Source organism: Streptomyces fructofermentans (genome assembly GCF_014651055.1).
Taxonomy (GTDB): Bacteria; Actinomycetota; Actinomycetes; order Streptomycetales; family Streptomycetaceae; genus Streptomyces; species Streptomyces fructofermentans.
The window spans coordinates 325,544-420,812 of the sequence record NZ_BMWD01000003.1 but is presented as its reverse complement, the minus strand read 5'-3'; the positions used below and the strand labels follow the sequence as shown (position 1 = coordinate 420,812).

General features: G+C 72.5%; 97 protein-coding genes and 1 pseudogene. 54 read left to right on the top strand and 44 right to left on the bottom strand.

From position 1 onward, the window contains the following. The first annotated feature begins 158 nt into the window (after nt 1-158). Entirely contained in the window at nt 159-749 is a 591-nt protein-coding gene (locus IE265_RS06845; RefSeq protein ID WP_190034443.1) for a GNAT family N-acetyltransferase, read from the top strand. Nucleotides 750-754: 5 nt separating this feature from the next. Here the strand turns inward: IE265_RS06845 and IE265_RS06840 are convergent, their stop codons facing one another. The 8 genes from IE265_RS06840 to IE265_RS06805 form a co-directional block, all read right to left on the bottom strand. Continuing rightward, nucleotides 755-2,293, bottom strand: a complete 1,539-nt coding sequence (locus tag IE265_RS06840) for a type VI secretion protein (RefSeq protein ID WP_190034442.1) — start codon at nt 2,291-2,293, stop codon at nt 755-757. 13 nt (nt 2,294-2,306) lie between these two features. Continuing rightward, complete coding sequence (locus IE265_RS06835) at nt 2,307-3,731, bottom strand: ATP-binding protein (protein ID WP_190034441.1); 1,425 nt, start codon at nt 3,729-3,731, stop codon at nt 2,307-2,309. A 6-nt stretch (nt 3,732-3,737) separates the two neighbouring features. Further along, the gene (locus IE265_RS06830; protein WP_190034440.1) at nt 3,738-5,297 is read right to left on the bottom strand and encodes an SCO6880 family protein; all 1,560 of its coding nucleotides are present in this window, start codon (nt 5,295-5,297) and stop codon (nt 3,738-3,740) included. Then, entirely contained in the window at nt 5,294-6,607 is a 1,314-nt protein-coding gene (locus tag IE265_RS06825) for a hypothetical protein (protein ID WP_190034439.1), read from the bottom strand. The genes IE265_RS06830 and IE265_RS06825 overlap by 4 nt, the downstream gene beginning before the upstream one ends. Next, nucleotides 6,597-7,436, bottom strand: coding sequence for a DUF8175 domain-containg protein (locus tag IE265_RS06820; RefSeq protein ID WP_190034438.1), 840 nt, complete (start codon nt 7,434-7,436; stop codon nt 6,597-6,599). Before IE265_RS06820 ends, IE265_RS06825 begins: the two co-directional genes overlap by 11 nt. A 187-nt stretch (nt 7,437-7,623) precedes the next feature. Further along, on the bottom strand, nt 7,624-7,932 hold the full coding sequence (locus IE265_RS06815) for a DUF8827 family protein (protein ID WP_151483054.1): 309 nt from the start codon (nt 7,930-7,932) through the stop codon (nt 7,624-7,626). Nucleotides 7,933-8,469: 537 nt separating this feature from the next. After that, entirely contained in the window at nt 8,470-8,853 is a 384-nt protein-coding gene (locus IE265_RS06810) for a DUF397 domain-containing protein (RefSeq protein WP_190034437.1), read from the bottom strand. Between the two features lie 9 nt (nt 8,854-8,862). After that, complete coding sequence (locus IE265_RS06805) at nt 8,863-9,708, bottom strand: helix-turn-helix domain-containing protein (protein WP_190034436.1); 846 nt, start codon at nt 9,706-9,708, stop codon at nt 8,863-8,865. A gap of 199 nt (nt 9,709-9,907) precedes the next feature. On the opposite strand from IE265_RS06805, the gene IE265_RS06800 reads away from it, so the two are divergent. The 3 genes from IE265_RS06800 (at nt 9,908) to IE265_RS06790 (ending at nt 12,303) form a co-directional block, all read left to right on the top strand. Next, the gene (locus tag IE265_RS06800) at nt 9,908-10,345 is read left to right on the top strand and encodes an ATP-binding protein (protein WP_190034435.1); all 438 of its coding nucleotides are present in this window, start codon (nt 9,908-9,910) and stop codon (nt 10,343-10,345) included. Nucleotides 10,346-10,411: 66 nt separating this feature from the next. Then, on the top strand, nt 10,412-11,419 hold the full coding sequence (locus IE265_RS06795; RefSeq protein ID WP_190034434.1) for a C40 family peptidase: 1,008 nt from the start codon (nt 10,412-10,414) through the stop codon (nt 11,417-11,419). A gap of 182 nt (nt 11,420-11,601) precedes the next feature. After that, on the top strand, nt 11,602-12,303 hold the full coding sequence (locus tag IE265_RS06790; RefSeq protein ID WP_190034433.1) for a phosphatase PAP2 family protein: 702 nt from the start codon (nt 11,602-11,604) through the stop codon (nt 12,301-12,303). Nucleotides 12,304-12,434: 131 nt separating this feature from the next. Here the strand turns inward: IE265_RS06790 and IE265_RS06785 are convergent, their stop codons facing one another. Further along, on the bottom strand, nt 12,435-14,027 hold the full coding sequence (locus tag IE265_RS06785; protein ID WP_190034432.1) for an FAD-binding oxidoreductase: 1,593 nt from the start codon (nt 14,025-14,027) through the stop codon (nt 12,435-12,437). 577 nt (nt 14,028-14,604) lie between these two features. On the opposite strand from IE265_RS06785, the gene pstS reads away from it, so the two are divergent. The 4 genes from pstS (at nt 14,605) to pstB (ending at nt 18,722) form a co-directional block, all read left to right on the top strand. Beyond that, a complete protein-coding gene (gene pstS, locus IE265_RS06780; protein WP_190034431.1) occupies nt 14,605-15,732 on the top strand; it encodes a phosphate ABC transporter substrate-binding protein PstS in 1,128 nt (375 codons plus the stop codon). A 103-nt stretch (nt 15,733-15,835) separates the two neighbouring features. Further along, complete coding sequence (pstC, locus tag IE265_RS06775; protein WP_190034430.1) at nt 15,836-16,840, top strand: phosphate ABC transporter permease subunit PstC; 1,005 nt, start codon at nt 15,836-15,838, stop codon at nt 16,838-16,840. Beyond that, nucleotides 16,837-17,895 carry a phosphate ABC transporter permease PstA gene (gene pstA / locus IE265_RS06770; RefSeq protein ID WP_190034429.1) on the top strand — a complete coding sequence of 353 codons (1,059 nt, stop codon included), beginning with the start codon at nt 16,837-16,839 and terminating at the stop codon, nt 17,893-17,895. The genes pstC and pstA overlap by 4 nt, the downstream gene beginning before the upstream one ends. A 50-nt stretch (nt 17,896-17,945) precedes the next feature. Next, complete coding sequence (gene pstB, locus IE265_RS06765; RefSeq protein ID WP_190034428.1) at nt 17,946-18,722, top strand: phosphate ABC transporter ATP-binding protein PstB; 777 nt, start codon at nt 17,946-17,948, stop codon at nt 18,720-18,722. A gap of 598 nt (nt 18,723-19,320) precedes the next feature. Here the strand turns inward: pstB and IE265_RS06760 are convergent. Together IE265_RS06760 and IE265_RS06755 are read right to left on the bottom strand one after the other, a co-directional pair. Further along, nucleotides 19,321-20,319: an inorganic phosphate transporter gene (locus tag IE265_RS06760; protein ID WP_190034427.1), complete on the bottom strand. Its 999-nt coding sequence runs from the start codon at nt 20,317-20,319 to the stop codon at nt 19,321-19,323. A gap of 7 nt (nt 20,320-20,326) precedes the next feature. Then, nucleotides 20,327-20,947: a DUF47 domain-containing protein gene (locus IE265_RS06755; RefSeq protein ID WP_190034426.1), complete on the bottom strand. Its 621-nt coding sequence runs from the start codon at nt 20,945-20,947 to the stop codon at nt 20,327-20,329. 203 nt (nt 20,948-21,150) lie between these two features. Here IE265_RS06755 and IE265_RS06750 point away from each other — a divergent pair, with 203 nt between their 5' ends. Next, on the top strand, nt 21,151-21,522 hold the full coding sequence (locus IE265_RS06750; RefSeq protein WP_190034425.1) for a metal-sensitive transcriptional regulator: 372 nt from the start codon (nt 21,151-21,153) through the stop codon (nt 21,520-21,522). Nucleotides 21,523-21,724: 202 nt separating this feature from the next. Here the strand turns inward: IE265_RS06750 and IE265_RS06745 are convergent, their stop codons facing one another. Then, nucleotides 21,725-21,925, bottom strand: a complete 201-nt coding sequence (locus IE265_RS06745) for a hypothetical protein (RefSeq protein WP_190034424.1) — start codon at nt 21,923-21,925, stop codon at nt 21,725-21,727. A gap of 117 nt (nt 21,926-22,042) precedes the next feature. Then, nucleotides 22,043-22,876 carry an SCO4651 family lipoprotein gene (locus IE265_RS06740; RefSeq protein ID WP_190034423.1) on the bottom strand — a complete coding sequence of 278 codons (834 nt, stop codon included), beginning with the start codon at nt 22,874-22,876 and terminating at the stop codon, nt 22,043-22,045. Between the two features lie 131 nt (nt 22,877-23,007). On the opposite strand from IE265_RS06740, the gene IE265_RS06735 reads away from it, so the two are divergent. Further along, a complete protein-coding gene (locus IE265_RS06735) occupies nt 23,008-23,175 on the top strand; it encodes a hypothetical protein (protein ID WP_190034422.1) in 168 nt (55 codons plus the stop codon). A gap of 138 nt (nt 23,176-23,313) precedes the next feature. Here IE265_RS06735 and IE265_RS06730 read toward each other — a convergent pair whose 3' ends face one another. From IE265_RS06730 to IE265_RS06700, 7 genes are all read right to left on the bottom strand, one after another. Next, nucleotides 23,314-23,736 (bottom strand): NUDIX hydrolase, encoded by a 423-nt coding sequence (locus tag IE265_RS06730; protein ID WP_190034421.1) that lies wholly within the window; start codon nt 23,734-23,736, stop codon nt 23,314-23,316. Nucleotides 23,737-23,771: 35 nt separating this feature from the next. Then, a complete protein-coding gene (locus tag IE265_RS06725) occupies nt 23,772-24,791 on the bottom strand; it encodes a CHAD domain-containing protein (protein ID WP_190034420.1) in 1,020 nt (339 codons plus the stop codon). Then, nucleotides 24,772-27,003 (bottom strand): RNA degradosome polyphosphate kinase, encoded by a 2,232-nt coding sequence (locus tag IE265_RS06720; protein ID WP_190034419.1) that lies wholly within the window; start codon nt 27,001-27,003, stop codon nt 24,772-24,774. The genes IE265_RS06725 and IE265_RS06720 overlap by 20 nt, the downstream gene beginning before the upstream one ends. A 591-nt stretch (nt 27,004-27,594) precedes the next feature. Beyond that, nucleotides 27,595-28,698 carry an ABC-2 membrane transporter-related protein gene (locus tag IE265_RS06715; RefSeq protein WP_190034418.1) on the bottom strand — a complete coding sequence of 368 codons (1,104 nt, stop codon included), beginning with the start codon at nt 28,696-28,698 and terminating at the stop codon, nt 27,595-27,597. Further along, nucleotides 28,695-29,744: an ABC-2 membrane transporter-related protein gene (locus IE265_RS06710; RefSeq protein ID WP_190034417.1), complete on the bottom strand. Its 1,050-nt coding sequence runs from the start codon at nt 29,742-29,744 to the stop codon at nt 28,695-28,697. Before IE265_RS06710 ends, IE265_RS06715 begins: the two co-directional genes overlap by 4 nt. Beyond that, the gene (locus tag IE265_RS06705; protein ID WP_190034416.1) at nt 29,741-30,652 is read right to left on the bottom strand and encodes an ABC transporter ATP-binding protein; all 912 of its coding nucleotides are present in this window, start codon (nt 30,650-30,652) and stop codon (nt 29,741-29,743) included. Before IE265_RS06705 ends, IE265_RS06710 begins: the two co-directional genes overlap by 4 nt. Before the next feature lie 110 nt (nt 30,653-30,762). Beyond that, the gene (locus tag IE265_RS06700) at nt 30,763-31,152 is read right to left on the bottom strand and encodes a GntR family transcriptional regulator (protein WP_190034415.1); all 390 of its coding nucleotides are present in this window, start codon (nt 31,150-31,152) and stop codon (nt 30,763-30,765) included. 132 nt (nt 31,153-31,284) lie between these two features. On the opposite strand from IE265_RS06700, the gene IE265_RS06695 reads away from it, so the two are divergent. The 4 genes from IE265_RS06695 to IE265_RS06680 all read left to right on the top strand — a co-directional run bounded on the left by IE265_RS06695 (nt 31,285) and on the right by IE265_RS06680 (nt 35,315). After that, the gene (locus IE265_RS06695) at nt 31,285-31,827 is read left to right on the top strand and encodes an RNA polymerase sigma factor (RefSeq protein ID WP_190034414.1); all 543 of its coding nucleotides are present in this window, start codon (nt 31,285-31,287) and stop codon (nt 31,825-31,827) included. Between the two features lie 5 nt (nt 31,828-31,832). Further along, nucleotides 31,833-32,726 carry a zf-HC2 domain-containing protein gene (locus tag IE265_RS38225; protein WP_229916074.1) on the top strand — a complete coding sequence of 298 codons (894 nt, stop codon included), beginning with the start codon at nt 31,833-31,835 and terminating at the stop codon, nt 32,724-32,726. A gap of 190 nt (nt 32,727-32,916) precedes the next feature. Beyond that, nucleotides 32,917-33,780: an ABC transporter ATP-binding protein gene (locus IE265_RS06685; RefSeq protein WP_190034413.1), complete on the top strand. Its 864-nt coding sequence runs from the start codon at nt 32,917-32,919 to the stop codon at nt 33,778-33,780. Continuing rightward, nucleotides 33,777-35,315 carry an ABC transporter permease gene (locus tag IE265_RS06680; protein WP_190034412.1) on the top strand — a complete coding sequence of 513 codons (1,539 nt, stop codon included), beginning with the start codon at nt 33,777-33,779 and terminating at the stop codon, nt 35,313-35,315. Before IE265_RS06685 ends, IE265_RS06680 begins: the two co-directional genes overlap by 4 nt. 124 nt (nt 35,316-35,439) lie before the next feature. Here IE265_RS06680 and mshD read toward each other — a convergent pair whose 3' ends face one another. Beyond that, nucleotides 35,440-36,405, bottom strand: a complete 966-nt coding sequence (gene mshD, locus IE265_RS06675; protein WP_190034411.1) for a mycothiol synthase — start codon at nt 36,403-36,405, stop codon at nt 35,440-35,442. Nucleotides 36,406-36,599: 194 nt separating this feature from the next. Here mshD and IE265_RS06670 point away from each other — a divergent pair, with 194 nt between their 5' ends. Both IE265_RS06670 and IE265_RS06665 read left to right on the top strand, forming a co-directional pair. Next, nucleotides 36,600-38,408 (top strand): bifunctional metallophosphatase/5'-nucleotidase, encoded by a 1,809-nt coding sequence (locus tag IE265_RS06670; RefSeq protein WP_190034410.1) that lies wholly within the window; start codon nt 36,600-36,602, stop codon nt 38,406-38,408. Between the two features lie 126 nt (nt 38,409-38,534). After that, nucleotides 38,535-39,842 (top strand): LmeA family phospholipid-binding protein, encoded by a 1,308-nt coding sequence (locus IE265_RS06665; RefSeq protein WP_190034409.1) that lies wholly within the window; start codon nt 38,535-38,537, stop codon nt 39,840-39,842. Nucleotides 39,843-39,875: 33 nt separating this feature from the next. Here the strand turns inward: IE265_RS06665 and IE265_RS06660 are convergent, their stop codons facing one another. Further along, nucleotides 39,876-40,712: a dioxygenase family protein gene (locus tag IE265_RS06660; protein WP_190034408.1), complete on the bottom strand. Its 837-nt coding sequence runs from the start codon at nt 40,710-40,712 to the stop codon at nt 39,876-39,878. Nucleotides 40,713-40,901: 189 nt separating this feature from the next. Here IE265_RS06660 and IE265_RS06655 point away from each other — a divergent pair, with 189 nt between their 5' ends. Both IE265_RS06655 and IE265_RS06650 read left to right on the top strand, forming a co-directional pair. Next, nucleotides 40,902-41,585 (top strand): RNA polymerase sigma factor, encoded by a 684-nt coding sequence (locus IE265_RS06655; protein ID WP_190034407.1) that lies wholly within the window; start codon nt 40,902-40,904, stop codon nt 41,583-41,585. Then, the gene (locus tag IE265_RS06650; protein ID WP_190034406.1) at nt 41,582-42,697 is read left to right on the top strand and encodes a CU044_5270 family protein; all 1,116 of its coding nucleotides are present in this window, start codon (nt 41,582-41,584) and stop codon (nt 42,695-42,697) included. Before IE265_RS06655 ends, IE265_RS06650 begins: the two co-directional genes overlap by 4 nt. 10 nt (nt 42,698-42,707) lie before the next feature. Here the strand turns inward: IE265_RS06650 and IE265_RS06645 are convergent, their stop codons facing one another. The 6 genes from IE265_RS06645 to IE265_RS06620 all read right to left on the bottom strand — a co-directional run bounded on the left by IE265_RS06645 (nt 42,708) and on the right by IE265_RS06620 (nt 48,444). Further along, nucleotides 42,708-44,168: a HAMP domain-containing sensor histidine kinase gene (locus IE265_RS06645; RefSeq protein WP_190034405.1), complete on the bottom strand. Its 1,461-nt coding sequence runs from the start codon at nt 44,166-44,168 to the stop codon at nt 42,708-42,710. Further along, on the bottom strand, nt 44,165-44,896 hold the full coding sequence (locus IE265_RS06640) for a response regulator transcription factor (RefSeq protein ID WP_190034404.1): 732 nt from the start codon (nt 44,894-44,896) through the stop codon (nt 44,165-44,167). Before IE265_RS06640 ends, IE265_RS06645 begins: the two co-directional genes overlap by 4 nt. A gap of 81 nt (nt 44,897-44,977) precedes the next feature. Next, the gene (locus tag IE265_RS06635; RefSeq protein WP_190034403.1) at nt 44,978-45,157 is read right to left on the bottom strand and encodes a hypothetical protein; all 180 of its coding nucleotides are present in this window, start codon (nt 45,155-45,157) and stop codon (nt 44,978-44,980) included. A 14-nt stretch (nt 45,158-45,171) separates the two neighbouring features. Next, on the bottom strand, nt 45,172-46,287 hold the full coding sequence (locus tag IE265_RS06630; protein ID WP_190034402.1) for a S1C family serine protease: 1,116 nt from the start codon (nt 46,285-46,287) through the stop codon (nt 45,172-45,174). Nucleotides 46,288-46,579: 292 nt separating this feature from the next. Next, a complete protein-coding gene (locus IE265_RS06625; RefSeq protein WP_190034401.1) occupies nt 46,580-47,602 on the bottom strand; it encodes a LacI family DNA-binding transcriptional regulator in 1,023 nt (340 codons plus the stop codon). Between the two features lie 23 nt (nt 47,603-47,625). Then, entirely contained in the window at nt 47,626-48,444 is an 819-nt protein-coding gene (locus IE265_RS06620) for a winged helix-turn-helix transcriptional regulator (protein ID WP_190034400.1), read from the bottom strand. Nucleotides 48,445-48,757: 313 nt separating this feature from the next. On the opposite strand from IE265_RS06620, the gene IE265_RS06615 reads away from it, so the two are divergent. From IE265_RS06615 to IE265_RS06580, 9 genes are all read left to right on the top strand, one after another. Beyond that, on the top strand, nt 48,758-49,684 hold the full coding sequence (locus IE265_RS06615; protein ID WP_190034399.1) for an alpha/beta hydrolase: 927 nt from the start codon (nt 48,758-48,760) through the stop codon (nt 49,682-49,684). 49 nt (nt 49,685-49,733) lie between these two features. Further along, on the top strand, nt 49,734-49,988 hold the full coding sequence (locus tag IE265_RS06610; protein WP_190034398.1) for a MoaD/ThiS family protein: 255 nt from the start codon (nt 49,734-49,736) through the stop codon (nt 49,986-49,988). Between the two features lie 7 nt (nt 49,989-49,995). Continuing rightward, nucleotides 49,996-51,264 (top strand): hypothetical protein, encoded by a 1,269-nt coding sequence (locus tag IE265_RS06605; RefSeq protein WP_190034397.1) that lies wholly within the window; start codon nt 49,996-49,998, stop codon nt 51,262-51,264. Between the two features lie 239 nt (nt 51,265-51,503). Further along, nucleotides 51,504-52,262: an LmeA family phospholipid-binding protein gene (locus tag IE265_RS06600; RefSeq protein ID WP_190034396.1), complete on the top strand. Its 759-nt coding sequence runs from the start codon at nt 51,504-51,506 to the stop codon at nt 52,260-52,262. A 244-nt stretch (nt 52,263-52,506) separates the two neighbouring features. Then, nucleotides 52,507-52,587: a putative leader peptide gene (locus IE265_RS39235; RefSeq protein WP_350310325.1), complete on the top strand. Its 81-nt coding sequence runs from the start codon at nt 52,507-52,509 to the stop codon at nt 52,585-52,587. A 156-nt stretch (nt 52,588-52,743) separates the two neighbouring features. Further along, nucleotides 52,744-53,589, top strand: a complete 846-nt coding sequence (locus tag IE265_RS06595; RefSeq protein WP_190034395.1) for a sulfurtransferase — start codon at nt 52,744-52,746, stop codon at nt 53,587-53,589. A 30-nt stretch (nt 53,590-53,619) separates the two neighbouring features. After that, complete coding sequence (locus tag IE265_RS06590; RefSeq protein WP_055513194.1) at nt 53,620-53,907, top strand: DUF1416 domain-containing protein; 288 nt, start codon at nt 53,620-53,622, stop codon at nt 53,905-53,907. A gap of 118 nt (nt 53,908-54,025) precedes the next feature. Then, nucleotides 54,026-54,286, top strand: a complete 261-nt coding sequence (locus tag IE265_RS06585; RefSeq protein ID WP_190034394.1) for a DUF3099 domain-containing protein — start codon at nt 54,026-54,028, stop codon at nt 54,284-54,286. Nucleotides 54,287-54,296: 10 nt separating this feature from the next. Further along, the gene (locus tag IE265_RS06580; RefSeq protein ID WP_190034393.1) at nt 54,297-54,698 is read left to right on the top strand and encodes a VOC family protein; all 402 of its coding nucleotides are present in this window, start codon (nt 54,297-54,299) and stop codon (nt 54,696-54,698) included. Here the strand turns inward: IE265_RS06580 and IE265_RS06575 are convergent. Next, complete coding sequence (locus tag IE265_RS06575) at nt 54,692-55,054, bottom strand: DsrE family protein (RefSeq protein ID WP_190034392.1); 363 nt, start codon at nt 55,052-55,054, stop codon at nt 54,692-54,694. The genes IE265_RS06580 and IE265_RS06575 overlap by 7 nt on opposite strands. A 300-nt stretch (nt 55,055-55,354) precedes the next feature. Here IE265_RS06575 and IE265_RS06570 point away from each other — a divergent pair, with 300 nt between their 5' ends. From IE265_RS06570 to ygfZ, 6 genes are all read left to right on the top strand, one after another. Then, nucleotides 55,355-56,137: a hypothetical protein gene (locus tag IE265_RS06570; RefSeq protein WP_308434776.1), complete on the top strand. Its 783-nt coding sequence runs from the start codon at nt 55,355-55,357 to the stop codon at nt 56,135-56,137. Then, the gene (locus IE265_RS06565) at nt 56,134-57,108 is read left to right on the top strand and encodes a hypothetical protein (protein ID WP_229916063.1); all 975 of its coding nucleotides are present in this window, start codon (nt 56,134-56,136) and stop codon (nt 57,106-57,108) included. Before IE265_RS06570 ends, IE265_RS06565 begins: the two co-directional genes overlap by 4 nt. A gap of 302 nt (nt 57,109-57,410) precedes the next feature. Then, nucleotides 57,411-58,214: a hypothetical protein gene (locus IE265_RS06560; protein ID WP_229916073.1), complete on the top strand. Its 804-nt coding sequence runs from the start codon at nt 57,411-57,413 to the stop codon at nt 58,212-58,214. Nucleotides 58,215-58,436: 222 nt separating this feature from the next. Continuing rightward, nucleotides 58,437-59,012: a heme-binding beta-barrel domain-containing protein gene (locus tag IE265_RS06555; protein WP_190034391.1), complete on the top strand. Its 576-nt coding sequence runs from the start codon at nt 58,437-58,439 to the stop codon at nt 59,010-59,012. A 16-nt stretch (nt 59,013-59,028) separates the two neighbouring features. Continuing rightward, on the top strand, nt 59,029-59,523 hold the full coding sequence (locus IE265_RS06550) for a Fur family transcriptional regulator (RefSeq protein WP_190034390.1): 495 nt from the start codon (nt 59,029-59,031) through the stop codon (nt 59,521-59,523). Nucleotides 59,524-59,557: 34 nt separating this feature from the next. Continuing rightward, the gene (ygfZ, locus tag IE265_RS06545) at nt 59,558-60,532 is read left to right on the top strand and encodes a CAF17-like 4Fe-4S cluster assembly/insertion protein YgfZ (RefSeq protein WP_190034389.1); all 975 of its coding nucleotides are present in this window, start codon (nt 59,558-59,560) and stop codon (nt 60,530-60,532) included. Between the two features lie 57 nt (nt 60,533-60,589). On the opposite strand, the gene dtd is transcribed toward ygfZ, so the two are convergent. Continuing rightward, nucleotides 60,590-61,015, bottom strand: a complete 426-nt coding sequence (dtd, locus tag IE265_RS06540) for a D-aminoacyl-tRNA deacylase (RefSeq protein ID WP_190034388.1) — start codon at nt 61,013-61,015, stop codon at nt 60,590-60,592. A gap of 159 nt (nt 61,016-61,174) precedes the next feature. On the opposite strand from dtd, the gene IE265_RS06535 reads away from it, so the two are divergent. The 3 genes from IE265_RS06535 to IE265_RS06525 all read left to right on the top strand — a co-directional run bounded on the left by IE265_RS06535 (nt 61,175) and on the right by IE265_RS06525 (nt 64,482). Further along, nucleotides 61,175-61,912: an RsiG family protein gene (locus tag IE265_RS06535; protein WP_190034387.1), complete on the top strand. Its 738-nt coding sequence runs from the start codon at nt 61,175-61,177 to the stop codon at nt 61,910-61,912. Nucleotides 61,913-62,017: 105 nt separating this feature from the next. Then, on the top strand, nt 62,018-63,106 hold the full coding sequence (locus tag IE265_RS06530) for an asparaginase (protein ID WP_190034386.1): 1,089 nt from the start codon (nt 62,018-62,020) through the stop codon (nt 63,104-63,106). A gap of 119 nt (nt 63,107-63,225) precedes the next feature. Next, nucleotides 63,226-64,482 carry a GNAT family N-acetyltransferase gene (locus tag IE265_RS06525; RefSeq protein WP_190034385.1) on the top strand — a complete coding sequence of 419 codons (1,257 nt, stop codon included), beginning with the start codon at nt 63,226-63,228 and terminating at the stop codon, nt 64,480-64,482. A 298-nt stretch (nt 64,483-64,780) separates the two neighbouring features. Here IE265_RS06525 and IE265_RS06520 read toward each other — a convergent pair whose 3' ends face one another. After that, entirely contained in the window at nt 64,781-64,966 is a 186-nt protein-coding gene (locus tag IE265_RS06520; RefSeq protein ID WP_190034384.1) for a hypothetical protein, read from the bottom strand. A gap of 204 nt (nt 64,967-65,170) precedes the next feature. On the opposite strand from IE265_RS06520, the gene IE265_RS06515 reads away from it, so the two are divergent. Beyond that, on the top strand, nt 65,171-66,082 hold the full coding sequence (locus tag IE265_RS06515; protein WP_190034383.1) for a winged helix-turn-helix domain-containing protein: 912 nt from the start codon (nt 65,171-65,173) through the stop codon (nt 66,080-66,082). A gap of 154 nt (nt 66,083-66,236) precedes the next feature. On the opposite strand, the gene IE265_RS06510 is transcribed toward IE265_RS06515, so the two are convergent. Then, a complete protein-coding gene (locus IE265_RS06510) occupies nt 66,237-66,425 on the bottom strand; it encodes a hypothetical protein (protein ID WP_190034382.1) in 189 nt (62 codons plus the stop codon). 233 nt (nt 66,426-66,658) lie between these two features. On the opposite strand from IE265_RS06510, the gene IE265_RS06505 reads away from it, so the two are divergent. The 4 genes and pseudogenes from IE265_RS06505 to IE265_RS39230 form a co-directional block, all read left to right on the top strand. Continuing rightward, on the top strand, nt 66,659-67,540 hold the full coding sequence (locus tag IE265_RS06505) for a winged helix-turn-helix domain-containing protein (protein ID WP_190034381.1): 882 nt from the start codon (nt 66,659-66,661) through the stop codon (nt 67,538-67,540). Continuing rightward, a complete protein-coding gene (locus IE265_RS06500; RefSeq protein ID WP_190034380.1) occupies nt 67,540-68,274 on the top strand; it encodes an HAD family hydrolase in 735 nt (244 codons plus the stop codon). Before IE265_RS06505 ends, IE265_RS06500 begins: the two co-directional genes overlap by 1 nt. A 387-nt stretch (nt 68,275-68,661) precedes the next feature. After that, nucleotides 68,662-69,666 carry a phosphotransferase gene (locus IE265_RS06495; protein ID WP_308434775.1) on the top strand — a complete coding sequence of 335 codons (1,005 nt, stop codon included), beginning with the start codon at nt 68,662-68,664 and terminating at the stop codon, nt 69,664-69,666. Continuing rightward, a pseudogene (locus tag IE265_RS39230) lies at nt 69,647-70,489 on the top strand (aminoglycoside phosphotransferase family protein); the annotation flags it as partial. The gene IE265_RS06495 and the pseudogene IE265_RS39230, both read left to right, overlap by 20 nt. Nucleotides 70,490-70,730: 241 nt before the next feature. Here IE265_RS39230 and IE265_RS06490 read toward each other — a convergent pair. Then, complete coding sequence (locus IE265_RS06490) at nt 70,731-71,702, bottom strand: zinc-binding dehydrogenase (protein WP_190034378.1); 972 nt, start codon at nt 71,700-71,702, stop codon at nt 70,731-70,733. A 194-nt stretch (nt 71,703-71,896) separates the two neighbouring features. On the opposite strand from IE265_RS06490, the gene IE265_RS06485 reads away from it, so the two are divergent. Together IE265_RS06485 and IE265_RS06480 are read left to right on the top strand one after the other, a co-directional pair. After that, nucleotides 71,897-72,502, top strand: a complete 606-nt coding sequence (locus tag IE265_RS06485; RefSeq protein WP_229916072.1) for a TetR/AcrR family transcriptional regulator — start codon at nt 71,897-71,899, stop codon at nt 72,500-72,502. Nucleotides 72,503-72,587: 85 nt separating this feature from the next. After that, entirely contained in the window at nt 72,588-72,755 is a 168-nt protein-coding gene (locus tag IE265_RS06480) for a hypothetical protein (RefSeq protein WP_190034476.1), read from the top strand. 151 nt (nt 72,756-72,906) lie between these two features. On the opposite strand, the gene IE265_RS06475 is transcribed toward IE265_RS06480, so the two are convergent. Continuing rightward, on the bottom strand, nt 72,907-73,755 hold the full coding sequence (locus IE265_RS06475) for a nitroreductase/quinone reductase family protein (protein ID WP_190034376.1): 849 nt from the start codon (nt 73,753-73,755) through the stop codon (nt 72,907-72,909). Nucleotides 73,756-74,449: 694 nt separating this feature from the next. Between IE265_RS06475 and IE265_RS06470 the strand changes: the two genes are divergently transcribed. Then, the gene (locus IE265_RS06470) at nt 74,450-74,845 is read left to right on the top strand and encodes a hypothetical protein (protein WP_190034375.1); all 396 of its coding nucleotides are present in this window, start codon (nt 74,450-74,452) and stop codon (nt 74,843-74,845) included. A 34-nt stretch (nt 74,846-74,879) separates the two neighbouring features. Here IE265_RS06470 and IE265_RS06465 read toward each other — a convergent pair whose 3' ends face one another. Then, nucleotides 74,880-75,797: a LysR family transcriptional regulator gene (locus tag IE265_RS06465; RefSeq protein ID WP_190034374.1), complete on the bottom strand. Its 918-nt coding sequence runs from the start codon at nt 75,795-75,797 to the stop codon at nt 74,880-74,882. A gap of 395 nt (nt 75,798-76,192) precedes the next feature. Here IE265_RS06465 and IE265_RS06460 point away from each other — a divergent pair, with 395 nt between their 5' ends. The 4 genes from IE265_RS06460 to IE265_RS06445 all read left to right on the top strand — a co-directional run bounded on the left by IE265_RS06460 (nt 76,193) and on the right by IE265_RS06445 (nt 78,931). Next, nucleotides 76,193-76,945, top strand: a complete 753-nt coding sequence (locus IE265_RS06460; protein WP_190034373.1) for a sulfite exporter TauE/SafE family protein — start codon at nt 76,193-76,195, stop codon at nt 76,943-76,945. Nucleotides 76,946-77,235: 290 nt separating this feature from the next. Next, a complete protein-coding gene (locus tag IE265_RS38215) occupies nt 77,236-77,769 on the top strand; it encodes a helix-turn-helix domain-containing protein (RefSeq protein WP_229916062.1) in 534 nt (177 codons plus the stop codon). Nucleotides 77,770-77,871: 102 nt separating this feature from the next. Beyond that, a complete protein-coding gene (locus IE265_RS06450; RefSeq protein ID WP_190034372.1) occupies nt 77,872-78,474 on the top strand; it encodes a hypothetical protein in 603 nt (200 codons plus the stop codon). A gap of 118 nt (nt 78,475-78,592) precedes the next feature. Next, the gene (locus IE265_RS06445) at nt 78,593-78,931 is read left to right on the top strand and encodes a DUF2516 family protein (protein WP_190034471.1); all 339 of its coding nucleotides are present in this window, start codon (nt 78,593-78,595) and stop codon (nt 78,929-78,931) included. A 499-nt stretch (nt 78,932-79,430) separates the two neighbouring features. On the opposite strand, the gene IE265_RS06440 is transcribed toward IE265_RS06445, so the two are convergent. The 3 genes from IE265_RS06440 to IE265_RS06430 all read right to left on the bottom strand — a co-directional run bounded on the left by IE265_RS06440 (nt 79,431) and on the right by IE265_RS06430 (nt 83,529). Next, entirely contained in the window at nt 79,431-80,858 is a 1,428-nt protein-coding gene (locus IE265_RS06440) for a PP2C family protein-serine/threonine phosphatase (RefSeq protein ID WP_190034371.1), read from the bottom strand. Between the two features lie 380 nt (nt 80,859-81,238). Further along, nucleotides 81,239-82,336 carry a C40 family peptidase gene (locus IE265_RS06435; protein ID WP_190034370.1) on the bottom strand — a complete coding sequence of 366 codons (1,098 nt, stop codon included), beginning with the start codon at nt 82,334-82,336 and terminating at the stop codon, nt 81,239-81,241. A gap of 374 nt (nt 82,337-82,710) precedes the next feature. Further along, nucleotides 82,711-83,529: a class I SAM-dependent methyltransferase gene (locus IE265_RS06430; protein WP_190034369.1), complete on the bottom strand. Its 819-nt coding sequence runs from the start codon at nt 83,527-83,529 to the stop codon at nt 82,711-82,713. Between the two features lie 385 nt (nt 83,530-83,914). On the opposite strand from IE265_RS06430, the gene mshA reads away from it, so the two are divergent. From mshA to IE265_RS06415, 3 genes are all read left to right on the top strand, one after another. Beyond that, nucleotides 83,915-85,252, top strand: coding sequence for a D-inositol-3-phosphate glycosyltransferase (gene mshA, locus IE265_RS06425; RefSeq protein ID WP_190034368.1), 1,338 nt, complete (start codon nt 83,915-83,917; stop codon nt 85,250-85,252). Next, nucleotides 85,245-85,745, top strand: coding sequence for a type III secretion system chaperone family protein (locus IE265_RS06420; protein WP_190034367.1), 501 nt, complete (start codon nt 85,245-85,247; stop codon nt 85,743-85,745). Before mshA ends, IE265_RS06420 begins: the two co-directional genes overlap by 8 nt. 132 nt (nt 85,746-85,877) lie before the next feature. Next, the gene (locus tag IE265_RS06415; protein WP_229916061.1) at nt 85,878-87,572 is read left to right on the top strand and encodes a glycosyl hydrolase family 28-related protein; all 1,695 of its coding nucleotides are present in this window, start codon (nt 85,878-85,880) and stop codon (nt 87,570-87,572) included. Here IE265_RS06415 and IE265_RS06410 read toward each other — a convergent pair. Further along, complete coding sequence (locus IE265_RS06410; protein ID WP_229916060.1) at nt 87,551-88,408, bottom strand: helix-turn-helix transcriptional regulator; 858 nt, start codon at nt 88,406-88,408, stop codon at nt 87,551-87,553. The genes IE265_RS06415 and IE265_RS06410 overlap by 22 nt on opposite strands. On the opposite strand from IE265_RS06410, the gene IE265_RS06405 reads away from it, so the two are divergent. After that, nucleotides 88,407-88,883 carry a DUF2000 family protein gene (locus IE265_RS06405; protein ID WP_190034364.1) on the top strand — a complete coding sequence of 159 codons (477 nt, stop codon included), beginning with the start codon at nt 88,407-88,409 and terminating at the stop codon, nt 88,881-88,883. The genes IE265_RS06410 and IE265_RS06405 overlap by 2 nt on opposite strands. A gap of 19 nt (nt 88,884-88,902) precedes the next feature. Here the strand turns inward: IE265_RS06405 and IE265_RS06400 are convergent, their stop codons facing one another. After that, nucleotides 88,903-90,417 (bottom strand): MDR family MFS transporter, encoded by a 1,515-nt coding sequence (locus tag IE265_RS06400; RefSeq protein WP_190034363.1) that lies wholly within the window; start codon nt 90,415-90,417, stop codon nt 88,903-88,905. 228 nt (nt 90,418-90,645) lie between these two features. Here IE265_RS06400 and IE265_RS06395 point away from each other — a divergent pair, with 228 nt between their 5' ends. Continuing rightward, the gene (locus IE265_RS06395; RefSeq protein ID WP_190034362.1) at nt 90,646-91,407 is read left to right on the top strand and encodes a phosphoglyceromutase; all 762 of its coding nucleotides are present in this window, start codon (nt 90,646-90,648) and stop codon (nt 91,405-91,407) included. A 342-nt stretch (nt 91,408-91,749) separates the two neighbouring features. Here IE265_RS06395 and IE265_RS06390 read toward each other — a convergent pair whose 3' ends face one another. Beyond that, nucleotides 91,750-91,986, bottom strand: a complete 237-nt coding sequence (locus IE265_RS06390) for a hypothetical protein (RefSeq protein ID WP_190034361.1) — start codon at nt 91,984-91,986, stop codon at nt 91,750-91,752. Between the two features lie 205 nt (nt 91,987-92,191). Then, nucleotides 92,192-93,028 carry a hypothetical protein gene (locus tag IE265_RS06385; protein WP_190034360.1) on the bottom strand — a complete coding sequence of 279 codons (837 nt, stop codon included), beginning with the start codon at nt 93,026-93,028 and terminating at the stop codon, nt 92,192-92,194. Between the two features lie 497 nt (nt 93,029-93,525). On the opposite strand from IE265_RS06385, the gene IE265_RS06380 reads away from it, so the two are divergent. Beyond that, nucleotides 93,526-93,807, top strand: a complete 282-nt coding sequence (locus IE265_RS06380) for a hypothetical protein (RefSeq protein WP_190034359.1) — start codon at nt 93,526-93,528, stop codon at nt 93,805-93,807. Between the two features lie 136 nt (nt 93,808-93,943). On the opposite strand, the gene IE265_RS06375 is transcribed toward IE265_RS06380, so the two are convergent. Continuing rightward, complete coding sequence (locus IE265_RS06375; protein ID WP_190034358.1) at nt 93,944-94,675, bottom strand: hypothetical protein; 732 nt, start codon at nt 94,673-94,675, stop codon at nt 93,944-93,946. Beyond that, the gene (locus tag IE265_RS06370) at nt 94,672-95,223 is read right to left on the bottom strand and encodes a SigE family RNA polymerase sigma factor (protein WP_190034357.1); all 552 of its coding nucleotides are present in this window, start codon (nt 95,221-95,223) and stop codon (nt 94,672-94,674) included. Before IE265_RS06370 ends, IE265_RS06375 begins: the two co-directional genes overlap by 4 nt. Nucleotides 95,224-95,269 lie beyond the last annotated feature (46 nt).

Here is a 95,269-nt window from a genome sequence, read left to right as displayed (position 1 = left end):
CGCCGCCGAACAAATTTTATATGGGAAAGCCCCCGCACTTCGGTGCGGGGGCTTTTCTGCGTTCAGGGTTCATTCCGACTTTCCGTGTCGCGGTCCGCTCGATCGGTCGTGGGAAATCCGGTTGGCCGGGCCGTGGAGCGCCGCTACGGTGGGCCCGCATGGAACCTGATGAGCGTCCGGCCGCCGCCGAGGGCGGCGTCGCCGCGTACACGATCCGGTCGATCCGGGCCGACGAGTGGCCCGCGGCCAAGGAGCTGCGGTTGGCCGCGCTCCAGGACCCCGTGGCCCACTTGGCCTTTCTGGAGACGTACGAGCGGGCAGTCGAGCAGCCGGACAGCTTCTGGCGGGAGCGGGCTGCCGGGGCTGCCGAAGGGGTGAAGGACCGGCAGCAGGTCGTCGCCGAGGCCCCCGACGGACGGTGGGCCGGGTCCGTCGTCGTGCTGGTCGAGGAGGCCGGGAGCGAAGGTGCCTTCGGCGGCGTGAACCTCGTGAGGCAGGGGCATCTCGTCGCTGTCTACGTGCGGCCCGGGGAGCGGGGACGCGGGCTTGCCGAGCGGCTCTTCGCGTATGCCGTCGAGTGGGCCCGTGAGGTCGCGGGCGTCGAGCGTGTGCGGCTGTTCGTGGACGAGCGCAACGGACGCGCGGAGGCGTTCTACCGGAGGTTCGGCTTCGTGCCCACGGGGGAGAGCGCCCCGGTGCCGGGGGATCCCGGTGCCCGGGAGCTGGAGTTCGTCCTCGTCGGGAACTAGTCGGCTCAGACCGGGAGTTCGTGGTGCGGCCAGCGGGAGCGGGCCTGTTCCCGGGAGCGCAGGAGAGCCAGGGTCGGGAGACCGCGGTCGGGGTCCGTTCCCGTACCCGCGGAGAGCAGTTCCGGGAGTTGGGGGAGGGGCGCCACCGCGGCGACGTCGTCCAGGACGAGCGTGAGTGGTGGGTCGAGGCGACCGGAGGATGACCGTTCGGCCATGCGCCGGCCGCGCTCGACCACGCTTGAGGCGAGGGCCGTCAGAAGGGGCATCGCGCCGGGGCGGGCCTTCGGGTCCTCGATGGGTTCACCGACCACATAGAGCGTGCCCCCTTCGCCCACGAAGGAATCCAGGGCGAGGGTGTCGGTTCGATTGGGTGTGCAGGCCTCGCGCACATTCACGGTGGAGAGGCAGGAGAGTGCACGTGCCGTCAATTCCTGCGCGATGTCCCGGCGTTCGGGGTGGGAGGTGAGGGCGGCCTCCAGTTCGCCCGCGCTGCCCGAGGCGGCCCTCGGGTTCGTGCGCAGCGCGCGTACGGCCTCCTGGACCTGAGTGCCCTGGGCCCAGCGGTGGACGTGGCGGACGGTGCGTCCGTCGACGGCCGCCGCGTGGAGGTAGCAGCGCAGGAGCGTTTCCGCCGTGTCCGCGACCATCCTGTCGATCCGCGCGGTGGGGCGGACCGGTGCCAGGAGCGCCGCCGCCCGGGCCCTCGCGACGTCCCTGTCCTCGCAGCCCGAGGAGGGGGACCAGTGCAGGCGGGCCGGGGTGTCGCACAGGTGGGAGGGGTCGTAGAGGAGGACCGGTCCCAGTTTCGCCCGGGCGTCCTTGGTCTCCGACCACAGTGCCGTGTCGGACGTGATGACCAGGGCCGGGCCGTCCGCGTCCCGGATGGCCTGGACGGCGACCGGGTGGCGGGTCTCGGCCGGGCCGAGGACGACCGGGCCGCGCGGGGTGGGGACGGTGACGGCGGCGGCCTCGGCGCGCAGGGGGTCCGGTCCGCCCGCGCCGCGTACGTCCGCTCCGGCGGGTACGGTCTCCAGCGGCCGGTTCGGCGCGGGGGCCTGTTCCACCGCGGGACGGGCCACGGCCGTGCGCGGCTCGGGCGCCGGCCGGCGCGACCGCGCGGACCCGGCGGCTTCGGTCGCCGGGCTTGCCGGCGCCGGCGTGGACGCCGGGAGGGCCGAGCGCCGGGCGCGCCCCGCCCGCCACCGGGCGACCGTGCCGAGCACGAACACGGTGAGGACCAGGAGCACCATCACCTGGCCGATGAGCAGGCCCCAGAACAGCCCGTAGCCGGAGAGCCGACTCGCGGGCGTGTCCGGCCAGGCGGCCGCCAAGTCGTGCGGGGCCGCGATCAGTTGGCGCATCGCCAGGGGCGTGCGCCGGAAGGTCACGCCGGGCGGCCAGGAACCGTGGGCGAAGAGGCCGGCCAGGCCCGTCGCCGTCCACACCATCACGGTCATGCCGAGGACGAAGGCCAGGACCCCGACCAACAGCCCGTCGGGGATGCCCCGTTCGCCTCCGTGCCGGTCGCGCTCGTCCGGTCTCATCTCGGCCGCTCCTCTACGCCACCGTGGACTCGGACGAGTCGTCGAGGTCGCTCAGATGGTGTTCCATGAACGCCGCCGCCCGTTCCTCCGCCTCCCGTTCGGCCGCGCGCAGCGCGTCGTCGGCGAGGTGGTCGGCGGACGACTCGGTCATGGCGCGGTCGGTGAAGACGAGGGGCCGTTCCGTCTCGGTGATCAGGTGCTTGACCACCTGGACATTGCCGTTGACGTCCCACACGGCGATGCCCGGGGTGAGCGTGGGGATGATCTCGACCGCCCATCTGGGCAGGCCGAGCACACGGCCCGTGGACCGTGCCTCGTCGGCCTTCTGGGCGTAGATCGTCCTGGTCGAGGCCATCTTCAGGATCGCCGCGGCCTCCTTGGCCGCCGCCCCGTCGACGACGTCCGACAGGTGGTGCACCACCGCCACGAAGGACAGGCCGAGCCGGCGGCCGAACTTCAGCAGCCGCTGGAAGAGCTGGGCCACGAAGGGGCTGTTGATGATGTGCCAGGCCTCCTCGACCAGGAAGATGCGCTTCTTCCGGTCGGGGCGGATCCACGTGTGCTCCAGCCACACGCCGACGATCGCCATCAGGATCGGCATGGCGATGGAGTTGCGGTCGATGTGGGACAGGTCGAAGACGATCAGCGGGGCGTCGAGGTCGATGCCGACCGTCGTAGGCCCGTCGAACATGCCCCGCAGGTCGCCGTCGACCAGCCGGTCGATGACGAGGGCCACGTCCAGGCCCCAGGCCCGTACGTCGTCTATGGCGACGTTCATCGCCTCGGCCGACTCCGGTTCGGGGTGGCGGAGCTGCTCCACGATGTCGGTGAGGACGGGCTGTCGGTCGACGACGGTCTCGTTCACGAACGCGTGCGCGACCTTCAGCGCGAAGCCGGAGCGCTCGTCCAGGCCGTGGCCCATGGCGACCTCGATGATCGTCCGGAGCAGCGCGAGCTGCCCGGTCGTTGTGATCGCCGGGTCGAGCGGGTTGAGCCGGATGCCCATGTCCAGGGCCGCTGTCGGGTCGAGCCGGATGGGGGTTATTCCCAGCTCCTGGGCGATGAGGTTCCATTCGCCCATCCCGTCCTCGCCCTGCGCGTCGAGGACGACGACCTGGCGGTCGCGGAACCTCAACTGCCGCAGGACGTACGTCTTCTCCAGGGCCGACTTGCCGTTGCCCGACTCTCCGAGGACCAGCCAGTGCGGTGCCGGGAGCTGCTGTCCGTAGAGCTGGAACGGGTCGTAGATGTAGCCCTTGCCGGAGTACACCTCGCGGCCGATGATGACGCCCGAGTCGCCGAGTCCCGGCGCCGCGGTCGGCAGGTAGACGGCCTGGGCCTGGCCGGTGGACGTGCGCACCGGCGGCCGGGTCGTCTCGACCTTGCCGAAGAGGAAGGACGTGAAGGCTTCCGTGAGGACGGACAGCGGATCCCGCATAGAGTCCTACCTCCGGATACCGGTCGCGAACGGGAGCGTGTTGACGAAGGCCCGGTGGTGCTCGCGGTCGCACCACTCCAGCTTCAGATACGACTTGCCTGCCGAGGCCCTTATCGTGCGCTTGTCCCGGGCCAGTGCCTCGGGGGAGCGGGACGAGACGGTGATGTAGCCGACCAGGTTGACGCCGGCCGCGCCGCTCGCGAGGTCCTCGCCCCGTTGGTCGAGGCGGTTGTGCGAGGCGATGTCGCGCGGGTCGACGGTCCGGTTCATCTTGGCCTGGCGGCTGGCTTCGGCCTCGTCGTTCGTCTTCTCGGTGAGCATGCGCTCGATGGCGATCTCGGTGGGTTCGAGGTCCATCGTCACGGCGACCGTGCGGATCACGTCGGGGGTGTGGACGAGCAGCGGGGCGAGGAAGTTGACGCCCACCGGGGTCATCGGCCACTCCTTCACCCAGGCCGTGGAGTGGCACCAGGGCGCACGGGTGGAGGACTCCCGGGTCTTCGCCTGGAGGTACGTGGGCTCCATGGCGTCCAGCTCGGCCGGCCAGGCGTTGCGCTTGGTCATGGCCTGGATGTGGTCGATGGGGTGGTCCGGGTCGTACATGGAGTGCACCAGCGAGGAGAGCCGGCCCTGTCCGAGCGGCTGGCGGACGCGGATGTCCGCCTCCTGGAGGCGCGAGCAGATGTCGGTCAGCTCGCGGGCCATGACGACGGCGAGCCCGGCGTCCTTGTCGAGCCTCCTGCCGCCCTGGGGCCGTGCGGCCCGCGCCATGGTGTGCGCCTCCGCGGCGAGTTCGCGGGAGTAGTGCATGCACGCGACCAGGTAGGCGCGGTGCTGCTCGCTGCTCGTCGACACCATCGACTGGAGCTGCTCGTAGGACTGCTGGAGCCAGCCGGGGGCCTTCTCGTCGCCGCGGCCGGCGACGTCCTTGGCGTGCGCGTCCGGGTCGGCGGGGAGCGTACGGGCGAGCATCTGGATGCGGGTGACGAAGCCGTCGCCGTTCGCCACGTGCTTGAGCAGGGTGCCGAAGCGGTCGACCAGCGCCTCCTGGTCCTCGCTGTCGCGCAGGCCGACGCCGGGGCCCTCGATCTCGATCGCGGCGGTGACGGTCTTGCGGTCGGCGTGCAGGAGCACGGCGATCTCGTCCGGCCCGAAGGGCGCGGCGAGCCAGGTGATGCGTCCGATGCCGGGGGGCGGGCCGATCTCGACCTCGCGCCCGTCGAGGCGTGTCCCGGACTCCATGACGTTGCTGCGGTAGGCGGTCCCCTGCCGCAGGCTGCGCTTGAAGCTGCGGTTGATCTCGAACCACTTGTAGAACGTCCGCCGCTTGTACGGCACGTACACCGCAGCCAGCGCCAGCATCGGGAAGCCCATGAGCAGCACGATGCGCAGGGAGAGCACGGGGACGAGCAGTCCGCACATCATGCCGAGGAACGCGCCCGCGATGATCAGCGTGATCTCGCCGGACTCGCGGTTCCGGCCGACGATCGCGTTCGGCCTTGCGCGGCCGATGAGATACGTACGGCGGGGCGCGATCGCGTGGGACACGTGGGACTCGGTCGTCAACGCCCTTCACCTCCCGTGCGGTTGTTGCTGCTGTTGCGTGAGTTGCTGGCGTGGGGGGTGTTCACCGGGCTGCTGCGCGGCGGTGGTGCGGCGGCGGGGACGGACCCGCCGCCGTTCGAGGAGCGGGTGCTGTGCGCCGACACCCCACCGGCCAGCGGGTTGGCGGGGCGCTGTCCGCCGCCCCCACCGCCTCCGCCGTTGTCGGCCCGGGTGCTGTGGGTCTTGATGCCCTGGGCGACAAGGGTCGCGGGGGAGCTGATGGCGGCCGCGGCCTTGCCCTCGGCGCCCTGCATGATGCGGTTGTTGCGGCCGTTCGCGATCTCGTCGCCGAAGCCCGGTACGAAGCGGTAGATCATCGCGCTGGCGAAGATGGCCAGCAGGATGATGGCGAGCCCCGAGACGACGGCGGAGAAGGCGTCCGGGCCGTCCTCCGCGGAGAGGGCGCCCGCGAGGCCCAGCACTATCACGATCACCGGCTTCACGAGGATGACGGCGATCATGATGCCGGCCCAGCGGCGAACATGGCCCCAGAGGTTCTTGTCGACCAGACCCGCGTAGACGACGGTGCCGAGCAGCGCGCCCACGTAGAGGAGCGCGGCACGGATGACCAGCTCCAGCCACAGGACGCCGGCGGCGAGGATCGACACGAGCGACACCACGATCAGCATGATCGGGCCGCCGCCGATGTCCGTGCCCTTGTCCAGGGCGCCGGAGAAGTTGCCGAAGAACGCGTCGGTCTGGTTGCCGCTCGTTTTCGAGAGCACCTCAGCGACGCCGTCCGTGGCCGACACGACGGTGTAGAGGATCAGCGGGGTGAAGGCCGAGGCGAGGACGGTGAGCCAGAGGAAGCCGATCGCCTCGCCGAGTGCCGTGCCCAGGGGGACGCCCCGGACGGCCCGCTTGGCCACCGCGAGCAGCCACAGGAGGAGGGTCAGGATCGTGGACGCGGCGAAGACGACGGCGTACTGCTGGAGGAACTTGGGGTTCGTGAAGTCGACGGTCGCCGTGTCCTTGACCGCTTCGCTGAGCTTGTCGATGGTCCAGGACGCGGCGTCGGCGCAGCCCTTCGCCAGGGAGGCCAGGGGGTCGAGGGCCGTGGGTGCCAGGTCGCTGGTGCCACCCCCCGAGCTCTTGTCCCCGTTCTCACGCTCGCAGTACTTCTTGGCCTCGCCGATGATGAGATCACAGGGATCGTTCGAGGGAGTCGGCGTCGGTGCGGCGTAGGCCCGAGAAGCCAGGAGCACGGCGGCGGTCTGGACACCTGCCAAGGCTCCGGCGAGCTTGAGCGCACGGCTTGGGCTAACGGGCATACGTGAACCCTCCGTACTCTTCGACGGCCTTGCTGATCTCATCGGAGGTGGCGGCCTTGTCGTCGCCGGGGACCGGGGCAGGACCGTCCACCTGGGAGTCCGCGGCGACCTTCCAGTCGTTGTCGTCCCACCGGAGGTCGAAGGTCCAGGTCTTCCACGTCGAGCGGACGGGGTCGGTCGAAGCGGTGCCGGACATGCCGATGAGGCCCATGTACCAGACGGAGACCTTGGCGCTCGTCGCGCTGTACGCACGGATCTTGGTGCCAACCGGCATGGCACGCGAGACGAACGTGCTGCCCTCCGGCGGGTTGCCGTCGGCATCGAGCCCCAGCTTGCTGAGGAAGTCCGCCGAATAGGCGGCGTCCATGGGCTCCTTGAGCTTCGCGGACGCGGCGGAGGTGTAGATGGTGTCCATGATGCTGTGTCTGCTGTCCACCTTGAACATGCCGGTCGAACCCATCGCCACTGCGTAGTTCGCCGCCGCCGATTCCGCTCCCTGCTCGGTCTGGGCGAAGCCCGAGGGGATGCCGCCTGCCTTCGTCGTGACCGGGCGTTCCCCGGAGGGGGCCGTCGGGGAGGTGTCCGCCTTGTCCCCGCCCGTGTCGCCCGATCCGGAATCGTCGCCACCGCGGTTCGCGAAGGCGATGGCCGCGATCAGGAGCACCACGACGCCCACCACGGTCACGAGGCTGCGCGAGGACGACCGGCCGCCGCGCCGGGCGCCGCCGTAGGGGTCCCCGGCACTGTCGGGGAGGCGGGTGCGCGTCTGGCCGGTACCCCCGTACCCGCCGTCGTCGCCGCGTGCTCCGTGCTCGTCGCCGGGACTCATGCCGCGTACGCCCCCTCAACCTCTTGCTGGACCGCGTGGTACGACGGTAGCCGCGTTGCTTCCCGTGCGGGCGCGGTGTGGTGACTCGACATCAGGGAAACGCAACCTCAGCCGGTGGGCACGACGGACGGGTGGGTGGAGCGGCCGGGCTCCCGGCCGGGGCGCGGGACGCCGGGCGGGCGGACACCTAGACGGCCATGCCGTACACAATGGTGAAGAGCGTGCCGAGTGAACCGATGATGAAGACCCCGGTGAGGCCCGCGATGATGAGGCCCTTGCCCTGTTCCGCGCTGAAGGTGTCGCGCAGTGCCGTCGCGCCGATGCGCTGCTTGGCCGCACCCCAGATCGCGATACCCAGGCAAAGGAGGATGGCGACCGCCATCACGACCTCGATCATCACCCGCGCTTCGTTGCCCAGGCTGCCGAAGGGACCCCAGTCCGGGGCGATCCCGCCGATGATCGTGTTGATGTCGCCCTTTTCGGCTGCGAAAAGCATGTAAGTCACCGCCCCTAGTGGGTTGTTCTGCATCCCCTGCCACTCTGCGCAGAGGTCAGGCTCATTCTCGCCGACAAAGCCGCCGTCGTATGTCGACTTGACGTCATTGGTTGGCGGGTTTCGTACGAATCTCTTGTCATCGGCCCTCGCGGTGCCCAGTCGGGCCCGGGGGACGGGGTCCGAGAAGGCGTATTGTCACTCTGTGTATCACGGCAGGTCACGCCGGGCAATGAAGTCGAACCGGAGTCGAACCAGAACCTGACGTGTGGTTCCGTCGTTGAGCCCTGTTACGCCACTTCCCGCGGCCGGCGCCGGTTCCGCCCTCCCGTCGAGCCCGATCCCGTCCGCTGTGCGCCGGTCAATCGTGCCGATGTCCTCCGGGCCGTCCGTCTCCTCACGGGTGGACAGTGTCACTGCGGACCTGTGGACCTGTGGACCTGCGCGCAGGCTATCCGGCGGGCGGCCGACGGAATGTGGCGGGGTGTCAGGATCGAGGCCGCCGACGCCCGCCCGTACCGGGGCCCGGGAAGGGGGCGGTCACGACCGGGTGCCGACCGCCCGCCCCCGTACGAAGTGGTCGAACTCGCCCGCCCGCACACCGCGCACGAAGACGTCCCACTTCGCCCGTGTCGTCGTGACCACGGTGGAGGGGTCGCCGCTCTCCCTGATGAGCACGAGGTCGCCCGGGCCGAAGGCCAGCTCGATCCGCGGTCCGCGCCGCCTGTCCGCGGCCCGCGGCGGCCTCCTGTCCTTCAGTACGGAGACCAGCTCGCCGAAGGCCTGCGGGGTGGTGCCGAGTATGGACTCGCTCGGATCCCCGCTCTCCCTGAGCCGGATCGTGCGGGTGCCTTCCGCCGCTACGTGCACGCAGGAGTTGCCCTGAGCGCAGTAGGACGACTTCTGCCAGGTGAGCACGTGCATCTGGGCTCCTCACAGGTCCTGGACGACTTTGTGGATGAAGTCCCTCGACTCCGTCGGCGGGAGGGCGCTGGCCTCCATGCGGTCGAGGAGTACGCGGTACTTGTCGAGCTGTGCCTCGGAGTCGAGGAACGCCGGGCCGTGGGACTGGTCGAGGTTCACGGTGTCGAGCTGGGGCACCGGACCGTCGGAGTAGTAGATGGACTGGCCTGAGCCTGGGAACGTCCCTGCGTCGAAAGGGATCACGTGAAGGGTGATGTGCGCCCGCTCCCCCATGTCCAGCAGGTGCTGGAGCTGTGCGCGGGTCACCGCGGGGCCGCCGAACTTCATCCGCAGGGCCGCCTCATGAATGACCGCCCGGTGAGGTGTGGGCGACTCCCGGTAGAGCACGGCCTGGCGCTTCACTCGGAACGACACCCGGTGCTCGATGTCTGGCGGGGCCATCTCGGGCACGTCCTGGCGGAAGATCTCGCGAGCGTAGTCCGTGGTCTGGAAGAGGCCGGGGATGTGCACGGTCACCGCAGAGCGCAGGCGCGTGGCGTGGTGTTCGACCTCGGCCATGTCGAGCAGGACGGCGGGCAGGCGCTCCCTGTACTCCTCCCACCAGCCGCGCGCCCGCTCCGTTGCCATCTCGGTGAGCGCTTCGACCAGGGCCTTGTCCCCGCAGTCGTAGTGGCAGGCCAGCGTGCGGACGCGGTCCGCGCTGACGCCCGCGCGGCCGGCTTCGACGTTGCTGATCTGGTTCTGCTGCACGCCCAGCAGTCGGCTGGCCTGGGTGGATGTCAGGCCGGCGCGCTCCCGAAGTTTGCGCAGTTCGGTGCCCAGGCGTAGTTGACGACCCGTCGGATTGCTTCTCACGGGTTGCCCCGCCTCCCTACTTCACTCACACGGGTGGTTGATCAGGGTTTTGATGGAAACCGTGTAAGAACTTTACTCCGCACCACTACGTTGATGCGTGGGCGTCCCGCCCAGAAGCACCCCGCTCGACGGAGCGGCCGCGGTCACTGGGCACTCGTACGCACATCACCCAACTCCCCTCCGAACCGGGAGACTTCCCATGGTCACCGTATCGCCGTCCTGGGCCTACGCCCTCCAACTCCCGCACGATCCACGCGCACCGGGCATCGCCCGCGCCACCCTGCGGGCGGTGCTCGCCACGCACGGGCTCGGCGGGCTCGTCCCCACGGCGGAACTGCTCGCCGCCGAGCTGCTGACGAACGCCCACCGGCACACCCGCGGGCCGTACGCCCTGAGGCTGCGGGCCGCCGGGCCCGGACGGCTGCGGATCGGGGTGTGGGACTCCGATCCCACCGTGCCGCCCGGCTTCGGCCCCGGCTCCGAGCCCGCGCGGGCCGCACCCGACGCCGAGTGCGGCCGGGGGCTTGAGCTGGTGCGGGCGTGCGCCGAGGAATGGGGCGCCCACGTGCTGCGCGAACCGGGCGCCTCGAAGGGCGGCAAGCTGCTCTGGGCCGAGTGCGGTGGCGCGGGCGGTTGATCATTCCGTGGCGGGGCGGCCGCCTCTACACTGGCGCTCGGCGGACTACCGTGCGGCGAGGGGCGGTTGACGGTGCGTAAGGCGTGGATCGTGGGAACCGCCACCGTGGGGGCGGGCCTCAGCTTCGTCCTGCTGCTGGTCGTCGGCGTCTACATGGTGGCCGGCAACCTCGCCAACGGCGTGGGGAAGGGTGCCGTCGGCCTGGCCAAGGGAGCCGTGCCGGCGGCCTATCAGCCGCTTGTGCAGAGGTGGGGCAATCTGTGCAGCGCGATCAATCCCGCACTTCTCGCCGCACAGCTCTACCAGGAGAGCGGCTTCAATCCCCGCGCCAAGAGCCCGGCCGCCGCGCAGGGGATAGCGCAATTCATCCCCGGAACGTGGGCGACCCACGGAATCGACGGCGACGGGGACGGCGACCGGGACGTATGGGATCCGAATGACGCGATTCCGTCGGCGGCCAAGTACGACTGCACGCTGGCGAAGTACGTGAAGGACGCCCCCGGCGACCCGACGGAGAACATGCTCGCCGCGTACAACGCGGGGGCGTACGCCGTCATCAAGTACGGGGGCGTTCCGCCGTACAAGGAAACGCAGAACTACGTGAAGACGATCACGACCCTGGAGGAGAGCTTCGCGGCCCCGGTCGGCCGGGTGCAGCCCTCGCAACAGGCCGCCGGGGCGATCCACTACGCGCAGAAGAAGCTCGGAACGCTCTATCTGTGGGGCGGGAACGGCACCGCTGACCAGGGAGGACGCTTCGACTGCTCGGGGCTCACCAAGGCGGCGTACGCGAATGTGGGGATCACGCTGCCCCGGGTGGCCAACGACCAGTACAACGCCGGTCCGCACCCCCGGCGGGACGAACTGCTGCCCGGCGACCTGGTCTTCTTCTCGGACGACCTCACCAACTCCCGGGCCATTCGCCACGTGGGCATCTACGTCGGCGGCGGATACATGATCGACGCGCCCCGGACGGGTGCCGTCATCCGGTTCGACCCGATCGACACACCCGATTACTTCGGGGCGACCCGGGTCACCGAAGATGGCGCGAAAGCATTGCCCACCACAGTGTGAAACCCTGCCCTGAGCTGCGGGTTCGTGTCTCTCTTCGATAACGTCTGCGTGATCATTCGGTGGAGGGTGGAACCTATTGAAGGGGACTGTGCGTTCCTGTTCCTGTAGCCGACGACGGGGGTTGATGGCGCCGCGCACCGGTGGTGCGTCGGGAACACGACGACGAAGGAGCCGTTCGCACCATGGCTGGACTCGCCGAATCCGGGGCGAACCCTGACGTCGACCTGCTCTACGAGATCAACGGCCTCGCAAAGGACGCTCCCCACTGGTTCGACCGCGTCATGGAATTCGTCGGCGAGTGGGGCCTCCTGCTCACCATGATCGGGCTCCTGCTCGCGTGCTGGGCGATCCTGCGGCGGCGGAGCGGTGAGGACACCGCGTCCTCGATCGCCGCGCTGGCCTGGGCGCCGCTCGCGGCCGCGGTCGCCGTCCTCGTGAACGTGCCGATAAGGGGTTTCGTCGAGCGACCCCGTCCCTTCGTCGACCACGAGGGACTCGAAGTCCTCATCGGCGGCAAGACCGACTTCTCGTTCGTGAGCGATCACGCGACCCTCACCATGGCGATGGGTGTCGGGCTCTTCGTCGTACACCGCAAGCTCGGCCTCTTCGGAATCGCGCTCGGCCTGATCGAGGGGTTCTGCCGGGTCTACATGGGCGTGCACTATCCGACCGACGTCATCGGTGGATTCGCCCTGGGAACAGCGGTCGTCCTCCTGCTGTCACCGATCGCGACCGCGCTGCTCACGCCGGTTGCCCGCGCCGTCGAGCGGTCGCCGCGCGCCGGATGGCTGATCCGGGCCAGGGGCACCTCCGCCGACGAGCAGGACGTGGTGCCTGGGTCCCGGGCGGGAGCCGAGTCCGAGGAACGCGACCTGGCCGCCTGAGGCCGCTCCGGGTTCCGGGCCGGACCGCGTAGCCCGCGGGCGGTGCTCCTCGGTCCCGACCCCGACCCCGCCCGCGGTCCCGCGCCCGACCGCGGCCGGTGACGTCCGCCGGCCGGAGGGCCTTCCGGGAGTCAGAGGGACTGCGGGAAGGTGAAGAACCCCGTGGGGTCGTACTTCTCCTTCACCGTCCTCAGCCGCCGGGCCGCCGAACCGTAGTAGGCCCGGCGCCAGTCGGCGAGGCCCGGGTCCGTGTAGTTCTGGTACGCGGCACCAGAGGCGTGGGGCCGCATCGACGTGTGAGTCCCCGTCAGCCAGGCCCGCGCGTCCGCCCCGGAGGTGCCCGGACGCCAGGCCGCCAGGTACTGGGCCAGCATCCGTGAACGGCGGTGGACGAAGGCCGTGGCGGTGGGGTCGACCCGGTTGACCGCGCCGCCCAGCGCGGTCAGGGCGACACTGCCCGTGCCGCCCCGCATCCCGGCCAGGCGGGCCAGCAGCGTCCGCACGCCCGCCGCCCCGATGGACCTGTCGAAGAAGTCCGAGCGGGCCGCGTAGGTCTCGCGGCGCAGTGCGCCCTCGGGGGAGCGGCCCGGGGTGGAACCCGGCAGATGGCACTGGGCGCCGGTCGCGAAGGACGAGCAGCCCGCGTACACCTCCATCGACTCCTGGTACGAGCGCCGCCTGAGGGAGACGCCGCTCGCGGAGGCGCCGACGCGGGCGGCGAGCCGGTCGACGGCGTTCTGGAGCTCGCCGTAGGTGCCGAGGGAGAAGGCCGAGACGGAGACGGTGGGCGTGCCGCCCGCGGTGTTCGAGAGGTGGCACGCGGACCAGATCTCGTCCGGCTGGTCGGGGCCCCACTCCTGCCAGGCGGTCAGGACGGCTGCGGCCCTGGACCACGGCCACGACATGTTCGCCGTGACGGCCTGCGGCGCGGGGTGGGTCCGGAAGCGCAGTTCGGTGACGACGCCGAAGTTGCCGTTGCCCGCGCCCCGTAGCGCCCAGAACAGGTCGTCGCCGCGGGTCTCGTCCACCGTCAGCTCCCTGCCGTCGGCGGTGACCAGCGTCGCCCGGGTGAGGCTGTCGCACGTCAGGCCGTAGGCGCGGGACACCACCCCGTGGCCGCCGCCCAGTGTCAGCCCCGATATGCCGACCGTCGGGCAGGAGCCGGCCGGGATCGTGACGCCCTTCGCGGACAGCGCGCGGTAGACGTCGATCAGCTTGGCCCCCGCGCCGACCACGGCCTCGCCGCCCGAGGCGCGGACCCGGGACAGCTCGGAGACGTCGACGACCAGGCTGCCGTCGCCCGAGGACCAGCCGGCGTAGGAGTGGCCGCCGTTGCGTATGGCGACATGGAGGTCGTGGGCGCGGGCGTACGACAGGGCCGTGCGGATGTCGTCGGCGTGGGAGACGTACGCCACGGCGGCGGGCCTCAGCGAGTCGAAGCGCGTGTTGTACAGCTGGCGGGCCGCCGCCCAGGTGCTCTCGCCGGGGCGGACCAGTGTGCCGTCGAGGTCCCGTGCCAGGGCCTTCCAGTTGGCCGCCGCGGAGCCTCCCGCCCCGGCGGCGGCACCGGACGCGCCCGCCGTGCCCTCACCGGCCCCGCCGCTCCTCCCGCCGGTACCGCTTCCTTCGGCGTGCGGTCGCGGACCGCCGCCCGGGGCGCACGCCGCCGTGACCGCCGTGGCAGCCATCGCGGCGCCTCCGCCCATGAACGTACGCCGCTGCATCTGGTCCTCCCCTTCGGCCCCGTCGGAGGAGACGGGGTCCGGGCCCGCCGGGTTCCCCGGCTCGCGCGCCGGGAACCGCAGGCCGTGGTGCGGGTGGGGGTGCAGGGGCGTACGGTTTTCGGCCACCCGCGGGCCGGATCCGGCGAGCGGCGGTGGGGTCGGGCGCCGGACGCGTACCCGGGCGTGCCGGGGCCGGACGGCGGGTGCGCGGGATGCGTGCAGGGGCGCGCGGGGCCCATGTGGGGGCGTGCAAGGGCTCGGTGAGCGCCCTCCGTGGCCGCCCGCCATCCGAAGCGCGGGGTTCCGTCGGCCGGTACCTCCGCGTGTTCCGCCCGTGAGCGTTCCGTGACCTCACCGCACTGACGGCAGGGGTTCACCCTCCGTTCACTCACGGCCATCGGCGGCTTCACCTGTTCTGCCTAATTTCGGCCTTACCCGGTGCGTGGCGCTAGCGGAAGCGAACCCGTGTGCCGGTGGATGAACAGTAAGTACGACGGCAGTCTCGGACGGACCGGAGGCTGCACCACTACCCCGCACGCCGCCACCAGACGGCGGCTTCTGGAAGGAACCCCCGAAAGTGAAGCTTCAGCGCAAGAACCGGCTTCGCGCCCTTTCCCTCGGTGCTGTCGCCGTCTCCGGCGCCCTGGCGCTGACGGCGTGCGGCTCCGACGACACGGGCGGCGGCAGCGGTGCCAGCGGCGCCCCCAGCGCGGCCGCCGGCTCGATCAAGTGCGACGACGCGAAGGGTGAACTGCTCGCCGCGGGTTCCTCCGCGCAGAAGAACGCCATCGACGCCTGGATGAAGCAGTACACCGCGTCGTGCAAGGACGTCCGGATCAACTACAACCCCAACGGTTCCGGCGCCGGCATCACCAACTTCCTCCAGGGCCAGACCGCCTTCGCCGGCTCGGACTCCCCGCTGGACGCGGAGGAGATCGCCAAGTCCAAGGAAGTCTGCAAGGACAGCCAGGCCATCGACCTGCCGATGGTCGGCGGCCCGATCGCCGTCTCGTACAACCTGCCCGGCGTGGACGGCCTCGTGCTGGACGCCCCGACGCTGGCCAAGATCTTCGACGACAAGATCAAGACCTGGGACGACGAGGCCATCGCGAAGCTCAACCCCGACGCGAAGCTGCCCGGCACCAAGATCCAGACCTTCCACCGCTCGGACGACTCCGGCACCACGGACAACTTCACCAAGTACCTGAAGGCCGCGGCCGCCGACAACTGGAAGTACGAGGGCGGCAAGGCCTGGCAGGCCAAGGGCGGCCAGTCGGCCTCCGGTTCCTCCGGTCTCGCCCAGCAGGTGACCCAGACCGCCGGCGCCATCTCCTACATGGAGCTCTCGTACGCCAAGGACGCCCAGACCGTCCACGTCAAGACGGGTGCGGCCACGCCGGTCGAGGCCACCGTCGACAACGCCACCAAGGCGATCGCCGAGGCCAAGGTCGTCGGCGAGGGCTCCGACCTGGCGCTGGAGCTCAACTACGAGCCCACCGCCGACGGCGCCTACCCGATTACTCTCGTAACGTACGAAATCGCCTGCGAGAAGGGCAACAAGGCGGAGACCCTCGCCGCCACCAAGTCGTTCCTCACCTACGTGGCGAGCGAGGAGGGCCAGGCGATCCTCAAGGACGCCAGCTACGCCCCGATGCCCGAAGAGATCATCACCAAGGTCCGCGAGACGGTTGCCAACCTGAGCTGACCCGAGTGTGCGGCTCGCCCCGGAGTCCCCGGAGCGGGCCGCACCGTCCGGTGCACCGCCGCTTGGAGCCCTCACCCCCGGGCTCCGCAGACCGGAGAACTCCATGGACATATCCACTCAAGACGCACCCGTCCCTCCTCCCGCCCCGGCTCCGTCCCTGGAGCAGAAGCGCGCTTCCCGCGGTGCCACCCGTCCCGGTGACAGGGTCTTCCTCGGCCTGTCCCGAGGGTCCGGCATCCTGCTCCTGGTGATCATGGCCGCCATCGCCGGCTTCCTCACCTACCGAGCGGCCCTCGCGATCTCCGAGGACGAGGCCAACTTCCTCACCAGCTTCGAGTGGGACGCGAACGGCACGCCCCCGAAGTTCGGCATCGCGGTCCTCGCCTACGGCACGGTGATCTCGTCGGTCATCGCCATGGTGATCGCGGTCCCGATCTCGGTCGGCATCGCGCTGTTCATCACGCACTACGCCCCGCGCAGGCTCGGCGGGGTCATCAGCTACGTGATCGACCTGCTCGCCGCCGTCCCCTCCATCGTGTACGGCCTCTGGGGCGCCCTGGTCCTCGTACCGCACCTCAACGGCCTCTACGGCTGGCTCGACGACTACCTCGGCTGGACCGGTGTCTTCGAGTGGCAGGGCGGCGCGGCACGCTCCCTGTTCACCGTCGGCATCCTCCTCGCGATCATGATCCTGCCGATCGTGACCAACGTCAGCCGCGAGGTCTTCCGCCAGTCGCCGCAGATGATCGAGGAGGCCGCGCTGGCCCTCGGCGCCACGCGCTGGGAGGTCATCCGCATGTCGGTGCTGCCCTTCGGCCGCTCCGGCGTGATCTCCGCCTCGATGCTCGGCCTCGGCCGCGCGCTCGGCGAGACGATGGCCGTCGCCACGGTCCTCTCGCCGTCGTTCCTGATCAACGCCAGCCTGCTCGACCCGGGCGGCGGCACCTTCGCCCAGAACATCGCCAGCAAGTTCGGTGAGGCCACCCCGGTGGGCCGGGACGCCCTCATCGCCTCCGGCCTGGTGCTGTTCGTCATCACGCTGCTGGTCAACGGCGCGGCCCGCGCGATCATCGCCCGCCGCAAGGAGTACTCGGGGGCCAACGCATGAGCCACGCCGTCACGGAAAAGCGCCCCAGCTCCCTCAAGGGCGGCAGTCTTCCCCGGTGGAGCGCCTGGGCCGTCGCCCTGGCCGCCACGGGCGCCGGCCTCGGCATCAGCGCCGCCGCCGGGCTGGACAGCAGCATCCAGTGGGCGCTGATCGCCGCGCTGCTCTTCGTCCTGGTGAACTACGTCCTCGCCGTCCGGGTGGAGGGCCGCAGGCAGGCCAAGGACCGGCTCGCGACCAGCCTCGTGTGGGTCGCGTTCCTCCTCGCCGTCATCCCGCTGGCCTCCCTCATCTGGGAGACGGTCAGCCGCGGCCTCAAGGTCTTCGACGTCTACTTCCTCACCCACTCGATGGGCGTGGTCTCCGACACCGAGCCGGGCGGCGGCATCTACCACGCCATCATCGGCACCCTGGAGCAGGTCGCCCTCGCCACCCTGATCGCCGTGCCGATCGGTGTGCTCACGGCCGTCTACCTGGTCGAGTACGGGCGGGGCAGGCTCGCGAAGACGGTCACCTTCTTCGTGGACGTCATGACGGGCATCCCGTCGATCGTCGCCGGCCTGTTCATCCTGAGCATCATGCTCATCCTCGACCTCCAGCCCTTCGGGTTCGCCGGTTCGCTCGCCCTGGCCATCCTGATGATGCCGGTGGTGGTCCGGTCGACGGAGGAGATGCTCAAGCTCGTGCCGAACGAGCTGCGCGAGGCCTCCCTCGCCCTCGGCGTCCCGAAGTGGCGGACCATCATGAAGGTGGTCCTGCCGACGTCGATCGGCGGCATCACCACGGGTGTCATGCTCGCCGTCGCGCGCATCATGGGAGAGACCGCGCCCGTGCTGCTCCTCGTCTGGGGCGCCGACTACATCAACAACAACCCCTTCGAGGGCGCCCAGGCCTCGCTGCCGCTCTACATCTACGAGCAGTACGCGAACAGCGCCGGCAGCCCGGCGGCCTACAACCGTGCCTGGGCGGCGGCGCTGGCCCTGATCGCCATCGTCATGATCCTCAATCTCGCGGCTCGCGGCATCGCCCGCTGGAAGGCCCCGAAGACCGGTCGCTGACGCGGCCGAACAGCGACCGGACTCAACTCCGCGAAAGAAGCAGTGAACTCATGGCCAAGCGAATCGACGTAAGCGGACTCACCGCCTACTACGGCTCCCACAAGGCGATCGACGACATCTCGATGACGGTCGAGCCCCGTTCCGTGACGGCGTTCATCGGCCCGTCCGGCTGCGGCAAGTCGACCTTCCTGCGCACGCTGAACCGTATGCACGAGGTCACCACCGGCGGACGGGTCGAGGGCAAGGTGCTCCTCGACGACGAGGACCTCTACGGGCAGGGCGTCGACCCCGTCGCGGTGCGCCGCACCATCGGCATGGTCTTCCAGCGTCCGAACCCCTTCCCGACCATGTCGATCTTCGACAACGTCGCGGCGGGGCTGAAGCTCAACGGGTCCTACAAGAAGTCCGAACTGGGCGACGTCGTCGAGAAGTCGCTGAAGGGCGCCAACCTCTGGAACGAGGTGAAGGACCGGCTGAACAAGCCCGGTTCGGGCCTCTCCGGCGGTCAGCAGCAGCGGCTCTGCATCGCGCGCGCGATCGCGGTCGAGCCGCAGGTGCTGCTGATGGACGAGCCCTGCTCGGCGCTCGACCCCATCTCCACGCTCGCGATCGAGGACCTGATCGGTGAGCTGAAGGAGCGCTTCACGATCGTCATCGTGACGCACAACATGCAGCAGGCGGCGCGGGTCTCCGACCGTACGGCGTTCTTCAACCTGTCCGCCGTCGGGCAGCCCGGCCGGCTGATCGAGATAGACGACACGGAGCGGATCTTCTCCAACCCGTCCGTGCAGGCCACCGAGGACTACATCTCCGGCCGCTTCGGCTGAGCCGGTCCCTCTCCCAGACCCCTCGCGGTGCTGCATGGCGGTGCCACCGCGGGGCCACCAAGGGCCCGCCCCCCGTTCCCGGGGGGCGGGCCCGTCGGCGTTCCCGGGCCGTTGCCTGGCCGGCGGGGCGGGGGCGCCGTCCGTGCCCGCGGGGCGGGGGCGCCTGTGCGGGGCGCCCTGCCCGGCGGGTGGGCGGGGTGCCGGTTCGGCGGGTGGGGGAGGGGGGTGCCTGGTCCGCGTGTACGAGGCGATGGGGGCCGCCAGGCCGGCGGAGAGGCGGGCACGTGGGAGAGGCGGTGCCGGGTGACCGGGGGCTGTTCCGGGGGGTGTCGGCGGGGCCGTCGGCCCGAGGCGCGGGGTGTCGGAGGGCGGAGTCTCGGCGGGGGCGGGTGCCCCGAGCGTCGGAGGGCTTCCCGGCGGGGGGTGCCCGAGGCGCGGGAGTCGGCCCGGTGCGTGCTGCCGGGGCCGGGCCGGGGCCGGGCCGGGCCGGGGCGGCGTGGCGGCGTGGCGGCGTGCGTGGCCGGGCCGTGGACGCGGAAGGCCCCCTCGCGCTTCATAGGAGCGGGAGGGGGCCGAGCCCGAGAGGCGGTGGAACGGCCTACAGGAAGGCCAGGTTCACGATCCAGAAGCTGCCGGCCGCGACCAGGGCGGCCGCCGGCATGGTGATGAACCAGCCGAGCACGATGTTCTTGGCGACGCCCCAGCGCACGGCGTTCACGCGCTTCGTGGCACCGACACCCATGATCGCCGACGTGATCACGTGGGTGGTGGAGATGGGCGCGTGGAACAGGAACGCGGACGTGAACATGATCGACGCACCCGTGGTCTCCGCCGCGAAGCCCTGCGGCGGGTCCAGCTCGATGATCTTGCGGCCCAGCGTCCGCATGATGCGCCAGCCGCCCGCGTACGTGCCCAGCGACAGCATGACGGCACACGCGATCTTGACCCACACCGGAATCGGGTCGCCCGCGTCCTCGACGTCCGCGATGACCAGGGCCATCACCACGATGCCCATCGTCTTCTGGGCGTCCTGGAGGCCGTGGCCGAGGGCCATGCCGGCCGCCGACACGGTCTGGGCGATACGGAACCCGCGCTTGGCCTTGTGGGGGTTGGAGCGGCGGAACATCCACATGATCGCGGCCATCACGAGGTAGCCGACCACGAGGCCCACCACCGGCGAGATGAACATGGGGATGACGACCTTCTCCAGGACGCCGGACCAGTACACCGTCGTACCGCCGGCGAGCGCCGCGCCCACCATGCCGCCGAACAGCGCGTGCGAGGAGGAGGACGGCAGGCCGAAGTACCACGTGATGAGGTTCCACGTGATCGCGCCCACGAGGGCCGCGAAGAGGATGCCCATCCCCTTGGAGCCCTCGGGCGTCGAGATCAGTCCCTCGCTGACGGTCTTGGCGACCCCGCTGCCGAGGAAGGCGCCCGCCAGGTTCATGACCGCGGCCATCGCGAGAGCGGCCCGCGGGGTCAGCGCGCGGGTCGACACCGAGGTGGCGATCGCGTTGGCCGAGTCGTGGAAGCCGTTCGTGTACGTGAAGAAGAGCGCGACCCCGATGGTCGCGACCAGTGCGAAGGTGTCCATGAAGGGGTCAGGACTCCTTGACCGCGATGGTCTCCACCGTGTTGGCGACGTGCTCGAAGGCGTCGGCGGCCTCTTCCAGTACATCCACGATCTGCTTGAGCTTCAGCACCTCGATGGCGTCGTACTTGCCGTTGAAGAGCGTGGCCAGCAGCTTGCGGTGGATCTGGTCGGCCTGGTTCTCCAGGCGGTTGACCTCGATCCAGTACTCGGTGAGGTTGTTCATCGTGCGCAGGCTCGGCATGGCCTCGGCGGTCAGCTCGGCGGCGCGGGCCAGCACCTCGATCTGCTGCTCGACGCCCTTCGGCAGGTCCTCCACCTGGTAGAGGACGACCAGGTCGACGGCCTCCTCCATGAAGTCCATGATGTCGTCGAGGGACGAGGCGAGGTTGTAGATGTCCTCGCGGTCGAACGGCGTGATGAACGAGGAGTTCAGCTGGTGGAAGATCGCGTGGGTGGCGTCGTCACCGGCGTGTTCCGCGGCCCGCATCCGCTCTGCGATCTCGGCTCGGCCGGACGAGTCCGCCCCGAGCAGTTCCATCAGGAGCTTCGAGCCCGTGACGATGTTGTCCGCAGACGCGGCGAACATGTCGTAGAAGCTCGTCTCCCTGGGGGTCAGACGAAATCGCACGTGTGGTCCTCGGATTGCTTCGGTGTCGGTCAGGCTGATGCTAGGCGCATCATCCGGCCACGGCTAACCGGCCGCCCCCCAGTGTCACCCATCGGGCAAAGTGATCGGCACGGGGTCCTCCGAGGCCGTCGGCCAAGGGCCCTATACCCAGCAAAGTTCGTTACCATATACCCGGTAGGGGTATCAGTCAGCAGGAGGACGCGATGACGACCACCGAGGCCGGTGCGGCAGCTCCCTCCGAGGAGTCCCAGGAGGCCGGAGCCCAGGAGATCGTGACCGACCACGACCGCGGGATCCACGGCTACCACCACCAGAAGGGCGAGCACCTCAAGCGGCTGCGGCGCATCGAGGGCCAGATCCGGGGCCTTCAGCGGATGGTCGACGAGGACGTCTACTGCATCGACATACTCACGCAGGTGTCCGCCTCCACGAAGGCGCTCCAGTCCTTCGCCCTGCAACTCCTGGAGGAGCACCTCCGCCACTGCGTCGCGGACGCCGCCGTCAAGGGCGGCGCGGAGATCGACGCCAAGGTGGAGGAGGCCACGAAGGCCATCGGGCGGCTGCTGCGCACCTGACGCCCGGGCCGCCACCCGCCGTTCCCGCGCAGGGGAGTCCGGGGCGGGGAGCGGGCCCGTGCCGCCCGGGGCGGGTGCGCGGGCGTTGCCGTACGGCATGAACAGGTCGGGACGGGTCCGGTCGGGGCCGGTGGACCGTGCCCCGGGCGGTGCGGGGTTCCGGGGCCGGGGGTCCGGACCGCGGCTTCGGGAGACGGGCCGGTCAGCCGGGCTCGTCGCCTTCCTCGCCGTACTCCTCCAGGAAGCGCTCCTCGGCCACTCTGAGGACCTCGTCGATGCGGTCGGCGCTCAGCCGGTCCTCACGGGCGGCGGACGCCGCGATGATCAGGTCGCCGCACAGCTCGATCTCGGCCAGGGCCACGTGGTCCTGGACTGCCGTACCGCGCGCCGGAGCCACGTGCATCACCTCTTCCTGCCGTCACCGACTTCCTAGAGTAGGGAGCGGCCTACGGACAGCGCATGGCACCAACGGACCATTTCCGGCCCCGCACATTCCGGCCGGGTCGGGGGACCGCTGCGGCTACTCGGCGATCCGGCCGGCGAAGATGTCCCCGGAGTCGGGCAGCCGTACGTCGACGGGGGTGCCGAAGCCGTACAGCAGTGTCGTCGAGGCCACCGCGACGGTGCCCTGCCGACGGTCGTTCACGAAACTGAACCGGTGGCGGACCTTGCGGATGCGGCCCTGGTCGTCGAGGTAGGCGTCGAAGGGCACGGTCGCCGTGGCGAACCCTTTCGCCGCCGCGCGCAGTGCGGCGCGCTGGCCCTGCGAGGCTCCCCGCGCGGCGGCGGCGAGGTCGGCGGTCCCGCGGTAGTGCCGGACGGGGGTGCCGCCCACCGACGCCGTGCCCACGTACGCCGCCTCGCGGGTGCCCCGCAGCAGTTCGGCGGCGGCGAAGGGGTCGGTCGCGCCGCCGGTGACCAGGTTCCCGTCGGAGAGCGTGGCGGTCGCGACGCGGACCCACTTGTCGGCCGGGACGCCCGCGCCGCGGTTCTTCATGTAGAGGGCGCCCGGTGCGAGCAGCTCGGTGATCGGGCGGTGCTCGTCCGCGCCGGACGGGTCCTGCGGGAGCAGCACCCGCAGCCGGCCGACCTGGTCCTCGTAGTCGTAGACGCCCTCGCCGCGGATCGTCACCCGGGTGCCTCCGGTGGCCATCTCCATCGACGTACGCGCCTTGGACGTGCCCGCGCGGACCAGGGTGGCCGGGGCCTGCCGGAGGACCGCCACCGCGTCCTCGGTGCCCCGCGGGTCCTCGGCGGCGGCCCCGCTGCCCGAGCACCCGGTGGCGCAGGCCATCAGCCCCGCCGCCGCGGCGGCCACCGCCGGGCCCCGCCGCCTTCGCTGCCGCTCCACCATCGCCTGCTACCCCCAGCCGGGCCCGGTCCTCACGCGGGCCTCCCGTCGCTCCGCTTAACGACGGGTGAGGGGTGTTGTCACGCGGCGACACGGCCGGGACGGTGTTCACCGGCGGTCGGTACCGTGGTGGCGTGGCGCAGCAGGCTGACTCGGACTCCCAGGAACACCGCACGACGACCGTCGAGCAGGGCCGGTTCTGCCTTGCCCGGTGCAGTTGCGGCTGGAGAGGCCCGGCCCGCCGGGCCCGCAGCATGGCCCGCTCCGACGCGGCGGGGCATCCGCCGGTGGACGCCGGCTGACGAGGCCGCCCGTCCGGGACGGACGGGCGGTGACGGCCCGTCGGCGAGGGCGGGCTGTCGTACGTACGGGCCGGGCCGTCGCGTACGCGGCGGGTGCGGCCGGTGGCTCCGGGCCGCGCGGGGTCCCGCGCGGCGGCGTCACGCGTGGCGCAGGGCCGCCAGGAGTTCGTCGACCAGGACCTTGTCGCGGGGCTGGGTCAGGCGGTGGCGGGCGGCCGTCGGCGGGAGCCACAGGACGCGGTCCACCTCGCGGTTGGGCTCGAAGCTGCCGTCGGCCGCCTCCGCCGCCCAGTAACTCACCTGCTTGGGGCGGTCGTTCGCCAGGTAGTACTGGGTCGACAGCCGGGGGCCGGGCGCGCAGCGGCGGCCCGTCTCCTCCTCGACCTCCCGGAGCGCGCCCGCCAGGGCGTCCTCGCCGGCCTTCAGCTTGCCCTTCGGGTGCGACCAGTCGTCGTACTTCGGGCGGTGGACCAGGCACAGCTCCAGAGCGCCGTCGAACGGCGAGCGGCGCCACAGGACGCAGCCCGCCGCGAGCACCGGTTCCTCGCTCGTCGGATGCACGGGTGCTCCCCTCGCCTCTTCCGGGCCGCGGCCGGTCACGGGGTGCCGACCGTCTCTCTCAGCCAGGCCCGCTGGAACGCGAACCTCGCCGCTTCCACCTCGTGCCGCTGGTCCGCGTGGAGCACTCCGAGCGCGTACGCGGTGGAGGGCGCGATCCGCGGGGTGCGGGCGGCGGCGGAAGCCGCCGCGGCCGCCTCCGCCGCGTCGCGGTGCCGGTTCAGGGCCCTGCCCGCGTGCAGCAGGCGCCCGTCCACCGTGCCCTCGCCGCCGTGCAGCACCTCCCGGGCGTAACGGTGCAGGCGGAGCAGCAGCCTGACCTGGTGCCACGGGGAGTCCTGGGGGTGCGGTGCGGTGTCCGAGGACAGGCCGTGGACGAGGGCCTCCGCGTTGTAGGGGTGGCCCGCCGTGACCAGGGGCAGCCCGGCCACGGCGTCGCGCAGCCGGTCCTCCGCGGCGGTGGCCGGGGGCCGCAGGTCCGCGGCGGTCGCCGTCCCCGCCAGCGGGACCTCGCTGGCGAGGACCGCGACGCTGTCCGCGACCGCGTGGAAGCGGGAGGAGCCGATGGCCTGGAGCGCGGCCGAGTGGGCGCGCGTGCGGGCCAGCGTCAACTGGCGTTCCAGGAGGGCGCCCGCCTTGGCCCCGCCCAGCGTCAAGTGGCCCTTGTCCGGCCGGATCCCGGACACCGGCTGGGCGGGGAAGGCCGTCGAGCCGGACAGTCGGTGCAGCGCCGCGAGCAGTCGCTCAAGCCGGGCCGCGTACGCGTGCTCGCGGGCCAACGTGCCCGAAAGCCAAGCCAGTTCGGGCCGCATGCCCTCGGTCCAGCCCTCGTCGAGCAGGGGCCGGAACGTGTGCAGCGTGCCGCTGATGCGGCGCGCCGAGCGGCGCAGGGCGCGCGCCGCGTCCACGGCGTCCTCCGCGCCGCCCGCCACCGCACCGCCGGTCTCGCGGTGCTGGCGCAGGGCGCGGAGGAACTCCGTGGCCTGGGCGCGGAGATAGGCCGCGAGGGCGTCCCCGGCCACGGATTCCGCCGTGGGGTCAAGGTGTCGCTGTGCCACGCCGGCGCCTCCGGGCGTCTATGAGCATCTCCTGGATGTTGCGCAGGGCGTGTCCGTCGGCGTCGGTCGCGTGCCGGGTCCATTCGCCGTCGGGGCCCAGGTGCCAGGAGGAGGTGGTGTCGGACATGCCTGTCTCGAACAGGCGGCTGAGGGCGGCTCGGTGGGCCGGGTCGGTGATCCTCACCAGGGCCTCGATGCGCCGGTCCAGGTTCCGGTGCATCATGTCGGCGCTGCCGATCCACACCTCGGGCTCGCCCCCGTTGCCGAAGCCGAAGACGCGGGAGTGCTCGAGGAAGCGGCCGAGGACGGACCGCACCCGTATGTTCTCGGACAGGCCGGGGACGCCCGGCCTGACGGCGCAGATGCCGCGGACCCAGATGTCCACCGGCACGCCCGCCTGGGAGGCGCGGTAGAGCGAGTCGATGAGCGCCTCGTCCACCATCGAGTTGACCTTGATGCGCACGTAGGCGGGACGTCCGGCGCGGTGGTGCTGGACCTCCTTGTTGACCCGGGCGATCAGGCCGTCGCGCAGGGACTTGGGCGCGACGAGCAGACGGCGGTACGTCTCGCGGCGGGAGTAGCCGGAGAGCCGGTTGAAGAGGTCGGAGAGGTCCGCGCCGACCTGCGGGTCCGCGGTCAGCAGGCCCAGGTCCTCGTACAGCCTCGCCGTCTTGGGGTGGTAGTTGCCCGTGCCGACGTGGCTGTACCTGCGCAGGGTCTCGCCCTCCTGGCGCACCACCAGCGACAGCTTGCAGTGGGTCTTCAGGCCGACGAGTCCGTAGACCACGTGGCAGCCCGACTCCTCCAGCTTGCGGGCCCACTTGATGTTCGCCTGCTCGTCGAAGCGCGCCTTGATCTCGACGAGTACGAGCACCTGCTTGCCGGACTCGGCCGCGTCGATCAGGGCGTCGACGATCGGCGAGTCGCCCGAGGTCCGGTACAGCGTCTGCTTGATGGCCAGCACGTCCGGGTCGGACGCCGCCTGCTCCAGGAACGCCTGCACGGAGGTGGAGAAGGAGTCGTAAGGGTGGTGCAGCAGGACGTCCCGCTCGCGCAGGGCCGCGAAGATGTCGGGCGCGGACGCCGACTCGACCTCGGCGAGGTCCCGGTGGGTGCCCGCGATGAACTTCGGGTACTTCAGCTCGGGCCGGTCGAGGGCGCCGATGCCGAAGAGGCCGGTGAGGTCCAGGGGGCCGGGGAGCGGGTACACCTCCGCTTCGGAGATCTTCAGCTCCCGTACCAGCAGGTCGAGCACGTACCGGTCGATGGACTCCTCGACCTCGAGGCGCACCGGCGGGCCGAAGCGGCGCCGCATGAGTTCCTTCTCCAGGGCCTGGAGCAGGTTCTCGGCGTCGTCCTCCTCGACCTCCAGGTCCTCGTTGCGGGTGAGCCGGAACGTGTGGTGCTCCAGGACCTCCATGCCCGGGAACAGTTCCTCCAGGTGCGCCGCGATGACGTCCTCGATGGGGACGTAGCGGTTCGGGGAGGCCTCCAGGAAGCGGGAGAGCAGCGGCGGGACCTTGACGCGCGCGAAGTGGCGGTGGCCCGAGACCGGGTTCCGCACGACGACCGCGAGGTTCAGGGAGAGGCCGGAGATATAGGGGAAGGGGTGCGCAGGGTCGACCGCGAGGGGGGTCAGGACCGGGAAGATCTGGTGGCGGAAGAGGGTGAAGAGGCGGGCCTGCTCCTTCTCGGACAGCTCGCTCCACCGGACCAGGTGGATGCCCTCCTCGGCGAGCTGGGGTGCGACGTCGTCCTGGTAGCAGGCGGCGTGCCGGGCCATGAGCTCCCGGGAGCGCGCCCAGATCATCTCCAGCACCTCGCGGGGCTGGAGTCCCGACGCCGACCGGGTGGCCACACCGGTCGCGATGCGCCGCTTGAGGCCGGCCACGCGGACCATGAAGAACTCGTCCAGGTTGCTGGCGAAGATGGCCAGGAACTTGGCCCGTTCGAGGAGGGGGGTGTCCGGGTCCTCGGCGAGTTCGAGGACGCGTTCGTTGAATGCCAGCCAGCTTCGCTCCCTGTCGAGGAAACGGCCCTGCGGGAGCTGGACGCCGTCCTGTACCGAATCCTCGTAACCGTCGAGGTCCGCGTCGAGGTCGGGCTCCAGGTCGGAGACGTTCGCCGCCACGGTGTGCGGGCGGTGGGCGGCTATGGAACCGACGGAGGGCTGCGGGTGCTGGACCTGCGCCTGGGCTTTGGGCTGGCTCATGGACCCATTCTTCCGCGCCCGGAGGGTTACAGGCGCGTCGGACAGAGCGGGAGTGAGCCGCGGGGGGACCTGCGGGCTCCCGTTCACCCTCACGGGCGAGGGCTCGTGCTCCGGCGGAGGCGAGGGCTCTGGCGCGGCGGGGTTCATTGGGCGAGCGTCGCAAGCCCGTCTGAATCAACGGTTACGGGGACATGACGTGAGGGATATCGGAGAGCGGCCCCGGAACATCCGCGCGCCCGTGCGGAGCGGGTGCGCGTACGAAAAGGGGCGTACGACCCGCCGTCCGGCCGGGTGGTCCCCGCCGGGCCGGACGGGTGGCCACGGACCGACCGGGCGGGTCGGGCGCGGGGCGTGCCGGGCGGGTCGGGCGCGGGCCGGGCGGGCGGTTGACCCGGCGACCTGGGGGACCGGTGGGTCGGGTGGACGGGCTGGTCGGGCGTGCGGCATGCCGGCCGGGCGGTTGACCCGGCGCCCGGAACCGACGGGTGTCCTTGGGTCCACCGGGGCACCGGGGCACCGGGTCCCCACACAGGTGGGCCTTGGGCTGTGGGGACCCGGTGCCCCGGTGGACCCGGCGGGGCGGGGGCGGGGTCAGGCGGTTCGGTGGCGGAGGAGGAGGAAGGCCGCGCCCGTGGCGAGCGCGGCGACCGCCAGCACGATCCCGGTCTCCGCCAGGTGCAGCGGCCAGAAGTGGGACGGGGGATGGTAGGCCGCGTAGTAGCCGGTGATGTCCCCCTCGGCCATGCAGCGCCGGACCTCGGCGGCGGTCCCGTCGCACAGGTGGGGCCCGAGTTCCGCGGTGCGCCGCCCGCCGACGACGGCCCCGTTCTCGATCTGCCACGCGGAGCCGGACACCTCGAACGGCGTGCGGGCGGTGCGGGTCACGTGCGGCCACAGGGAGGGGCGGAACCCGTCAAGGACGAGGTTCAGGGCGAGCACCGACGCCACCGAGACACCCAGGGCGGGCAGCGCGCGGCGCAGCACGACCGCGGCGAGCGCGCCCACCGCGAGGGCGCACAGGCAGTAGGCCGCCGTCGCGGGGCCGCGTGCCACGAAGACGTCGGCGAAGGTCCAGTCGGTCCCCAGCAGCTCCCGGTGGGCCGACCAGGCCCACCGGAAGGAGAGGACGAGCACCGCGCTGCCGAGGAGCAGCGGCAGCGCGGCCACGGCGAGTTCGGCGGCGAGCCAGCGGGCGGGGGAGACGGACTGGGTCCAGACGAGGTGCGCGGTGCCGTTCTCCAGTTCACGGCCGAACAGCGCGCCGCCCGCGAAGGCCGCCACGACCAGGAAGCCGTAGCAGACGGCGGTGGCGACCATGCCGATCCGATCGCCGTACGCGAGCGTGGCGGCGATGCCGCAGACCGGCTCGCCGACGCAGCGCGCCTGTTCGCGGAGCGCGGCGTCGGCGGTCACCGTGACCGTCCACACCAGCACGGCCACGGCGGCCAGGACGTATCCGCCCCACACGAGCAGCGCCGTGCGGTGCAGTCGCAGGACGGCGACTCCCGGGCGGGCCCGCCCGCCGGTCCGCCCGCCCTCGGGGGAGCGGTCGCTCCCGGCCCCTTCCCGTGCGGCTTCCTTCGCCGTCCTCGCTTCCGCGGCTCCCCCGGCTTCCCCGGCCTCCCCCGCCCGTGGTGTTCCCGCGCTCCGCCCGGCTGCTCCTCCGGGCGTGTCCCCGGCGGTGGCGGCGCTCATACGGAGGCTCCGGTGGCGGACCCGTCGGCGGGCACGGACCCGGGGGCGCGGCCGGCCGCGGCGGGCGGGGACGCGGCGGCGGTGCGCCGGCGCAGCAGCAGGAACGCGGCGGCGACCGCGAGCGCAGCGACCGCGAGGACGGCTCCCGTCTCGACGAGCTGGAGCGGCCGGAAGTGGGACTCGGGGTGGTACGTGGCCCAGACGCCGGAGGCGCCGTCCTCCGCGCCGCAGCGCACGCCGTTCGCGCCGTTCGGGCCATCCGCGAAGTCGCACGGCACGGAGGTGGCGCGCCGGGCACCCCCGGCCGTGATCACGCCCTGGTGGAGGTGGGCGGCGCCCGACGGCACGTCCACCGACCCGGTGCCGGTCACGGAGACCACCGGCCACAGCTTCGGCCGGTACTCGTTGCCCAGGACGACGACGGCGAGCTGGGCCGCCAGGGCGACGCCCAGTGCGGGCAGCGCGCGGCCGACGACGAGCCCCGCGAGCGCGCCGAGGGCCAGACCGCACAGGGCGTACGCGACGGCGACGGGGCCGTCGGCGCGGAAGACGTCGTACTCGTACCAGGAGGCCCAGGCCAGGTCCCGACCGCCGTCGCGCATGAGCCGGTGCAGCAGGACCAGCACGGTCGTGCCCGCCGAGACGAACAGCGCGGGGACGGCGAGTTCGGCGGCGAGCCAGCGGGCGGGGGAGACGGACTGGGTCCAGGCGAGGTGCGCGGTGCCGTTCTCCAGTTCACGGCCGACGAGCGCCGCGCCGGCCCAGCCGGCGACCAGGAACGACAGATGGGCGACGCCGATGGTGCCGAGGGCCGAGACGGTGTCGTACCGGCCGATCCAGGGGCCGCTGGTCCTGTCGCAGAGCGCGATGCCGTCCGGGCACTGGCGGAGGGCGTCGGCCAGGGCCGATTCGTGGCCGGGGCCGTACGCCCACAGCAGCGCCGCCGACGTGGCCGCGACCAGCGACAGCCAGGTCCACAGGGCCGCGCGGTGCAGCCGCAGGACCGACCTGCCGGGGCCGCGCGGGACGAGGGAGGACGGGATCACGGGTTCACCGTCCCCTCGGTGACCAGGTCCGGTGCCCCGGGGTTGCGCAGATGGGCCAGGAGCACTTCCTCCAGCGAGGGCGCGGCCGTCCGCCAGTCGTCGCCCGGCGGGCCGCCGGGCCGGACCAGCGCGGTGAGCTGCCGGTCCGTGCCGCGCGACTCGACGACCGTGTGGCCCGTCAGGTCCCGCGCAGGCCCGGTGAGCAGGGTGTGCGCGGCGACCAGTTCCTCCGGGTCGCCGGCGAGCCTGACGCGGCCGCCGCCCATCAGGAGCAAGTGGTCGCAGGCGCCGTCCAGTTCGGTGACGATGTGCGAGGACAGCACGATCGTCGTGCCGTGTTCGGCGGCCTCGCCCATGAGCGCCCCGAGCAGTTCGCGTCGGGCCAGCGGGTCGAGGTCGGCCATCGGCTCGTCCAGCAGCATCAGTTCGGGCCGCTTGCCGAAGGCGAGGGCGAGTGCGACGCGTGTGCGCTGGCCGCCGGACAGGGAGCGGATACGGGCGCCCGGGTCCAGGGAGCCGCTCCGGTCGCCGTCCGGGGCGTGGTGCGCGTAGGCGATCCGCCCCGCGGCGGCCGCGTCCCAGCGGGCGCGGTTCAGATCGGCGCCCAGGCGCAGGGTGCCGGCGACCGTCAACTGCGGCGGCAGCGGCTTGTCCTGGGCGACGTACGCGAAGCGCTCGCGGGCCTCGGCCGGGCCCGTCCCCAGGACGTGCACGGTGCCCTCGGTGGGGCGGATCAGTCCGGCGGCCAGTGACAGCAGGGTGGACTTGCCCGCGCCGTTCGGCCCGACCAGGGCGCAGACGCGCCCCGCGGGCAGGCGGAAGGAGCAGTCCCGCAGCACATGGCCGCGCCTCCGCCGGTACCGCAGGCCCAGCCCGACCGCTTTCAGCGCGGCCGTCTCCTCGCTCATCGCTCCCCCTCGTATGCGTGCTCGTGCTTGTGCTCGTATGCGTTCATCGCCCGTCCCCGGGCCCGCGCGCTGCCGTCCCCGTGCCCGCGCGCTGCCGTCCCCCGGCCCGCTCAGCGCTGCTCCTCCGGGTACTTCTCGTCCAGCGCGGCCCGGAAGAGCGCGCTCATGTCCTCGCGCTCCAGGCCCTCCGCGTGCGCCTCGTCCAGCCAGTCCGCCAGCCGCGCCCGCAGTCCCGACCGGTCGGCGGGCACGGAGCCCAGCGAGCGCCGTACGAAGGTGCCGAGACCGCGCCGGGCCTCCACCAGGCCCTCCCGCTCCAGCTCCCGGTAGGCCTTCAGCACGGTGTTCGGATTGATCGCGGTGGCCTCCACGACCTCGCGGGCCGTCGGGAGCCTGTCGCCCGGCCGCAGCACGCCCAGGCGGAGGGCCTGCTTGGTCTGCTGGACGATCTGGACGTACGTGGCCACGCCGCTGCGCCGGTCGATGCGGTACTCGACCACCCCGTAACCACCCTTTCACTAATTGAGTAGTGAAAGGGTGGTGCAGCTGTGAGTTCATGTCAAGCCATCGCGGGTGCCAAGGTTCCGTGCGATGCCGTGAACCGATCGGCGGGGCTCGTCCGATGAGGGGGCGTGAGGGAAACGAGAAGCGACGGGGAACTGCTGCGGGCCATCGCCGCGGACTCCGACCGGGGCGCCTTCGAGGAGCTGTACCGGCGGTACGCGCCATGGCTGGCGGCCCGGCTGCGGGGGCGCTGCGCGGACGCCGGGACGGTCGACGACGTCGTGCAGGAGACGTTCCTCGCGGTGTGGCGGGGCACCGCCCGCCACCGCGAGGAGGGTGACGTGGCCGGCTGGCTGTGGCGGATCGGCTCGCGGCGCCTCATCGACGTGCTGCGGGGCGACGGTGCCCGCGGCCGGCTGAGGCAGGCGCTCGCGCGGCTGCGCCACCGCGACGAGGCGTCCGCCGAGGACCGCGTGCTCTCGGGGGTCGAGCACGGGGACCTGGCGGGCGCCCTGGTCCGGCTGTCGCCGGAGCTGCGGGCGGTCCTGCAGGCGACGATCGTCGACGGGCTGACCACCCGGGAGGCGGCCGTCCTGCTCGGGATACCGGCGGGCACGGTCAAGACACGGGCCCTGCGGGCCCGCAAGCAGCTCCGGGAGGCTCTGGCATGAGCGGCATGAGCGGCATGAGCGGCATGAGCGGCACTAGCGGCACTAGCGGCACTAGCGGCGGGGCCTGGCACGTGGCGGCGGACGACCTGCGGGCCTACGCGCGGGGCGAGCTGGCCCCTCCCCTGCTCTGGTCCGCGGACACGCATCTCGTCACGTGCGCGCGCTGCCGGGCGGTGCTCGCCGAGACGGGCGACCCGGTCGCCCTCGACGAGGGCTGGGAACGGCTCGACGCCGAACTCGACGCGCCCAGACCGGGGTTCATGGAGTCGGCGCTCACCCGGTTCGGCGTACCCGACCACACGGCACGGCTGCTGGCAGCCACGCCCGTCCTCAGGCTGTCCTGGCTGGTCGCGGTCGTCGCCGTCCTGCTGACCACCGTGGCCGCGACCCTGTCGGTCCGGGGGTCCGGGACCCCGACGCTGTTCCTGGCGCTCGCCCCGCTGCTCCCGGTCGCCGGGGTCGCGCTGTCCTACGGTCCGGTGCTGGACCCGACGTTCGAGATGGCCGTCGTCTCCCCGATGCACGGATTCCGCCTCCTGATGGTGCGCACACTGGCCGTCCTCGGCGCCGTCCTCGGGCTCAACGGCCTGGCGAGCCTCGCCCTGCCGGGGTACGGACTGCTCGCGGCGGCCTGGCTGCTCCCGGCCCTGGCCCTCACGGCCCTGGCTCTCGCGCTGACCCCCAGACTCGGACCGGTCCTCGCGCCGGCGCTGGTCGCGGGGGCCTGGGTGGGGCTGCTGCTGGCCGCCGTACGGCAGGCCTCGGGTGAGACGCCCGCCCCGTTCACGGCGCCGGGACAGGGGGTCGCCGCCGCCGTCGCGGTACTGGCGACCCTGCTGCTGCACGGGGTGCGCGACCGGTTCGACGTGGGCCGGTTCCCCGGACGGCGCGGAGCGTGACGGGGTCCCTCGGCGCCCGACGCCTCCCGGACCTCCGCCCCCGGGCCCTCGACCCGGGATTCCCGACCGCGGACTTACGGCCTCCGACCCCTGGCCCCTTCCTCCGACCCTGCTTCCCCTGCTTCCGCTCCTCCGCCTCCCGCGCCTCCTTCAGTTTCCTGAACTCCTTCTTCCACGACGGGAAAGCCGCATGATCCCCACTGTCTCCGCCTCCGGGCTCCGCCTCGCCCACGGCGGTGTGCGGGCCCTGGACGACGTGTCCCTGCGGCTCGGCGAGGGGGTGACCGGACTGCTCGGGCCGAACGGGGCGGGCAAGACGACCCTGCTGCGCGTGCTGGCCACCGCCCTGCCCCCGGACCGCGGGGCGCTCACGGTCCTCGGGCACGACCCGTCGGGCCCGGCCGGGCGGCAGGAGGTGCGCAGGGCGCTCGGCTACCTGCCGCAGACGCCGGGCTTCCACCCGGACTTCACCTCCTTCGCCTTCGTCGACCACGTGGCGATCCTCAAGGAGATGACCGACCGCGCGGCCCGGCACCGGGAGGTGCGGCGCGTGCTGGACGCCGTCGACCTCCGGGACGTCCGCGGCACGCGCATCCGCAGACTGTCCGGCGGCATGCGCCAGCGGGTGGCGCTCGCGGCCGCGCTCGTCGGGGACCCCGGCTTCCTCGTGCTGGACGAACCGACCGTCGGGCTCGACCCCGAGCAGCGCATGCGGTTCCGGGAGCTGATCGCCACGGCGGGCGAGGGGCGTACGGTCCTGCTCTCCACGCACCAGACCGAGGACGTGGCCGTGCTCTGCAACCGCGTCGTCGTGATGGCCGCGGGACGCGTCCGCTTCGAGGGCACCCCGGCGGAACTGACCGCGCGGGCCGCGGGCCGGGTGTGGAGCAGCGCCGAACGGGACCCGGGGGCGAGGGCCTGCTGGCGCACGGGCACGGGCGCCTTCCGCAACGTCGGCGACCCACCCGGGGGCGCGGAACTCGTGGAACCCACCCTGGAGGACGGCTACCTCCTCACCCTCGACGCGCCCGCGGTCGTGGAGACGACCTCATGAGCACGCGGACCGGCGTACGGCCGGTGCCCGCGGTCGCCGGTACGGAACGCCGCCGATGGGCCGCCGTGTTCGCCCTCGCCCGCTTCGAGGCCCGCGAACTGATGCTCCAGATACCGGTGTTCGTGTTCTTCCTGGCCCATCTCGCCCACACCGTGTGGAAGCTGGCGACCCCCGAGGGGGAGGACGCCCATCCCGTCCTGCAGGACGTCGACCGGGCCACCCAGACGATGCCCACGCTCCCCGCCCTCGCACTGCTCATCTGCGTCAACGCGGCCGTGGGCCGCTCCCGCAGGCACCGTACGGACGAGCAGTTCGGCGTGCTGGCCATGGAGCCCTGGCGGCGCACGGTCGCCCACCTGCTGTCCGCCGTGCCGTTCGCCCTGCTCACCGCGCTGATCGTGGCGGCCGAGGTGGTCCGGGCGGTGTCCGCCCCGGGTGCCGTCGGCCGGCTCTCTCCCGGAGAGCTGGTCGTGGGACCGCTGACCGTACTGCTGTTCGGCGTCGTGGGCGCGCTCATCGGTCGCCTGACGCGGTTCGCGCCTGCCGCGGTCCTGGCGGCGGTCGTGGGCTCCTACATCCTCGGCGTGACGGTCGCGTCCGCCCTGGGAGGCCCGCGCTGGATGCGCTGGCTGGCGCCGGTCGTCCCGGAGGACGCGGGCGACCCGCTCCCCTCCGACCTGCTGGGCCGGCCCGCCGGCTGGCACGCGCTGTACCTGCTGGGCCTCACCCTGCTGCTCTGCTGCGTCGCCGTACTGGCCGGCGGCGCACGGTCGCGGCTGCTCACGGCGGCCGCCGCCGGATCGGCCGTGCTGACCCTGACCGGTGCGGTGGGGCAGTCGGCCGGGGACCCGTCGGCGCTGGTCGCGGCCCGGGTGACGGCCTCGGCGACACCCGAGAAGGTCCAGACGTGCGTACGGCACGACGGGTCGACGTACTGCGCGTTCCCCGAGTGGGCCGGGCGCACCGCCGAGTGGGCGGACACCGTGCGGCGCGTGCGGGCCCTCGCGGGCGGTGCCGCGGCGGACACCGCGCTGACCGTGCGCCAGCGTGTCGAGGCCCGCCGCGGCCCCGGCCAGGACTCGGCGCTCGCCCCCGCGAGCACTCCCGGGCAGGTCAGCGTCGGCGCGCGCTGGGGAGGCACCCGGGTTCCCGAGTTCGCGGTCGCCGTCGCCTCCGTGCTGGTCACGGGTGACGAGGAGACCGGCGCGTCGGTCTGCGACGGCCGCGTGGTCACCACGATGTGGCTGGCCCTCGGCACGGCCGCGGACCCGATGGCCGAACTGCGCCGGGTCCGCCTCGACGACGACGTCTCGGGCGGCTCGGTCGTCCACACGCCGACCGAGCCGCTGCTGATCTCCGCCCCGCAGACCACGGTCGTCCGGGAGCTGCTGCAGCGTCCTCGCCACCGCGTGGCGGCCGACGTCCGGGCGCACTGGGACGAGCTGACGGCGCCGGGAACGTCCACGGCCCGGGTCGCCGAACTGCTCGGGGTGCCGTTGCCCGGGAGGCCGGGGGACAACGTGTGCGGGGCCTGACGCCCCGGGTCCTACGGCCGGTCCTCGGGTCCCCGCCCGGGCGGCCCCCTTCGGGTGGGACCGCTCCGTAGGGGCCTTCGCTACCGCCTTCGCCTTCGCCCCGTCCCGGCGCCCGCGGCCCCGGCTAGGACTCCGTGCGGTACATCAGGTCGGTCTCGTGGGTGACGAACCCGAGCCGTTCGTAGACGGTGACCGCGGCCTTGTTGTCGGCGTCGACGTACAGCATCGCCGTCGGCACACCGCGTTCCGCCAGGTACCGGAGGCCGATCGTGGTGAGGGCCTTTCCGAGGCCGCCGCCCTGGGCGCCGGGGCGGACGCCGACGACGTAGACCTCGCCGAGTCCCTCCGCCGCGTGCACCTTGGTCCAGTGGAAGCCGACGAGGCGGTCCTCGCGGAAGGCGAGGAAGAAGCCGGCCGGGTCGAACCACGGCTCGGCCTTGCGGTCGTCGAGGTCGCGCTGGGTGAGGGAGCCCTGTTCGGGGTGGTGTGCGAAGGCCTCGGAGTTGACCGCGAGCCAGGCCGCGTCGTCCTCGCCGGGCACGAAGGCCCGTACGGAGACACCCTCGGGGAGCCCGGGCTCGGGCAGCTCGGGGCCGGTCAACGGGCGCCGCATCTGGCGCAGTTCGCGGAACAGCGTGAGTCCGAGGACCTGCGCGAGGTGGCGGGCCGCCGAGTGGCCGCCGTGGGCCCAGACCCGCAGGCGCTTGCCGGACTCGGCCAGCAGCGCGTTGCCCAGGGCCCGGCCGTGCCCGTGTCCGCGGTACGCCGGATGGACGACCAGTTCGGCGGCCGGGGCCTCGACGGGGTCGGTGTCCTCCAACTGCGCGTAGCCGAGGAGTTCGCCGTGGACCCGCAGCAGCAGGTGCCGGACGCCCTCCCGCGCGCCGCCGCGCAGTTGCAGCCGGCCCTGCTCGGACACCGCCTGCTGCCCGTCGGCGCGGGCGGCGGCCCGGAGGAGCGCGAGTACGGCGTCGGCCTGCTCGGGCCGCAGCACGGCGAGGGTTTCGATGGAGCGGGTGCCGGAAGTACCTGCCCGGTCGAGCGAAGCCGAGGCCTCGGGGGCGGCCGGTGCGGTGTCGTCGCTGGTCATGATGACGAGGGTACGGCGTGTCCGGTTCATGGCGAAGTGGCCCGGCGGGCGGGAAAGCGACCTGTCCGTTTCGTCCGGGAGCGCCCCGGACGGCAATCAGTCCGTAACCCCGAACCCCCTGTCGCGCTACGCGCGTTGACCCTAGGCTGCGCTGGGACGGGAGCCCAGACCTCAACCGACCCACAGGGGGGCACATGTCAGCCACACCCCATCCCTACCGCCGCAGACGCCGCAGCAGCCGCCTGCTCGCCGGCGCCGCGGGCATCGCCACCATCGGCGCCCTGGTCGCCGCGATGCCGGCCTCCGCGGGCGAGACGGCGAAGAAGCACGGCCACGACCGTCCGGGGCGCTACCAGGACGTTCAGCTGCTCTCCTTCAACGACCTGCACGGAAACCTCGAGCCGCCGGCCGGCTCGTCCGGCAGGGTCACCGAGCTTCAGGCGGACGGCACGAGCAGGACGATCGACGCGGGTGGCGTCGAGTACCTGGCGACGCATCTCCGCCAGGCGCGCGGGAACAACAAGTACTCGATCACCGCCGCCGGCGGCGACATGGTCGGCGCGTCCCCGCTGATCTCCGGGCTGTTCCACGACGAGCCCACCATCGAGGCGCTGAACGGGCTGGACCTCGACGTGACGAGCGTGGGCAACCACGAGTTCGACGAGGGCGCCAAGGAGCTGGCCCGGCTCCAGAAGGGCGGCTGCCACCCGGTCGCCGGCTGCTACGTCGCCGGCAAGACCTTCAAGGGCGCGGACTTCCCCTACCTCGCGGCGAACGTCCTCAACGAGAAGTCCGGCAAGCCGATCCTCAAGCCCTACTGGGTGTGGAAGAAGAACGGCGTGAAGGTCGGCTTCATCGGTGTGACCCTGGAGAACACCCCGGGCGTCGTCTCCGCCGAGGGCGTCAAGGGCCTGAAGTTCAAGGACGAGGTCGAGACGATCAACAAGTACGCCAAGGAGCTGGAGAGGCAGGGCGTCAAGTCGGTCGTCGCGCTGATCCACGAGGGCGGGCAGCCCGCCTCGGCGGCCTACAACTACGACTGCGACTCGCCCGGTGGCGGCGACGGCATCTCCGGCCCCATCGTGGACATCGCGAAGAACGTCTCGCCGAAGGTCGACGCGCTGGTCACCGGCCACACCCACGCCGCGTACGCGTGCACGATCAACGACCCGTCGGGCAAGCCCCGTACGGTCACCTCGGCCGCTTCCTTCGGGCGGCTCTACACCGACACGACGCTCACCTACGACCGCCGCACCGGTGACATCGCCCGGACCTCCGTCGCCTCCGCGAACCACGTGGTCACGCGGGACGTGCCGAAGGCCGCGGACATGACCGCGCTGATCGCCAGGTGGAACACGCTGGCGGCGCCGGTCGGCAACAAGCCCATCGGCTACATCTCCGGCGACATCTCCAACGTCGGTACGGAGTCCCCGATCGGCGACCTGATCGCCGACGCGCAGCTCGCGTACGGCAAGGAGCTCGACCCCGGCACCGACCTGGCGCTGATGAACCCGGGCGGTATCCGCGCCCCGCTCACCTACGCGGCCAAGGGCGCCGAGGGCGACGGTGTGGTGACCTACGCCGAGGGCTTCACGGTCCAGCCGTTCGCCAACACGGTCAACCTGCAGAACTTCACCGGAGCCCAGCTCGTCCAGGTGCTCAAGGAGCAGGTCAGCGGGACGAACGCGACCGCGCCGAAGGTGCTGCAGGTCTCCGCGGGCCTCACGTACACGCTCGACCTGACGAAGTCCGGCGCCGACCGGGTCGTCACCGACTCGATCAGGCTGAACGGTGCCCCGATCGACCCGGCCGCCACCTACCGCGTCGCGACGAACAGCTTCCTCGCGGGCGGCGGCGACGGCTTCACCACTCTCGGCCAGGGCACCGACGACCTGGTGGGCGACGACGACCTCGCGGCCCTGGAGAAGTACCTGCTGGGCAACTCCTCGGCCGCGAACCCGATCGCGCCGCCGGCGGCCAACCGGATCACGGTCGTGGGCTAGCGCACGGGAGCAGCGCTCGACGCACGGTGAAGTGACCCGAAAGCAAAGGTCAGTTGACCGTGAGGTTGATCGCAAACCGCAGATATGAGTTGCGGGTGGGGTTGGTACGCATGATCGAATCAGGTGATGCGTACCCCCCACCCCATCACCGCACACTCCCCTCCCGACCCGTACGAGGAACCGGCCCGTCTCGACGAGGGACCACTGGAGGACTTCCTCCGCTCGGCGTCCGAGGGACCCGGAGCGGACACGGCGCCCCCGGCGCCCGCGGCCGACGGGGAGTCCGGGGCAGAGGAGCTGTGGACGCCGCCCGACCACCGTCGCCGCACCGGCCGCCGCCGCTCGGGGCGCGACCGCGGAGCCGGCCGCCGGGCCGAACGGCGCAGGCCGCGCCGCAAACGCCGCAGGAGCCCGCTCGCCGCCCTGCCGCTCGCCGCCAAGGCCGTCATCGCGGTACTCGTCCTCGCCGCCTTCCTCGCCCTCGGCGACCGCTGGGCCCTCATGTACGCGCAGCGAACCGCCGCCGACAGGCTCCGGGACCAGATGGGGCTGAGCGCGGCGCCCGAGGTGGACATCGACGGCTTCCCCTTCGTCACCCAGGTCCTCGACGGCCGGCTCGACTCCGTCTCGGTCACCGTGCCGGACGTGGCCGCCGACCGGGTCTCGCTGGCCAGGGTCTCGGCCACGGCCACCGGCATACGGATCGACGGCGGCCCGACCTCCGTCCGCGGCGCCCGCATCGCGGGGCTGGACGGCGAGGTGCTGCTCTCCTTCGACGACCTGAACCGTGAGCTCGGCGCCTCGCAGGTGACGTTCACCGGCCACGGCCGCGACCAGGTCCGTGCGCGCGGCACCCTGCCCGTCGCCGGGCACGACCTGCGGCTGCGGGCCGACGCGCGGATCCGCCGGGACGGCCCGCGCGGCATCTCCACCGAGGTCGGCGGGATGCGCCTGGACATCGGCGACCTCGCCACCTTCCGCCCGGGCACCCGCCGGTCCGAGGGCCTGCACCTGACCCGCGGCTCCGCCGCCCGCGTCGCGAAGGAGAAGCGCAGGGTCAAGGAGCTGCTGTCCGTGCCGTCGGTCGCCGAGCGCCTCGGAGTACCGGACACCGCGGTCCGGGAAGCGCTGCGCGACGACACCGGGCTCGCCGAACTCACCGGCTCCCAGCGCTTCGCCGGCAGGCTCATGAAGGTCAACCTCATCGACCTCGCCGCGGACCACCCCGAGGTCCTCAGGCGCCTCGGCTTCGACCCGGCCCTCCTCGACGGTCTGTCCCGGCTCACCCGCCCCGCGCTGGTGGACCGCCTGTCCATCGGCTTCCGCCTCCCGAAGCCCCCGGAGGGCGGCGAACTGCGGCTGCGGGACGTGCGCGTGCAGAAGGACGGCATCAGGGTCCGCGTGGCCGGAGGCGGGCTGGCCGTCGGCAAGTGAGCCGCGGCAGCCCGCGCGGGTGCCGCGGGGCGGTCACACCGCAACGGTGAGGGTCGCGGTGTACCCCTCGGCGACGCTTCCGGTGACCTTCGCCAATTGCCGGTCGTGCCCGTCGGAGAACACGTTGTCCGTCTCCAGGGAGAGGCGGGCGAGGTTCTCCACACTGCGTTCGTAGCCGTCCGTCGCGTACACGGTGCCGCAGACGTCCTCCGGCAGGGCGAGCTGCGAGGTCGCGGTGATCGCGGTCGCGGCGGTGGCGTCCGCGAGGCTCCCGTACACCTCGAAGTGGATGTGCGGCCAGCGGCCGGGGTAGCAGGCCGGGAAGACGCTGGTGAACGTGACCCGCCCCCGGGCGTCGGCCTCCTGGACGCCGCGCAGGTAGTTCTCCCCGGTGACGCCCTCGGAGTACAGCGAGTAGTTGCCGTCCCGGTCGCAGTGCCAGAGGTAGACGGCGGCCCCCTCCTCGGGCGTCCCGCACTCGGCCCCCGCCCCGACGACGGTCAGGGTGACCGTCAGCGGGACGCCGGCGGCCGTGCCGCTCGCCGAGCCGAAGCTGGAGGTGATGTCCCGGCGTACGACACCGCTCTCCTTGAGCACGTTCACACCGTTGGAGCCGTCACCGGGGTACGGGCCCGCGGTCTCGCCGGGAACGGCCGCGCAATCCCCGCCGGAGCCGGCGGACGCGGCGGAGGAGGCCGCCGAGCCGTCGGAGGCGGGCGCGGAGGAGCCCGAGGACCCGGCGCCGTCGCCGGAGCAGCCCACCAGCGGCACCAGACCCGCCCCGGCGAGCAGCCTGATCATCCCGCGCCGGTGCAGCACGGGCAGGTCGAAGCCGAGACCCCTGTCGTGGTCGTGCAGTTCCTCGCTCATGTCCGTTCGCCCGCCTTCCGCGGTGGCCCGATCGACTGGGAGCGACACTAGGCGCCCGGGCTGTGGGGCATCCGGCGGACGGCTGTGCGCGTCCTGAGGAGGGACCGGCCGCCGGGGGCGACGGCATGTGACGCGGATCACGGGAAGGCGGCCCCCGGTGCCGTACAGCTCATAGGAGTGACCATTTCCATGCGAACCCGGGTACGGGCCGGTGATCCGAGCGCGTTCGCCGAACTCTTCGACACGTACGCGCGAGCGGTCTACAACCACGCCTTCCGGCTGACGGCCGACTGGTCGACCGCCGAGGACGTGATGGCGGCGACCTTCATGGAGGCGTGGCGGCTGCGCGCCAGGGTGGACCCGGAGGGCGGCTCCCTGCGGCCCTGGCTGCTGGGCATCGCCACCAACACCGCGCGCAACCAGTACCGCAGCAACCGCCGGTACCGCCGGGCCGCGAGCGCCGCGGCGGCGGCCGAGTCGGCGGTGCCCGACCACGCCGAGGAGGTCGCCGCCCGCGTCGACGGCGGCCGCCGCCTGGCGGCGGCGCTCACCGCGCTGGCCGCCCTGCGCAGGCCCGAGCGCGAGGTCGTCGCGCTGTGCCTGGGCGAGGGACTCGACTACGAGGCCGCGGCGGCGGCGCTGGGCGTTCCCGTCGGCACCGTCGCCTCCCGGCTCTCGCGGGCCCGCAGGAAGCTGCGCGCGCTCTCCGCTGCGCAGGCCGCCCCCGGTGCGCGGCCGCCCCGCCCCGCCGGCGCGCCGGCCGCCGCCTCCCGGAAAGAAGTCCGCGGAATTCGGGAAGGCGCCCGCCCCGCCCGACAGACAAGAGGCGATCACACCCACGCGATCCGGCCCGCACAGGAAGGAAACCGATGAACGCGAGCACGCCCCGGCAGAGCCCTGCCGAGGGGGACCAGGACGCAGAGCTCCTGTCCCGTACAGCGCGTGACCTGCCGACGGGCCGTCACCAGTTCCACAAGGAGCACCTGATGGCCCGGATCCAGCAGCTTCAGACGTCCCAGCAGGAGGAGCACGGCGGGCGGCCCGGCGGCCCGGCGCGCACGCGCCGCCTCCGGCTGCCCCGCCCCGCCGTGACCCTGCCCGCGCTGGCCGCCGGCCTGGCCGCCGCGGTCGTCGCCGGCGTGGTCGTGAACGACGGCGGCGGGGTCGCGGACGGAGGCGTCGCCACCGGGCCCGGCCTGACCACGGAGATCGGTGCCGCGAGCAGCGAGGGCGTGCCCCAGCTCCTCGACCGGATCTCCCTCGCGGCGGCCGCGAGCGGCCACCCGACGGTGGAGCCGGGCCAGTACGTCTACGTCGAGTCGAGGACCGCCGACACCTTCCTCAGGACCGTCGGCGGCACGACCACCCTGGCCAGCCACGAACCGCACCGCCGGCAGGTCTGGCGCTCGGCGGACGGCACGAAGGGCCGGCTCGTCGACCCGGCCGTCAACGACAGCGCCGAGGGGGAGACGCTCAGCCTTCCGGACGAGCGGGGCAACACCCCGGTGGCCGACCTGAACAGCCCGTCCTACGACTACCTCGCCGGACTGACGACCGACCCCGACAAGCTCCTGGCCACGATCTACAAGGAGACCAGGGGCATGGGCAACACCCCCGACCAGCAGGCCTTCACCACCATCGGCGACCTGCTCGGCGAGAGCTATCCGCCCGCCGAGCTGTACTCGGCCCTCTTCAGGACGGCCGCGAAGATCCCGGGCGTCGTGGTCGTCGACGACGCGGTGGACGCGGCCGGCCGGCACGGCGTCGCGGTGGCGCGCCTCGACGAGGCCAGCGGGCAGCGCGAGGAGTGGATCTTCGACAGGAAGACCCATGTGTTCCTCGGGGAGCGCGTCGTGCAGGTGAAGCGGAACACCGGCACCGAGGCCCTGTTGAAGCCCGGCACCGTCGTGTTCACCAGCGCCGTCCTGAAGCGGGCCGTCGTGAACGGCATCAAGGAGACGCCGACGGCGTCGCAGGAGGGCTGAGCCCCCGCCGTCAGGAGCCGTCCAGCGCGGGCGGCGGGGTCGGGGCGCCGGGCAGCCGGACCGTCGCGACGGTGCCGCCGCCGTCCGCCGGGCCCACCGTCACCTCGCCGCCGCTCTGCTGGACCGCGCGCGCCACGATCGACAGGCCGAGGCCCGAACCGGGGAGCGCGCGGGCCGACGGGGAACGCCAGAACCGGTCGAAGACGTGGGGGAGTTCATCGGCGGGGATGCCCGGGCCGTGGTCCCGTACGGTCAGCTCGCCGGCCCTCAGCGCGACCTCGACCGCGCCGCCCCCGGGGCTGAACTTCACCGCGTTGTCGAGGACGTTCACGATCGCGCGCTCCAGTGCCGCGGGTTCCGCCCTGACGAACCAGGGGTGCACGTCGGCCGTGATCGTCAGCTCCGGCCCGCGCAGCCGCGCGCGGCGCAGGGCCGCCTCCACCGTGTCGTGCAGCGCGACGACCTGCACACGGTCGGCCGGTGTCCCCGCGTCCGACCGCGAGAGCGTCTGCAGGTCGCCGATCAGCGCGGCCAGTTCGGTCATCTGCGCCTTCACGGAGGCGAGCAGCGCCGCGCGGTCCGCCGGCGGGAGGGGCCGGCCCGTCTCCTCACTGCGGGCGAGCAGTTCGATGTTCGTGCGGAGGGAGGTGAGGGGGGTGCGCAGTTCGTGGCCCGCGTCGGCGATGAGCTGCTGCTGGAGCTCGCGGGAGCCCGCCAGGGAGGCGGTCATCGAGTTGAAGGAGCGGGACAGCCGGGCGATCTCGTCCTCGCTGTCCTCCTCGACGGGGATGCGGATGGAGAGGTCCTCCGTCAGGGCCACGTGCTCGACGGCCTCGGTGAGCCTGTCGACGGGCCGGAGCCCCGCGCGGGCCACCGCGAGGCCCGCGGCCCCGGCTCCGACGACCCCGATGCCCGAGACGAGGAGCAGGATCAGGGCGAGGTCGCTGAGGGTCTTCTCGGTGTCCTCCAGGGAGACCCCGACCATCAGGGCGACATCGGGGTAGGCCTCCGCGTCCGGCCCCGGGCCGATCATGACGGGTACGGTCCTCACCCGCACGCTGTCGCCGTTCGTGGCGGTCGTGTTGCGGACGGACGAGGCGCCCGGCTCGGGGTCCGCCGCGATCTCCTCGTCCGCGTCCGTGGGCTTCACCATGCCCGCGGACCCGGGATTGACGCACGTCGTGCCGTCCGACTTGATCAGCTGGATGTAGTAGAACGCCGGGCGGAGCTGACTGGAACTGTCGTCCGTGGTCTGGGTGCAGTTCGCGAAGAAGGCGGCCACGTCGCCGCTGCGCAGCCGGAGGCTCACGTTGTCGATCGACGCGTCCGCCTGCTCGTAGAGCTTGCCCTGCACGATGAACCAGCACGTCACCGAGACGGCCGCGACCGCGAACGCCACGGCGGTGGAGACCAGGAGCGCGAGCCGGGAGCGGATCGGCCGGGACCCGAAGCGGCGGACGAACCTGTTCACTCGGCCCCGCCCGACCGCAGCACGTAGCCCACACCCCGCACCGTGTGCACGAGGCGCGGCTCCCCGCCCGCCTCGGTCTTGCGGCGCAGGTACATCACGTACACGTCCAGCGAGTTCGAGGACGGCTCGAAGTCGAAGCCCCAGACCGCCTTGAGGATCTGCTCGCGGGTCAGCACCTGGCGCGGATGGGCCAGGAACATCTCCAGCAGCGTGAACTCCGTGCGGGTCAGCTCCACGGCCCGGCCGCCCCGGGTGACCTCGCGCGTGGCGAGGTCCATGCGCAGGTCGCCGAAGGTGAGGGCGTCGTCCGACGGCGTGCCCACCGACGCGGCCGCGTACGAGCTGCGCCGCAGCAGCGCCCGTACGCGGGCGAACAGCTCGTCGAGCTCGAAGGGCTTGACCAGGTAGTCGTCCGCGCCCGCGTCGAGTCCGGTGACCCGGTCGCCGACGGTGTCGCGGGCGGTGAGCATCAGGATCGGCGTCGTCGTGCCCGCGCCCCGCATGCGCCGGGCCGCGGTCAGGCCGTCCATCCGGGGCATCTGGATGTCGAGGACCACCAGGTCGGGCCGGTACGCGACGGTCTTCTCCAGCGCGTCCGCGCCGTCCACGGCGACCTCGGTGCCGTACCCCTCGAAGGCGAGGCTGCGCTGGAGTGCTTCGCGTACCGCCGGCTCGTCGTCGACGATCAGGATGCGCTGGGGTTCACGGTCGCCGTCGGAGGGGCTCATCGCGGTCGGTTCCTCGGGTGCGGTGGGACGTGATCGGGGCCGCTTTCAGCCTCGCACGTTTTCAGGTCGGGCCGGAAAGGGTCAGCCGCGTACGGGCCGGCGGGCCCGGGCGGCGCCGCGGCGGGTGCCGCGTGCGGCGGCGGGTGCCACCTCGGGCGCCCGGGACCGCGGGGCGTGCAGCTCGTGCGCGATGCCGAGGGCCGGCGCGAGCGCGGCCGGGCCGGTGCCCGCGACGGAGTGGGAGACGGTCTTGACCTGCATGCGGACCTCCGGGGTCAGTTGTCGGAGCCGCCGGACCGCAGGGAGTCCAGGTCGGCCTTGACGGTGTTGATCGGGATGGCGAAGCCGAGGCCCACGCTGCCCGCCGCGGAGCCGGAGCCGGAGGAGTCGGCGGACGAGTACATCGCGGAGTTGATCCCGATGATGTTGCCGTTCATGTCGATCAGCGCGCCGCCGGAGTTGCCCGGGTTGAGGGACGCGTCGGTCTGGAGGGCCTTGTAGGTGGTCGTGGACGAACCGGTGTCGCCGTTGAACTCCCTGCCGCCGAACTCGAACGGCCACTGGCCGCTGCCGCCCTGCTGCTCCTGGCCCCGGCTCTCGTCGGTGGACACGGTGACGTCCCGGTCGAGCGCGGAGACGATGCCGCTCGTGACGGTGCCGGTCAGGCCCTCGGGGGAGCCGATCGCGACGACCTCGTCGCCCACCTGGATGCCGTCGGAGTCGCCGAGCGTCGCGGTCTTCAGGCCGGAGGGCGCGTTCGTCAGCCGGATCAGCGCGAGGTCCTTCGCGCTGTCCGTGCCGACGACGGTCGCGGCGTACGACTTGCCGTTGCTGAGCTGCACCTTGATGTCGGAGGCGCCCGAGATCACGTGGTTGTTGGTGATGATCTCGCCGCCGGTCGTGATGACGACGCCGGACCCGGTCGACGAACCCGCGTTGGAGGTCGCGCTGATCTCGACGATGCTCGGGCCGACCGCCTCGGCGACCCCGGCGACGGTGCCCTTCCTGCTGGCGGGCACGACGTTGGTGCTCGTGCTGCTGCTCGCCGCGGTGTCGTTGCCGGACAGCTCCTGGAACGCGTAGGCGGTGCCGCCGCCGACGGCCGCGGCCGCGATGGCGACGGCTGCCAGCAGGGCCAGCGGGCCCTTGGCACGCCTGCGGTGCGCGGCGGGTGCGGAGGACGAGGACACGGGCTCGGAGAGGAGCGAGGTGGGGGCGTCACCCTGCTGCCACGGCCGGTGCGTGGGCGGGGGAGGCCACTCGGGGTTCACGGAGGGGGCGTGGGGCTGCTCCGAGTAGGGCGACCGCTGCTGCGGGTGGCCCTGCGCGTACGCGGAATGCTGCTGGTCGCCCTCGGGGTACTCGCCGCTGCGGCGGAAGCTCTCGGTCATGTCCCAGACTCTGACTCCCCCGCATGAGAGCTCCCTGAGTGCACCCTGAGAAGCCCGACAGAACCGCGTATGCCCGATATAAAGCCCCCACGCAGACCGAACCGCACGGCCAGAAAACATGGGGGCGGAGCCGAAGGGGGCGCGGGGAACGGCGCGCTCAGCCGGGACGAAGGGTCGGAGAACACGGGGGCGGAGCCCCGACAGGGGCGCGGGGAACGGCGCTCAGCCGGGACGAACCGTCACGACCCCCCGCACGGCCGCCCCAGCGAACCCAACCGGCCCGAGCCGGCGCTCAGCGACACCCGCACGAGTGCCGCACGACCAACCGCGAAGGGAACAGCTTCAACCGCTCACGGCGGGACCCGGCGACCCGCAACCCGTCGTCGAGCACGAGGTCGACCGCCGCCCGGGCCATCGCCGACCGGTCGGAGGCGATGGTCGTCAGCGGCGGATCCGTCAGAGCCGCTTCCTTGATGTCGTCGAACCCGGCCACGGCCAGCTCGCCCGGCACGTCGATCCGCAGTTCGCGGGCGGCCCGCATCAGACCGATCGCCTGGTCGTCGGTGGAGCAGAAGATCGCCGGCGGGCGATGGGGCCCGGACAGGAGCTCCAGGCCCACCTTGTAGGCGTCGTACCGGTTGTAGAGCGCCTCGAAGAGGCGCCCCTCGGTGGAGCGCCCGGCCTCGTGCATCGCACGCCGCCACCCCTCGACGTGGTCGGAGACGGGGTCGCCGACCGCGGGCGTCTCGGCGGTGCCTCCGAGACAGGCGACGTACTCGTACCCGTGCTCCAGGAGGTGGCGGGTGGCGAGCTGGGCGCCCCCTATGTCGTCGGTGACGACCGCCACGTCGTCGATGGCCTCGGGCCGCTCGTGCAGCAGCACCACCCGGGCGTCCCAGGCCTCGATCTCCGCGGCGGCCAGATCGTTCAGCGCGTGGCTGACGAGGATGAGTCCCGAGACCCGCATGCCGAGGAAGGCCCGCAGATAGTGGACCTCGCGCTCGCCGATGTAGTCGGAGTTCCCGACGAGCACCATCTTCCCGCGCTCGGACGCGGCCTGTTCGACCGCGTGCGCCATCTCCCCGAAGAAGGGCTGGCGCGCGTCCGGCACGATCAGGCCTATGAGGTCGGTACGCCTCGAAGCCATGGCCTGGGCGACCCGGTCGGGCCGGTACCCCAGCTCCTTGATCGCGGCGAGTACACGCTCGCGCGTGGCCGGGGCGACCGGCCGGGGTCCGTTGTTGATGACATAGCTGACGACGGCGGTGGAAGTACCCGCCAGTCGCGCCACATCATCCCGAGTCACCTTGGCCACGCGCGGAGTCTACGCGGATGGACCTACCTCTGGGCAGGTCGTACGACCGCATCCTGAGACCCTCCGGCGGCCCCCGTGGCCTCCGCGGTCTCCGGCGGGGCCGTCTCGTCCGCATCCTCCGGCTTTGGCCGGGCCGCCTTGGCCTTGGCCTCGTCCGACGCCCGGTCCACCTTCTCCGGCGTAACGAATCGATAACCCACGTTCCGGACGGTCCCGATCAGCGACTCGTGCTCGGGACCGAGCTTCGCCCGCAGCCGCCGTACGTGCACGTCCACGGTGCGCGTGCCGCCGAAGTAGTCGTAGCCCCAGACCTCCTGGAGGAGCTGAGCGCGGGTGAAGACGCGGCCGGGGTGCTGGGCGAGGTACTTCAGCAGCTCGAACTCCTTGAAGGTCAGGTCGAGGACCCGGCCCTTGAGCTTGGCGCTGTAGGTCGCCTCGTCCACCGAGAGGTCGCCGTTGCGGATCTCCATGGGGGAGTCGTCGTTGACGATCTGCTGGCGGCCCATGGCCAGCCGCAGCCGTGCCTCGACCTCCGCCGGCCCGGCGGTGTCGAGCAGGACGTCGTCGATGCCCCAGTCGGCGGTGACGGCCGCGAGGCCGCCCTCCGTCACGACGAGGACGAGGGGGCAGCCGGGGCCCGTCGAGCGCAGCAGCTGACACAGGCTGCGCACCTGCGGGAGGTCGCGCCGCCCGTCGATCAGGATGACGTCGGCACCCGGGGTGTCGACGAGCGCGGGGCCCTCGGCGGGGGCGACACGCACGTTGTGCAGCAGCAGGCCGAGGGCGGGAAGCACCTCCGTCGACGGCTGAAGGGCATTGGTAAGCAGCAGCAGAGAGCTCATCAGGCCCTTCCCCCCAGTCCCCGGCGGTCCCGGCCTCGCTCGGGCAGGGGGTCTCCCCATGCCTGGGTCGTCATACGGTCGTGCACGGTTCGCTCGCCCATAACGTCTGGTTCCTCCTCGGTCCCTGCGAGGACGTTTGCGGCACTGCTTCGTACTGTGCGGCTCCCGCGCCCCCGGGAGCCGCGACTGCGCTCTCACCTCGTACTTCTCCGTCGGAGTGTTCGTATACAGCGTTCGTATACAACGCTCCGGAAAGCGCAAAAGGACCCGGGGGCTTCACTGCCCGAGTCCTCTGCCCAGCAGAATAGCCCACATGAGCCAAGGTCCGGCAGGTCGCGCCGCGCGATCTTTCAACCGTCCGAAGACTGAGACGGCAGGAAGACCACCGGAAAGAGTGCGTCCCGCGCCGGCGCGAAGATTTCTGCGCACTGTCGACGGGGTCACCGTCGACGCGGCGTACGAGCCCGGAACGCGGGCGTCCGACATCTCGGGCGACACCGCCATCGTCGTCGCGCACGGCTTCACGGGCGACCTGGAGCGGCCGCACGTGCGACGGGCGGCGAGCGCCTTCGCGCAGTACGCGGCCGTCGTCACGTTCTCCTTCCGCGGGCACGGGGCCTCCGGCGGCCGGTCCACGGTCGGCGACCGCGAGGTGCTCGACCTCGCGGCGGCGGTGCGGTGGGCGCGAGAACTCGGTCACACCCGGATCGCCACCGTCGGCTTCTCCATGGGCGGTTCGGTGGCGCTCAGGCACGCGGCCCTGCATCCGGCGGCCCCCAAGGGGCGCGCGGGGCGGGAGTGGCACGAGTGGCCCGAGGGGTCCCAGGAGCACGAGGGACTCGCGGGAGCGCACACGGACGCCGTCGTCTCGGTCAGCGCGCCCGCGCGCTGGTACTACCGCGGCACGGCCCCCATGCGGCGTCTGCACTGGCTGGTGACCCGTCCGGCGGGCCGCGCCGTCAGCCGCTACGGCCTGCGCACCCGTATCCACCACCGCGGGTGGGACCCCGTCCCCTCCTCGCCCGTGGAGTCGGTCCCCCTCATCGCGCCCACGCCGCTGCTGGTCGTCCACGGCGACCGGGACGGCTACTTCCCCCTGGACCACCCCCGGATGCTGGCCGCCGCGGCCGGGGAGCACGGTGAACTGTGGCTGGAGCGGGGGATGGGACACGCCGAGAACGCCGCGGACGACGAGCTGCTGGCCCGCATCGGGGAATGGGCCGCGCGGCACGCGGGCTAGCCTGGCCGTGTTCGAGACCCGTCTTCCACACCGTTGATCGAGGAACCAGATGGCAAAGGGCACGGTGCGCTACTGGGCCGCCGCCAAGGCCGCCGCGGGCGTCGCCGAGGAGCCGTACGAGGCCGAGAACCTCGCGCAGGCGCTCGACGCGGCACGCGAGCGACACCCCGGCGAACTCGTCCGCGTACTGCGGCGATGCTCGTTCCTCGTCGACGGCGACCCGGTGGGTACCCGCGGGCATGAGACGGTACGGCTGGCCGAGGGCGGCACGGTCGAGGTGCTCCCGCCGTTCGCAGGAGGGTGACGGGATCATGAGCAACCAGCACTACGAGGGGAACGGGGCCCACGAGCCCCACGACCCGTATCAGCAGCATCAGCAGCATCAGCAGAACCCGCAGCCGCAGGCCCAACCGCAGGCCGGCTGGCAGCAGCAGTACGCGGACGCGGACGAGCAGCAGCAGTACACCCAGCAGTGGGAGGGGCAGACCTGGGAGACCCGGATCCAGCCCCAGGTCGCACCGGCGGCGGACACCGCCTACCTGCCCTCGCAGGCACCCCAGGGTCCGCAGGGTCCGGGAGAGGCGGCCCACGGGGACCGCTTCGGGGCCCCGCAGCCGTACGCGTCCCAGTACGGCGCCGCGGGCCCGATGCCCGCCGAGGCCGGCTGGGGACACGGAGCCCAGGCGCAGGGCGGGCACACCGAACCCGCGTACGGCGGCTACGCGTCCGGCCAGGCAGCCGCTCCCGCCGCTCCCGCACCCGCATCCGCGCCCGCCGCGACCGCCACCGGTTACGGACCGCCCACCCTCACCGGGAACTCCCGCGTGACCGACGCGCAGCGCGCCCGCGCCGAGGGACGCTCGCCGATCATCGAGCCCGGCGCGCAGCCCGCCGCGCTGACCGCCGTCCTGGCGCTGCTGCTCGCGGGCGCGGCGGCGATCGGGGAGTACGCCCTGGCCGTGCCGCTCGTGATCCTCCAGGCGGTGACCGCGGCGGGCTGGTTCCGCCTGAACGGCATGTGGCCCGCCCGGCAGGGCATCGCGCTCGCCTTCGCCGGCGCGCTCACCTCCGACGTCGTGCTGCTCGGGGTCGGACGGGAGAACGCCGCCGCGGCGATCCTCGGCACACTCGGCGTCTGGGTGCTGCTGACCCTGGTCATCCAGCTCCGCAGCCGCGCCGAACCCGACGAGCGCATGTACGGCCTGATGGCCACGGTGGCCTCGGCGGCCCTGGCGATCGTGGCGACCGGGCACCTGGGCGCCGAGCCGGACGCCGTGACGGTGGGCGCGATCGCGGTCGCCGCGGCCGTGCTCGCCCGCGCGGTGCCGCTGCCCACGCCCGTCTCCGTCGCCGTGGCCCTGCTGGCGGCGGCCGGAGCCGGCGCAGCCGCGGGCGCCGCGACCGGTGTCGGCACGGCCGGTGCCCTGCTCGGCGCGGGGGCCGGGGTCTGCGCCCTGATCGGGCACAGGGTCGCCTCGTACGACTACCCGTCGAAGTTCGTCCACATGACGGCGGGCGTCGCCCTCCCGCTCGCGGCCGCCGCCCCTGCCGTCTACTTCCTGGGCCGGGCACTGGTCTGACCCGCCCGGCCGGCCCGCTGCCGGAGGACCCCGCCGAGGGTCCTCCGGCAGCGGGCCGGGGGCTTTCCGGCCCCCGTCACCGGGAGAGCGTGCCGAGCACGGTCGCGGCCGTACCCGGCCGGCCCGGGCCCCGCCCCTGTCACAGGTGATCCACAACCCGACCCCGGCCGCCCGGTGGGGGACCGGGACGGGGTTACGCTCGCGGCCATAGGCCGGTCGAGGTGGGGGAACAGGGAGACATGCGAGCACTGCGAATACTTCTGATCGTGACCATCGTGCTGGGCGGGCTCTTCGTCATCGCCGACCGTGTGGCCGTGGGCTTCGCCGAGGACGAGGCGGCCGAGCGGCTGCGCGCCAACGAGGGACTGGCCGCCACCCCGGACGTGTCGATCAAGGGCTTCCCGTTCCTGACCCAGGTGGCCGGCGGTGAACTCGACGAGGTCGAGGTCGGCATCAAGAACTACGAGGCGGACACGAGCGCCGGCACGGGCGACGCCTCCGACGGGGCCCCGGCCAAGATCCGCATCGACAACCTGACCGCCCACATGCGCGGCGTCGCGTTCTCCAGCGGCTACAGCTCCGCGAAGGCGGCATCCGCCACCGGCACCGCGACGATCTCGTACGCCGAACTCCTCAAGGCGGCGAAGGCCGAACCCGTGGACGTGACGAGCGGCGTCACCGCCCAGGTCGTCGGGCTCTCCGACGGCGGCAACGGCAAGATCAAGGTCGAGGTCGAGGCCACGGTGCTCGGCCGCAAGCTGCCCCGTCCGGTGTCCGTCCTCAGCACGGTCCGCGTCAAGGGCGACACGGTGGAGGTGCAGGCCGACTCCCTGCCGAACCTGGGTGTCCAGCTCGCCGAGGACAAGGTCCGCCTGATCACCGACTTCCAGCAGAAGATCGACGGGCTGCCCGGCGGCATCAGGCTCGACCGCGTCGAGGCGGCCGCGGACGGCGTGGACATCGGGGTGAAGGGTTCCGACGTCGACCTCGTCGGGTAGGAGTGACGGCGTCCGGCCGGCCCGTGGGACGTGTCCGGACGGTCGCTCTCCCGCTCGGCCGTCCGAAGGGCGAGACGCCCCTGTCCGCACAGCAGATGCGGAAGGGGCCGGGCGGGTGAAGGGTGCTGCGGGGACCGGGCGGAAGCGGGCGCGACCCCTCTCGTATCCCACATTGCGGACGATCGCGTCTCAACATACGACACGCCGGTGACATGCCCGCCTGTCCGTCCCTACGATCGACACCATGAAGCGACAGGCGGATCTCACGAAGCGGCGGGCAGTAGACCTGTGCCGCGTCGCCGCCATGCTCTGTCGCACCTTCTGAGCGGAAGCCTCCGCACTTCCGCGAGCCGGGCCCCTCGACCTCTCTGCCGAGTGGCGCCCCCGTGCCGCGTACGCCCCCGCAGTGTGACCGCCGAGCGCGTACCCGCACCCCGCACCCCGCAACGCCCCGCCGCAACTGCCCCGGAGGAGAACGAGCATGAGCCGCAGCGACGTCCTGGTAGACGCCGACTGGGTCCAGGAGCACCTGGACGACCCGAACGTGGCCGTCGTCGAGGTCGACGAGGACACGTCCGCGTACGAGAAGAACCACATCAAGAACGCGATCCGGATCGACTGGACCACCGACCTCCAGGACCCGGTCCGCCGTGACTTCATCGACCAGGAGGGCTTCGAGAAGCTCCTGTCGGCGAAGGGCATCGGCAACGACACGCTCGTCGTGCTCTACGGCGGCAACAACAACTGGTTCGCGTCCTACGCCTACTGGTACTTCAAGCTCTACGGGCACGAGAACGTGAAGCTCCTCGACGGCGGCCGCAAGAAGTGGGAGCTCGACTCCCGCGACCTCGTCGACGGCTCGCAGGTCCCCGAGCGTGCCGCCACCGCGTACAAGGCCAAGGCCCAGAACACCGCCATCCGCGCCTTCCGTGACGACGTCGTCGCCGCGATCGGCTCGCAGAACCTGGTCGACGTGCGGTCGCCCGACGAGTTCAGCGGCAAGCTGCTCGCCCCGGCCCACCTGCCCCAGGAGCAGTCGCAGCGTCCGGGCCACGTCCCGTCCGCGCGCAACATCCCGTGGTCGAAGAACGCCAACGACGACGGCACCTTCAAGTCGGACGACGAGCTCAAGGAGCTGTACGCCGACGAGCAGGTCGACCTCGCCAAGGACACCATCGCGTACTGCCGCATCGGTGAGCGCTCCGCGCTCACCTGGTTCGTCCTGCACGAGCTGCTCGGCGTCCAGAACGTCAAGAACTACGACGGCTCGTGGACCGAGTACGGCTCCCTCGTCGGCGTGCCGATCGAGCTCGGCGCCAACAAGTAATCCCCAAGGCCTGAAGGACGGAATCGAAACATGTGTGGAGCGAAGGCCGGCGGCCCGGACGCCTCGACGATCAAGCCCGGTGAGACCACCATCCAGGGTCACGTGACCAAGGACGGCGAGCCGGTGGTGGGATACGTCCGCCTCCTGGACTCGACCGGCGAGTTCACCGCCGAGGTGCCCACCTCGGCGACCGGACAGTTCCGCTTCTACGCGGCCGAGGGCACCTGGACCGTTCGCGCCCTCGTTCCCGGCGGCACGGCCGACCGCACGGTCGTCGCGCAGACCGGCGGTCTCGCCGAGGTCGCCATCGCCGTCTGACGGCACCGCAAGAACGGCCGAAGGGCCGCACCCCCGGGGGTTGGACGCTTTCCGGTACGGGGTGCGGCCCTTCGGCTCGCCCGGGTGCCGGTGGGCCGATCGGTTCTACCCTGGAGGCATGTACGCGCGAAGGCGCCACGTCTACTTCGCCATGATGGGCACCTGCATCGGGCTGTTCGTGCTCGCCTGGGGAGTCGTACGGCTCTGGTCGGTGCCCGTGGCCGTCGGCATGTGCGTGGTGGCCATGGTGATCCCGCCGGTCGCCGCGATGACGGCCAACCGCAGGGGACCCGACGACCGGTGGTGGGACGACCCCTCCGGCGACGCGAAGTCCGACGAGTGGTGGGACGAGCTGGACGGCAGGAAGCGCCGCCAGTAGAACGGTCCCCATGGCGCGCATCAAGGTGTCCACCGTCGTGCTCGACGCGCACGACGCGCACGAGCTGGCCGACTTCTACTGCCGGCTCCTCGGGTACGAGGTCCGCGGCGACGAACCCGACTGGGTGCTCGTCGGACCACCCGAGGGCGTCGAGGGCGTCCTGCTCGCCTTCGAGACGGAGCCCGCGTACGTGCCGCCCGTCTGGCCCGACCGCGGGCCCGGAACCCAGCAGATGATGCTGCACCTCGACATCGAGGTCGACGACCTGGAGGGCGGGACCGCCCGGGCGGTCGCCGCCGGCGCGGTGCTCGCCGCGTACCAGCCGCAGGACGACGTCCGCGTGCTGCTCGACCCCGCCGGGCACCCCTTCTGCCTGTGGCTGCCCGCGGACCGGCTGCCGGCCGATCAGTAGACGAGCGCCTGCGTCCCGTCGGCCACGGCCTCCTGGACGAAGACCTGGGCACCGGCGATCCGCACGCCCTCGATCACGTCCTTCTCCGTGATGTCCCGGCGGGCCGCGCACTGCGTGCACAGGGTGAGCCGGCCGCCGGCCAGGACCGAGTCCAGCAGATCCGGCAGCGGCGCCGCGTGCGGGAGTTCGAACCCGGCCGCGCGCCCCGGCAGGGCGAACCACGCGGACTCGCCGGTCAGCCAGAGCGACACCTCCACCCCGCTCGCCACCGCGACCGCCGCCACCGTGAACGCCTGGGAACAGCGCTCGGGGGCGTCCGCACCGGCCGTCACTTTGATCACGAGCTTCTTAGCCATGGCCGAATCGTAGTCCGAATCGTGATCAACTCCGGTGCAACCTCATGTGTATGCCATGGGTCTCCTGTGCGCGCGGATACGGAATCCGTGCTTCGCGTTCTGTGAGGGGACGTCTTGGAAGTCTCGGAAGTACCCGAAGTACCCCAGGATCCGGAGAACCGGGAGGTCACGGGCGCTTCGGCGACCCCTGGGACGCACGCGACCCCTGTGGCGCCCGCGGACACCGCTGTGCCTGCCGTGCCTGCCGTGCCTGCCGCGCCGGCTGTGCCCGCTGCATACGCCGTGCCTGTTGTGCCTGTTGTGCCTGTTGCGCCGGCCGCTCTCGTGTCCGCCGCGGCACCCGACGGGCAGGACGCGGCCGGCCGGGCCGTCCCGCGTCCGCGCCGGCGGGGGCGCACCACGCTGCTGATCGCCGCGGCCGCCGTGCTGGGACTGCTCGCCGGCACCTGCGCCGGCTACGTCGTCCAGGCCGGCCGGACGCCCACCGAACTGCCCTCGCTGTCGCAGCGGTCCGTCCCGCAGGCCAAGGGCAAGGGACCCGAGCCGCTGTCGGCCCGCCAGGACCGCCGTGTGAAGACCGAGGGCGATCTGCGCGAGCTGCTCCTGAAGCGCCCGAAGGGCGCCCGGGACGGTTTCGAGGAGGGCACCGACGGCTGGCTGGAGCTGGCCGCCTACGCGGACTCGTACGAGAAGCCCGGCGAGGCCTTCAGCAACCTCGTCGAAGCGCAGTACCGGCGGGCGGCCGTCACGAGCTGGCAGGTGGGCAGCACGTACGCCGTCGGCATCCGCCTGGTGCAGTACCGGCAGGAGGAGTACGCCGGCGCCGCGGACCACGTCGAGGGCGCCCGCTTCTGGGCCGAGAAGGAGAAGAGCACCCGGAGCTGGCCCGTCCCCGGCACGGGTGACGGCCAGGTCTTCGTCCACGACCGGCCGGAGACCGAAGCGGGATACCTCCCGATCTACGCCGCCGAGGCGCACGCCTGGCGCGGCGACGTGGCCATGGAGATCTGGATCTACGACACCAAGCCGATCCCCAAGGGGAAGATCATGGACCTGGCCGAGCGTCAGATGGAGCGGCTGTGAACGAGAACCCCGAACAGCCTCAGCCCCCGGTGACGCCCGAGCCCGCCGCGGCAGCCGAGCCGGTGACCGTGCCCGAGCCGGCGGCATCCGTGCCGGAGCCGGTGGCCACGCCCGAGCCGGTGGCGGCCGTGCCCGTGCCCGGCGTCCCGTTCGAGGGCGTTCCCGCGCCCGCGTTCGTCCAGCCCGTTCCCGCGCCCGTGCCCGGGCCCGTGAACAGGCCCCGCCGCCGCGGCCTCATCGCCGCAGTGGTGGGTTCCGCGCTGCTCGCCGGTGCGGTCGTCGCGGGTACCGGCTACACCGTCGTGACGGTGAACGAGGCCGACCGTGACGCGGGCTCGCCCGTGTGGGACTTCCCGAGGACGACGGCGGACGACGACGACGAGCCGGCGCCCGCCACCGGTCTCGCGGCCATGCTCGTGCCGTACGACGAGGAGGACGGCTGGGGCCGCGGCCCCGACCTCGGCGAGTACGGCTCCGACGTGCACATGAGCGGAGCCCAGGCGGCCGACGTGCGCAAGGAGTCCTTGCGCGACCTGCCCCGCTCGCAGCGGCGCAGGCTGGAGCGGGAGCTCGACAAGCAGCGCATCGAGGGCATGGCCATGCGCAGCTACCTCGGTCCGAAGGCCGACGAGTACGTCGGTTCCGACGAGGGGTTCACGGTCAGCGTGGTGCTGTCCCGGATGGAGAGCAGGGCGGCGGTCAAGGGTGCCGCCACCTTCCAGGGCGAGTTCCTCGACACCCTGGACCTCTTCCGCAAGGGTCCGGCGATCAAGGGCCACAAGAACGCCAAGTGCTTCCTGCCGCCCAAGGCCGCCGACCAGAAGCTGGACCTGATGTTCTGCTCCGCGTACGTGGGGGACGTGCTCGTGAGCGCCACCGCGTCAGGCGTGAAGCCACTCGACACCAAGGGGGTCGCGGTGTTCCTGCGCACCCAGCTGGACCGCATCACGGACCCGGGGGAGGCGGTATGACCGAGCAAGGAACCGAAGAGCGCCCGACGGCGAGCACCACGGAACCCGCGGCCACCGCGCCCGCGGCGCCCGCACCCGTGGTTGCCGAGCCGGTGGCGCCCGCACCCGTGGTGGCCGACACCGCGCCCGCCGCACCCGTGCCCGCACCTGCGGCGCCCGCAGCCGTGGCGGACGCGCCCGTGGCCGGTGGGCCCGCCGGCGCCGCACCCGTGCCCGCCGGGCCGGTGTTCGGTGAGCCCGGCGCAGAGCCCGGCGCCGGTGTGCCGGCGTACCCCGCGCCGCAGGCCGGCTTCGGCCCGCACGTGCCCGGGGGGTTCCCGCCCGGGACGCCTCCGGCGAGGAAGGACCGCCGGGTGCTGCGCGCCGTCCTGCGCTGGACCGCCGCCGTGCTGGTCTTCGCGGCCGCCGGCTCGGCCGCGGCCTACGGCGTCACGGAGCGGGAGCGCACGGACCTGCCGGGCCTCGCCACCGAGCACGACGGACGCTGGGACTATCCGCGGCTCACCAGGCCGCCGCTGCCCTCCGGCAGCCCCGGCCCCTTCGCGGAGTCCAACAAGGCGGGCAGCCACCACGCCGACCTGCGCGAACTCGTCCTCCCCGCCCCCGAGGGCGCCGAGGACGACAAGGCCCTGCGCGGCGAGGACGGCTGGCTGGCGACGAAGGACTTCCTCGCCGAGTACGCGGAGAAGGACGACCGCGAGGAGCTCGGGCAGTCGTTCAAGGACAACGGCCTGCGGCACATCGCCGCCCGCGGCTGGACCATGCCGGACGGCACGCACACGCGGATCTACCTGCTCCAGTTCAATACGGCGGCTGTCGCCGAGGAGCTGTTCGCGCCCGGACTGACGCACTACGAGAACCCGGAGTACGAGGCACGCGGCGCCGAGGAGTTCGCCCGGGACGAGACGTTCCCCGAGGCGTCCCAGGTCAGTGACGTCGTGCGCTACCCGTACGCCGAGGTGAAGCCGTACGGGGCGGAGCAGGTCAGGCTCGCGTACCTGTCGGCGGGCGACACCATCGCGGTCGTCGCCCAGTCCCGCAAGGGCACCGCCGAGGGCCTGCCGTTCCGGCAGACGGTCGTCCTGCAGAGCCAGCTCCTGGGCTGACGCGCGCGGACCTCGAGGAGAGCGCCGGTCCCCACCCGACTAGAGTGGGGACCGGCTCTGTACCGCCCATCACCGTGTCACCCGAGGAGCACCCCGTGCTTGAGTACTTCTTCGAAGCTCTGCTGGTCCTGGTCTGTGTCGGCGTCCTCGCCTTCACCGGGCTGGCCGTGAAGAAGCTGTACCAGGGCCAGCGCTGACCCCCATCAAGGAACTGCCGACCTCATGATCGAGATCCCGTCCGACCTGCACAAGGACCTCGTCCCCCTCGCCTTCCTGCTGGGCAACTGGACCGGCGCGGGCGTCCACGACTTCCCCGGCGACGAGAAGTGCAACTTCGGCCAGGAAGTCAGCTTCACCCAGGACGGGCGTGACTTCCTGGAGTACCACTCGCACACCTGGGTCCTCGACTCCGAGGGCAACAAGGTGAAGCCCCTGGAGTCCGAGTCCGGCTTCTGGCGCATCGACAAGGACCGCAAGGTCGAGGTCGTGATGGTCCGCGACGACGGTGTCGTCGAGATCTGGTACGGCGAGCTGGCCGACAAGAAGCCGCAGATCGACCTGGTCACCGACGCCGTCGCCCGGACGGCCGCCGCGGGCCCCTACAACGGCGGCAAGCGCCTGTACGGCTACGTGAAGAGCGACCTCATGTGGGTCGGCGAGAAGCAGACCCCCGAGGTCGAGCTGCGCCCCTACATGTCGGCGCAGCTCAAGAAGGTCGTCTCGCCGGAGGACGTCGAGCGCTGGGCCAAGGCCCTGCCGGACGACATGCCGGACGACGGGATCGCTTTCTTCAAGTAGTCCTAGACTTTCGGGTGTGGTGAGCACTGGAAGCACTGACTGGAAGAGCGACCTGCGGCAGCGCGGCTACCGGCTGACGCCGCAGCGGCAGCTCGTGCTCGAAGCCGTGGACACCCTGGAGCACGCGACCCCCGACGACATCCTCGTGGAAGTGAGGAGGACGGCGTCGGGGGTCAACATCTCCACGGTGTACCGGACCCTGGAGCTCCTGGAGGAGCTCGGGCTGGTGTCCCACGCGCATCTCGGGCACGGGGCGCCCACCTACCACCTCGCGGACCGGCACCACCACATCCATCTGGTCTGCCGTGACTGCACGCATGTCATCGAGGCGGACATCGAGGTCGCCGCCGACTTCGCCGCCAAGCTCCGCGAGACCTTCGGCTTCGTCACCGACATGAAGCACTTCGCGATCTTCGGCCGCTGCGAGGACTGCACGGCCCGCGGTGGCGACGCGGACCGTGCCGACCGTGCCGACGGACAGGACGGCGGGTCCGGTCCGGACGGGAAATAAAAACGGCACCCGTTCGGTCGTAGGCTGTGTGGATATGAAGAGCCCCCTCCTGTCGCTGCCCGGTGCCGTCTCCGCCGAGGGTGTGGACGAAGGTGTCGCCGCCCACTACGGCGACCTGTTCCGGGAGCAGCGCTCCCTCGCCGACGGCACCGGTTTCGTGGACCTCTCGCACCGGGGGGTCGTCACCGTCACCGGCGAGGACCGGCTCGCCTGGCTGCACCTGCTGCTCACCCAGCACGTCAGCGACCTCCCGGCAAACCTGGCCACGGAGGCGCTGATCCTCTCCGCGAACGGCCACATCGAGCACGCGCTGTACCTCGTCGACGACGGGACCACGACCTGGGCGCACGTGGAGCCCGGCAGCCAGGAGGCACTGCTCGCGTACCTGGAGTCGATGAAGTTCTTCTACCGCGTCGAGGCGGCCGACCGCACCGCCGACTTCGCCGTCGTGCACCTCCCGGCCGGCTCGATCGCGCAGGCCCCCGAGGGGACCGTCGTGCGCGAGACCCCGTACGGGCGCGACCTGTTCCTGCCGCGCGGTGACCTGGAGGCGTTCGCCGCGGACACCGCGACGTACGGGCCCGCGGTCGGGCTGCTGGCCCACGAGGCCCTGCGCGTCGAGCACCACCGGCCGCGGATCGCCTTCGAGACGGACCACCGGACCATTCCGCACGAGCTGGGCTGGATCGGCACCGCCGTGCACCTCCAGAAGGGCTGCTACCGGGGCCAGGAGACGGTCGCCCGCGTGCAGAACCTGGGCAAGCCCCCGCGCCGGCTGGTCTTCCTGCACCTGGACGGCAGCGAGGTCCATCTGCCGCCGCACGGCGCCGAGCTGCGCCTCGCGGACGACGGCCCCGACGGGCGCCGGATCGGCTTCGTCACGACCTCCGCGCGCCACCACGAGCTCGGGCCGATCGCGCTGGCGCTCGTGAAGCGCAACGTGCCGCTGGACGCCCGGCTGATGGCGGACACGACGGCCGCGGCGCAGGAGGTCGTGGTCGAGCCCTAGCGGCCGCCGCCCGCGCCGCCACCTCGACCGGTCGCGCCGACCCGTCGCACCGACCGGTCACATCTCCAGGAGCACGGTGAACGGGCCGTCGTTCGTGAACGAGACGCGCATCTGCGCCCCGAACCGGCCCGTCGCCACGGTCGCGCCCAGCGAGCGGAGCTGCGCCACCACCTCGTCCACGAGGGGTTCGGCGACCTCGCCGGGAGCCGCCGCGTTCCACGTGGGGCGGCGGCCCTTGCGCGCGTCCCCGTACAGGGTGAACTGGCTGATGACCAGGAGCGGGGCGCCGGCGTCCGAGCACGAGCGCTCGCCGCTCAGCATCCGGATCGACCAGAGTTTGCGGGCCAGCCGGGCCGCCTCCTCCGCGGTGTCCTCGTGGGTCACCCCGACCAGGACGCACAGGCCCTCGCCCTCGATCTCCCCGACCGTCTCGCCCTCGACGACGACGCTCGCGCCGTCCACCCTCTGCACCACCGCACGCATGCGGACCATCATGCCGTGCGTCCCGGCAGCGTCCGTACGGGGTCTTCTTATTGATCCTTAACCCCCCATCTGGGGCCGATCGGGGGCACTCGGTCACATAGCGGCCACTTGGGGTGGCACGATGCTCACACACGCCGGTCGAGGGGACGGTAGAGGCACATGAGCACACCGAGTACGGGGCAGTCACCCGGAGTCGTGTCACTGATTCGGAGGGAGCCGCCGTCATCGTCTTCTGCATCACCGTCACCGTCGGTACCGCCGACTCCTTCGGCGGTACGCGGCGCGTCCGCCGTGCGCCCGCCCACCCAGCGGACGGACAGCCCGGTCCCGGGCCCGATGCCTGAACGGCTGGAGCGTCCCGGCGCGGAGTCCCCGCGCGAGCCGGCGCTGGACGTCCTGCGACTGCCCGAACTGCGCGCGCTGCGCCGGGACGCACAGCGTGACGAGGCCGATCTGAGCTATGTGCGGCGGCTGCTCCAGGGGCGGATCGACATCCTGCGGGCCGAGCTGGGACGGCGTACCGGACCCGTGCAGAACGGGGCCGGACCGCGTGCGCCGCACGCCGTCGACGCGGCGTCCGTGGTCGCGCGGCTGTCGGAGATCCTCACGGACGCGCCCGCCCGCCACAGGTCGTCCGCACGGCACGTGACCGTGGGCACCCCCCACCGGGAGGAGTACCGGCGGCTGGCCGCCGACATGCTCGCCGAGGTCGAGCTGTCCGACCTCCGGGCCCGTACGGACCTGGAGCTGAACGCGGCGATGGGGCGGCTCGTGCGGTACGAGCGGCAAGTCTCGCGGCGGCGGCAGCAGCTCCAGCGGACGGCGGACGACTGCAGCGCGGAGATCGCCCGCAGGTACCGTGAGGGTGAAGCACAGGTAGACGACCTGCTCATGTGACGCGGTGGCCCCGGGGGTGACCGGGGCCCGCGGCGGCAGTGGCCCGGGACCGCGGTGCACACGGCGGCTCCGGCCGGGCGGGTCCCGCTCTGGAAGGCCACCCCGATGTCCGCGTCCCCCTCCGGTCCCGAACCCCTTCCCCGTCCCGGGCACCCGTCCGGACCGCGCCTCGTCCCGGGCCCCGGCTCCCGGCCCGGCCCCGCCCCCTCTCCCGGCCCCGCCGCCCTGACCGGTGCCGACGCGGAGTCCGCCGACGCGGTGCCGCCCGTCCTCGCCGAGGTCGTACGGTCCGGATTCGTCGAGAGCCGGCACCGGGGGAGCCTGGTGGTCCTGGGCGCCGACGGCTCGGTGGACCTGGCGCTCGGCGACGTCGGGGCGCCCGTCTTCCCGCGGTCCGCCAACAAGCCGATGCAGGCGGCGGGCATCCTGCACGCCGGGCTGGACCTGGCGGGGGAACGGCTCGCGCTGGCGGCGGCCAGCCACTCCGGTGAGCCGTTCCACCGGGATCTCGTGGTGAAGATGCTCGCCGAGAGCGGGCTCTCCGAGGCCGACCTGCGCTGCCCGGCCGATCTGCCGCTCGACCCGGTGGAGGCGGAGGCGTACCTCGCGGGCGGGGGTGTGCGCGAGCGGGTCACGATGAACTGCTCCGGGAAGCACGCGGCGATGCTGGCCGCGTGCGTGGTGCGCGGATGGCCCACGGAGTCGTACACCGAGCCGTCCCATCCCCTCCAGCACGGGATCCTGACCGTCGTCGAGCAGACCGCGGGCGAGCGGGTCGCCGCGGTGGGTACGGACGGCTGCGGGGCTCCGCTGCTCGCGATCACCCTGACCGGGCTGGCCCGGGCGTTCCGCTCCCTGGTGCTCGCCCCCGAGGGGTCCGCCGAGCGGCGGGTGGCCGACGCGATGCGGGCTCATCCCGAGTACGTCGCCGGAACGCGGCGCCCCGACACCCGGCTGATGCGGGAGCTGCCGGGAGCGCTGTCCAAGATGGGCGCCGAGGCCGTGCAGGCCGTCGCGCTGCCGGACGGGCGGGCGCTGGCGTTCAAGGTGGAGGACGGGGCGGTGCGCGCCCTGAGCCCCGTGCTGGCGCGCGGGCTCGCGCTGATGGGAGTGCGCACGGTGCCGGGCGCGGTGGGTCCGGTGCCGGTGCTGGGCGGGGGGACCGAGGTCGGGGAGATCCGGGCGGTGTTCTGAACCGGGTGCCGGTGCGGGCGACGGGTGCCGGGTCGTGGTGTGCGGGGTCGTGGGGCGGGGCGGGCAGCGGTCGCGAAATCCGGGCGACACCCGCCGTACGGAGTGCCTAGCGTGGCTCCATGAGCCCCCGCAACGCCATTGACGTACGACCGATCGCCGAGGACGAGATCCCGGAGTGGATCCGCGCGCTGAACACCGGTTTCCTGCGACCGCCCAGCGTGAAGGAGAGCGAGGTGGCGGACCGGAGCACGTACCTCGTCCCGGCCCGCACGCTGGGGGCGTTCGACGGCGGGCGCTGCGTGGGCACCTTCCGTTCGTTCCCGCAGCAGCTCACCGCCGTGGGCGGCACCGCCGTGGCGGCCGACGCCATCTCGAACGTCACCGTCACCTCCACGCACCGCCGCCGCGGCATCCTCACGCGGATGATGGCGCAGGACCTGGCGGCCGCCAAGGAGCGCGGCGACACCGTGGCGACGCTCATCGCGGCGGAGTACCCCATCTACGGGCGTTACGGCTTCGGCGCGGCGACGGCCGCCGCCGAGTGGACGATCGACGTGCCGAGGGCGGGGCTCGACCGGCGCTGGGCCGGACCGGACGACGGCGGGCGCATCGATCTGGTCGACGGCGACGACGTACGCAGGACGGGGCCGGAGCTGCACGAGCGGCTCCGCCGGACCCTGCCGGGCGCGATCGACCGCGACGAGCGCTGGTGGCAGGTCAGAACCGGCGTGCTGACGCTGGACCGCAGTTCCTGGACCGAGCCGTTCTACGCCGTGTACCGCGACGCGCGCGGCGAGGTGGAGGGGCTGCTCGCCTACACCGTCGACGACCAGTGGGGCGACGCCAAGCAGCCGAACGACACCGCGAGGGTCAAGGACATGATCGCGCTCACACCGGCCGCGGAGCGCGCCCTGTGGCGGTACGTGTGCTCCGTCGACTGGGTCACGAAGGTCCGGACGGGCTGGCGGGCGCCCGACGACCTGGTGCCGCACCTGCTGCCCGATCCGCGGGCGGCCCGCATCACCACGCAGGCGGACTGGCTGTGGGTACGGGTCCTGGACGTCGTGGCGGCGCTCGAGGCGCGGACGTACACGGGTACGGGCTCGCTCGTGCTGGAACTCGTCGACCCGGCCGGGCTGTGCGGCGGGCGGTACCGGCTCGACGCGTCCCCGCAGGGGGCCACCTGCACCCCGACCACGGAGAGCGCCGCACTCACCATGGACATGGGCGAGTTGGGGTCCCTGTGGCTGGGCGACGAGTCCGCGGTGCGGCTCGCGGCGCTGGGCCGGGTGCGGGAGGAACGAGCGGGCGCCGGCTCTGCCGCCGACGCCCTGCTGCGCACGTCCCGGCGTCCCTGGTGCCCGGACATCTTCTGACGGCGGGTGCCGCCGGGCCGTTCTGCTCGTCTCCCTTCGGGTGGGCGACCCCGGGCCCCGGTGTCCCGGTGGGTCGGTGTCCGGTGTGCGCGGACCGGTGTGTCTGCCGGGTGGGCCGGTCCGCGGACTGCTGATCCGTAGCGATTCAGTTGTGGGTGCCGCTGCACGGGCCGGACGAACGATCGATCCGGTCCGCGTGGTGCTGACCGACCGGGCTCCCGGCTCCCCTCCGGAAGGGAGCCCGGTCAGCCGGACTGCCGGACGACGGGGCGCCGGCAGTCGGACTCGGGGGTGTGGTTCAGCCCGACTGGGCGAGCAGCATGACGAGGATCACGGCTCCGATCCCGCCGATCATGGTGTTCCTGGCCTTGATGCCGACGGTCAGGGCGACGAAGGCGATGATCCCCATCGCTCCGAACTTCAGCTGGAGAAGCTGCTCGAAGCCGATGACGAGGGCGGCGACGGCGAGGGCGATGAGCGGCATGCGGTCCCTCCTTCGGGACGGGGAGGCGGACCCCCGTTGGGACCGGCCACCTGGTCGGACGTGACGTCTCTGGCAGCCAACCCCTGGGAAGCTTGACCATGTTGCCCAAGTTGGCGACCAACTTCATTGAAGTTATCTCCGCTTGGACACGTCTCATAACCACCTTCTCGACAACTGCCCAAAGATGGCGGGAAGTTGTAGTGTTTGGTTGTGGACCCGGAACACGTCGCCGTCAATGGGCGGAAGAGGTCACAGCGGCCACAGAGGTCACACCGCGAGGTCGCCGACGAGCTGCGCAGCCGGATCAGGTCCGGAGAGCTGCGGCCTGGACAGCGCATGCCCACACAGGCCAAGTTGGCCGACGAGTTCGGCGTCGAGCGGGGGGCCGTGCGCCAGGCGTTGCGCATCCTCCAGACGGAGCAGCTGCTGTCCAACGTGTCCAAGGGGAGCCCCGCGACGGTGGCCCAGGACGTGGGGCGTGCCCTGACCGGCCCCGGAGCCGCGCCGCAGCCCACCATGGTGGCGCTCGCGTCCCGCGTCACGGCGGCCTTCGGGGCCCCTCACGTGGAGATCGACGCCCTGTGCCTGACGGCGGTCTCCCTGACCCTCGCACTGGGGGAGCCGCTGCGTCTCATCCACGAGGGGCGAATGAAACCAGCCAGGGTCGACGTCCGCATCCTGCTGCCGTCCCGCGACATCGACCTCGCGTTCCCGGCCCCCGTGGACGCCGCCGACGACGGCGTCCGCCTGCGGCGCCGCTGGCTCGAGCAGCGCAACGCCCAGGGCCGGGTGCTCAAGCACAACCTGCGGGCGCTGCGAGCCACCCACGACGTGGACGTGCACATCGAGTTCCGGGCGCTGCCGTTCACCCCGCCGGTGAAGCTCTACCTGCTCAACGGGTCCGAGGCGCTCTTCGCCTACTACACGCTGGCCCGGCGCAGCGAGGAGATCGACCACGAGTACCTGGAGATGTACGACGCGGAGGGGACGCAGTCCACGCTCTTCCCGTTCGAGCACGGGGACGGGCTGAGGGACACGACGTTCGTGGAGCAGTCGCACCTGTGGTTCAACGCACTGTGGGAGACCATCAGCTCGGAGCTGGTGCTCACGGGCTGAGGTCTCCCACGGGTCCGGGGGGTCTCAAGGGTCGGACAGTTCCGGCAGGTCAGGCAGGTGCGACGGGCCTCCCGGACCTGCACCGGATCGTCGGCGGCGTCCTCGCAGGTCCCGCGGGCCCTGCGGGCCGTACGGACCGCACGGGCTCCGCGGGTCACAGGGCCGGGCCGGCGAACATCAGGGCGAGCACGACGGCACCTATCGAGCTGCACGTGGGGTTCTTCGCCTTGATCCCGATGCTGAGCAGCAGCAGGCCGACGATGCCGCTGGGCCCGTACCGCCACTCGACGAACTGCTCGAAGCCGATGACGAAGACGGCGGACAGGAAGGCTATGGCGGGCATGGGTGGATCCTCCTTCGGTCGTGCGGGGCGGCAGGAGCGGGAGGTGCGGGCGGTGCGTGGCGGGCCTGGAGAGGCGCGGAGCCTTCCCAACTGCCAACTGCTCGCGAGAGGAAGCAAAACTTCCGCCATCTTCGTGAAGTTGGCAACCAACTATGCTTAAGTTATCCCCAGTTGGTACCTAGTCATAAACAACTTTCAAACAACTCCCCATAGATGGGGCGAAGTTGTAGCGTTTGGTCGTGACCCAGGAGAACGTGGCAGTGAACGGCAGCAGAAGGCTCTCGCCCCAGGAGATCGCCGACATCCTGCGGGACCGCATCCGCGTGGGTGAACTGCGCGCAGGCGACCGCCTGCCCACCCAGGCCGAACTCGCCGAGGAGTTCGGAGTGGAGCGGGGCACGGTCCGCCAGGCCCTGCGGGCGCTCCAGGACGACGGGTTGCTCAGCAACGTCAGCAAGGGCAGCCCGCCGCGGATCGCGGAGGTCGCGCCCGCGCGCGAGGAGCCCCAGCCGACGATGGTGGGGCTCGCGCCGCGGCTGGCCGAGGCCTTCGCCGCGCGGCACGTCCGGATCGACGCGGCCTGCCTCACGGCGGAGACCCTGATGCTGGCCCTCGCCGAACCGGTCCGCCTGATCCACGAGGGCCGTATCCGCCCCGAGTCGATCGACGTGCGCATCCTCCTGCCGTCGCGGGACATCGCCCTGGCGTTCCCGATCTCCGTCGAGGTCCAGGAGGGCGACGACGACCCGGTGCACAAGCGCTGGCTGGAGCAGCGCAACGCGCAGGGTCACGTGCTGCGCCACAACCTCCGTGCGCTGCGCTCCTCGCACGGCATCGACGTCCGCGTCACGTTCAGGGCCCTGCCGTTCACGCCGCCCGTCAAGCTCTATCTGCTCAACGGGGCCGAGGCCCTGATCGCGTACTACATGATCACCAGGCGCGAGGAGACCGGGGACGGCGGAAAGCTCGACATGTACGACGCGCTGGGCTCCAAGTCGCTGCTGTTCTCCTTCGAGCACCGGGCGGGCCAGCGCGACGCCGCGTTCGTCGAGCAGTCCCAGAAGTGGTTCGACGCCCTCTGGGAAACCATCACCACTGACCTGACACTCTCCTAGTGACTCCTGATACGACGCAGAACGAACGCGCGACAGAAGAGACCGAGCTGCTGCGGAGACTGATCACGGGGGCGCGGTTCGTGCTCTTCGACTTCGACGGGCCGATCTGCCGGCTGTTCGCGGGGCATTCGGCGGAGACCGTGGCGAAGGAACTGGTGGACTGGCTGGGGCGGCAGGGCCTGCGCGGCCTGCTGACCGAGGAGGAGCGCGTCCACCCCGATCCGATGGCGGTCCTGTACGCGGTCGACGGCCGCCATCCGCGCAGCGACCTGGTCGCCGAGCTGGAGGGACGTCTCACCCAGCAGGAGCTCAAGGCGGTCGCCTCCGCCTGGCCGACCGCGTACGCGGACACCCTGATACGGACCTGGAGCGCGGTCGGCACGCGGCTCGCCATCGCGACCAACAACTCGCCGCGCACCGCCGCCGGTTACCTGGCGGGCCGCGGCCTCCTCGAATGCTTCGCCCCCAACATCTACGGCCGGACGCAGAACCTGCACGACCTCAAGCCGAATCCGCACTGCCTCGTCCGGGCCCTGAATTCCATGGGCGCGGCCCGGGAGGAGGCGCTCATGATCGGCGACACCCCCACCGACCTCGATGCCGCCCGCAGGGCCGGTGTTCCCTTTCTGGGCTACGCGCGTAACGAGGAGAAGGGGAAACACCTGAAAGAGGCGGGGGCCGAGTGCGTGGTGAATTCGCTCGAACCGGTTCTCGGAGTCGTCCGCGCGGTCTGAGGCCGGTCGGGAATTCGCCGGCAGGAAGCCCGACCGGCCGGCCCGGGCGGTCGAACTCCTTTGCCAAATGCGTATTTCGTTGCGGGTGCGTCCGCTATGTCACCGTGGGGCGCGGCTTCGCCGCTATTGTGCGACGACGCACCGAGTGTCTCGGGCGGACGGGCATCCGTGCGTCCCGACGGTGCGACTGGATGAAACGGTTCTGACACGCTACGACTCACCGCGGGTATAGCGTGCCCCCACCTTCTATCGGCTGGTCCCAGAAAGAACGGGGCAATGTCACGCGTATCGCCTACGACCCGGCGTCGTGCCGACGCTCTCAGCGTTGATCCGGACGCGGTCGAAGGGCCCCTTTGCGGGTACCACCATGAGACGTACGTCTTCCCGGTGTCGCCGGAAGCCGGGGCCGAACTGCAGGGACGGTGGAAGATCAGGGAGCCGCGCGACAGGCTCCTCCATTTCGACCGGCGCTGCTTCAAGGCCGAGGAACTGCTGCTGGGCGAACTGCAGTCGCGCATGGACGTCATTCCCGAGGTCGCTCGACTGGGTGGTGTCGAACTGCAGCGCTTTGTCGAGGGCGCGACGCTGGGTGAACTCCACCCCTCCGGTGGGGCCGTACCGGACGAGGTGCTCGGGCAGATCCTCGACGTCTTCCGGGCGCTGGCGGGCATCACCTCCGGCCAGGTCCACGTGGAGCGGAAATGCGAGCACAAGGACCGCGCGATGGAGGGGGACAGCGCGGGGTTCCTGGAACGCCTCGTCTGTTTCACCGAGGAAAAGGTCTACGAGGCAAATTCGGCCGACTACGGCAGGCTTTTCGCCGACCTCCGTATCGAACCGGATTGCTTCCAGTACCTCAGGAAGCATGTCGCCGGTCTGCGGGAGAGGCCGTTCTGCCTTCTCCACGCCGACCTCCATCGAGAGAACCTCATCATCGATGAGAAGCGGAAACTCTGGGTCATCGACTGGGAACTGGCGATGTTCGGCGATCCGTTGTACGACCTCGCCACGCACCTGTACCTGATGCGCTACCCGGAGAACCAGGAGCGGTCGCTGATCGAGCGCTGGCGAGGGACCGTCGACGCCGTGCGCGAGGGCAGCTCCGAGGGCTGGCGGGAGGACCTGCCCAAGCTGCTCGCCTACAAGCGGGCGCAGTCCCTGTTCACCGATGTCATCCGCGGGACGCAGTCCCTGCCGGCCGGACGGCGGCTGGACCGCCGCCGGCTCCGGGCGGTCACCTGGAAGGTGTGGGACGTGCTCCGCGCGGCAGCGGGGCCCCTCGGCCTGGCCGATCCGCCCGGACCTCTCGAGATCGAGGCGGCGGTGCTGCGCTGGTGGCGGCGTACGAGGACGGATCCGGTGGGAGCGGGCGGTGCGACGGGGCCGGGATGACACCGGCAGTCTCCGGGACCTCTGCGACGGGCTGGCCCGGCTGGCGGCGTGCGGGGGAGCCGGGGGCCGGGGGCATCACAACCAGAACTTCTTCCTGGTGCCGGACGAGGAGTCGGCCCGGCGTCTGGGCTGCGGGGCCGGGGAGTACGTGACGGTACGCATCCGACGACCGGACGTGGTGCCCGTGGTCATCCGCACCTGGCAGCACGAGGCCGAGATACTGGACGCCGTGGCAGGGTGCCTGCCGCGACACGCGCCCCGGTGTCTCGCGAGCAGCGGCGGGACGTCCGTCCACAGCTACGTCGAAGGAGTGCCCCTCTCCGCGGTGTGCCCGGACGGGACGGCCGTGGCCCAGCCCTTCGTCGAGGAGCTGGTCGCGCTGATGGCGCGAACGGCCCGGGTTCCCCGGGAGGCGCTGCCGGCACTGCCGCCCGACTGGCCCGCCGACGACACGGACAGCCGGGGGTTCCTGCACACGCTCGCGGTCCGTGCCGACCGCCAGGTGCGGGAGCCCAACTGGGCCGCGTTCGGGGCGCTCTTCGAGGAGCTGGGTGTTCCCGAGGACGCGATGGTCCGCTTCGCCGACCGCCTGCCCGCCATGACCCGCCGCCCGTTCGGGCTGCTCCACGCGGACCTGCACCGGGACAACGTGATCGTCACGCGCTCGGGCTCCCCCGCGCTGGTGTGCGTCGACTGGGAGCTCGCCTCGTACGGGGATCCGCTGCACGACCTCGCCGTCCACCTGGTGCGGACGCGATACCCCGAGGGCCGGTGGGACCGGGTCGTCGGCGCCTGGCACCGCGCGCTGCGGCGCACCGGCCCCGACGCCGTCGCCGGGGCGGCCGAGGACCTGCGGGTCCACCTCGACTTCGAGCGGGCGCAGTCCGTCTACCCGGACGTGATCCGCGCGGCCCAGTCCCTGCCGGCCGAGCCGGGCCGCCGGGCGCTCCCCGGTGCGGCGGCCGCGGTCCGCGGGGCGCTGGAGACCGCTTCGCGACCGCTCGGCCTCGGCGCGGTGCCGTCGCTGCCGGCCGTCGAACGGGCCCTCGCGCGGTGGCGGCGGCTCACCCCCTCAGCAGCACCTTCCCCACCAGTCGCCGCTCCTCCACCGCCGCATGGGCCCGGGCCGCGTCCTCCAGGGGGAACACCTCGCCCACGACCGGCCGGAGGCCGCCCTTCGCCGCCTCCGTGAGGGCCGAGGCCGTCAGGCGGGCGAGGTCCGCTCGGGCGAAGCGGACGTCCGCGATGCCGAGGAGCGTGATGCCCCGGGCGGCTGCGCGGTCCGCGTCCGGGGTGCTGAAGGCGCCGGTCGGGGCGCCGTGGGCCGAGAAGCGGCCGCCGTCCGCCGTCAACGGGAAGGCGCGGGCGCCCGGTTCGCCGCCGACCCCGTCCAGGACGACGTCCGCCGAGCCGTCGGGACCGCCCAGGGCGTGGCGGGCGAGGGCCGGCCAGTCCGGGTCGTCCGCGTCGACCGCCGCGTCCGCGCCCAGTTCGCGGACCAGCGCGAGCTTCCGCGCGCCCCGGGCCACCCCCACCACGCGGGCGCCCCGCGCGTGCGCGAGCTGCACCAGGAGCGTGCCCATGCCGCCGGACGCGCCGAGGACCAGGACGCGGTCCGTCTCCGTGACCGCCGTGAGTTCGATCAGCCCGGTCGCCGTGACGCCGTCGTGGACCAGGGCCGCCGCCGGGAGCAGGTCCAGCGCGTCCGGTACGACCGTCAGGGCCGGGACGGGCGCGACGGCGCGTTCCGCGTAACCGCCCGTCACGAAGGACGTGACCCGGCGGCCCAGCCACTCGGCCGGGACCTCGGGACCGAGGGCGGCGACCACTCCGGACACGCCGCCGCCGGGGACGTACGGCGGTGTCACGGGGAAGAACTCGCGGCCCCAGCCGGACCGTATCTGCGTCTCCACGAAGATCGTGTCGGTGTACGCCACGTCGATCAGGACCTCGCCCGGGCCGGGCACGGGGTCCGGGACGTCCGTCGTGACCAGGACCGAAGGGTCGCCGAAGCGCGTCACCAGGGCTGCTCGCACAGGGAACTCCAGAGGCAGAAGGGGTCGGCGCCCGCAGTCTCCGACCTCGAGCGGGGTTGAGGTCAAGGGGAGGGCGGGGCGGCGAAGGTGCGTAGGCTCGGGGCATGGCCGAAACGGGTGCGCGAGGCGCTGAGGGCGCGAAGAGTGACGGAAGCGTCCCGGGCGCGGGCCGGGCGGGCGGCGCCCCGGGGGGCATGGGGCTGCGTGAGCGCAAGAAGCTGCGGATGTACCAGGACGTGTCCGACGTCGCCGTCGCGCTCTTCCTGGAGAAGGGCTTCGAGAAGGTGTCCGTCGCCGAGGTGGCCGCGGCGGCGGAGATCTCGAAGCCGACGCTGTTCCGCTACTTCCCGACCAAGGAGGACCTGGTCCTGCACCGGTTCGCCGACCACGAGACCGAGGCCGCGCGGGTGGTCGGCGCGCGGGCGGAGGGGCAGTCCCCGATCGACGCGCTGCGCCTGCACTTCCTCGCCGGGGTCGTGAGCGGCGACCCCGTGACCGGGCTCAACGGCAACCCGCATGTGCTCGCCTTCCACCGGCTCCTGTACGGGACCCCGTCCCTGGTCGCGCGGCTGCACGGCTATCTGGAGCGGTCGGAGGAGGCGCTCGCCGCCGCGCTCGGGGGCGATCTGGAGGCGCGGCTCGCCGCCGGGCAGATCGTCGCCGTGCAGCGGATCCTGGCGCTGGAGAACTGGCGGCGCATCGCGGCGGGCGAGAGCGTCGAGGCGGTCCGCGAGGATGCCCTCGCAGCGGCGGAGAGCGCGTTCGCCCGGCTGGGCAAGGGGCTTCCCCGGTACGCCTGAGGAGGCGCCCCGACACCTCGGGGGCGTCGCCCGAGGGGGCGAGGCGGGCGACCGGGGCCCCGCAGGGCTTCCGGGGCGCGCCGGAGTGGCCCAGCAAGGGGCCAAGGGGCTCGAGTGCGACCATGTCGTCGCCGTCGAGCCGGCGGCGGTCGTCGAGGGCGGGGCCCGGGGAGCCCATCGGCTGTACGTCGTGCTGACCCGGGCGGTCTCGCGGCTGGACGTGGTGCACGCGAGACCCCTGCCGTTCGACTGAGGCCGCCGCCCGCGACCCCGCCGGTGCCGACGGGCGGCCCCCTCCCGGCCCACGGGCTCCTTCCGGCCCGCGCGTCCCCGTCCGCGCGGGCCGGGCCGCCGCTCATCGGCCCCCCGGGCCGCCGCACCCGCCGTCCCGAGCGGGAGCGCCCTCAGCGGGGCGGGGCGGGCGCGTCCAGCAGCGGGATCAACTCCTTCTCCTCGTAGTCCAGATGTGCTTCGAGCTCGGCCGTCAGCCGCTCGACCTCGTCGCGTACGTCCCCGGGGTCCGAGGAGTCGCGACCGACCACGGACCGCAACTCGGCGCTCAGGACGGCGATCCGCTCGTGCTCCCGGCGCAGCCGGTCCAGGACCGGGGCGAGTCCGGGGTGCCGGTCGGAGAGGAACGGGAAGAGGGCGGTGTCCTCGCCGGTGTGGTGGTTGTGCAGGCCCTGGCAGAGGGTCAGGCAGTTCACCCGGAGCTGGGCACCGAGGGTGGCACCCGCGTCACCGGTCTCCGCGCGGATCAGGGCGAGTTCGCGCCGGAAGGCGTCGTGGACGGCCTTCACCGCCTGGCCCATCGAGGACGCGTTCACGTTCGGCGGGCCGCCCGCGATCTCGTGGAGCGCGACCACGGGGATCACCCGGGTGGTCTTCCGCTGGTACTCGGCCCAGCCGGGGTCGGCCTCGACGGCACGGGCGAACGCCGCGTCCCTGGCCGCGTCCGCCAGTACCTCCGCCCGGGCCTCGTACGTGAACACCCCCGTCTCCACGGTGACCCGGGGGTGCGCGAGGAGGTTGTGGAACCAGGCCGGATGCTTCGGCGCGCCCCCGGCCGAGGCGATGACGAGCACGCGCTCGCCGCCGTCCGGGTAGTAGCCGACCGGGGTGGTGCGGCGCCGGCCCGAGCGGGCGCCCGTGGTGGTGAGCAGCAGCAGCCGGGCCCCTTCGAAATGGCCGCCCACCCGGCCCGCGTTGGCGCGGAACTCCTCGATGACCTGCTGGTTGAAATCGATGGGCATTCTCTTCTTTCCGTCGAATGATGGGCACTCGGAATTTCCGCGTGCGGGCAGGGGGAATTGCCGCGGGGCGAATGCGCCGACGCCCGCGGTGGGCGGAGTGGGGTGGTGGGCCCGCGGTCGGGCCCGGGAGGGCCGTGGGGCGGGTGCTGGAACGCGCTTCCGGCGCGACCGTGCGCGTGCGCGCCCGGGAGGGGCGCGGGGCGTGGAGGACGCGAAGGGGCACAACAGGGCCTGGACGTGCGGGAACACGAGGTCGCGGCGGTGGTACGCGGAGACGACACGCGTGGTCGCGGCACGGTACGGCACTCGGTGCGAGCGCGTGTGCGCGACATGGTGGGGGGCGGCCCTCTGGCCCGCCCGGGCCTCACTCGGAGGCCGGGAACCCTACTCGCTGATGGCCCAAGGCCGACCCGGCAGTCACGGGGGAAATGCTAGGCGAATACGGGGTGTTGGGCAATGGGAATGCGACCGGGAGTTCGTATTCGCCGCCCGCGTCCGCCGCATCCCGTCTTCTTCTCCCGCTTCTTCCGCCTCCCTCCGGACGCCGGGCCGCCCGCACTGCTCCGCTTCTTCCGCCTTTCCGGCGCGTGGGCGGTTCGGGCGGTCGCGGTGCCCGGGCGGTCGCGGTGCCCGGGCGGTTCGGGCGGACCCTTCCGGTGGACCGGCGGTGCCCGGCCGTGGTCGACTCCCTGCCATGAGCCTGTCGGTCGATGTGTACGTGCCCGTGGGGGAGGGCGGCATCGAGGTGCTCGACGTCCCGCCGGGCTGCTCGGACACCGCCGGCCCGGAGGCGTGGCGGACCGAGGTGTGGGGCTCGGAGCCCGTCCGCTCGCTCGGCGCCCGGTTCCTGCCGCGCCTGGCCGACGAGCACCTCACCGTGGCGCCGGACGAGGTCTCCGACCTCCTCGCCGAGTGCGCGCTCGTACGGGCCGGACTCGCGCCGATCGCCGATCACATGAGGTCCACACCGGGTACCGGACCGCTCAGGACGCGCGCCGAGCACGCCGAGGACGTGAGCCGCGGGCTCGACAACATCGAGGACGCGGCCGGACGGGCACTGGCGATCGGCGGCGGGGTCATCATCTGGTGAACCGCCCGTCCCGCCCGGGTTCGGCGGCCGTCCCTCAGCCGGTGGGGGGAGGCGGCGACGCCGGCGGGCCGCCGCAGTGGGCGGCGACCATGTCGGCGAAGGCCCTGGCCGACGGGGACAGCGCCTCCCAGCGGCGCACGGCCCAGCCGGTCCACAGCGGCGGCAGTCCGGGGATCGGGACCAGGCGCAGGTCGGGGTGGTCCCGGCCGTGCCCGCCCGGGAGGTCGGGCACGATCGCGTGGCCGAGACCGAGTTCCGCGAGCAGGATCGCCGTGTCCCAGTCGGCCACGCTGGTATCGGATGCCGGACCGATGCCCGCCGAACCGAGCCAGCCGTCCAGGAGACCGCGTGACGTGGCGTTCTCGGGCAGCCGGATGAGCCGTATGCCCGCCAAATCCTCCATGGTGACGTGGGGCTCGTCGGCGAGCGGGTCGTCCGCGTGCACGGCCAGGACCCAGGGCAGTCCCACCACGGGCCGCTGCTCGATGCCCCGCACCGGCTCACCCAGCGTGATCCAGGCCAGGTCCAGTCCGCCCGCGATCAGGGCGTCGAAACAGCTCCGGCTGGAGTGCGCGGTCCGGAACTCCAGGCTGACCTGGGGGTGGAGGCGGCGGAACGCCACGATCGCGTCCGACATGAAGTGCCGTACCGTCGTGGCGCCGGTGGTGATCCGCACCGAACCGGCCTCGCCGTCCACGACGTCCCGCAGCCGGCGCAGTGCCTGGTCGATGTCGCCCAGCCCGCCGGCCGCCGCGGCCTGGAGCAACTGCCCCGCCTGGGTCGGTACGACGCCGCGCGGATGCCGTTCCAGGAGACTCAGGCCGAGTTCCCGTTCCAGGCGTTTGACGTGCTGGCTCACCGCCGACTGGGTGCAGGACAGGTCGCGGGCCACGCCGCTCAGGCTGCCGCTCCGGCACACGGCGACGAAGACGCGGAGGTCGTCGAGGGTCACGGCGAGTGAAGCTACAGCTTGGAGGTCTGCAAGGAAACCCGAGGATTGACTTGGGTTACCGCCGAACGGGACGATCTTTGACGGGTCCCAGGGCGGCAACCCGGCCGATCCGCCTCATCCGGAGGAGGCTCGGAGCGGACCGGGTGCCGACCCGCCGGACCACCCTGCCTGTCGGACCGGGTGGGTCGCGGCCCGGCCGAGGACCGTCCGACCGTGTGGCACGGTTCGGTCGGGGGACCGTTCGACCGCCGGTCGGCCCGACCGCCGGACGGCTCGGACTGCCGCAGGCCCGGATTGCCGGGGCGCCCGCCGGTAAGGCGGTCCGGGTGGGCCGGGCGGCCGCACCGCCCGGGCACTGAACCGTTCGACTTCACCGTCCAGGGAGAGGACCACACGTGCAGGTACTGGAGGCGGTGGCCATCGGCGCCGCGGCTGTCGCGGCCGGCGGCATCAACGCGGTGGTCGGCTCCGGAACCCTGATCACCTTTCCCACGCTGCTCGCCTTCGGCTTCCCGCCGGTCCTGGCCAATGTGTCGAACACCGTCGGGCTCGTCCCCGGCTCGGTGAGCGCCGCCTACGCCTACCGCGAGGAACTGCGGGGGCAGCGGCCGAGGCTGCTCAGACTCGGCCTCGCCTCGCTGCTCGGCGGGCTCACCGGCGCGGTGCTGCTGCTGACCCTGCCGAGCGACGCCTTCGAGGCGGCGGTGCCGGTACTGATCCTGGCCGCGTGCGCACTCGTACTGCTCCAGCCCCGTCTGAACCGGCGGCTCAAGGCGCGGCGCAACGAGCGCGGCGGAGACGGCGGCGCGCCCCTGTGGTGCGGAGTGCTGGTGACCGGCGTCTACGGCGGCTACTTCGGAGCCGCCCAGGGAGTGCTGCTCATGGGCCTCATGGGCTCGCTCCTCCGCGACGACCTGCAACGGCTGAACGGGGTCAAGAACGTACTCGCGGCCCTGGTCAACGGGGTCGCGGCCGTCGTCTTCATCGCCGTCGCCCACGTCGACTGGGCCGCGGTCGGGGTGATCGCGGCGGGCTCGACCGTCGGCGGGCTGCTCGGCGCCCGGGTGGGCCGCAGGCTCTCGCCCGCCGTGCTGCGCGGTCTGATCGTCGCCGTCGGCGTCACGGCGGCGGTCGCCGTGGCCGTCTGAACCCGGCGTGCCCGTGCCCCCTTCGGACTCGCGCCGCCGAGCGGCCGCCCTCTCCGTCACGGGGGTTCTGGAGTGTCCGGGGTTCTCCCGCCCCTGCGCCCCTCCGGGAATGGGCGTGTCGCGACGGGGTACGCACGACGGAGTCGCGTATGACGGAACGGGCGCCCGGTGGCCCGGGCGGCCGACCCCGACGGGCGCCGCGTACCGCCGGAACCCGTCCGGCAGTGGCCTGGCACACTTTTGCAAGCGGGTGCTTGCAATAGTTAGCAAGGGTGGTGCAGGGTGGGGGCATGGCATCACTCAACGTCGGAAATCTCGGTGAGTACCTACGGGAGCAGCGGCGCAGCGCGCAGCTGAGCCTGCGGCAGCTCGCCGAGGCCGCCGGGGTGTCCAATCCGTACCTCAGCCAGATCGAGCGCGGTCTGCGCAAGCCGAGCGCGGAGGTGCTGCAGCAGGTCGCCAAGGCCCTGCGGATCTCCGCGGAGACGCTGTACGTCCGCGCCGGCATCCTCGACGCCGAGCGTGACCGGGACGAGGTGGAGACGCGTGCGGTGCTGCTCGCCGACCCCACGCTCACCGAGCGGCAGAAGCAGGTGCTGCTCCAGATCTACGAGTCCTTCCGCAAGGAGAACGGGTTCGAGATCAGGACCGGCGAGGACTTTTCGGAGGTAACGGACGCCGGTGCCGTAACGGATGCCGGGGCGACCGTCGTTGACAGGGCCGGACCGGTCGGCGGAGGCGTCGCCGGACCGGACGACCCGCACGGCACGAACCGTCCGCACGACCTGAACGACCCGCACGACCAGCAGTCCTCCGCGAGCTGACCCGGCACGTCCGGGCCCGGTGTGCCGGGCCGGCCGCCGCGGAGGACCGCGACGCACAACCCTCACGATCCACACGACAGACATTCCGGGAGGACCATCGCCATGGCGATCACCGACGACCTGCGCAAGACGTTCAGCAACCCCACCCCGCTCTACTTCGCCGCCGGTACCGCGGACCTGGCCCTCCAGCAGGCCAGGAAGGTGCCCGGCGTCGTGGAGCAGCTGCGTGCCGAGGCCCCGGCCCGTATCGAGGCCGTGCGCGGCATCGACCCCAACTCCGTCCAGGAGAAGGCCACCGCCCGCGCCAAGGAGGCGCAGGTGACCCTCCAGACCAAGGTGAACGAGATCATCGGCACGCTCGACACCGACCTCAAGAAGATCGGTGAGACCGCCCAGGACATCGCGCTGCGCGGTGTCGGCGTGGCCGCCGAGTACGCCGTCAAGGCGCGCGAGACGTACGAGAAGGTCGCCGAGCACGGCGAGCAGGCCGTACGCACCTGGCGCGGCGAGGCCGCCGAGGAGATCGAGGACATCGCCGTGGCCGTCGAGCCGAAGGCGGAGCCCGGCGAGGTCAAGGTCGCGGTCAAGGAGACGAAGCCCGTCGCCGTCGTGACCGATGCCCCGGCCAAGAAGCCGGCGCCGGCCAAGAAGGCCCCGGCCGCCCGCAAGCCGGTCGCCAAGAAGACCACGCCGCCGACCAAGTGAACAGCGGTTCCCCAGAGCGGAACGGGTCGGGGACTCCGGGCACGATCGGAGTCCCCGGCCCGTTCTGCGGGTACGGTGACCGCGTAGGGACGACGACTCGAATCGGGTGGTGGGCGAAGTGCTGTTGACGGCATTCGGCGGCGTCATGTGGCTGATCTTCACAGCCATGCTGGTGCTCGCGGTGGTGGCGCTGGTCCTGGCCGGTCTCGCCCGCGACGACGCCTACCGCGCGGCGGACAAGCAGAACAAGATGTTCTGGCTGATCATCCTGGGTGTCACGGTCGCCGTGAACCTGCTGGTCCCGATGGTCTTCCTGCAGATCGCGGGCCTCATCGCCACGATCGTGTTCTTCGTCGACGTCCGGCCCGCGCTCAAGCAGGTCTCGGGCGGCGGAGGCGGTCGCCGCGGCGGCAGCAGCAGCGACGGTCCGTACGGGCCGTACAACGGCGGACGCTGAGTCCGCCCGATCCACGCGGTCCGCCCGGCCGGTATCGGCCGGTTTCGGATCCGCCCGTCTGTCCGGCCGCCGACCATCCCTGATCGGCGGCCGCTGCGTTTGTCCGGGCAGCCGGGCGCCCCGGGCGGCCGGTCGGCTGGTCGGCCCGGATGGGTGGTCGGCCTGGATTGGTGGTCGGCCCGGACGGGCGGGTTCCGTGTTCGTCCGGTCCGCCGGGGCCGGACGCGTTCCGGTCGGGGGCGTCGGGCCGATCCGCTCCCGTTCCCGGTGTCGTTCCCGGTGCCGGTCCGGGGGCCGGCGGTCCCTCAGGTCCGTGCCCGCCCGGGGCACCCTTCTCGTGGCGTGCGCTCCCATGACGTCCGCCTCGGACCGCAGCACTCCCGTGGCTCGGCCGCTCCCGGGAAGAGCCGTCGGTCCGGCGCGGCCCGTCGCGGTGCGGCCCGCGCTTCCTCCGGGCGGCCGGGCGCGCGGCCGGCGGAGTGCCGCGGACCGCGTCCGGCTACGGCACGCGGTCCAGCAGCAGGACCGCCACGTCGTCCGTCAGCTCCCCGCCGTTGAGGTCCCTGACCTCGTTCACGGCGGCGCGCAGCAGTTCCTCGCCGCGCAGGCCCTGCGCCAGCTGGCGGCGGACCATGTCCACCATCCCGTCCTGGCCGAGCCGCTCCTTGCCCCGGCCCGTGCGGCCCTCGATCAGGCCGTCCGTGTAGAGCATCAGGCTCCACTCGCCGCCCAGCTCCACCTGCTGGCGCGGCCAGCGGGCGTTCGGCAGCAGACCCAGCGCGGGGCCGCTGTTCAAGTACGGCAGCAGGTCGGCGACGGGCGGCGGTGCCGGGCCGTCCGCGCCGGCCATCGCGCGGGTACGGGCCGGGCGCGCGATCAGCGGCGAGGGGTGCCCGGCCAGGCAGAGGCCCGCCCGGCGCCCGTCGGGCGCGATGTCGACGGTGCAGAGCGTCGCGAAGATCTCGTCGTTGTCGCGCTCGTGCTCCAGCACCTGCTGGAGCGTCGACAGCAGCTCGTCGCCGCACAGACCCGCCAGGGTCAGCGCGCGCCAGGCGATGCGCATCTCCACGCCGAGCGCGGCCTCGTCGGGGCCGTGGCCGCAGACGTCGCCGATCATGGCGTGCACCGTGCCGTCGGGGGTGCGGACCGTGTCGTAGAAGTCGCCGCCGAGCAGCGCGCGCGAGCGGCCGGGCCGGTAGCGCGCGGCGAACCGCAGCGAGGAGCCCTCCAGCAGCGGAGTGGGCAGCAGCCCGCGCTCCAGGCGGGCGTTCTCCTGGGCGCGCAGCTTGGACTCGGTGAGCCGCCGCTCGGCCGTGTCGGAACGTTTCCTCTCCACCGCGTACCGGATCGCCCGGCTCAGCAGGCGACCGTCCAGCTCGTCCCGGAAGAGGTAGTCCTGGGCGCCCACGCGCACGGCCTCGGCACCGCGCGCGGCGTCCTCGGACGCGGTGAGCGCGAGAACGGCGTGGCGGGGGGCGAGGCGCAGCACGTGCTTGAGCGTGGCCAGCTCGTCGTCCTGCCCGGCCTCGGCGGCCGCACGGCCGGTGGTCGTCAGCGCGAGGTCGAGGAGGATGCACTGCACGTCGTCGGTGAGCAGCCGCTCGGCCTCGGTGAGGTTGCGGGCGGTGCGTACGCGGATGGGCTTGCCGGCCGCGTCGAGCAGTTCGGGCACGCTCAGCGCGGCGGACGGGTCGTCCTCGATCACGAGCAGCGTCAGCGGGGCCGTGCCCGGGTGGGCACCGCCGTTGTTGCGGGCGGCCCCGCCGTGGTCGGTGTCGCCGCCGGCGCCGCGCCTCGCCGCGTGCGGCACCTGGCCGGGCACGCCGCCGGGCGCGGTCGGGGCAGGCCCGCCGGCTGAGGGCGCGGCGGGCGCCTGACCACCTTCCACGGCGGGGATCGCTCTCTGCCGCGGTACGGGTACGGGCATCGTCTTGGGTTCCTTCCCTCCCCCCGAGGGCATGGCGGGCCGAGGGACCTCGACCCACCGACGGGGACCATAGCGTCAGGCGCAGTCACAAAGGAATGGCGGACGGCGGGGCGCCCGGAAAACAGCCGCCGTCATATGCCGCATCCCGTACCGCAATTGGGCAGTGTGTGCGCCCGCCCGGGATGACGTACATCACGCCCCGGAGGTTCACTCGGCACGGGGAACGTGCCGCGCGTCACGTGCGGCAGGTCACGCGGGTGCCGGCCGCGGAGCGAACAAGCCCCGCGTCCCGGTGCGTACCGCCGCGGGGAGTGGTGTCCACGCCCCGTGGGCCGGCCCAGCCGCTCCTGGGGAACGGCCCGCGGGGCCGGACGGGGCCGCTACTTGTCGGGGCGCACGACTCCGAGGATCGGCATCGAGCCGGCTCCCGCGACGGTGACGTCGCGGCCCGGCCGCGGCGCGTGCACGATGGCGCCGTCACCTATGTACATGGCCACGTGGCTGGCGTCGGAGTTGTAGATGACGAGGTCGCCGGGGCGCATGTCCGCGACGGCGACGCGGTCCAGCCGCTTCCACTGGTCCTGCGAGGTGCGCGGGATGGGACGCCCGGCGGCCGCCCAGGCCTGCGAGGTCAGTCCGGAGCAGTCGAAGGTGTTCGGGCCCTCGGCCCCCCACGCGTAGGGCTTGCCGATCTGCGCCGTCGCGTACTTCACGGCCTTCTTGCCCTCGGGGGATGCCTTGCCGTCGATCTCGTCGAGGACCCCGGAGCCGAGCCAGGCGGTCTGCGCCTCGTACGCGGCCTGCTCCTCCAGCTTCGCCAGGCGGTCCTTCTCCTCCTTCTCCAGCTGCGACTCGAGCTCCTCGGCGGCGGCGATCTGCTTCTTGACCTTCTTCTTCGCCTTCGCCTTCGCCTCGCGGTTGGCCTCCAGCTTCTTCCACTGGGCCGCCGCGTCGCGCGCGTACTGCTCCAAGTCCTCCTGGGTCCGCCTCATCTCGGCGAGCAGGCCCTTGGTCGCCTGCGCGCCCTGGCGGGCGCGGCCCGCGCCGTCGAGGAACTCCTGGGGGTCGTCGCTGAGCACCAGATGGGCCTCGTCCGGCAGCCCGCCGCCGCGGTACTGGGCCCGGGCCGCGGCCCCCGCGCGCTGCTTGAGCCTGTCCAGGCGCGCCTGGCCCTCGACGATCTCCCGGGCCAGGCCGACGATCTGGGAGGACTGCCGCTCGGCCTTCTCCTCGGCCGCGTTGTACGCGTCCGTGGCGACCGCCGCGTCGTGGTAGAGAGTGTCCAGTTTCGTCCGGACCTCTTCAAGGTCCTTCGTGCTCACCGGCGTTGGACTCGGGACGGGTGTCCGGGTGGGCGCCGGGGTCGGTGTCGGGGTCGGCTTCGGGGCGGCGTACGCCACTCCCGGAGCGGACAGAATGGTCGCCGCGCAGGCCAGGGCCATGGCCGTAGTGGTCAGGCTCCGCTTGCCGGCTCCCATGGACCAACCCCCAAGCTGATTTACCGTCAGTAACTTACGAACGCCCCGGGGATCGTGCCACGGTGGCGCGCAATGCGACAGGGGCGGACGGGAACTCCCTCCCCGTCGGCCCTCGTTCCCTCCCCTCACTGCCCGCCGGGCGATGATCCCGCCCCTGATCCCCGCCAATGTGACGAACGACTCAGCGGGATCGTTCCCGGTGCGCCACGACCCCGGGGATGCGGATGCGGCCCGCGACGCGGGTGCGGCCGGAGGTGCGGGTGCGGCCAGGGGTGCGGGTGGGCGCGGGGCGAGGGCGGGGGCGGCCGTGAGGGTGGGAACGGCCGTGAGGGCGGGGACGGTCGCGGGCGGGCGGTGCCGCGTGTGCGGGCGGGCTACGGCCGGGGCAGCGGGGCCAACGCGTCCCACCGCACGGTCACTTCGCCCTGCCGCCAACGCGCGGCCCCGTCCACGACGGGCCAGTCGGCGGCCAGGTCGCGTACCGCCCGGATCCAGCGCTGGCGCGCGCCGTAGGAGGCGTACGGGGCGGCGGCGGCCCAGGCGCGGTCGAAGTCCCGCAGGAACGCGTGCACCGGTTCGCCCGGGACGTTGCGGTGGATGAGGGCCTTGGGCAGGCGCTCCGCCAGGTCGGAGGGGCGGTCCAGGGAGCCGAGCCGGGTGGCGAGGGTGACCGTGCGCGGGCCCTCGGGGCCGAGCGCGACCCACACGTGCCGGCGCCCGATCTCGTCGCAGGTCCCCTCCACGAGGAGTCCGCCGCGCGAGCCCGCGCCCGCCGGGGCGAGACGGGCGCACAGCCGGGACCAGACCTCGGCGACCGCCTCCTCGTCGTACTGGCGCAGGACGTTCGCCGCGCGGATGAGCTGCGGCCGCCGGTGCAGCGGGATCTCGAACCCGCCGTGCCGGAAGCCGAGCCCCTCCCGCTCGTAAGGCTTCGCGGCCGCGACGCGGGCCGGATCGATCTCGATGCCCACCACGCGCGTGCGTGGGGCCGCGGTCCGCAGGCGCTGGAGCAGCTCAAGCGCCGTCCAGGGGGCCGCGCCGTACCCGAGGTCGACGGCCACCGGATCGTCCACCCGGCGCAGTTCGGCGCCGTGCACGGCCGCGATCCAGCGGTCCATGCGGCGCAGGCGGTTCGGGTTCGTGGTCCCGCGCGTCACCGTTCCCACGGGGCGGGAGGCTGCGCGGGCTGTCATGGGTACGAGGGTATGCGGCGGCGGTGCGCGAGCCCGGGTCCCGGGGGCGACCCGGGGCGGGCGGCGCCTCGCCCTCCGTGAAGCACGCCTGCCCGGAGCTGCGGGGAGTCCGTACGGAACCCGGTCGGAGGGTCGGTCGGCGGTTGCGCGGGGGGCGCTGCCGGAGGCTCGCGAGGGCCGCCGACCGAGGCGCCGGTCCCGAGCGGCACGCAATCGGCACTCGAACGGTTGAGCGACAACCGGTAATGATTCAGCAAAGAGGAAATGGAGCGGAGGGCTCCGGCGTTCTCGAACTTGGAGGGCGTTCCACGTCCTCCGTCAGGCATGCCCGCAGCACGGTCCCGCACCCGGGTCCGAGCAGGTCCGCAGCAAGGAGGAACGCCACGTGAGCCAGTACGTGAGCAGGCTCGGGCGCCGCTCGCCGGCAGCCCCTTCCAGGCTCAGGCTGCACCGCAGACCGCGCCGCGTGGCCATGCTCTCCGTCCACACCTCGCCCCTGCACCAGCCGGGGACCGGCGACGCGGGCGGCATGAACGTCTACATCGTGGAGCTGGCCCAGCGCCTGGCCGCGATCAACATCGAGGTCGAGATCTTCACCCGGTCGACGACCGGGGCGCTGCCGCCGAAGGTCGAACTCGCGCCCGGCGTGCTGGTGCGGCACGTCGACGCGGGCCCGTACGAGGGTCTCGCCAAGGAGGACCTGCCGGCCCAGCTGTGCGCCTTCACGCACGGCGTGATGCAGGCCTGGGCCGGGCATCGCCCCGGCTACTACGACCTGGTGCACTCGCACTACTGGCTCTCCGGCCACGTCGGCTGGCTGGCCGCCGAGCGCTGGGGCGCCCCGCTCGTGCACGCGATGCACACGATGGCGAAGGTCAAGAACGCCGCGCTGGCCGACGGCGACACCCCCGAGCCCGCGGCCCGCGTCATCGGCGAGACGCAGATCGTGCGGGCCGCCGACCGGCTCATCGCCAACACCTCCGAAGAGGCCGACGAGCTCGTACGGCACTACGACGCCGAGGCGGGCAAGGTCGCCGTGGTCCATCCCGGGGTGAACCTCGAACGCTTCCGTCCGGGCGACGGACGGGCCGCCGCCCGTGCCCGGCTCGGGCTCCCGCAGGACGCGCTGATACCGCTCTTCGCGGGTCGCATCCAGCCCCTCAAGGCGCCCGACGTGCTGCTGCGGGCGGTCGCCGTGCTCCTGGGGGAGCGTCCCGAACTCCGCTCGAAGATCATCGTTCCGGTGGTGGGCGGTCCGAGCGGCAGCGGTCTCGCCAAGCCCGAGGGACTGCAGAAGCTCGCCGCCCGGCTCGGTGTCGCCGACGTCGTGCGGTTCCGGCCGCCGGTCGGTCAGGAGCAGCTCGCGGACTGGTTCCGGGCCGCGTCGGTGCTCGTCATGCCCTCCTACAGCGAGTCGTTCGGGCTCGTCGCCATAGAGGCGCAGGCCGCCGGCACCCCGGTGCTCGCGGCGGCGGTCGGCGGCCTGCCGGTCGCCGTGCGCCACGAGGAGACCGGCTTCCTGGTGTCCGGCCACGATCCCGTCGACTACGCGCGCGTGCTGCGCGGGTTCGCCGACGACCCCGCGCTCCCGGACCGGATGGGCGCGGCCGCCGCCCGGCACGCCGAGTCCTTCGGCTGGGACACGGCCGCGTCGGCCACCGCGGACGTCTACACGGCCGCCATGCAGGAGCACCGCCGTCGCGTACGCTCCCACCATGGCTGACACGCAGCGGGCGGCGAGCGTCGTCGAGGAGGTCCTCAAGGACGCCGAGCTGGAGTGGGAGGGCCCCGAGCCCGGGCACTTCGTGGTGAAGCTGCCCGGCACCCGCAAGCTGTCGACGACCGTCTCGCTGATCGTCGGCCGGCACTCCCTGTCGCTGAACGCCTTCGTGATCCGGCACCCGGACGAGAACGAGCCGGCGGTGCACCGCTGGCTCCTGGAGCGCAACCTCAAGCTCTACGGGGTGGGTTACGCCGTCGACCCGCTCGGCGACATCTACGTCTCCGGCAGACTCCCGCTGGCCGCCGTGACCCCCGACGAGGTCGACCGGCTGCTCGGTTCGGTGCTGGAGGCCGCCGACGGCAGCTTCAACACCCTGCTGGAGCTCGGTTTCGCCTCGGCGATCCGCAAGGAGTACGCCTGGCGGGTGTCCCGCGGTGAGTCGACCCGCAACCTGGACGCGTTCAGTCACCTGACCAAGCGTTCGACGGACTGACCCCAAGGTCCGTACCAGCAACCGCCGTTCACCCCCTTCCGTCCGCCGGGGCCCCGTGGCATGCTCGCCGCAGACGCAGATCTGAACGTCGTTCACATCCATGGAGTTGCCCTCTTTGGAAGGCGGTTCGGTATGAGTGACCGTGGCGTGGGCCCCACCCGGAGGGCACTGCTCGCCGGAGCGACAGCCGTCGCGGCGGGGGCGGCGGCGGGCGGAACGGCCGGGGCGGCGACGCGCACGCCCTCCGACGCACCCCGGCGGGCCGGTGAAGTACCCGCCCTCTGGGGCGAGTTCACCCGCACCCCGTTCGCCCATCCGCAGATCCCGTACGTCGGCAGGGCAGGCAGGCGGGCCGGGGCGGCCCGCTTCCCCCGCCCGCCCGTCGTGACCGACGTCCGCGCCCACGGTGCCACGGCGGACGGCTCGGCCGACTCCGCCCCCGCGATCAACCGTGCCATCGCCGCTGCCGGAAGGGCCGGCGGTGGCACGGTGCTCATCCCTCCCGGCACCTACCGTGTCGACGGCCTGATCCGCATCGGCCACTCGGACGTCGTCCTGCGCGGGGCCGGCAGCGACCGTACGAAGCTGTACGCCACCCGCGACCTCACCGAGCTGATCGGCCCCTACGGTTCGCGCTACGGCGGCGACAAGTCGTCGTGGTCGTGGGCGGGAGGGCTCGTCTGGCTCTGCCCCGCCGACCGCTTCGCGAGCCTGACGGCCGCGATCCGGGCGAAGGACTGGCCCTTCGAGGGGTGGACGGGCAACAGGCGCGACGAGTGGCGCACGCTCACGACCGTCGAACCCGCGGCCCGCGGCTCCTGGTCGGTGCGGGTCGCCGACCCCTCCCGGCTGCGCCCCGGACGGCTCGTCCTGCTGCGCCTCGCCGACGACACCGGCCACACCCTCCTGCGGCACATGGCGGGCGACGGCCCGGGGGCCCGCGCCTATGTCTGGGACGACAAGACCAAGCTGACCAGCTACGTCCCGTACGAGTGGCCCGTGCGCGTCGCGCGCGTGCGCGGCAGGACGGTCACCCTGGAGCGTCCGCTCCCGCTCGACGTGCGCCCCGAGTGGGATCCGCGGCTCACCACCCACGCGGAGGCGCTGACCGGCTCCGGCGTCGAGGGACTGACCCTGGAGGCCGTCGAGACCCCGCAGGCCCCGCACCTCCTCGACCGGGGTCTCAACGGCGTCACCTTCCAGTGCGCGTACGACTGCTGGGCCGACGACGTCGTCGTACGCCATGTGGACAACGGGTTCGGACTCGTCGCCGCCTCCGCGTGCACCCTGCGGGACACCCGCGTCGAGGGCCGCGGCGCGCACCACCCCTACTTCTGCCGGGAGGGCTCGCACGACAACCTCGTCGACGGCTTCACGATCGCGGCCCGCACGGTCCCGGCCCCCGCCGGCACCCAGCTCCACGGCATCAACGTCGAGGGGCTCTCCTCGTACAACGTCTGGTCGCGCGGCGACATGCGCATGGGGACCTTCGACTCGCACCGCGGCATGCCGTTCGCGAACGTCCGCACCGACATCACGGTCACCAACGACGGCCGCCACGGAGGGGACGCCAGTGCCGGGCCGCTCTTCGGTGCCCGCTTCACCCACTGGAACATCCGCGTCACCAACGGCCGCGCCGGCCTGGTGAGGATCGACGGCCTCGCCCCGTCGAGCGCCACCGTCGGCATCAACGAGGTCACCGAGTTCGACCAGATCGACGTACCCGACTTCACCGGCCCCCTGGACTCCCGCCTTGAGCTGTACGGCACGACGGACGCCGTACGCCCCCGGAACCTGTACGACGCTCAGCGCGAGCTGAGGCGGTAGCGCCCGGGCGACACCCCGACCAGCCGTTTGAAGTGGCGGGTCAGGTGCGACTGGTCGTAGAAGCCGGTCCCGGCCGCCACCTCGCCCGGGGTGCCGCCCTCCAGCAGGAGGCGGCGGGCCCGGTCCACCCGGCGGGACATCAGGTACTGGTGCGGCGGGATGCCGAAGGCCGAGCTGAACGCGCGCACCAGGTGGGCGGGGTGGGCGTGCAGCTCGCCCGCGGCCTCCTCCAGCGTCAGGCCGTCGAGCAGCCGCTCGTCGAGGAGTTCCCGCAGGCGGTGGGCGACCGTGCGGTCGGGACGCGGCGGCGGGCCGGCCGCCGACGGCCGCAGATGCCCGCGCAGCCGCTCGGCGATCAGCGTCAGCCTGCTCTCCGCCTCCAGCTCGTCGCCGGGGCCGGCCAGCGCGTCGTGCAGCCCCGCGACGCGCCGGCGCAGCACGGGGTCCGCCAGGTCGGGCCCGTCCACCGCCGGACCGATGTAGCTCTCGTCGAGCCGGGTGAGGTCGAGGTACAGCACCCGCTTGCGGAACCCGTCGGGGGTGACGGGCGAGCCGTTGTGCGGAACGTGAGGCGGGAGCAGCGAGACCGTGTCGTCCGGAGTGCCGTGCCGGTGCCGGTCGAGGTCGTAGCGCACCGCTCCCGAGTCCACGATGAGCAGCGTCCAGGCGTCGTGCACATGCATCGGGTACGCGTACTCGGTGAAGTGCGCGTGGAAGACCTCCACCACGCCGGGTACGCGGGGCCGCCAGGCGGTGACGGTGGCAGTGACGGTGTCGGTGACGGCGTCGGTGTCGGCGTCGGTGGCAGAGGCAGCGACGTCGGACCGGGGCACCATGCAAAGAACGTACAAGACGGGGCGGTACGGGGTTCGGCAGTCTCGGTGCATGAACGCCGAACCCCTTCGCTTCGACACCAAGATCGCCGTCCTGCTGCGGGAGGACCTCGAGCCCTGGCAGCGGCTGAACGTGACCGCGTTCCTCGTGAGCGGCCTGGGCACGGAGGTCCCCGAGGTCGTGGGAGAGCCGTACGAGGACGCGGACGGCGTCGGCTACCTGCCGATGTTCCGGCAGCCCGTGCTGGTCCTGGAGGGCTCCAAGGAGACCCTGACCGCCGCCCGCGACCGCGCCCTCTCCCGTGCCCTGCCCCGGTCCGTCTTCACCTCGGACCTGTTCGCGACCGGCAACGACCGTGACAACCGGGCGGCGGTCCGGGCCGTGCCGACCGCGGAACTGGACGTGGTGGGCCTCGCGGTCCACGGCCCGCGCAACGCCGTGGACAAGGTCCTCAAGGGGGCCCGGATGCATCCCTGAACGGTGCGGTCCGGTCGGCTCAGCGCCCCTTCGGAGTCCCTGCCTCCGCCGCCGCGGCCCCTGGGCCGGCCGGCCGGGCGAGCGGTGCCTGCGGCGGCACGGACATCGGCAGGGGCACGGGGACGGCGACGCCGGAGGACGTGGGCGCGGGCACCGGTACCGGTTCGGAGATGGTGGCGGGTGCGGGTGCGGGTGCGGGTGCGGGTGCGGGGTTCGGTGCGGTCGCGCCGGGGCGGAGGCTGTCGGCGGGGCCGCTGGTGGGGCTGGTTCGGCGGGTGGTGCCCGCGGCAGGGCCGCTGGGGCCGGTGGTCCGGGTGGTGCCGGTGGTGGGCTCCTCGTCCGGCAGCCGCCGCATCAGGAGTCCGTAGCCCAGACCGGCCGCCGTGCCGACCACCGCGCAGATCCCCCACAGCCACTGCGCCCCGAACCGGTCGATGACGACACCGGACATCAGGGGCGCGACGAGGCCGGCGACCGCCCAGGACATCGTGTACATGCCCTGGTAACGGCCGCGGCCGTGCGTCGGCGAGAGCCGCACGACGAGCCCCGTCTGCGTGGGCGCGTTGACGATCTCGGCGAGGGTCCAGACGCAGACCGTGAGCGCGAAGACGCCGACCGAACCGGCGAACGCGGTGAGGCCGAACCCGTACCCGGCCAGCAGCGACGAGACGACCAGCAGCAGTCGTGGGTCCCGGTGCTGGATGAAACGGGTGACCGGGATCTGGAGGACGACGATGAGGACGCCGTTCACCGCGATGGCCATGCCGTAGTCGGCGGCGGTGAATCCGGCCGCGCCCATCGCCACCGGCAGGCCCACCGACCCCTGCTGGAAGACCAGCGCGACGAGGAACGACAGGCCGACGACGCTCATGAAACGGCTGTCCCGCAGTACGGTCCCGAGGCCCACCGCGGGTTCGCCCGCCTCCTTGGCGAGCGGCTCGGGCTTCGACTCGGGCAGCTTCGCGAAGACCACGATCGCGCAGATCATCGTCATCCCCGCCTCGATGAGGAACCCGGCGAGGTAGCTGAACTCGGCGATGAACCCGGCCGCCATCGACGACACGGCGAAACCCAGGTTGATCGCCCAGTAGTTGAGGGAGAAGGCCCGTACGCGGTCCTCCGGACGGACGATGTCGGCCATCATCGCCTGCACCGCGGGGCGGGAGGCGTTGCTGGCCATGCCGACGAGGAACGCGACGCCGGCGATGGCGACCGGGTGGTGCACGAAGCCGAGCAGCGCGACGGAGACCGCCGTCGACGACTGCGCCACGAGGAGGGTGGGCCGCCGGCCGAGCCGGTCCGTCATCACGCCCGCGCCGAGCGAGGAGATGACGCCGCCCAGACCGTGCAGCGAGGCGACGAGCCCCGCGTACGAGGCGGAGTAGCCGCGGTCCAGGGTCAGGTACAGCGCCATGAAGGTGGCGACGAAGGCGCCGAGCCGGTTGACGAGCGTGCTGGTCCAGAGCCACCAGAACTCCCGGGGGAGTCCTGAGACGGTCTCTCGGCCGGCGCGTCTCAGGGCGTCGAGCGGCATCGGGTCCCCCGTGTGTCAGATCAGTGGCTGTCCGGCCGCCGGGGCACGCGGACGGCCCGGCTGTCGGCCTCCGTCGGCGCGACACCCGAGTCATGTAAGCGGCTCAAGCGGTGAGCACACGTTACGATTCCGGGGTTCCGCCAGACCACTCAATTAGCAGAAGCCGTCAAGTGTCCGGCTTCCGGGCGGGCGCGCGGGGGATCTGCCGGGTCGATTACGCTCGGGCGCATGGCCGACGCACCGTACAAGCTGATCCTCCTCCGCCACGGCGAGAGCGAATGGAACGCGAAGAACCTGTTCACCGGTTGGGTGGACGTCAACCTCAACGAGAAGGGCGAGAAGGAGGCAGTCCGCGGCGGTGAGCTGCTCAAGGACGCCGGCCTGCTGCCCGACGTGGTCCACACGTCGCTCCAGAAGCGCGCGATCCGGACCGCCCAGCTCGCCCTGGAGTCCGCGGACCGCCTCTGGATCCCCGTCCACCGAAGCTGGCGCCTGAACGAGCGCCACTACGGCGCCCTCCAGGGCAAGGACAAGGCCCAGACCCTCGCCGAGTTCGGCGAGGAGCAGTTCATGCTGTGGCGCCGCTCGTACGACACCCCGCCGCCGCCGCTCGACCGCGACGCCGAGTACTCGCAGTTCGACGACCCGCGCTACGCGGCGCTGCCGCCGGAGGTGCGCCCGCAGACGGAGTGCCTCAAGGACGTCGTCGTCCGCATGCTCCCGTACTGGTTCGACGGCATCGTCCCGGACCTGCTGACCGGCCGCACGGTCCTGGTCGCGGCCCACGGCAACTCGCTGCGCGCCCTGGTCAAGCACCTCGACGGCATCTCCGACGCCGACATCGCGGGCCTGAACATCCCCACGGGCATCCCGCTGTCGTACGAACTCGGCGCGGACTTCAAGCCGCTGAACCCCGGCGGCACGTACCTCGACCCGGACGCGGCCGCGGCGGCGATCGAGGCGGTCAAGAACCAGGGCAAGAAGAAGTAACCTTCGCGATCATGCCTCCCACCCGCGCATACGGCGCGGGTGGGAGGCGTTTTCATGGCCTGGGACCGTTCTGGGCCCTCAGCCTTGCGGCCGGAGACCTGCCCGAGAAGGCGCGGCATGCATGATGGCGCAGTTTGTCGCCCGATACGCGTGGGCCGATGCCCCCGAGTCCGACGCCTACACCATCTCGGTGATCGCGGGGAAGACGGAGGACGAGGTGATCCGGGCGTTCGGTGGCGATCCCGGGGAGTCACGGGAACACGGCCACGATGGGCTGCTCCGTCGACAGGGATGCCATCCTCGAAGGCGTCGAGCCGGAAGGGTCCGCCTCTCCACCTGCGGTCAGAGACCTCGATCCCGGTTCCAGCGGTTCACGTGCATCGCGTAGAAGATGTTGCCGATGCCCGCAGTGAACATGAACAGCCAGAAGTGGGCCCACAGCGACTGACGCCGACGCCTCAGGCCCGACCCGCCAATGACCGACGCCGAAGAGGCCGCGGCGGAACTGCTGTTGTTGATGATGATGATCGGAGGCTGCCCGTATGGCTGGGCAGGCTGCTGACCGGGAGGTGTCGCCATACCGCGTCGGCTCCTTGGTGAGGCTGAGTGTGCGAGAGCGAGACGCAACATAGGGGCGCAGCAAGGGTCGCGGAGGTCGAACAGGGTGTGTTTCCCCCGTACGGGGCATGTCCTCTCCGTCTCAGTCCCCGTCTCATTCAGCGTCGGTCACGGCAGTTTCAGCCCGCGCGATTCTGCGGTCGGAAGACCTGCCCGGTGACTCCGCTCAGCGACGTGCGCTGTCGTGAGGGACGCCGGCCCACGTGTGCCGAGTTTCCTCGCGCGCCTCGGTGAGGGCCCGCCGCCGGAGGTCGCCGCCGAACAACTGCATCGCGGTGGCGGCCAGGACGTCGTCCCTGCCGATGGTCCGCCCGTCCCCTCTGCGGGCGGACAGGGCGCGGACGGCACCCTCGGGGACCGGGACCGGGACCGGGACCGGCTGGCCCGGCAGCAATGCGGTGACCGTACCGAAACGCCTGACCCCGCCCTCGCGTACGACCATGGCCGCGTCCCGGGCGAGGTCCGTCAGGAACACGCTCGCGATCCCGTCCAGGTCGCGGACCATCGCCGGGACAGCCGTCGTCCCCCGGCTCCGCAGCAGTCTCCTGACCCCGGCCTCGAACCTGTGGGCGCCGACCACGGCACTCGGTCTGCGCGACCTGCCGCGCCGGCGAGGAGGCACGACGGCACCCCCGGCGTCGTGCACGACACCGGTCAGGCCGTGAAACGTCGGGCTGTGGGCGTACCACTCGGCCCCCACCTCCAGTTCGACGTTCCGGTCGATCGCCGAGAGCAGGTCCCCGGGAACCAGCTTCTTCCGTGCCTCCGCCTCCGCCGCTCTCCTCGCGCCGTCGATGATCTCCGTCAGCACGGTCCGCGTCACCGACCCGGCAGCCCACACGGCCGACCGGGAGACGTGCATCCGGGTCACGTCGCTGAAGACCGCTTTGACCAGAGAGGGCTTGAACGGCGGTACACCCATGGCCCGGGCGGTCTCGGGGCCGCTGCGCTCAAGGTGCACGGGCTGTGCGGGCTGTGCGGGCTGTGCGGGCTGTGCGGTCATCGGAGGAAGCGCTCCCTGCTGCCGGAGTTGTCCGAGGCCATCCTTCACCACACCCATCTGGTCCCCTTCCTCGTCCTCCGCCCGAGGCGGTGTCTCGGCAAAGGGCCGACGGAGAAGGTCAGTTGCGGTGCGCACTGCCCCGGCCGACTCCAGCGGCCGGGCGGTCGAGGCCCGGGGCAAGGAGCGGCGGCTCTGCCACGCGGGCAGGCGCCGCGAAAATGGCTTCGTCCGGAGCCGGGACCGGGTGCATCCTTGCCGGCATGACGCACCCCGAAGCCCCGTACGGACGGACGCACTTCCGGCTTGGGACCCAGAGCTGCCGGGCCTCGTCGTCGGTGCACGCCCGAACATCGCGGCCGACGGGCCGCGGCAGGCCCCAGGAGGCGTGAATCGCCGTCCCCGGCCGAGGGTGAGCGCCGCCCTCGCCGCGCACCCGATCCACCCCGCACCCACCACCCGATCCCCCCGCACCCACCATCCGACGGAGTCCACAGACCATGGGCGTCTACAGCAGCGACCTCGACCTGAACGTGTCCGACGTGACGGGCAACGGCCGCGAGGTCGAAGTGGGCGTCAACATGGTGAACGGCAACGTCAGGCTGTCGATCCTGTGGACCGACGAGATCCTGCTGTCCCCCGACGACGCCGAGCGGGTGGCCCGCTCCCTCGTCGAAACCGCCGCCCGCGGCCGCCGCATAGCGGCCGTCCCCTACGTGAGCACGCCCGAAGCCCCGGCCCCGGAGGCCGCCGACCCCCTGCCGGGCCCGGCGGAGTCCTGAGAGCGACTTGCCGCGCGCCGCGGGTCCTTACAGGCCCGGGTCCACCCGGTCCGCCACCTGCCGCGCCCGGTCCACCTGATCCGCCACTCACCGCGCCGGGCCCCCGGCCGGCCACCCGCCGCGACCGGACCCGGTCCTAGGGCCGGTACTCCCGCCTGGCGAGTACGCCGCCCGTGCTGTCGTACACCGTGATGGTCCACGGAGGGCGTGCGTCGGAGGAGGTCGGGGTGTCCGGCAGTCTCGGCAGCGCGTACCAGACGCCCCAGCCCGGGTCGCCCCGGAGGCTCAGCACGGTGGCGTCGATGCGGACCGCGCCGATCGCGACCTCGGCCCGGGCGGGACGGCCCGGGCCGTGGAAGATCCCGGACAGCAGGCTGCGGCCGTCCTCCTGGTCGGAGATCCGGAGCGAGACACCCGGCACGCTCATGTCGAGACTGCCGTCCACGACACTGCGGAACTGCTCGGCCGACCCCGGTTCCGTCCAGTGCTCGCCGTCCTCCGACAGCCGGATCTCGATGCCGGCACCCACCCGCACCCGCTCGTCGGGCGCCACCGTACGCAGCCTCCCGCCGGCCTCCGAGGGGGAGGGGCTCGGGCCCGTGGTGGCGGTGGCGGCCGGGTTCACCGACCCGTCGGGGCCGGACGCCGGTGCGTCGCGGAGCCCGGCCACCGCGAGCGGTACGAGCACCGCCCCGCAGACGGCCACCAGCGCGGCGGTCCTGCGGCGCAGGCGGCGCCGCCTGCCCTCGCGTTCGATGGCGCCCAGCGGCACGGCGGAGGGCGTGACGTCGTACGCGGCGTCGGCGAACACCTCGCGCAGCCGCTCGGCCTCGGCCGAGGCGCGCGCGGAACGGGACGGGAGGTTCATGGGCGGGCTCCGGAAACGGGGTTGCGGCCTGTGAACAGGGGGTGGGCCCGCAGCGCCTCCAGGCCGCGCCGGGCATGGGTCTTGACGGTGCCGATCGAGCAGCCGAGCAGCTGGGCCGTCTCGGCCTCGCCCAGATCCTCCCAGTAGCGCAGCACGAGCACGGCGCGCTGCCGCGCGGACAGGGCGGCCAACGCCGCGTCCAGAGCGGCCCGTTGGGTGACCGCCTCCGCGTGACCGGGCTCGCGCTGGTGCGCACGCTCGGGCACGAACGGCATCAGCAGTTGCGCCACCCGTCTCTTGCGCGTCCGGCTGAGGTTGTTGTTGACCAGCGAACGGCGTACGTAGAAGTCGATGTCCTCGCGCGGTACGCGCCGCCAACGCGCGTACACCTTCGCCAGCGTTGTCTGGACGAGGTCCTCCGCGTCGTGGAAGTCGCCGGTCAGCATGTGGGCGGTGCGCACCAGGCGCGGCCAGGCCGCCGTGGCGTACGCGGCGAAGTCCGCGCCCTCGGCGTGGACTTGGGGGTTGTCGGTGAACTCGTGCGGCACGACCTGCGGTCCCTCGGGTCGGATGCGTGGGGGGCGGGACGGGGGC

Bases quoted from the DNA above. Each gene is read 5' to 3' on its own strand.
- IE265_RS06845 (WP_190034443.1), top strand. From the start codon at position 159: ATGGAACCTGATGAGCGTCCGGCCGCCGCCGAGGGCGGCGTCGCCGCG.
- IE265_RS06840 (WP_190034442.1), bottom strand. From the start codon at position 2,293: ATGAGACCGGACGAGCGCGACCGGCACGGAGGCGAACGGGGCATCCCC.
- IE265_RS06835 (WP_190034441.1), bottom strand. From the start codon at position 3,731: ATGCGGGATCCGCTGTCCGTCCTCACGGAAGCCTTCACGTCCTTCCTC.
- IE265_RS06825 (WP_190034439.1), bottom strand. From the start codon at position 6,607: ATGCCCGTTAGCCCAAGCCGTGCGCTCAAGCTCGCCGGAGCCTTGGCA.
- IE265_RS06820 (WP_190034438.1), bottom strand. From the start codon at position 7,436: ATGAGTCCCGGCGACGAGCACGGAGCACGCGGCGACGACGGCGGGTAC.
- IE265_RS06815 (WP_151483054.1), bottom strand. From the start codon at position 7,932: ATGCTTTTCGCAGCCGAAAAGGGCGACATCAACACGATCATCGGCGGG.
- IE265_RS06810 (WP_190034437.1), bottom strand. From the start codon at position 8,853: ATGCACGTGCTCACCTGGCAGAAGTCGTCCTACTGCGCTCAGGGCAAC.
- IE265_RS06800 (WP_190034435.1), top strand. From the start codon at position 9,908: ATGGTCACCGTATCGCCGTCCTGGGCCTACGCCCTCCAACTCCCGCAC.
- IE265_RS06790 (WP_190034433.1), top strand. From the start codon at position 11,602: ATGGCTGGACTCGCCGAATCCGGGGCGAACCCTGACGTCGACCTGCTC.
- IE265_RS06785 (WP_190034432.1), bottom strand. From the start codon at position 14,027: ATGCAGCGGCGTACGTTCATGGGCGGAGGCGCCGCGATGGCTGCCACG.
- pstC (WP_190034430.1), top strand. From the start codon at position 15,836: ATGGACATATCCACTCAAGACGCACCCGTCCCTCCTCCCGCCCCGGCT.
- pstA (WP_190034429.1), top strand. From the start codon at position 16,837: ATGAGCCACGCCGTCACGGAAAAGCGCCCCAGCTCCCTCAAGGGCGGC.
- pstB (WP_190034428.1), top strand. From the start codon at position 17,946: ATGGCCAAGCGAATCGACGTAAGCGGACTCACCGCCTACTACGGCTCC.
- IE265_RS06760 (WP_190034427.1), bottom strand. From the start codon at position 20,319: ATGGACACCTTCGCACTGGTCGCGACCATCGGGGTCGCGCTCTTCTTC.
- IE265_RS06750 (WP_190034425.1), top strand. From the start codon at position 21,151: ATGACGACCACCGAGGCCGGTGCGGCAGCTCCCTCCGAGGAGTCCCAG.
- IE265_RS06745 (WP_190034424.1), bottom strand. From the start codon at position 21,925: ATGCACGTGGCTCCGGCGCGCGGTACGGCAGTCCAGGACCACGTGGCC.
- IE265_RS06740 (WP_190034423.1), bottom strand. From the start codon at position 22,876: ATGGTGGAGCGGCAGCGAAGGCGGCGGGGCCCGGCGGTGGCCGCCGCG.
- IE265_RS06720 (WP_190034419.1), bottom strand. From the start codon at position 27,003: ATGAGCCAGCCCAAAGCCCAGGCGCAGGTCCAGCACCCGCAGCCCTCC.
- IE265_RS06715 (WP_190034418.1), bottom strand. From the start codon at position 28,698: ATGAGCGCCGCCACCGCCGGGGACACGCCCGGAGGAGCAGCCGGGCGG.
- IE265_RS06705 (WP_190034416.1), bottom strand. From the start codon at position 30,652: ATGAGCGAGGAGACGGCCGCGCTGAAAGCGGTCGGGCTGGGCCTGCGG.
- IE265_RS38225 (WP_229916074.1), top strand. From the start codon at position 31,833: ATGAGCGGCATGAGCGGCATGAGCGGCACTAGCGGCACTAGCGGCACT.
- IE265_RS06685 (WP_190034413.1), top strand. From the start codon at position 32,917: ATGATCCCCACTGTCTCCGCCTCCGGGCTCCGCCTCGCCCACGGCGGT.
- IE265_RS06680 (WP_190034412.1), top strand. From the start codon at position 33,777: ATGAGCACGCGGACCGGCGTACGGCCGGTGCCCGCGGTCGCCGGTACG.
- mshD (WP_190034411.1), bottom strand. From the start codon at position 36,405: ATGACCAGCGACGACACCGCACCGGCCGCCCCCGAGGCCTCGGCTTCG.
- IE265_RS06670 (WP_190034410.1), top strand. From the start codon at position 36,600: ATGTCAGCCACACCCCATCCCTACCGCCGCAGACGCCGCAGCAGCCGC.
- IE265_RS06665 (WP_190034409.1), top strand. From the start codon at position 38,535: ATGCGTACCCCCCACCCCATCACCGCACACTCCCCTCCCGACCCGTAC.
- IE265_RS06660 (WP_190034408.1), bottom strand. From the start codon at position 40,712: ATGAGCGAGGAACTGCACGACCACGACAGGGGTCTCGGCTTCGACCTG.
- IE265_RS06655 (WP_190034407.1), top strand. From the start codon at position 40,902: ATGCGAACCCGGGTACGGGCCGGTGATCCGAGCGCGTTCGCCGAACTC.
- IE265_RS06650 (WP_190034406.1), top strand. From the start codon at position 41,582: ATGAACGCGAGCACGCCCCGGCAGAGCCCTGCCGAGGGGGACCAGGAC.
- IE265_RS06640 (WP_190034404.1), bottom strand. From the start codon at position 44,896: ATGAGCCCCTCCGACGGCGACCGTGAACCCCAGCGCATCCTGATCGTC.
- IE265_RS06635 (WP_190034403.1), bottom strand. From the start codon at position 45,157: ATGCAGGTCAAGACCGTCTCCCACTCCGTCGCGGGCACCGGCCCGGCC.
- IE265_RS06630 (WP_190034402.1), bottom strand. From the start codon at position 46,287: ATGACCGAGAGCTTCCGCCGCAGCGGCGAGTACCCCGAGGGCGACCAG.
- IE265_RS06620 (WP_190034400.1), bottom strand. From the start codon at position 48,444: ATGAGCTCTCTGCTGCTGCTTACCAATGCCCTTCAGCCGTCGACGGAG.
- IE265_RS06615 (WP_190034399.1), top strand. From the start codon at position 48,758: ATGAGCCAAGGTCCGGCAGGTCGCGCCGCGCGATCTTTCAACCGTCCG.
- IE265_RS06610 (WP_190034398.1), top strand. From the start codon at position 49,734: ATGGCAAAGGGCACGGTGCGCTACTGGGCCGCCGCCAAGGCCGCCGCG.
- IE265_RS06605 (WP_190034397.1), top strand. From the start codon at position 49,996: ATGAGCAACCAGCACTACGAGGGGAACGGGGCCCACGAGCCCCACGAC.
- IE265_RS06600 (WP_190034396.1), top strand. From the start codon at position 51,504: ATGCGAGCACTGCGAATACTTCTGATCGTGACCATCGTGCTGGGCGGG.
- IE265_RS39235 (WP_350310325.1), top strand. From the start codon at position 52,507: ATGAAGCGACAGGCGGATCTCACGAAGCGGCGGGCAGTAGACCTGTGC.
- IE265_RS06595 (WP_190034395.1), top strand. From the start codon at position 52,744: ATGAGCCGCAGCGACGTCCTGGTAGACGCCGACTGGGTCCAGGAGCAC.
- IE265_RS06590 (WP_055513194.1), top strand. From the start codon at position 53,620: ATGTGTGGAGCGAAGGCCGGCGGCCCGGACGCCTCGACGATCAAGCCC.
- IE265_RS06585 (WP_190034394.1), top strand. From the start codon at position 54,026: ATGTACGCGCGAAGGCGCCACGTCTACTTCGCCATGATGGGCACCTGC.
- IE265_RS06580 (WP_190034393.1), top strand. From the start codon at position 54,297: ATGGCGCGCATCAAGGTGTCCACCGTCGTGCTCGACGCGCACGACGCG.
- IE265_RS06575 (WP_190034392.1), bottom strand. From the start codon at position 55,054: ATGGCTAAGAAGCTCGTGATCAAAGTGACGGCCGGTGCGGACGCCCCC.
- IE265_RS06555 (WP_190034391.1), top strand. From the start codon at position 58,437: ATGATCGAGATCCCGTCCGACCTGCACAAGGACCTCGTCCCCCTCGCC.
- ygfZ (WP_190034389.1), top strand. From the start codon at position 59,558: ATGAAGAGCCCCCTCCTGTCGCTGCCCGGTGCCGTCTCCGCCGAGGGT.
- dtd (WP_190034388.1), bottom strand. From the start codon at position 61,015: ATGCGTGCGGTGGTGCAGAGGGTGGACGGCGCGAGCGTCGTCGTCGAG.
- IE265_RS06535 (WP_190034387.1), top strand. From the start codon at position 61,175: ATGAGCACACCGAGTACGGGGCAGTCACCCGGAGTCGTGTCACTGATT.
- IE265_RS06530 (WP_190034386.1), top strand. From the start codon at position 62,018: ATGTCCGCGTCCCCCTCCGGTCCCGAACCCCTTCCCCGTCCCGGGCAC.
- IE265_RS06525 (WP_190034385.1), top strand. From the start codon at position 63,226: ATGAGCCCCCGCAACGCCATTGACGTACGACCGATCGCCGAGGACGAG.
- IE265_RS06520 (WP_190034384.1), bottom strand. From the start codon at position 64,966: ATGCCGCTCATCGCCCTCGCCGTCGCCGCCCTCGTCATCGGCTTCGAG.
- IE265_RS06510 (WP_190034382.1), bottom strand. From the start codon at position 66,425: ATGCCCGCCATAGCCTTCCTGTCCGCCGTCTTCGTCATCGGCTTCGAG.
- IE265_RS06485 (WP_229916072.1), top strand. From the start codon at position 71,897: ATGGGGCTGCGTGAGCGCAAGAAGCTGCGGATGTACCAGGACGTGTCC.
- IE265_RS06475 (WP_190034376.1), bottom strand. From the start codon at position 73,755: ATGCCCATCGATTTCAACCAGCAGGTCATCGAGGAGTTCCGCGCCAAC.
- IE265_RS06470 (WP_190034375.1), top strand. From the start codon at position 74,450: ATGAGCCTGTCGGTCGATGTGTACGTGCCCGTGGGGGAGGGCGGCATC.
- IE265_RS38215 (WP_229916062.1), top strand. From the start codon at position 77,236: ATGGCATCACTCAACGTCGGAAATCTCGGTGAGTACCTACGGGAGCAG.
- IE265_RS06450 (WP_190034372.1), top strand. From the start codon at position 77,872: ATGGCGATCACCGACGACCTGCGCAAGACGTTCAGCAACCCCACCCCG.
- IE265_RS06440 (WP_190034371.1), bottom strand. From the start codon at position 80,858: ATGCCCGTACCCGTACCGCGGCAGAGAGCGATCCCCGCCGTGGAAGGT.
- IE265_RS06435 (WP_190034370.1), bottom strand. From the start codon at position 82,336: ATGGGAGCCGGCAAGCGGAGCCTGACCACTACGGCCATGGCCCTGGCC.
- IE265_RS06430 (WP_190034369.1), bottom strand. From the start codon at position 83,529: ATGACAGCCCGCGCAGCCTCCCGCCCCGTGGGAACGGTGACGCGCGGG.
- IE265_RS06420 (WP_190034367.1), top strand. From the start codon at position 85,245: ATGGCTGACACGCAGCGGGCGGCGAGCGTCGTCGAGGAGGTCCTCAAG.
- IE265_RS06415 (WP_229916061.1), top strand. From the start codon at position 85,878: ATGAGTGACCGTGGCGTGGGCCCCACCCGGAGGGCACTGCTCGCCGGA.
- IE265_RS06405 (WP_190034364.1), top strand. From the start codon at position 88,407: ATGCAAAGAACGTACAAGACGGGGCGGTACGGGGTTCGGCAGTCTCGG.
- IE265_RS06410 (WP_229916060.1), bottom strand. From the start codon at position 88,408: ATGGTGCCCCGGTCCGACGTCGCTGCCTCTGCCACCGACGCCGACACC.
- IE265_RS06400 (WP_190034363.1), bottom strand. From the start codon at position 90,417: ATGCCGCTCGACGCCCTGAGACGCGCCGGCCGAGAGACCGTCTCAGGA.
- IE265_RS06395 (WP_190034362.1), top strand. From the start codon at position 90,646: ATGGCCGACGCACCGTACAAGCTGATCCTCCTCCGCCACGGCGAGAGC.
- IE265_RS06390 (WP_190034361.1), bottom strand. From the start codon at position 91,986: ATGGCGACACCTCCCGGTCAGCAGCCTGCCCAGCCATACGGGCAGCCT.
- IE265_RS06385 (WP_190034360.1), bottom strand. From the start codon at position 93,028: ATGACCGCACAGCCCGCACAGCCCGCACAGCCCGCACAGCCCGTGCAC.
- IE265_RS06380 (WP_190034359.1), top strand. From the start codon at position 93,526: ATGGGCGTCTACAGCAGCGACCTCGACCTGAACGTGTCCGACGTGACG.
- IE265_RS06375 (WP_190034358.1), bottom strand. From the start codon at position 94,675: ATGAACCTCCCGTCCCGTTCCGCGCGCGCCTCGGCCGAGGCCGAGCGG.